The organism is Holdemania massiliensis, assembly GCF_022440805.1.
GTDB classification, from domain to species: Bacteria; Bacillota_I; Bacilli_A; order Erysipelotrichales; family Erysipelotrichaceae; genus Holdemania; species Holdemania massiliensis_A.
In genome coordinates, this window is the sequence record NZ_JAKNTK010000001.1 from 1,555,272 (window position 1) to 1,670,614 (window position 115,343).

The 115,343-nt window shown below is 47.3% G+C and carries 114 protein-coding genes and 1 pseudogene (1 of these 115 only partly in view); 98 read left to right on the top strand and 17 right to left on the bottom strand.

From position 1 onward, the window contains the following. From MCG46_RS06965 to MCG46_RS06995, 7 genes are all read left to right on the top strand, one after another. Positions 1-1,245, top strand: partial view of an FtsX-like permease family protein gene (locus tag MCG46_RS06965; protein WP_240278860.1) — the 3' portion only. It extends 84 nt beyond the left edge of the window; 1,245 of the gene's 1,329 nt are visible here — the last part of the coding sequence; its start codon lies beyond the left edge, outside the window; it ends in the stop codon at positions 1,243-1,245. 337 nt (positions 1,246-1,582) lie between these two features. Further along, positions 1,583-3,115 carry an ABC transporter ATP-binding protein gene (locus tag MCG46_RS06970; protein WP_240278862.1) on the top strand — a complete coding sequence of 511 codons (1,533 nt, stop codon included), beginning with the start codon at positions 1,583-1,585 and terminating at the stop codon, positions 3,113-3,115. Next, entirely contained in the window at positions 3,112-4,203 is a 1,092-nt protein-coding gene (locus MCG46_RS06975) for an ABC transporter permease (protein WP_240278863.1), read from the top strand. Before MCG46_RS06970 ends, MCG46_RS06975 begins: the two co-directional genes overlap by 4 nt. Next, a complete protein-coding gene (locus tag MCG46_RS06980) occupies positions 4,200-5,156 on the top strand; it encodes an ABC transporter permease (protein WP_020223093.1) in 957 nt (318 codons plus the stop codon). Before MCG46_RS06975 ends, MCG46_RS06980 begins: the two co-directional genes overlap by 4 nt. A gap of 115 nt (positions 5,157-5,271) precedes the next feature. Then, entirely contained in the window at positions 5,272-7,236 is a 1,965-nt protein-coding gene (locus tag MCG46_RS06985; protein WP_240278864.1) for an alginate lyase family protein, read from the top strand. 101 nt (positions 7,237-7,337) lie between these two features. Continuing rightward, a complete protein-coding gene (locus MCG46_RS06990; protein WP_240278865.1) occupies positions 7,338-7,931 on the top strand; it encodes a class I SAM-dependent methyltransferase in 594 nt (197 codons plus the stop codon). Then, on the top strand, positions 7,901-10,375 hold the full coding sequence (locus MCG46_RS06995) for a DEAD/DEAH box helicase (protein ID WP_240278866.1): 2,475 nt from the start codon (positions 7,901-7,903) through the stop codon (positions 10,373-10,375). The genes MCG46_RS06990 and MCG46_RS06995 overlap by 31 nt, the downstream gene beginning before the upstream one ends. 501 nt (positions 10,376-10,876) lie before the next feature. Here MCG46_RS06995 and MCG46_RS07000 read toward each other — a convergent pair. Beyond that, positions 10,877-12,319, bottom strand: coding sequence for a nicotinate phosphoribosyltransferase (locus MCG46_RS07000; RefSeq protein ID WP_240278867.1), 1,443 nt, complete (start codon positions 12,317-12,319; stop codon positions 10,877-10,879). Between the two features lie 3 nt (positions 12,320-12,322). Continuing rightward, positions 12,323-12,928, bottom strand: coding sequence for a cysteine hydrolase family protein (locus tag MCG46_RS07005; RefSeq protein WP_240278868.1), 606 nt, complete (start codon positions 12,926-12,928; stop codon positions 12,323-12,325). A 285-nt stretch (positions 12,929-13,213) separates the two neighbouring features. On the opposite strand from MCG46_RS07005, the gene yfmF reads away from it, so the two are divergent. The 31 genes and pseudogenes from yfmF (at position 13,214) to MCG46_RS07160 (ending at position 44,931) form a co-directional block, all read left to right on the top strand. After that, a complete protein-coding gene (gene yfmF, locus MCG46_RS07010; protein ID WP_240278869.1) occupies positions 13,214-14,485 on the top strand; it encodes an EF-P 5-aminopentanol modification-associated protein YfmF in 1,272 nt (423 codons plus the stop codon). Further along, complete coding sequence (gene yfmH, locus MCG46_RS07015) at positions 14,469-15,767, top strand: EF-P 5-aminopentanol modification-associated protein YfmH (RefSeq protein ID WP_240278871.1); 1,299 nt, start codon at positions 14,469-14,471, stop codon at positions 15,765-15,767. Before yfmF ends, yfmH begins: the two co-directional genes overlap by 17 nt. A 168-nt stretch (positions 15,768-15,935) precedes the next feature. Continuing rightward, positions 15,936-16,292: a single-stranded DNA-binding protein gene (locus MCG46_RS07020; RefSeq protein ID WP_154240370.1), complete on the top strand. Its 357-nt coding sequence runs from the start codon at positions 15,936-15,938 to the stop codon at positions 16,290-16,292. A gap of 80 nt (positions 16,293-16,372) precedes the next feature. Further along, the gene (vanR, locus tag MCG46_RS07025; protein ID WP_240278872.1) at positions 16,373-17,062 is read left to right on the top strand and encodes a VanR-ABDEGLN family response regulator transcription factor; all 690 of its coding nucleotides are present in this window, start codon (positions 16,373-16,375) and stop codon (positions 17,060-17,062) included. Further along, positions 17,052-18,140 (top strand): sensor histidine kinase, encoded by a 1,089-nt coding sequence (locus tag MCG46_RS07030; RefSeq protein WP_240278873.1) that lies wholly within the window; start codon positions 17,052-17,054, stop codon positions 18,138-18,140. The genes vanR and MCG46_RS07030 overlap by 11 nt, the downstream gene beginning before the upstream one ends. Positions 18,141-18,474: 334 nt before the next feature. Then, positions 18,475-19,863: a signal recognition particle protein gene (ffh, locus tag MCG46_RS07035; protein ID WP_020223107.1), complete on the top strand. Its 1,389-nt coding sequence runs from the start codon at positions 18,475-18,477 to the stop codon at positions 19,861-19,863. A gap of 102 nt (positions 19,864-19,965) precedes the next feature. Beyond that, entirely contained in the window at positions 19,966-20,238 is a 273-nt protein-coding gene (gene rpsP / locus MCG46_RS07040) for a 30S ribosomal protein S16 (RefSeq protein WP_006060882.1), read from the top strand. A gap of 3 nt (positions 20,239-20,241) precedes the next feature. Further along, on the top strand, positions 20,242-20,496 hold the full coding sequence (locus MCG46_RS07045) for a KH domain-containing protein (protein ID WP_006060883.1): 255 nt from the start codon (positions 20,242-20,244) through the stop codon (positions 20,494-20,496). Positions 20,497-20,542: 46 nt separating this feature from the next. Beyond that, positions 20,543-21,049: a ribosome maturation factor RimM gene (gene rimM / locus MCG46_RS07050; RefSeq protein ID WP_020223108.1), complete on the top strand. Its 507-nt coding sequence runs from the start codon at positions 20,543-20,545 to the stop codon at positions 21,047-21,049. After that, positions 21,046-21,819, top strand: coding sequence for a tRNA (guanosine(37)-N1)-methyltransferase TrmD (trmD, locus tag MCG46_RS07055; RefSeq protein ID WP_240278874.1), 774 nt, complete (start codon positions 21,046-21,048; stop codon positions 21,817-21,819). Before rimM ends, trmD begins: the two co-directional genes overlap by 4 nt. A gap of 121 nt (positions 21,820-21,940) precedes the next feature. Then, positions 21,941-22,288: a 50S ribosomal protein L19 gene (rplS, locus tag MCG46_RS07060; RefSeq protein ID WP_006060887.1), complete on the top strand. Its 348-nt coding sequence runs from the start codon at positions 21,941-21,943 to the stop codon at positions 22,286-22,288. Between the two features lie 65 nt (positions 22,289-22,353). After that, positions 22,354-22,914, top strand: coding sequence for a signal peptidase I (gene lepB, locus MCG46_RS07065; RefSeq protein WP_240278875.1), 561 nt, complete (start codon positions 22,354-22,356; stop codon positions 22,912-22,914). Position 22,915: 1 nt separating this feature from the next. After that, positions 22,916-23,761 (top strand): ribosome biogenesis GTPase YlqF, encoded by an 846-nt coding sequence (ylqF, locus tag MCG46_RS07070; protein ID WP_020223111.1) that lies wholly within the window; start codon positions 22,916-22,918, stop codon positions 23,759-23,761. Beyond that, the gene (locus MCG46_RS07075) at positions 23,758-24,381 is read left to right on the top strand and encodes a ribonuclease HII (RefSeq protein ID WP_240278876.1); all 624 of its coding nucleotides are present in this window, start codon (positions 23,758-23,760) and stop codon (positions 24,379-24,381) included. The genes ylqF and MCG46_RS07075 overlap by 4 nt, the downstream gene beginning before the upstream one ends. A gap of 298 nt (positions 24,382-24,679) precedes the next feature. Then, positions 24,680-25,462, top strand: coding sequence for a DNA-processing protein DprA (gene dprA, locus MCG46_RS07080; protein ID WP_240278878.1), 783 nt, complete (start codon positions 24,680-24,682; stop codon positions 25,460-25,462). A gap of 81 nt (positions 25,463-25,543) precedes the next feature. Then, on the top strand, positions 25,544-27,571 hold the full coding sequence (gene topA, locus MCG46_RS07085) for a type I DNA topoisomerase (RefSeq protein ID WP_240278880.1): 2,028 nt from the start codon (positions 25,544-25,546) through the stop codon (positions 27,569-27,571). After that, positions 27,561-28,871 (top strand): methylenetetrahydrofolate--tRNA-(uracil(54)-C(5))-methyltransferase (FADH(2)-oxidizing) TrmFO, encoded by a 1,311-nt coding sequence (gene trmFO, locus MCG46_RS07090; protein ID WP_240278881.1) that lies wholly within the window; start codon positions 27,561-27,563, stop codon positions 28,869-28,871. The genes topA and trmFO overlap by 11 nt, the downstream gene beginning before the upstream one ends. Beyond that, positions 28,841-29,827 (top strand): site-specific tyrosine recombinase/integron integrase, encoded by a 987-nt coding sequence (xerA, locus tag MCG46_RS07095; protein WP_240278882.1) that lies wholly within the window; start codon positions 28,841-28,843, stop codon positions 29,825-29,827. Before trmFO ends, xerA begins: the two co-directional genes overlap by 31 nt. Before the next feature lie 182 nt (positions 29,828-30,009). After that, entirely contained in the window at positions 30,010-30,951 is a 942-nt protein-coding gene (rpsB, locus tag MCG46_RS07100) for a 30S ribosomal protein S2 (protein ID WP_020223117.1), read from the top strand. Between the two features lie 2 nt (positions 30,952-30,953). Next, positions 30,954-31,844, top strand: a complete 891-nt coding sequence (gene tsf, locus MCG46_RS07105; RefSeq protein ID WP_240278883.1) for a translation elongation factor Ts — start codon at positions 30,954-30,956, stop codon at positions 31,842-31,844. Positions 31,845-32,010: 166 nt separating this feature from the next. Continuing rightward, complete coding sequence (locus MCG46_RS07110; RefSeq protein ID WP_240278885.1) at positions 32,011-33,597, top strand: carbohydrate-binding domain-containing protein; 1,587 nt, start codon at positions 32,011-32,013, stop codon at positions 33,595-33,597. Between the two features lie 339 nt (positions 33,598-33,936). Then, positions 33,937-34,638, top strand: a complete 702-nt coding sequence (gene pyrH / locus MCG46_RS07115) for a UMP kinase (RefSeq protein ID WP_020223120.1) — start codon at positions 33,937-33,939, stop codon at positions 34,636-34,638. Positions 34,639-34,655: 17 nt separating this feature from the next. Further along, positions 34,656-35,205 (top strand): annotated as a pseudogene (frr, locus tag MCG46_RS07120) (ribosome recycling factor). 47 nt (positions 35,206-35,252) lie between these two features. Beyond that, positions 35,253-35,954 carry an isoprenyl transferase gene (locus MCG46_RS07125; protein WP_020223122.1) on the top strand — a complete coding sequence of 234 codons (702 nt, stop codon included), beginning with the start codon at positions 35,253-35,255 and terminating at the stop codon, positions 35,952-35,954. Further along, positions 35,951-36,715, top strand: a complete 765-nt coding sequence (locus tag MCG46_RS07130) for a phosphatidate cytidylyltransferase (protein ID WP_240278887.1) — start codon at positions 35,951-35,953, stop codon at positions 36,713-36,715. Before MCG46_RS07125 ends, MCG46_RS07130 begins: the two co-directional genes overlap by 4 nt. A 1-nt stretch (position 36,716) precedes the next feature. After that, on the top strand, positions 36,717-37,871 hold the full coding sequence (locus MCG46_RS07135) for a 1-deoxy-D-xylulose-5-phosphate reductoisomerase (RefSeq protein ID WP_240278889.1): 1,155 nt from the start codon (positions 36,717-36,719) through the stop codon (positions 37,869-37,871). Positions 37,872-37,874: 3 nt separating this feature from the next. Further along, positions 37,875-38,921, top strand: coding sequence for an RIP metalloprotease RseP (rseP, locus tag MCG46_RS07140; RefSeq protein ID WP_020223125.1), 1,047 nt, complete (start codon positions 37,875-37,877; stop codon positions 38,919-38,921). 51 nt (positions 38,922-38,972) lie between these two features. Then, positions 38,973-39,986 (top strand): UDP-glucose 4-epimerase GalE, encoded by a 1,014-nt coding sequence (gene galE / locus MCG46_RS07145; RefSeq protein ID WP_240278891.1) that lies wholly within the window; start codon positions 38,973-38,975, stop codon positions 39,984-39,986. Positions 39,987-40,547: 561 nt separating this feature from the next. Then, positions 40,548-42,575 carry an FAD-dependent oxidoreductase gene (locus tag MCG46_RS07150; RefSeq protein ID WP_240278893.1) on the top strand — a complete coding sequence of 676 codons (2,028 nt, stop codon included), beginning with the start codon at positions 40,548-40,550 and terminating at the stop codon, positions 42,573-42,575. A gap of 63 nt (positions 42,576-42,638) precedes the next feature. After that, entirely contained in the window at positions 42,639-43,538 is a 900-nt protein-coding gene (locus MCG46_RS07155) for a LysR family transcriptional regulator (protein WP_240278895.1), read from the top strand. Between the two features lie 145 nt (positions 43,539-43,683). Next, positions 43,684-44,931, top strand: coding sequence for a S41 family peptidase (locus MCG46_RS07160; RefSeq protein WP_240278897.1), 1,248 nt, complete (start codon positions 43,684-43,686; stop codon positions 44,929-44,931). A gap of 120 nt (positions 44,932-45,051) precedes the next feature. Here MCG46_RS07160 and MCG46_RS07165 read toward each other — a convergent pair whose 3' ends face one another. Next, positions 45,052-46,926 (bottom strand): FAD-binding protein, encoded by a 1,875-nt coding sequence (locus MCG46_RS07165; protein WP_240278899.1) that lies wholly within the window; start codon positions 46,924-46,926, stop codon positions 45,052-45,054. A 183-nt stretch (positions 46,927-47,109) separates the two neighbouring features. On the opposite strand from MCG46_RS07165, the gene MCG46_RS07170 reads away from it, so the two are divergent. From MCG46_RS07170 to MCG46_RS07180, 3 genes are all read left to right on the top strand, one after another. Then, positions 47,110-48,468: an MATE family efflux transporter gene (locus MCG46_RS07170; protein WP_240278902.1), complete on the top strand. Its 1,359-nt coding sequence runs from the start codon at positions 47,110-47,112 to the stop codon at positions 48,466-48,468. A 75-nt stretch (positions 48,469-48,543) separates the two neighbouring features. Next, a complete protein-coding gene (locus MCG46_RS07175) occupies positions 48,544-49,548 on the top strand; it encodes a hypothetical protein (protein WP_240278904.1) in 1,005 nt (334 codons plus the stop codon). A 15-nt stretch (positions 49,549-49,563) separates the two neighbouring features. After that, the gene (locus tag MCG46_RS07180; RefSeq protein WP_240278906.1) at positions 49,564-52,815 is read left to right on the top strand and encodes a glucosaminidase domain-containing protein; all 3,252 of its coding nucleotides are present in this window, start codon (positions 49,564-49,566) and stop codon (positions 52,813-52,815) included. Positions 52,816-52,932: 117 nt separating this feature from the next. On the opposite strand, the gene MCG46_RS07185 is transcribed toward MCG46_RS07180, so the two are convergent. The 3 genes from MCG46_RS07185 to MCG46_RS07195 form a co-directional block, all read right to left on the bottom strand. Further along, positions 52,933-53,271, bottom strand: a complete 339-nt coding sequence (locus MCG46_RS07185) for a hypothetical protein (protein ID WP_240278908.1) — start codon at positions 53,269-53,271, stop codon at positions 52,933-52,935. A gap of 133 nt (positions 53,272-53,404) precedes the next feature. After that, positions 53,405-54,076, bottom strand: a complete 672-nt coding sequence (locus tag MCG46_RS07190; protein ID WP_240278910.1) for a TetR/AcrR family transcriptional regulator — start codon at positions 54,074-54,076, stop codon at positions 53,405-53,407. A 159-nt stretch (positions 54,077-54,235) separates the two neighbouring features. Further along, positions 54,236-56,392 carry a Tex family protein gene (locus MCG46_RS07195; RefSeq protein WP_430622660.1) on the bottom strand — a complete coding sequence of 719 codons (2,157 nt, stop codon included), beginning with the start codon at positions 56,390-56,392 and terminating at the stop codon, positions 54,236-54,238. A gap of 155 nt (positions 56,393-56,547) precedes the next feature. Here MCG46_RS07195 and MCG46_RS07200 point away from each other — a divergent pair, with 155 nt between their 5' ends. From MCG46_RS07200 to deoC, 12 genes are all read left to right on the top strand, one after another. Further along, on the top strand, positions 56,548-58,533 hold the full coding sequence (locus MCG46_RS07200) for a PASTA domain-containing protein (protein ID WP_240278914.1): 1,986 nt from the start codon (positions 56,548-56,550) through the stop codon (positions 58,531-58,533). A gap of 285 nt (positions 58,534-58,818) precedes the next feature. Next, complete coding sequence (locus MCG46_RS07205; protein WP_240278916.1) at positions 58,819-59,730, top strand: GGDEF domain-containing protein; 912 nt, start codon at positions 58,819-58,821, stop codon at positions 59,728-59,730. Between the two features lie 7 nt (positions 59,731-59,737). Beyond that, the gene (locus MCG46_RS07210) at positions 59,738-60,391 is read left to right on the top strand and encodes a GNAT family N-acetyltransferase (protein WP_240278918.1); all 654 of its coding nucleotides are present in this window, start codon (positions 59,738-59,740) and stop codon (positions 60,389-60,391) included. A 13-nt stretch (positions 60,392-60,404) separates the two neighbouring features. After that, entirely contained in the window at positions 60,405-60,947 is a 543-nt protein-coding gene (locus MCG46_RS07215; protein WP_240278920.1) for a hypothetical protein, read from the top strand. Between the two features lie 169 nt (positions 60,948-61,116). Then, a complete protein-coding gene (locus tag MCG46_RS07220) occupies positions 61,117-61,497 on the top strand; it encodes a BlaI/MecI/CopY family transcriptional regulator (RefSeq protein WP_240278922.1) in 381 nt (126 codons plus the stop codon). Continuing rightward, positions 61,494-64,076, top strand: a complete 2,583-nt coding sequence (locus MCG46_RS07225; protein ID WP_240278924.1) for a M56 family metallopeptidase — start codon at positions 61,494-61,496, stop codon at positions 64,074-64,076. Before MCG46_RS07220 ends, MCG46_RS07225 begins: the two co-directional genes overlap by 4 nt. A 302-nt stretch (positions 64,077-64,378) precedes the next feature. Next, positions 64,379-65,683, top strand: a complete 1,305-nt coding sequence (locus MCG46_RS07230) for a uracil-xanthine permease family protein (protein ID WP_020223145.1) — start codon at positions 64,379-64,381, stop codon at positions 65,681-65,683. Positions 65,684-66,045: 362 nt separating this feature from the next. Beyond that, positions 66,046-66,759, top strand: a complete 714-nt coding sequence (locus MCG46_RS07235; RefSeq protein ID WP_240278926.1) for a 16S rRNA (uracil(1498)-N(3))-methyltransferase — start codon at positions 66,046-66,048, stop codon at positions 66,757-66,759. A gap of 4 nt (positions 66,760-66,763) precedes the next feature. Beyond that, complete coding sequence (locus MCG46_RS07240; RefSeq protein ID WP_240278928.1) at positions 66,764-67,528, top strand: hypothetical protein; 765 nt, start codon at positions 66,764-66,766, stop codon at positions 67,526-67,528. 97 nt (positions 67,529-67,625) lie between these two features. Then, on the top strand, positions 67,626-68,927 hold the full coding sequence (gene mtaB, locus MCG46_RS07245; protein ID WP_240278930.1) for a tRNA (N(6)-L-threonylcarbamoyladenosine(37)-C(2))-methylthiotransferase MtaB: 1,302 nt from the start codon (positions 67,626-67,628) through the stop codon (positions 68,925-68,927). Then, positions 68,924-70,399 carry a UDP-N-acetylmuramoyl-L-alanyl-D-glutamate--2,6-diaminopimelate ligase gene (locus MCG46_RS07250; RefSeq protein ID WP_240278932.1) on the top strand — a complete coding sequence of 492 codons (1,476 nt, stop codon included), beginning with the start codon at positions 68,924-68,926 and terminating at the stop codon, positions 70,397-70,399. Before mtaB ends, MCG46_RS07250 begins: the two co-directional genes overlap by 4 nt. After that, positions 70,383-71,045 (top strand): deoxyribose-phosphate aldolase, encoded by a 663-nt coding sequence (deoC, locus tag MCG46_RS07255; protein ID WP_240278933.1) that lies wholly within the window; start codon positions 70,383-70,385, stop codon positions 71,043-71,045. The genes MCG46_RS07250 and deoC overlap by 17 nt, the downstream gene beginning before the upstream one ends. Positions 71,046-71,184: 139 nt before the next feature. Here deoC and MCG46_RS07260 read toward each other — a convergent pair whose 3' ends face one another. Further along, positions 71,185-72,009, bottom strand: coding sequence for a helix-turn-helix domain-containing protein (locus tag MCG46_RS07260; RefSeq protein ID WP_240278934.1), 825 nt, complete (start codon positions 72,007-72,009; stop codon positions 71,185-71,187). Positions 72,010-72,277: 268 nt separating this feature from the next. Here MCG46_RS07260 and rpsU point away from each other — a divergent pair, with 268 nt between their 5' ends. The 13 genes from rpsU (at position 72,278) to MCG46_RS07325 (ending at position 83,920) form a co-directional block, all read left to right on the top strand. Beyond that, positions 72,278-72,457, top strand: coding sequence for a 30S ribosomal protein S21 (gene rpsU, locus MCG46_RS07265; RefSeq protein WP_020223152.1), 180 nt, complete (start codon positions 72,278-72,280; stop codon positions 72,455-72,457). Between the two features lie 188 nt (positions 72,458-72,645). Next, the gene (locus tag MCG46_RS07270) at positions 72,646-73,611 is read left to right on the top strand and encodes a DUF6930 domain-containing protein (RefSeq protein WP_240278935.1); all 966 of its coding nucleotides are present in this window, start codon (positions 72,646-72,648) and stop codon (positions 73,609-73,611) included. Between the two features lie 116 nt (positions 73,612-73,727). After that, entirely contained in the window at positions 73,728-73,925 is a 198-nt protein-coding gene (locus MCG46_RS07275) for a YabP/YqfC family sporulation protein (protein WP_006060198.1), read from the top strand. Then, the gene (locus MCG46_RS07280; protein WP_020223154.1) at positions 73,915-74,865 is read left to right on the top strand and encodes a sporulation protein YqfD; all 951 of its coding nucleotides are present in this window, start codon (positions 73,915-73,917) and stop codon (positions 74,863-74,865) included. Before MCG46_RS07275 ends, MCG46_RS07280 begins: the two co-directional genes overlap by 11 nt. 17 nt (positions 74,866-74,882) lie before the next feature. Then, on the top strand, positions 74,883-75,830 hold the full coding sequence (locus tag MCG46_RS07285) for a PhoH family protein (RefSeq protein ID WP_240278936.1): 948 nt from the start codon (positions 74,883-74,885) through the stop codon (positions 75,828-75,830). A 3-nt stretch (positions 75,831-75,833) separates the two neighbouring features. Continuing rightward, positions 75,834-76,505 (top strand): response regulator transcription factor, encoded by a 672-nt coding sequence (locus MCG46_RS07290; protein ID WP_240278937.1) that lies wholly within the window; start codon positions 75,834-75,836, stop codon positions 76,503-76,505. Positions 76,506-76,520: 15 nt separating this feature from the next. Beyond that, positions 76,521-77,801: a sensor histidine kinase gene (locus tag MCG46_RS07295; RefSeq protein WP_240278938.1), complete on the top strand. Its 1,281-nt coding sequence runs from the start codon at positions 76,521-76,523 to the stop codon at positions 77,799-77,801. A gap of 278 nt (positions 77,802-78,079) precedes the next feature. Then, positions 78,080-79,033 (top strand): substrate-binding domain-containing protein, encoded by a 954-nt coding sequence (locus tag MCG46_RS07300; protein ID WP_020223158.1) that lies wholly within the window; start codon positions 78,080-78,082, stop codon positions 79,031-79,033. An 87-nt stretch (positions 79,034-79,120) separates the two neighbouring features. Next, positions 79,121-80,062, top strand: a complete 942-nt coding sequence (pstC, locus tag MCG46_RS07305) for a phosphate ABC transporter permease subunit PstC (RefSeq protein WP_240278940.1) — start codon at positions 79,121-79,123, stop codon at positions 80,060-80,062. Further along, complete coding sequence (gene pstA, locus MCG46_RS07310; protein WP_240278942.1) at positions 80,059-81,297, top strand: phosphate ABC transporter permease PstA; 1,239 nt, start codon at positions 80,059-80,061, stop codon at positions 81,295-81,297. The genes pstC and pstA overlap by 4 nt, the downstream gene beginning before the upstream one ends. A gap of 15 nt (positions 81,298-81,312) precedes the next feature. Further along, positions 81,313-82,068, top strand: coding sequence for a phosphate ABC transporter ATP-binding protein PstB (pstB, locus tag MCG46_RS07315; RefSeq protein WP_240278950.1), 756 nt, complete (start codon positions 81,313-81,315; stop codon positions 82,066-82,068). A gap of 17 nt (positions 82,069-82,085) precedes the next feature. Next, positions 82,086-82,727: a phosphate signaling complex protein PhoU gene (gene phoU / locus MCG46_RS07320; protein WP_240278951.1), complete on the top strand. Its 642-nt coding sequence runs from the start codon at positions 82,086-82,088 to the stop codon at positions 82,725-82,727. A gap of 230 nt (positions 82,728-82,957) precedes the next feature. Further along, positions 82,958-83,920, top strand: coding sequence for a hypothetical protein (locus tag MCG46_RS07325; RefSeq protein WP_240278953.1), 963 nt, complete (start codon positions 82,958-82,960; stop codon positions 83,918-83,920). 341 nt (positions 83,921-84,261) lie between these two features. On the opposite strand, the gene MCG46_RS07330 is transcribed toward MCG46_RS07325, so the two are convergent. Together MCG46_RS07330 and MCG46_RS07335 are read right to left on the bottom strand one after the other, a co-directional pair. Continuing rightward, positions 84,262-84,963 (bottom strand): transposase, encoded by a 702-nt coding sequence (locus MCG46_RS07330; RefSeq protein WP_240278955.1) that lies wholly within the window; start codon positions 84,961-84,963, stop codon positions 84,262-84,264. Then, positions 84,960-85,130, bottom strand: a complete 171-nt coding sequence (locus MCG46_RS07335; RefSeq protein WP_240278957.1) for a hypothetical protein — start codon at positions 85,128-85,130, stop codon at positions 84,960-84,962. Before MCG46_RS07335 ends, MCG46_RS07330 begins: the two co-directional genes overlap by 4 nt. Here MCG46_RS07335 and MCG46_RS07340 point away from each other — a divergent pair. After that, on the top strand, positions 85,129-86,463 hold the full coding sequence (locus MCG46_RS07340) for an IS200/IS605 family accessory protein TnpB-related protein (RefSeq protein WP_240278959.1): 1,335 nt from the start codon (positions 85,129-85,131) through the stop codon (positions 86,461-86,463). The two genes, MCG46_RS07335 and MCG46_RS07340, sit on opposite strands and share 2 nt — an antisense overlap. A gap of 398 nt (positions 86,464-86,861) precedes the next feature. Next, positions 86,862-87,869, top strand: a complete 1,008-nt coding sequence (locus MCG46_RS07345; protein WP_240278961.1) for an Rpn family recombination-promoting nuclease/putative transposase — start codon at positions 86,862-86,864, stop codon at positions 87,867-87,869. Positions 87,870-87,958: 89 nt separating this feature from the next. Here MCG46_RS07345 and MCG46_RS07350 read toward each other — a convergent pair whose 3' ends face one another. The 7 genes from MCG46_RS07350 to MCG46_RS07370 all read right to left on the bottom strand — a co-directional run bounded on the left by MCG46_RS07350 (position 87,959) and on the right by MCG46_RS07370 (position 93,278). Continuing rightward, positions 87,959-89,650: a Na/Pi cotransporter family protein gene (locus MCG46_RS07350; RefSeq protein ID WP_020223166.1), complete on the bottom strand. Its 1,692-nt coding sequence runs from the start codon at positions 89,648-89,650 to the stop codon at positions 87,959-87,961. Between the two features lie 279 nt (positions 89,651-89,929). Beyond that, on the bottom strand, positions 89,930-90,949 hold the full coding sequence (locus tag MCG46_RS07355; RefSeq protein WP_240278964.1) for a tyrosine-type recombinase/integrase: 1,020 nt from the start codon (positions 90,947-90,949) through the stop codon (positions 89,930-89,932). A 134-nt stretch (positions 90,950-91,083) separates the two neighbouring features. After that, positions 91,084-91,293 (bottom strand): hypothetical protein, encoded by a 210-nt coding sequence (locus tag MCG46_RS07360; protein ID WP_240278965.1) that lies wholly within the window; start codon positions 91,291-91,293, stop codon positions 91,084-91,086. Further along, entirely contained in the window at positions 91,286-91,417 is a 132-nt protein-coding gene (locus tag MCG46_RS19450) for a hypothetical protein (RefSeq protein WP_275890959.1), read from the bottom strand. The genes MCG46_RS07360 and MCG46_RS19450 overlap by 8 nt, the downstream gene beginning before the upstream one ends. A gap of 56 nt (positions 91,418-91,473) precedes the next feature. Next, on the bottom strand, positions 91,474-91,608 hold the full coding sequence (locus tag MCG46_RS19455; protein WP_275890960.1) for a hypothetical protein: 135 nt from the start codon (positions 91,606-91,608) through the stop codon (positions 91,474-91,476). A 384-nt stretch (positions 91,609-91,992) separates the two neighbouring features. Next, positions 91,993-92,856: a TerB N-terminal domain-containing protein gene (locus MCG46_RS07365; RefSeq protein ID WP_240278966.1), complete on the bottom strand. Its 864-nt coding sequence runs from the start codon at positions 92,854-92,856 to the stop codon at positions 91,993-91,995. Continuing rightward, complete coding sequence (locus tag MCG46_RS07370) at positions 92,856-93,278, bottom strand: helix-turn-helix domain-containing protein (RefSeq protein WP_240278967.1); 423 nt, start codon at positions 93,276-93,278, stop codon at positions 92,856-92,858. The genes MCG46_RS07365 and MCG46_RS07370 overlap by 1 nt, the downstream gene beginning before the upstream one ends. A gap of 131 nt (positions 93,279-93,409) precedes the next feature. On the opposite strand from MCG46_RS07370, the gene MCG46_RS07375 reads away from it, so the two are divergent. The 22 genes from MCG46_RS07375 to MCG46_RS07480 all read left to right on the top strand — a co-directional run bounded on the left by MCG46_RS07375 (position 93,410) and on the right by MCG46_RS07480 (position 107,256). Next, on the top strand, positions 93,410-93,604 hold the full coding sequence (locus MCG46_RS07375; RefSeq protein ID WP_240278968.1) for a hypothetical protein: 195 nt from the start codon (positions 93,410-93,412) through the stop codon (positions 93,602-93,604). A gap of 22 nt (positions 93,605-93,626) precedes the next feature. Continuing rightward, entirely contained in the window at positions 93,627-93,848 is a 222-nt protein-coding gene (locus MCG46_RS07380) for a hypothetical protein (RefSeq protein WP_240278969.1), read from the top strand. A gap of 82 nt (positions 93,849-93,930) precedes the next feature. Further along, a complete protein-coding gene (locus MCG46_RS07385; protein ID WP_240278970.1) occupies positions 93,931-94,119 on the top strand; it encodes a hypothetical protein in 189 nt (62 codons plus the stop codon). Between the two features lie 20 nt (positions 94,120-94,139). After that, positions 94,140-94,406 carry a hypothetical protein gene (locus tag MCG46_RS07390; RefSeq protein ID WP_240278971.1) on the top strand — a complete coding sequence of 89 codons (267 nt, stop codon included), beginning with the start codon at positions 94,140-94,142 and terminating at the stop codon, positions 94,404-94,406. Positions 94,407-94,527: 121 nt separating this feature from the next. Continuing rightward, complete coding sequence (locus MCG46_RS07395) at positions 94,528-94,830, top strand: hypothetical protein (RefSeq protein WP_240278972.1); 303 nt, start codon at positions 94,528-94,530, stop codon at positions 94,828-94,830. Then, entirely contained in the window at positions 94,831-95,133 is a 303-nt protein-coding gene (locus MCG46_RS07400; protein ID WP_240278973.1) for a hypothetical protein, read from the top strand. A 239-nt stretch (positions 95,134-95,372) separates the two neighbouring features. Continuing rightward, on the top strand, positions 95,373-95,807 hold the full coding sequence (locus tag MCG46_RS07405; protein WP_240278974.1) for a helix-turn-helix domain-containing protein: 435 nt from the start codon (positions 95,373-95,375) through the stop codon (positions 95,805-95,807). 204 nt (positions 95,808-96,011) lie between these two features. Next, positions 96,012-96,602 (top strand): glucosaminidase domain-containing protein, encoded by a 591-nt coding sequence (locus MCG46_RS07410; RefSeq protein WP_240278975.1) that lies wholly within the window; start codon positions 96,012-96,014, stop codon positions 96,600-96,602. A 3-nt stretch (positions 96,603-96,605) separates the two neighbouring features. Beyond that, complete coding sequence (locus tag MCG46_RS07415; RefSeq protein WP_240278976.1) at positions 96,606-96,851, top strand: hypothetical protein; 246 nt, start codon at positions 96,606-96,608, stop codon at positions 96,849-96,851. Continuing rightward, entirely contained in the window at positions 96,844-97,038 is a 195-nt protein-coding gene (locus MCG46_RS07420; protein ID WP_240278146.1) for a hypothetical protein, read from the top strand. The genes MCG46_RS07415 and MCG46_RS07420 overlap by 8 nt, the downstream gene beginning before the upstream one ends. After that, positions 97,035-97,271, top strand: a complete 237-nt coding sequence (locus tag MCG46_RS07425; RefSeq protein WP_240278148.1) for a hypothetical protein — start codon at positions 97,035-97,037, stop codon at positions 97,269-97,271. The genes MCG46_RS07420 and MCG46_RS07425 overlap by 4 nt, the downstream gene beginning before the upstream one ends. A 12-nt stretch (positions 97,272-97,283) precedes the next feature. Then, the gene (locus MCG46_RS07430) at positions 97,284-97,676 is read left to right on the top strand and encodes a hypothetical protein (protein ID WP_240278977.1); all 393 of its coding nucleotides are present in this window, start codon (positions 97,284-97,286) and stop codon (positions 97,674-97,676) included. Further along, a complete protein-coding gene (locus MCG46_RS07435) occupies positions 97,676-98,830 on the top strand; it encodes a DUF2800 domain-containing protein (protein ID WP_240278978.1) in 1,155 nt (384 codons plus the stop codon). The genes MCG46_RS07430 and MCG46_RS07435 overlap by 1 nt, the downstream gene beginning before the upstream one ends. A 4-nt stretch (positions 98,831-98,834) precedes the next feature. Then, positions 98,835-99,401, top strand: a complete 567-nt coding sequence (locus tag MCG46_RS07440) for a DUF2815 family protein (RefSeq protein WP_240278154.1) — start codon at positions 98,835-98,837, stop codon at positions 99,399-99,401. Positions 99,402-99,412: 11 nt separating this feature from the next. After that, positions 99,413-101,344, top strand: coding sequence for a DNA polymerase (locus MCG46_RS07445; RefSeq protein ID WP_240278156.1), 1,932 nt, complete (start codon positions 99,413-99,415; stop codon positions 101,342-101,344). A gap of 13 nt (positions 101,345-101,357) precedes the next feature. Continuing rightward, positions 101,358-101,936 carry a hypothetical protein gene (locus tag MCG46_RS07450; RefSeq protein ID WP_240278158.1) on the top strand — a complete coding sequence of 193 codons (579 nt, stop codon included), beginning with the start codon at positions 101,358-101,360 and terminating at the stop codon, positions 101,934-101,936. Next, positions 101,930-104,308 carry a virulence-associated E family protein gene (locus tag MCG46_RS07455; RefSeq protein WP_240278980.1) on the top strand — a complete coding sequence of 793 codons (2,379 nt, stop codon included), beginning with the start codon at positions 101,930-101,932 and terminating at the stop codon, positions 104,306-104,308. The genes MCG46_RS07450 and MCG46_RS07455 overlap by 7 nt, the downstream gene beginning before the upstream one ends. Positions 104,309-104,596: 288 nt before the next feature. Beyond that, the gene (locus tag MCG46_RS07460; RefSeq protein WP_240278162.1) at positions 104,597-104,938 is read left to right on the top strand and encodes a VRR-NUC domain-containing protein; all 342 of its coding nucleotides are present in this window, start codon (positions 104,597-104,599) and stop codon (positions 104,936-104,938) included. Continuing rightward, positions 104,928-106,304 (top strand): DEAD/DEAH box helicase, encoded by a 1,377-nt coding sequence (locus tag MCG46_RS07465; protein ID WP_240278982.1) that lies wholly within the window; start codon positions 104,928-104,930, stop codon positions 106,302-106,304. The genes MCG46_RS07460 and MCG46_RS07465 overlap by 11 nt, the downstream gene beginning before the upstream one ends. 2 nt (positions 106,305-106,306) lie before the next feature. Then, positions 106,307-106,534: a hypothetical protein gene (locus tag MCG46_RS07470; RefSeq protein ID WP_240278984.1), complete on the top strand. Its 228-nt coding sequence runs from the start codon at positions 106,307-106,309 to the stop codon at positions 106,532-106,534. Between the two features lie 67 nt (positions 106,535-106,601). Beyond that, positions 106,602-106,811: a hypothetical protein gene (locus MCG46_RS07475; RefSeq protein ID WP_240278986.1), complete on the top strand. Its 210-nt coding sequence runs from the start codon at positions 106,602-106,604 to the stop codon at positions 106,809-106,811. A gap of 19 nt (positions 106,812-106,830) precedes the next feature. Next, positions 106,831-107,256 carry a hypothetical protein gene (locus MCG46_RS07480; protein WP_240278988.1) on the top strand — a complete coding sequence of 142 codons (426 nt, stop codon included), beginning with the start codon at positions 106,831-106,833 and terminating at the stop codon, positions 107,254-107,256. A gap of 373 nt (positions 107,257-107,629) precedes the next feature. On the opposite strand, the gene MCG46_RS07485 is transcribed toward MCG46_RS07480, so the two are convergent. Beyond that, entirely contained in the window at positions 107,630-108,118 is a 489-nt protein-coding gene (locus MCG46_RS07485; RefSeq protein ID WP_240278990.1) for a sporulation initiation factor Spo0A C-terminal domain-containing protein, read from the bottom strand. A gap of 164 nt (positions 108,119-108,282) precedes the next feature. On the opposite strand from MCG46_RS07485, the gene MCG46_RS07490 reads away from it, so the two are divergent. The 8 genes from MCG46_RS07490 (at position 108,283) to MCG46_RS07525 (ending at position 115,336) form a co-directional block, all read left to right on the top strand. Further along, on the top strand, positions 108,283-108,738 hold the full coding sequence (locus MCG46_RS07490) for a hypothetical protein (RefSeq protein ID WP_240278992.1): 456 nt from the start codon (positions 108,283-108,285) through the stop codon (positions 108,736-108,738). Then, entirely contained in the window at positions 108,731-110,137 is a 1,407-nt protein-coding gene (gene terL, locus MCG46_RS07495; RefSeq protein ID WP_240278994.1) for a phage terminase large subunit, read from the top strand. The genes MCG46_RS07490 and terL overlap by 8 nt, the downstream gene beginning before the upstream one ends. A 1-nt stretch (position 110,138) precedes the next feature. Continuing rightward, positions 110,139-111,575 carry a phage portal protein gene (locus tag MCG46_RS07500; protein ID WP_240279004.1) on the top strand — a complete coding sequence of 479 codons (1,437 nt, stop codon included), beginning with the start codon at positions 110,139-110,141 and terminating at the stop codon, positions 111,573-111,575. Beyond that, a complete protein-coding gene (locus MCG46_RS07505; RefSeq protein ID WP_240279006.1) occupies positions 111,568-113,142 on the top strand; it encodes a minor capsid protein in 1,575 nt (524 codons plus the stop codon). The genes MCG46_RS07500 and MCG46_RS07505 overlap by 8 nt, the downstream gene beginning before the upstream one ends. Further along, complete coding sequence (locus MCG46_RS07510; protein WP_240279008.1) at positions 113,139-113,324, top strand: hypothetical protein; 186 nt, start codon at positions 113,139-113,141, stop codon at positions 113,322-113,324. Before MCG46_RS07505 ends, MCG46_RS07510 begins: the two co-directional genes overlap by 4 nt. Before the next feature lie 166 nt (positions 113,325-113,490). Beyond that, positions 113,491-114,087 carry a phage scaffolding protein gene (locus tag MCG46_RS07515; protein ID WP_240279010.1) on the top strand — a complete coding sequence of 199 codons (597 nt, stop codon included), beginning with the start codon at positions 113,491-113,493 and terminating at the stop codon, positions 114,085-114,087. Between the two features lie 13 nt (positions 114,088-114,100). Then, positions 114,101-115,006 (top strand): hypothetical protein, encoded by a 906-nt coding sequence (locus tag MCG46_RS07520; RefSeq protein ID WP_240279012.1) that lies wholly within the window; start codon positions 114,101-114,103, stop codon positions 115,004-115,006. A gap of 12 nt (positions 115,007-115,018) precedes the next feature. Further along, the gene (locus tag MCG46_RS07525) at positions 115,019-115,336 is read left to right on the top strand and encodes a hypothetical protein (protein WP_240279014.1); all 318 of its coding nucleotides are present in this window, start codon (positions 115,019-115,021) and stop codon (positions 115,334-115,336) included. Positions 115,337-115,343 lie beyond the last annotated feature (7 nt).

The following is a 115,343-nucleotide window of genomic DNA, read 5'->3' on the forward strand; positions in this document are numbered from 1 at the left end:
GCGATTTTGTGTCTGGCGAACTGCATCGCCGTTTTCGGCAGTATCCAGGCTGGTTTTCAGACTGCGTCCCTGCCGGTTCTAATCGTATTGATACTAATTTTTCTGATCAACACGATTCATACGTTCATGCTTCACCAGCGGGCAAAAGCACTGGCTGTGACCCTGCTGCTGGGGATGGAGCGCGGGAAGCTGCGGCGGCTTTATCTGGGCGAGCTGAGCGTAATTGGAATCGGCTGTTTTCTGCTCGGTACGCTGATCGGCGCCAGTCTATTCAGCCTGTTCATTTCTCCGCTGCTGCAGATCAGGACCCATGTATCCTGGCTCTTGTTGATGGGAAAAAGCATCCTTCAAACCGGCGCCTACTTTTTTCTGGCGGAACTCTTGTCGGGAGTGTGGATTGACCATCAGCTGGCAAGCCTGCAGATCAGTCAGCTGCTCGTTCAGAAACGCCGCAATCATCCGATTCATCGGAAAAATCTGCGGTTCTGGCAGCGCTGCTTTGTGAGCAGTTTTGCACTTTTTCTGATCTTTTTGATCGGGATCGCGGCAGCACAGGGAGAACTGCTGACCCTTTGCATCGGCTGGATCGCCTTGCCGATGATCGTGTGCATCATCGCATTCTATCAAAGTCTTTACGCTTATTTTTCTCATCTGAGATCGGCAGGAAAATTAGGTCAGATCCAAGGCAATCGTCTGCTTTGGCTTGCTGAATTGACAACCGGGGCGAAAACCAGCGCCAATCTCAATGCCCTACTGTGCGTCTGCCTGGTGTTTGCCGCATCGGCATTCGGGTTTGGCCTATTGCTTTTGGACAGCGGGGCAAACCTGTTTGAAAGATCCATGCAGACCTACATGGGCTTTATGCAGATCAGTCTTTGTCTGATCTTTCTGATCCTCTACTTCTCCATGCTGTCGCTCTTACAGATCTTGGATCTGAAGCGGCAGGCCCGTACCTTGAGAATCCTGCATGCATTGGGCAAAGACCAGGCATCGTTGAATCGTTTGATGTGCATTCAGACCTTATTTCATCTAGGACTTCCGGCCGGGATGGGACTGGCGTTGCTGACGGCAGCGGTACCGCTGATCAATTTCCGATTGAATGAGGAGATCTCGGTGCTGCGGCAAAATCAGGTACTAAGACTTTTCGGTGGTTTTGGATTCTGTTTCTGCGCCTTATACCTAGTTTATTTTTTAGCGGTGACAGCAATCAGCAGGCGTAATTTAAAGTCCTTGACTAACAGCTGAAGCGGATCGGCAGGATTATTCAATACCGCGCCGGCCCGGCTTGTGATCCGTTGTCTCTCTTTCAGTCAGTTCCGGAGGATAAAAATAATATTGACTTCAGCAATTTTATGCAGAATTTTGAGAATTGCAGAGAATCAATGAAAAGAAGACTGGACAAACCGGATTTCTTTTACCCAGAAGTTCGGTTTTTTCATATTTTTAAAAATTGCAGAGAAGCTGATGTTTTTCAGGAGCACGCAGGTGTCAAATGTCACGTTTATTTGTGAAAATCGCAAAAAAGACGGCGACAGTCAGAGGAATTATGTTATAATTTTGAATAGTTAATGGAGGGAAAATAATGAGTTATGCGATAGAGATGCTCAACATCACAAAAGATTTTCCAGGCATCCGCGCCAACGATGACGTCACTCTTCAAGTAGAGGAAAAAAGTATTCATGCTCTCTTGGGAGAAAACGGGGCAGGAAAGTCGACGCTGATGTCGATCTTGTTCGGTCTGTATCAGCCAACCCAGGGCACGATTAAAGTGCGAGGGCAGGAAGTCAAGATCACAGATCCGAATGTCGCCAACAGCCTGGGGATCGGGATGGTGCATCAGCATTTTAAATTGGTTGAATGCTTTACGGTAACGGAAAATATCATTTTGGGAATGGAGCCGAAAACGAAGTTTTATACGACGGACATCAAGTCGGCGGCCCAGCGGATTCAGCAGCTGAGCGAAATGTATGGATTAAATGTTGATCCGTATGCGAAAATCCAAAATATTTCTGTCGGGATGCAGCAGCGGGTTGAAATTTTAAAAATGCTTTACCGCAACGCGGATATTTTGATTTTTGATGAGCCGACTGCCGTGCTGACACCGCAGGAAATTCATGAGCTGATGGAGATCATGCGCAATCTGACAAAGGAAGGCAAAACAATTATTTTAATCACGCATAAACTGAAAGAAATCAAGGAAGTGGCTGATGTCTGTACGGTTTTGCGGCGCGGCCGATGCATGGGTACAATTCAGGTTGCAGAAACCTCGGAAGAGGAAATGGCAAAGCTGATGGTCGGCCGGGAAGTCGATTTCGGCGTTGAAAAACAAGCCCAGCAGGCAGGTAAAGTCGTGTTGGAAATCGAACATTTAAAGGTTAAGAATTCCAAGGGCCTTTTAGGCGTGAAGGATTTCAGCCTGCAGGTGCGGGCTGGGGAGATCGTCGGCGTCGCCGGCATCGACGGCAACGGCCAGACGGAGCTGGTCTATGCGCTGACGGGTTTGACCAAAGCTGAGGACGGCAAGGTGCTGCTCAACGGCAAAGACATCACGCACAGTTCGATTAAACACCGGATTGAAGCAGGAATGGGACACATTCCAGAAGATCGGCATAAGCATGGTCTGATTCTGGATTTCAAGCTGAAAGAAAACATGGTCATCCACAGCTACAATCAGGCGCCGTTTGCGAAAAACGGACTTTTGCAGATTCCGGCTATTGATAAGAAAACAGATGAATTAATTGAAATGTTCGATGTCCGCAGCGGCCAGGGACGGGAAACGATCACCCGCAGCATGTCCGGCGGCAATCAGCAGAAAGCGATTATTGCCCGTGAGATCGACCGCAGTCCTGAACTGCTGATCGTCGTTCAGCCGACCCGCGGATTGGACGTTGGGGCGATTGAGTACATCCATAAACGGATTGTTCAGGAACGGGATAACGGCAAGGCAATTCTATTAGTTTCATTAGAGCTGGACGAGATTCTGGCTTTGTCTGATCAGATCGCAGTCATGTTTAACGGCGAGCTGACAGGCTGGGTTAAAGCAGAGGAAACAGATGAAAACGAGCTGGGCTTAATGATGTCCGGTTCGATCCGAAAGGGGGTCGGCGAAGCATGAAGAAAAGAGAAAAACTGACAGCTCCGCTGATTGCGGTTCTGCTGGGCTTGTTAGTCGGCATGGTTATCGTCATCGCCAGCGGCAAATCGCCGGTGCTTCTGATCTCAGCGATCATCAAGAGCTTCTGCGGCTTTGATATCCTGAATCCGGGGCCGATTAATCCGCGGTATTTCGGCGAGTTCATCGTTTTCTCGATGCCGCTGATTCTGACGGGGTTGGCGGTCGGCTTTGCTTACCGCACAGGATTGTTCAATATCGGTGGGGAAGGGCAGGTCATGGTCGGTGCGCTGGCAGCGACCGTGGTTGGGATTCTTGTCCCGCTGCCGCCGGTGCTGCATGCGATCGTCTGTCTGATTGCCGGCGGAGCAGCCGGCGCCCTGTGGGCATTTTTGCCGGGCTTTCTGAAAGTAAAGCGGAATATTTCAGAAGTGGTCACGGCGATCATGATGAACTACGCGGCGCTGTATTTCTGCAACTACATCTTAAAGGCGCTGCCGGGATCCACGCAGACCCGCACGGTAGATCTGCCGGCCTCGGCGTTAATCAAATCGGATTTTCTCAAGCAGATCACCAACAATTCGCGTCTGCATTGGGGAATTCTCGTCGTTTTTCTGGCGGTGATCGTTTACCATATCATCATCGAGAAAACAACGTTCGGCTACAGTCTGCGGGCTACTGGCTTCAATGCGGAGGGGGCACGCTATGCCGGCATGAAGGTGGAGCGCAATGTCGTCTATGCGATGATGATTTCAGGCGTAATGGCCGGATTGGCCGGCGCGATTATGGTCTTGGGCACCTTCGGTTACGGACGTGTGCTGAACACGGCTGAAAACTATGGCTTTGACGGAATTGCGGTAGCTCTGGTCGGCGGCTGCAATGCGATCGGCATCTTCTTTGCCGGCCTGCTGTTTGGCCTGCTGAAAGTGGCTCAGCCGCTGATGCAGTCGATGCAGATCCCGAAGGATATCGCGACGATTATCTCTTCCACGATCATCATGCTGGTAGCGATGCAGAACGGCATTATCTACATCATGAACCGATTGTCAAAAAAGAAGGAAAACGCTGAGAAAGGAAGTGAACAGGCATGAGTTTATTTTATAACATGTTTACCATCACTCTGATGATCTCAGCTCCGATTATTATCGCGGCGCTGGGCGGACTGTTCAGCGAGCGCAGCGGCGTTGTCAACATCGCCTTAGACGGCATCATGCTTGTCGGCGCCTTTGTCACCGCGGCGGTTGTCGTCGTGTTGGATCCAAGCGGCGCCAACAGCAAAACGGCGATTCTGATCGGTTTGGCCGCCGGCACGATTGCCGGGATGGTGTTCTCGTTGCTGCATGCCTATGCGAGCATTGATCTGAATGCTGATCAGACGGTTTCCGGTACCGCTTTGAACTTACTGGCGGCGGGTATCACGGTTTATCTCTGCCAGATTTTCTTCAATCAGCAGCGGACGCCGGCCTTTATCCGCGGCATTACACGGATTGACGTACCCGTGCTGAAGGATATACCGGTGTTGGGCGAAATGTTTTTCAAGCAGGTGCATCCGACGTTCTATCTGACGATTGTCCTGGTGTTTGTAACCTGGTATGTTGTATTTAAAACACCGTTTGGTCTGCGCATGCGTTCATGCGGAGAATTTCCGCAGGCTTCAGCTTCGATGGGCATCAACGTCCGCAGAATGCGTTACTTTGGGGTTCTGGTTTCCGGGGCGCTGGCGGGCTTAGCCGGCGGTGTCATGGTTCTAACCCAGGACGTTCAGTTTACCGTTGTTACGGTTCATGGTTTTGGCTTTATCGCAATTGCCGCGCTGATCTTCGGCAAGTGGAATCCATTCGGGGTCTTGGGCGCCGGCATGTTCTTCGGCTTCTCCCAGACGCTGGGCTTCTATGCCAAGGATATTCCGTTTTTGGCGACATTACCGACAGAATTCTTCAGTATGTTCCCATATGTGCTGACGATCATCGCGCTGGTCATTTTTGCCGGCAAGTCGGTGGGGCCGAAGGCATCGGGCGAAATCTACGATACAGGCAAGCGTTAAACAGAATCCGGTTGAAACAATTCAGCCGGATTTTCTTTTCTCTGTGGGATTCTGGTATAATAAAAATAATGAAGACGTCCGGATAAGGATTCCGGAAGATAGAAAGAGGAAATTTATGCAGATCGAAGAAATTAGAAAACAATGGCGACAGATCATGGCGGCGAAGGAATTGAAGCAAGTTTCCGAGCTGCTGCGTCAAAGTCCTGAACGGGATATCTTGATGCAGCGGGGAAAGGAATTGTGCGCGCACACCTTTGTGTTTGACCATCCATGGGATATGGAACGCTGCCTGACCCCGCATACTCTGGAAATAATGAACTGGAACCAGGTATTCAATGAAGATGAAGAATGGACGTTTATGCTTAACCGCATGGATTATTGGTCCGTTCTGGCAAAAGCCGCGCTGATCAGTCAGGACACGCGATATCTGGATCAGGCTAAAGATTTCCTGCTGGACTGGATTGCGCAGCATCCGCATATCGAATACAGCCTGTCAACCCGAACGCTGGATACGGGAATTCGGATCGTCAATATGCTGGAATGTGCGATGCTATTGGAAGTGTCGGAAAAACTGACCGAAGAAGAGCTGCGGCAGATCCTGGACAGTGTGGATCAGCAGATGACGTATTTAAAAGCCAATTATATTGAAAAATACACGCTGAGCAACTGGGGCAGCATTCAGACCTGCGGGTTGATCGTCTGCTGCGCTATGATGGGAAAGGATCCGGAAACCGATGAGATTTATCGTTGGGCACTGGATGAGCTGGAAACGCAGGTGCAGATTCAGATTGGTGAGGATGGGATGCTTTGGGAGCAGTCGACCATGTATCATGTGGAAGTCCTCAACAACCTGCTGCGGGTGTTGGAGTATGCTCAGTTTTATCCGATACCGCTCTCTTCACAGATCAAGGATAAAGTCCACGCGATGGTGCACGCATTAATGCACATGATGATGCCGGATCATCAAATTGAAACGTTTGGCGATTCGGATCGGGTCAATGCTGAGGATGTCATGAATCGGGGTGCTGTTTTATTTGACGATCCACAGCTTCGGGCGATGGGCAACGATGTAGGCGACAGCGATTTGCTTGTCAACGGCGGAATGCCGGCCTGGCGCAAACTGCAGACGATGCCGAAGCAAACCCCGACCCAGCTGCTGTATGCGGGAGCGGACTGCGGCATTGTCGTGCGGCGCAGTGATTTTGGACCGGAAGCGGAATGGATGATGGTGCTTAACGGTGAGCTGGGCAGCGGCCATGGTCATTCGGACAACCTGCATTATTCCCTGGTTCATCGCGGCGTCCCATTTGTTATTGATCCAGGTCGTTTTACTTATCGTGAGGATCATCCTGTTCGGGTTGAACTCAAGGGCATGAGTGCTCACAATACAGTAGTTTTGGATGATCAGCCGGGCAGCGTTCCGGATTCCAGCTGGACCTATCAAAAATTCCTTCGTCCGCTGGCCACGGTTGTCCGTGATACGCCGCAGGCATTGTATTGGGAAGGCGGCGTGCTGACACAACAGCCGCAGATGACGCATATTCGCAAGATGATCATGCTGCCGCAGGGCTGCTGGCTTATCTGCGATGAAATTTTCTGTGCCGGTGAACATAAAGTAGTCAGCCGAATTCAGCTTGATCCGCAGGTTACGGTCATCGGTGAGGGAGCGGACAGACAGCTGAAGCATGCGAAAGCTCAGCTGCAATATCATCACGAAGGACTGCCGCTTTCCGTACAGACAGGACCGTGCTCGCTGCGCTACAATGAATTGCTGGATCATTCTGTTCTTGTCAGCCAGGGAATCATGCGGGATCAATTGTTTCAGGATGAATTGTTTTACGGTGAAGATTTCCGGCTGGAACGCGCTGAGGTCATTCAGCCGGGACGGGGAAAATGTTCAGTGGAGGAAGTCAGTGCCTGGCGGTTTATCCGAGGAGAAGAGACTTACACATGTGTGATTTTCCATCAGCAGCTTTATCAGGGAAAGAAAATTCTGTTTTGCGAAGGCTTGCCGCTGCATAACCAGGCGTGTCTGATTATCAGAAAAGGCGATCAGAAAAAATTGATTCGTCTGAAATGACAATAAATTAAATGAATAAAGCTAATAATGCAAGAGGTCTAGTTGAAAAAGTAAAAGATAGTGTAAGGAACTGTAGTGAACTTTAATTGTGAGGGACGAAGATGGATTCAGAAAAAACCTTATCATATTACAATATAAATGCAAAGAAATTTACAGATGGAACAATTAATGTAGATTTTTCAAAAACACAAAATAGATTTTTGGAGATGCTCGATAGTAGCGCAGCAATACTAGACTTTGGTTGTGGCTCAGGTCGTGACACGAAGTACTTTCTTGAGAAAGGATACTACGTGGATGCGATTGATGGATCAGAGGAATTATGTAAGATCGCATCCGTATACACAGGGATTGAAGTAAAGTGCATGCTTTTTCAAGAACTAGATGTGATGGAGAAGTATGATGCAATTTGGGCCTGTTCTTCTATCTTACATCTGTCACGAATGGAACTTGTAGATGTTATGGGAAAGATGGCAAGGGCTATAAAATTAAATGGACTAATCTATACATCATTTAAATACGGAACTTTCGAAGGTGAACGAAATGGTCGTTATTTTATCGATATGAATGAGGACGGTATTGAAGCTTTGATAAAAGAGGTACCAGAAATTGAAATAGTAGAAATATGGATTACATCAGATGTACGTCCTAAACGAGGCGAGGAAAAATGGTTAAATCTCTTTCTGCGAAAGAAATAGTTGAATATCCGAATGGTGGTAAAAGTTATTTTTACGTTATAGATAGGAATGCAATTATAGTAGATGAAGGAATATGTAATTGTAAAAAGGAAGAGGATATCTTTTCTTATAGTTTGATTACAGATAAGCAGAATTCCTATATGTATAATTATGAAAAAGTATTTCGATTTCTGGCAGAAGATATAGAAATTATTGAAGAAACCTTACGTAATGCCAGAGAATATTCGGATATAAAATTTGTTGTGCGTACGGCGAATCGAGAAGAAAATGCAGATACGTCACCGCTGGAATTCTTGTTTGAGAAAAACTTTGCAAATGTGTATGGAATTAATGCGCTGAAATATTTGTGGAAGGAATATGGAATAGTTGATACTAATGGGCATAACTATTTCCTGGATTATTATGTTCGATTGAATAATGACGGAATTGCTGTTGAGGAAAACGGTATAACTTATCATCATCCACAGATCATCGGTAAAGAGAAGTATCGAAATCAGTTGAAAAAGCAAAATTCATGCGCTCAATGGGGTATTAAGTTATATCGATTCTCTACGGAAGATTGCCAGTTTGAAAGCCGAATAGAAGATGATATTCGGATGTTTTTTGGAGAGGATGTCACTAGATTTCAAGAAAATGGCTTATTGGTAGAACGAAAGGTGGAATTGTATGACCACCAGGTAGATACTTTGCATGAGATGGCAAGAAAGAGAAAGGAAGGAATAAATACCTTTTTAATTGTCTTCCCTACAGCTAGTGGAAAATCCAAAATTGTGGAAGAAGATATACGAGTTTTTGCTGAGGAAAGGCAGAATTTTAAAGCACTCATTCTTGCGCCAAACACAAACATTGTGAAGGATTGGCATAAAAGAATAGAAATTTCGTTGAGTGAATTTAAGGATAAGATTGAAGTAAATACCTTTGCATACATAGTACGGAACTATGCACAAATATCACCAGTGGAGTATTCATACATAGTGATTGATGAGGCCCATCATGCAGTAGCACCGGTCCTAAAACGTGTAATTCAATATTTTACACCTAAATTTATGGTAGGACTTACAGCAACAGACCAGAGACCGGACAAAAAGAAATTAGAAAGTGTTTTTGGAAATTATAAGACAGGTTTATCTTTAATTCAGGCTATGGAGGAGGGTATTGTTGCACAAGCAAATGTGTATCGAATCGAGACAAATATTGATTTGAGTCACGTTCGTTTTAATGGAAAAGATTATATTAATGCAGACTTAGAGAAAAATATACGTGTCACTTCAAGAAACGAGCTGATCATAAATGTATTGCAAGAGTACTTCTGTGAAGGTGAAGCGGCAAATCGACAAGGCATTATTTTCTGTGTTAGTATGAAGCATACTTTAGAAATGGAAAAGCTTTTAAATGCGTCAGGTATTAGTGCTAATTCATATAACGGAAAGACGAAGAACGCAGATAAGATAATGGCAGACTTTAAGGCGAAGAAAATCCGTTTTTTGTGTGTATGCAATATGATTTCGGAAGGTTGGGATTATCCGGAATTGGGTATTTTGGTCATGGCAAGACCGACACTGTCTAAGGTACTTTATTTGCAACAGATCGGTAGAGGACTTCGCAAGACGGATTCAAAGAAAAATGTATATATAATCGATGTGGTGGATGAGTATGGCGCAATAGCGCGTCCATGTTCGATGCATAGTATTTTTCAAAATGCTTTGTATGTTCCGTTTGGTAATATTATATGCAGAAATTATTCACAAGGCGATATGATAGAGATCGACGGTCTTACTGAACGTATAGAGCGTATAGTAGAACTTGATATTACAAATTACGAAGATAAGTATGGTAGTTATTTCAGTCAGGAACAGCTGGCAAGAGAATTTTATGTGAGTACAGGAACGATTACAAGCTGGATAAAAAAGGGTAAGATTATGCCAACGGTTACATATCCTTTTGGAAGCAAACAAGTTTACTTGTTTAGTCCAGAGGATGTAGAAAACATAAGGCAGGAGCTAGAGATTCCGGAACATACAGAAGAAACGATTAAGAAAGATTTCTTTGATTTTTTGAAAGAGAGAGACTATTCGCTTTCTTATAAAATGCCATTTTTACTTTCTTTTTTAAAGAACATGAATTCCATTGGGGATGCAAATATTGAAGCGGTGTTAGATGACTATATTGCATTTTATAATAATAGAATTGCGAATGGCTTGATCGTTGATAAACCATCCTGTCCCTATAACGCAGAGACGTTAAAAAATAAAAAAATGATTAAAGCAAATATGCTGGCCAATCCATTTGAAAAGTTTGAGAGAAAAAGATTTTTATATCATTCAAAGGATTTGGGAGTAATATCTATGAATCATGCGCTTTTTGCTAAATTGGAAGAATGGGAATTTCAGAGAATAAGAGAACAGATGCTGGAAGATATCCAGAATTACTATAAGAAAATTTGATTTAGGTGTAATATGCTTGTTGAACTCATCTGATGTAAAGTGTGATTGATAAAAGTGTTAGAGTGACTAATAGGTTAAAGGAAAATAACCTTTATTTTAAAGATCTTGGATGAGAAAAAAATAGAAGATGATATTTATAGCAAAGGAATTCGTGAGCTAATTAGAATCACCTTAGAAATAAAAAAAGTATATTTCTTGGAAACTTCCTAAAACTTACATTAAACAGAATACTCATAGAAAATATTGTATAAGTATTAACAGTTCAAATATTGAGCCCATGATAGGACTTTGTATTGACAATCAGAAAAGATACACTCGAGGATGGATTGTTTAAAGGAATATAATTTAAGAAGTAATTAAATAAGAAAAGAATTGGAACACATGTTAGTAAAATTTAATAAGGAAACAGTAAACTCTAGTCCTAAATCTTACAATATGAGAAACTTTATAGATTTCTGAGTAAAAAAAAGAGAACGCAGAGGTTCTCTTGGATCGCAGCATTTAGATTTTAACTGTGTTCTTCTCGATCAATTCCTGTTTCAAATCATAGAGCTTTTGAGAATAGTCGACATAATAACGGTGCGGATAACGCAGCCGTTTGACTTCTTCCCATAACGTGTCCATCTGCTGCATGCAGTAGTTTTTGACTTCTTCCGTTGTCGGCACCGCATAAACAAGCTGACCGTGATCGAAAATCTGTTCCTGCAGCTCCCGCATTTCATAATCCTTGATGCGTTTCTGTTTCCAAGGCGCCTGCGGATCAAACAATAGATATTCATCCTCAGGGATCACTTCATCCCGCAGCGCTAAGACATCGGCAATCGCCTGATGATTTTCCTTGTCGTAGAAACGAATGATTTTCTTAAAGCCCGGATTCGTCAGTTTTTCAACGTTGCCGCTGATCTTGATCTTGGGAATGATCTGCCCATCTTTTTCATGAGCGACCACTTTGTAGACACCGCCGAGAACCGGCGTTGACTTGGCGGTAATCATGTTTTCACCGACACCAAAGGTATCAATCTTAGCATCCTGCATGATCAGATCATCAATCAAAAATTCATCCAGCGAATTGGATACGACAATCTTACAGTCTGTCAGTCCCGCGGCGTCCAGCATTTTCCGTGCTTTTTTGGAGAGATAAGCCAAATCACCGCTGTCAATCCGAATTCCTTTCAGCCGATGACCGTTGGGAATCAATTCCTCTTGGGCAACTTTGATCGCATTGGGAATGCCTGAATGCAGCGTATCGTAGGTATCTACCAGCAAGATGCAGTTATCCGGAGAAACGCGGGCATAACTCCGGAAAGCCTCCAGTTCACTGTCATGCAGTTGGACATAGCTGTGGGCAATTGTTCCGCTGACCGGTACGGCATATTTCTGACCGGCGATCGTGCAGGCGGAACCCGCACAGCCTGCAATGTAGGCTCCGCGTGCGCCTTCGGTTGCGGCGTCAAAGCCGTGCGCCCGGCGTGAACCAAATTCCAGGACAGCCCGGCCTTTGCTGGCACGGACAATCCGATACGCTTTGGTTGTCGTTAAGGTCGGATAATTGATGCACAAAAGCAGAATTGTTTCCAGAATCTGTGCTTGGATCAATGTGCCGCGAATTGTAACTAGCGGTTCATTGGCAAAGACCGGCGTTCCTTCAGGAATAGCCCATACGTCTACGTCCATCGTCATATTTTTCAGGTACGTTAAGAAATCTTCATCAAAATAACCCGTCTGCCGCAGATAATCGATCTGAGCGTCGGTGTAATGGAAATGCTGCACAAATTCAATGAACCGATGCAGGCCGTTTAAAATCAAAAATCCGCCACCATCCGGAATTTTTCGGACGAACATATCAAAATAAGCGATTTCTTCATGTTTGTTTTCTTTAAAATAAGCATAAGCCATCGTATATTCATAAAAATCAGTCAGCAGCATTAAATCTTCTGGTTGCATTGGTTATTCCTCCTCGCTGAACTCATCCAGTATGTGAATCCCGGCATTGGCCATCAGTTTCAATGCCCAATGACCATAATCCTTTGCGCTGTGACCTGGAGCATCAAAGGTCGCAACCTGATTTTTAGGGACAAGGACTTCAATGCCAAGATTATTCTGGTTAATATATCCTTTTAACGATAAGGCAAACTGCAGGACGCAGATATCCGTGCAGCAGCCGACAATCATGACTGAACGCAAATTCGTCATCTGCTGGAACACTTCCAGAAAATCTGGCTGAACAAATCCGTTGGTCGAATTTTTATCCAAAATGATAAATTGATCAGCAAAAGGCTTCAGCTCATCAATCAGTTCACTTTCTTCGCTGTTTTTTAAACAATGCGGCGGAAAGCTGGAAAATTCCTTGGCGTCTTCATTGTGACAGTCACGGAAAGCGAGGACGGGGAAATTCCAGTTTAAATAGTTTTTTACCGTGTCCAGCACGGCCGGGGTGATCTGATCAATTTTGGAATCCGCTAAGGCTCCGGTATGGATAAAGCCGTTGATCATGTCGACGACGACCAATAAGGACTGGTCGTCTTTTTCTTTGAGAAAAAGTTCTGTTTTCATCTCTTTGGCCTCTTTTCTTCTTTGCTTATTGTTTATCATAACAAAATTTTCAAACGATGAAAATGAAATCGTTGGATTTTGACGGGTTTTTTCAGTTTGCGGCAAAATTGTTATTCCAATGATCAGTTTCTCTGATTTGATTATAGGCTAAGGTTATGAAAAAAACGGATGGTAAAAAGCGGCGGCGGAGCTTTGTGAACAGATTTGCAAAATCGACGTCAGGAAAGATTTTCTGTTTTTTGCCGGGAAAGTGGGATATACTAGGTAACAAAGGAGGAACGTTTGATGAGATCAGAAACACTATGCAAAAATGTTGAAATTCATATTCTGGAAACCGGAAAATTCAAGGACGTCATCCTGTCATTCCGTTTTTTTAATGAGCTGAAAACCCCGGACAGCTGGGTTAGAACGGTCCTGGCCCTGATGCTGGCGGACCGGTGTGAAAAATATCCGACAAAGCGGGAAGTTTCCTGCTGCCTGGACGGACTGTATGGAGCGAGCGCATCTGCGCGCACAACGACGTATGGTCAGGGACAGATTCTAGAGTTCAGGATTAAGACCTTAAATGAAAAATATGTTGGTGGTGATTTGCTGCAGCGGCAGATCGCGCTGGCCTCTGAGTTTCTGCTGCATCCGTTAAAAACGGACGGTCAGCTGTCTGAGGCTTTGTTCAAGGAAGCGATGATCAATCTGAAAGCGATGATTCAGCGCCGCAGCGATAATCCGGCAGCGTATGCTGCTGCGCAGTGCGCAAAGCTGTTAGGTGAAGGTCAGGCGTTAGGGATCAGCGTTTTGCCAACGTTAAAAGAAGCGGAAGCGATCACGTTAGAACAGGTCAGCGAAGCTTATGAAAAAATGATTTGTGAAGACCGCATTGATATCTTTGTGGAAGGTCAAGTGGAAGCTGAAACAGTAACGCGGCTTTTAAAGCATGCCTTTCCATTGAAGGATCGGGAACTGGAAATGAAGAGTGAATATTTGACAGAGAAGGAAGAACCGCAGCAGAAATCGGAAACCCGTGCGATTGATCAAACAACATTAGTCATGATGTATCCGACCCATGTTGCTTTAAGCAGTCCGGATTACTGGACGCTGCGGACCGGCAGCTGCATTTTCGGTCAGCTTCCGACCTCGCTGTTATTCCAGGAAGTCCGTGAGAAACGCAGTTTATGTTATTCCATTTATTCCAGCATTCTTTCCTATGATGGAGTGATGAGCGTCAGCACCGGTATTGACGGATCCCACTTGGAGGAAGTCAAAGAACTGATTGAGCAGCAGCGAAAGCGGATGGCCGACGGCGATTTCGATGAGGAAATGCTCAATACCGCGAAGGAAATGCTGATCAACTCCATTCTTGCTTCCGAAGATGATCCGGTGTCGATGATCAACCGAGAATTCCAGAACTGTCTTTTAGGTCAGGCTCAGAAACTGGAAGAGATCAGTGATCAGATCCGCCAAGTCGACCGCGAAGCGATCATGAGGCTGTTTGCCAAGATGGAGTGCAAAGCAGTGTTCGCATTGATTCAAAAGGAGGATGTCCATGAAGAAAATTGTTAATGCCCAATTTGATGAAACGTGGTATACCCATACGCTGGACAACGGTCTGAACTTGATTTTCTGGCATAAGCCGGATTTTGTCAGCACGGCAGTCGTCTTTGCCACACCCTATGGAGCATTGGATTACCGGCAGATCGATAAGGCTGGAAATCATCTTGATTTTCCCAGCGGCATTGCGCACTTTCTGGAGCACAAGCTGTTTGAATCGGATGAAGGCGATGTCATGGAAGACTTTTCACGGATGGGAGCGAATGTCAATGCGTTTACGTCCTATAATGAGACCTGTTATTACTTTACGACCAGTCATGGGGATTTAAAGGAACCGCTGAACCTGCTGATTGATTTTGTTCAGGATCTGCGGATTACCGATGAATCTGTGGAAAAGGAAAAGGGCATCATCAATCAGGAATTGAAGATGTACCTGCAGATGCCGGACAGCCGTTTGTTTTTTGAAACGTTTAAAGCGCTGTATCACAAGCATCCGCTTAACCGCGATATCGGTGGGGATGAGCAGAGCGTCAATGCGACAACCCGGCAGCAGCTTCAGGATTGCTATGAGCTTAACTATCATCCTTCCCGCATGACGCTGATCGTGGCCGGTCCGCAGAATCCTCAGACCTTGCTGGAATGGATTGAGGAAAACCAGAAGCCGAAGTCATTTGCTGAGGCCAAAGACGTTGGTCGTTATCTGGAAGAAGAGCCGGAAGCTGTCGTGTCCAGTCATACGGTGATCCCGATGGACGTTGCGGTTCGCAAGGTCAGCGTAGCTTACAAATTTGCGCCGTTAACAACTTCGGCCAAAGAGCGGGTGCGTCGGGAGTGGGCGATTCGGTGTCTGCTTGAATCCCATTTCAGTTCCCTGAATCCGGATTATCAGAAGTGGCTGGACAACGAGGTCATTAACGATTATTTCGGCTATGAAATTGATCTGGGCAAGGACTACGCGATGATGATGTTCTACAATGAAACGGAAGATGCCACGGCCTTTACGCAGTTTGTCGAGGAGCAGCTGAACGCGTTGAAAACACGGGCAATGGATTATCAGCAGCTGCAGCTGTTAAAGCGCCGGTATTTTGGCGAAGCGATGCGGACGTTTAATAACATGGAGGATATTGCCGTGGCGATGATCCGCAATCAGTTCAATGGCGTCAGCTTCTTTGATACTCTGGAAATCATTGATCAGCTGGATCAGAAGCAGGTTCAGGATGCATTTGAATCCCTGTCGTTTGATCAGCGCAGCGTGGTTGAAATCAGTCCGGATGAAGGACAGCCTCAGGCGTAAGCCAGAATTAAAATAAAGAAATTTTAGAAAAATGGGGAATTTAGACTTCTCCGTTTTTTTTGTCAAGTTTTCCCCTTTACGTCCAGCTAACCAATAAAAAAAGGTCGAATTTGCCGATTTGTCAGAATCTTTGATGCGCGCCATAATGGGAAAGCAAGGAGGAAAGCTATGTTAAATTTTACAGTGTTGGTAGGAAAGGTAAAAGAAATTCCTGAGATCCGTCTGACAGCCGCCGGGACAAAAATCGCAACGATGCTGCTGGAGGTCGATCGGGGATTCCGCAACAGCAATGGAGAGTACGATCAGGATATTTTCAATGTTGTCCTGTGGCGCGGGGTTGCGGAAACGTGTGCGGATTTGCTGCGGCCGGGTTCTGTCGTTGCGGTTAAGGGACGGCTGCAGGCGCACAACTATGAGCCGAAAGAAGGTCCGATGTATTACAACGCAGAAGTGGTGGCGGAGAAGGTTTCGTTTATTTCGGTCAAGCCGATCAATAACCCGCCGCTGGCTGAACAGAGCGCATGACGTTTATTTCTTTGTAAGAATTTGCAGATTGTTGGAAATTCGTTTATAGGCTATACTTGAAATCGAAATGAGGGATAAAGATGAATGAGAAAATTCTGATCGTGGATGACGATGCGGAAATCGCTCAGCTGGTTTCGGTTTATCTGAAAAATGAAGGATTCCAAACAACTGTTGAGTACAGCGGAACGGAAGCTAAGAGATTAATTCGTGACTGCAAATTTGATCTTGCGGTTCTCGATGTCATGCTTCCAGACTGCAGCGGATTTCATCTGTGTGAGGAAATCCGCTGCCATTATAATTATCCGGTCATCATGCTGACAGCGAAGGGCGAGGATATTGATAAGATCACAGGTCTGACCATCGGCGCTGATGATTATATTACCAAGCCGTTTAATCCGGTGGAGATGACCGCCCGAGTCAAAGCGCAGCTGCGCCGTTATATGCGCTATAATTCCCAGAAACGGGATGAGAATATTATTGATTTCCAGGGACTGATCTTAAACTGCAGCACCCATGAATGCACGCTGTATGGGGAGAAGCTGAATCTGACGCCGACCGAATTTTCGATTCTGCAGATGCTGTGCGAAAACCGCGGCAAGGTGATCAGTTCGCAGGATCTGTTTGAAAACATCTGGAAGGAAAAGTATTTTGAGTCCAACAATACGGTCATGGTTCACATTCGCCGGATTCGTGAGAAAATGCATGAACAGCCACGTAATCCGAAGTTTATCAAGACAGTATGGGGAATGGGGTATAAAATTGAAAAATAGTCTGCGGCGATTTAAGATCCGGCTGTTTCTGGAGTTAAGCCTGCAGATTATCGGCGCCATCATATTGCTTTTATTCGGATTAAAGCTGGCTGATGGGATTTTGAATGATTTCATTGCGAATTTCCTTTCTTCGCTGGACAATGGACTCTATCGATTCTGCGTGCGCAACAAGGAAGCGCTGCTGCTGATCATCGCTTCCGGAACGATTATGGTCGTCATTTATTTTACGATCCGCAAGACATCCAATTATTTGGAGCAGATGATTACATCAATCAATCAGGTCTTTAACAAGGATGAAGGCTTGGTTGTTCTTCCGACGGATTTTAAGGAAATTGAAAATCAGCTGAATTCAATCAAATTTGAAACGCTGCGCAGCGAACAGGCACAGCAGCAGGAACAACAGAAACGGGATGATCTGGTCGTCTATCTGGCTCATGATTTAAAAACACCGCTGACTTCAATCATCGGTTATCTGTCTTTATTGAATGATGAAAAAGAAATCAGCGAGGAACTGCGTGAGAAATATACGCAGATCGCGCTGGAAAAGAGTTACCGCTTGGAAAGCTTGATCAATGAGTTTTTTGATATCACGCGGTTTGCTTTGCAGAAACAGACCTTAAACAAAGAAGCTGTCAATTTAAGCATCATGCTTCAGCAGCTGACCGATGAGTTCTATCCGTTATTTGAGGAACGGCAGGTAGAATGCAAACTGCAGCTGCAGGAGGGCGTCATGATCAACGCCGACGCGGATAAACTGGCGCGAGTTTTCGATAATCTGCTGCGCAATGCGCTGGCGTATTGCGACAGCGGCACGGATATCGAGATTACGATGCGGGAGAATAACGACGGGGTGGAGCTGATGTTTGCCAACATCGGCCCGCAGCTCAGCGAAGATCAGATTCCTATGTTGTTTGAGAAGTTCTACCGCGCTGATCCTTCACGCAGTGCCTCTACCGGCGGTGCGGGTCTGGGGCTGGCGATTGCCAGAGATATCGTGGAAATGCACGGCGGAACGATCCGGGCTGTAGGCATCGGCAAACGGATTGAATTCCATCTGCATTTTAATAAGCATAAGTGAGGATTCTTTCACTTCGATCGGTGGAAAGAGGAATCACGAAAAACAACACGAACGGCAGCGGTGGACATAGAGAAATCCGTATCCCTCACGGACATGAAGTCAATTAACGGATCGAAAGATGTTGTCGTACTCTGTTCAATGAACGAGCGTGGATTGAAAGAAAGAAAGGACGTAAAAAGATTGTCACTCAAGCTTAAACTGAACGAAAGAAGGCCGTTTTTCAGGCCTTCTTTTCTGAATTTGGTTTAAAAAGAAATGAAAAGAGTGCTTTGCCTTGCTTTTCTTGATATAATAAACTTCGGATAAGAAATTTGCAGGAAAGGAAGAAACAAGTATGGCATTTGAATCGTTGACAGAGCGGCTGAATAAAGCGTTTAAAAATATCAGCGGCCAGGGGAAACTGACAGAAAAAAACATGGACGACATGCTTCGGGAAGTTCGGCTGGCTTTGCTGGAAGCAGACGTCAATTACAAGATCGTCAAAGATTTTTTAGTCAATGTAAAAGATAAAGCGGTAGGTCAGGAGGTCTATACCTCCCTGAATCCATCTCAGATGGTCGTCAAGATTGTTCATGATGAACTGGTTGCGCTTTTAGGTGAAAAGGAAGCACCGCTGAACTTTAAGGAATCCGGCATGACTGTCGTTATGATGGTCGGTCTGCAGGGTACGGGTAAAACGACCTCGGTTGGCAAGATTACCTCGCTTTTGAAGCGGAAATATAATAAGCATCCGATGCTGATTGCCGCGGACGTGATCCGTCCGGCCGCGATCGAACAGCTGCAGACTTTAGGCAAGGAAGTTGGTGCGGAGGTTTTCTCGTTAGGCATTGAAACCCCGGCTGTGGAAACGGTGCGTCAGGGTCTGGCGCGGGCGAAGGAAAGCGGCGCGGATATCGTCTTGATCGATACCGCCGGCCGTCTGCATATCGACGATGAGCTGATGGAAGAGTTGGCTCAGATTAAGGAAATCGCGAAACCGGATGATATTCTGTTAACCGTCGATGCGATGACCGGTCAGGATATCATCAATGTAGCCCAGGCTTTCCATGAAAAATTGAATGTTACCGGATTAGTCGTTACCAAATTGGATGGCGATTCCCGCGGCGGCGGAGTGCTGTCAGTGCGTTCAATTACCCAGGTTCCGGTCAAGTTTATTGGTTTAGGCGAAAAGATGGAAGACCTGGATGTCTTCTATCCTGATCGGATGGCAGATCGAATTCTCGGCATGGGCGATATCATGACCTTAGTCGAGCAGGCACAGGAAAAAATGGATCTGGAACAATCCGAAAAGAGCGCCCGCAAGATGATGGAAGGCACCTTTACGCTGGACGATATGCTGCAGCAGGTCGAGCAGGTTCAGAAGCTGGGATCGTTGGGCGGCATCATGAAGATGATTCCAGGACTCAATCAGTTTGCATCGCAGATGGATGATGAAAAGACCACGCGGCAGATGAACCGCTCCAAGGCGATCATTCGCTCGATGACCAAAGAAGAACGTCAGGATCCAGGAATCCTGCGTGCCTCCCGCAAGAAAAGAATTGCGGCCGGCAGCGGCACTACCGTTCAGGAAGTTAATGCTTTGGTCAATCAGTTTGAGAAAACCCGGCAGATGATGAAACAGATGGCCCAGCTGCAAAAAGGCGGCAAGATGAACATGAACGCCTTGATGGGACAGAAAAAAGGCATGAATATTCCGCTTAATCCGCGTCGGCGGAAGTGGTAGTCTGAAAAAACGGTCAGAAAAATAAGCCTGTAAAGGAAAAACACTTGACAGGCTTTCTTTTTATGATATGATGAGTAAGTAATTTTCAGGAGGTATAGAAAAATGGCTGTTAAACTGCGTTTAAAGAGAATGGGTGCTAAGAAAGCTCCGTTTTACAGAATAGTTGCTGCGGATTCCCGCTTCCCAAGAGATGGACGTTCAATTGAAACGATCGGCTACTACAATCCGACAACGAATCCGGCTACGGTCAAGATCGATGCAGATCTGGCAATGAAGTGGCTGAGAAACGGCGCACAGCCTTCCGACACAGTTCGCAATCTGTTGTCCGGCGAAGGTCTGATGAAGCGTTTGCACGAAGAAAAAAACGCGAAGTAACTTATGGCAGAACTCGATCTGGAGAAAGTCTTACTGAACCTGGTCAAACCGATGGTGGAAGACCCGGACAGTGTATCAGTGAAGTCGCTGCCAAGTCTTAACGAAAACGAGATCCTGTTAGTGGTCTATGCCAAGAGCGAGGATATCGCTCGTCTGATCGGCCGCCAGGGAAGCATGGCTTCTGCACTGCGGCAGTTGATGAACGTGCCGGCTCGGATCGAAAACCGCCGGATTTCGGTAAAATTTGAGTCTTATTAAGAAGGATGCCCTGCATCCTTTTTTCAAAGCAGAAGGAGGAGTCGGGATGAAAAAAATGATCATCGGCAAAATCGTGAATACCTTTGGCATTCGCGGAGAATTAAAAGTCGTTCCGGATACCGATTTTATTGAGGAACGCTTCGCGCCGGGACAGACGCTGACCATCTGTATGCCTCAGGGAGATCAGATCGTCACAATTGCATCAGTCAAGGAACACAAGGGACTGCTGCTGGTGCTGTTGGAAGGCGTGACCAATATCAATCAAGTGGAATGCTACAAAGGCTGTGAACTGGCCATCGATCAGGAAACCTTGCCGCCGCTCGAGGAGGGGGAATATTATTTCTTCCAGTTGAAAGGCCTGAGGGCAGTGGATCCGCAGGGGCATGAACTAGGAACAGTCGTACGCATGGAAGCCTCGGCGGCGCAGAATCTGATTCGGCTGAAAAAACCGGACGGCAAAGAAGCATTAATTCCCTACATTGACGTTTTCGTCAAGCAGGTAGATCTGCAGGCGCAGACCATCACGCTGGATCTGATTGAGGGACTGTTATGAGAATTACGATCCTGACGTTGTTTCCGGAAATGTTTGAAGGCTTTCTAACAACGTCGATCATTAAAAAGGCCCGGCTGAAAGGCCTGGCGGAAATCGAGGCGATCGACATCCGGGCGTTTACCGAGGATAAGCACAACCGCGTCGATGAATATCCTTTCGGCGGCGGTCAGGGAATGATTATGAAATGCCAGCCGGTGCTTGATTGTTTGAAAAGCGTCCGGACGCCAAGCAGCAAGGTGCTCTTGATGGCGCCGACCGGCCAGCAGTTCACTCAGGCCAAGGCCCGCGAGCTGCAGAAACAGGAACACCTGATTCTTTTATGCGGGCATTACGAAGGCTTTGACGCCCGAATCCGCGAATATGCAGATGAGGAAATCAGTATCGGCGATTATGTGCTGACCGGAGGGGAACTGGCCTCCATGGTGATCACCGATGCCGTGACCCGTTTGGTGCCGGGGGTGATCACCGAAGAAAGTCATCTTGATGAATCCTTTGAAAACGGACTGCTGGAATATCCGCAGTATACCCGGCCGGTGGACTATGACGGTCATCCGGTGCCGGAGGTTCTGCTTTCCGGCCATCATGAGAATATCCGCAAGTTCAGACTGAAGGAATCCCTGCGTCTGACGCTGCAGGTGCGGCCGGATTTGCTTCAGCACCGCGCGTTTACGAAAGAGGAACTGAAGCTTCTCGATGAAGTCCGTGAGGAAGAGGAAGCCAAGGCGCTGAATCAGCTTGAAAGTCCTGAAATCAAGCCGGATTTGGAATAAAAAGGATTGCGTTTTCAGAAGGGGTATGTTATAGTTATACAGCTTAATAGCGTCCATGTTCCGCTGATTCCATGAATGAATGAGCATCGGATATATCAGGTATTTGAAAAGGAGAAAAAGTATGAATCTGAATTTAGTCAACGAAATTACAAAAGATCAGCTCCGTACTGACATTCCGGAATTCCGTCCAGGATGCACAGTTCGGGTTGACGTCAAAATCAAAGAAGGCGACAAATCCCGTATCCAGGCTTTTGAAGGTCTGGTTATCGCGAAGAAAGGCAGCGGCATCGCTGAAACTTTCACCGTTCGTAAAATGTCCAGCGGCGTTGGCGTTGAGAGAACATTCCCGCTGCATTCGCCGATTATCGACAAGATCACAGTTGTCCGTCGAGGCAAAGTCAGAAGAAGCAAGCTGTTCTATCTGCGCGGTCTGTCCGGCAAAGCGGCTCGTATCAAAGAAATTCGCTAGTCGAAGCCGGAGCTATCCGGCTTTTTCTTATGCAGCGCAGTTTTTGGGCGCAAGGAGGATAAGTCATGGATGAGATTAAAAAAGAACCAATCAACTGGGGACAGGAGATCTGGGAATTTGTCAAAATGCTTTTGATCAGTATCGTGGTTGTTTTCCTGTGCACACGATTTCTGATTCGGCCGGTTCGGGTTGACGGGGATTCCATGTATCCGACGCTGCACAACAACGCCATCGGATTTTCGAATATTCTGACCTACCGGATGCAGGGGCTGAAGCGTTTTGACGTCGCGATCATTTATGTTCCGGAAAAGAAGGAACACCTGGTAAAACGGGTGATCGGGCTGCCGGGAGAAACCGTTGAATATCGCCAAGATCAGCTTTTAATCAACGGGGAAATTGTAGAAGAAGATTTTTTTGACGCGGACTACAAGCGCAGCCAGAGTACCAACGGCATCTTTACGCAGGATTTTGGTCCGGTAACGTTGGCGGAGGATGAGTATTTCATGCTTGGTGACAATCGGCCGTATTCCAGTGATTCCCGCTGGTACGGGCCATTTAAGAAAGAACAGATTAAGGCCAAAGATGTGGTCGTGCTGTTTCCGTTTCAACAGATAGGAGTGCATTGATATGACAATCCAGTGGTTTCCCGGTCATATGACCAAAGCCAAACGGGAAATGCAGGAGAATTTAAAGCTGGTCGATTTGGTGATCGAGCTGCGGGACTGCCGCATTCCTTTGTCTTCCAAAAATCCGATGCTGGATGACATCATTCAGACCAAACCCCGCTTGATCGTATTGTCGAAAAAGGATAAAGGCGAAGCCGAGATCACTCAGCAATGGATTGAAAAACTGAAAGATGATACAACACTGGTCATCGCCGCCGATTTGCTTCATGACTCTTTCGTGCCGAAGCTGACGCAGGCCTGCAAGGAAGTCATGAAGGAAAAAATTGAACGGATGATTCGCCGCGGCATCCGTCCGCGGGCGATTCGGGCGATGGTAGTCGGGGTGCCGAATGTCGGAAAATCGACGATGATCAACCGTCTGGCGGGCAAGAAGATCGCACAGACCGCGGATCGTCCGGGGGTTACCCGTTCGCTGCAGTGGGTCAAACTGAACAAAGACGTAGAGCTGCTCGATACACCGGGCGTGTTGTGGCCGAAATTTGAAGATCCGACCGTTGGGTTCCATCTTGCTTTGACAGGCGCGATCCGGGATGAAATTCTGCCCAAGGAAGACGTTGTGGTCTACGCGCTGAAATGGCTGAGCGCGCATGAGCCGCAGAAGCTGCAGGATCGTTATGCGCTGAGTGAAGTGGCGGAGGATCCATACGTTTTATTAGCGCAGATCGCTGCTTCCCGAAGACATTTAAACAAGCAGGGCGAAGCGGATCTCACGCGGACGATCGACATGGTGATCAACGAAATCCGCAACGATAAGCTGGGGCCGATCAGCTGGGAGCGTCCAATATGAGCCATCAGGCTGGATTGGAATATGAACGCAGCTTCTGGGATCAAGGTAAACATGTCGTCGGCATCGACGAAGCCGGACGGGGGCCAATTGCCGGACCGCTGGTGGTCGCCGGAGCCGTGTTTGATATCGGCTATGCCAATTCTGAAATTTATGATTCCAAAGCTCTGAGCGAGAAAAAACGGGAAATGTTGTTTTCGCTGATTCTGAAAGAAGCCCGCTGCTACAAAATTAAAATTGTGACGCCTGAGGAAATTGACGCGCTGAATATCTATCGTGCAACGCAGAAAGCGATGGAGGAAATCGCCCGTGAAATCAACGCGGAAGCCGTGCTGACCGATGCGATGCCGCTGTTAAACTGTGCCAAACCGACACTGTCGATCATCAAGGGAGATCAGAAGAGTCTGTCGATTGCCGCCGGCAGTATTTTGGCGAAGGTCGTTCGGGATCATATCATGCTGGGCTATGATCGGCTGTATCCGGAGTATGGCTTTGCCAAGCATAAAGGCTATCCGACAAAGGCGCATCTGGAAGCGATGGAGAAATACGGCGTACTGCCGTTTTATCGAAAAAGCTACGGTCCGGTTGCCCGAATGAACCAGTTAGCGCTGGATCTGGATTAAGCGGCATTAAAAAACAACAGAACAGAAATGATCTGAATTAGCGGATCATTTTTTGTATTGCATGAACTGCGAAGACGTCAGTTTGCATCAAGCAGTACAAAAAATGAAGTCAGATATTTCATTAAAGAAAAGAAAGGATACGAATCTCAGGCGCAAGGAAGCAAACCCGTATTTCGCTGAAAAGCCGGAATGGACCTAGTAAAATGTGCTTACCAGTAAAAAAGGAAGACTGTTGGTAAAAAAAACAGTCTTTTTTAAAATGTTGCGTATATCTTTATAGAAGGGGCAAGGTGAAGATATGCAGAAGCAAATATTGGGATTAGCGTTAAAGTATCAGGGAGAATGGGAAAAGATCACACTGGGATTAAAGCAGGGAGAAAAGCCGCCTTGTCCCGCCATTTCAGAAAAGTATGTCACCTGGGCGGATGCTCAATATCCAGCTTTGTTCCGCCAGCTTCGCTATCCGCCCTGGATTCTGTTTTATCGCGGGGATCTGTCCCTGGCAGATTTGCCGGCCACGGGCATTGTCGGTTCGCGTAAGGCCTGCCGGTATGGTTTGACGATGACGGAACGCTGCTGCGCGGCACTGAAGGACGAGGTGATCGTCAGCGGTTTGGCGTTGGGCATCGATGGGGCGGCGCATCGGGCAGCGCTGCGAATGTGCCGGGGAACAATCGGCATTGCCGGATGTGGGTTGGATCGGCCGTATCCGGCGTATAATCGGGATTTGTATGAGGAACTGCCTAAGGCTAATTTACTGCTCAGCGAATATCCGCCGCATACACCGCCGCTGAAACATCATTTTCCCTGGCGCAATCGGCTGATCGCCGCGTTAAGCGATCGCATCGTTGTCATGCAGGCGGGCTTTCACAGCGGAACAATGCTGACAGTCAATGAAGCGCTGGAACTGAATCGGGAAGTTTGGTGTCTGCCTTACCCCGCAATGAATAAAGAAGGGGAAGGCTGCAATCTGCTGATCAGCCAGGGGGCAGAGATTCTATTGGAGCCCGCTCAGCTCACAAGAGGTCCTGGACAATGGACTCAAGCCTGTAAAAACCGTGTTAAATCGATGAAATTTTGAAAAGTTATTTGTAATTTCTGCAAAGTTATGGCAATATAGGTTATTGGAACTGAGAAGGACTCAGTAGTAAGGAGGATGACGATGAAAAACTTAGTCATTGTCGAGTCGCCGTCAAAATCAAAAACAATCGAAAAATACTTGGGGAAGGATTACGAAGTAGTTTCCTCCAAGGGACATATCCGCGATCTGGCCATCAAAGGAAAGGATGGTCTGGGCGTCGACATCAACGACAACTTCAAAGCGACCTATACGGTCAGCGATGATAAAAAAGAGACCGTCAAAGAATTGAAAGCCAAGGCGAAAAAAGCCGATCAAGTTTATCTGGCAACCGACCCCGACCGCGAAGGTGAGGCTATTTCCTGGCACTTGGCCAGCGAATTAAAGCTGGACGTCGATCAGGATAACCGTGTGGTTTTTAATGAAATTACCAAGGATGCGGTGCTTCAGGCCTTTGATCATCCGCGCAAGATTGATATGGATCTTGTTCATTCCCAAGAAACCCGCCGGATTTTGGACCGGATCATCGGGTTTAAGCTGTCCAAGCTGCTCAAATCGAAAATTCGCAGCAAGTCCGCCGGACGTGTGCAGTCGGTGGCTTTAAAGCTGATCGTGGAGCGGGAAAAGGAAATCAAGGCGTTTGTGCCGGTAGAATACTGGACGCTGGATGCCAAGTTCAAAGAGGACGGCAAGGAATTCAGCGCCGCCCTGGCGAAGATCAACGGGAAGAAGGCTGAAATACACAATCAGGAGGAAGCCGATCAGGCACTGGCAGCCTGCCAGGGCGAGATGACGGTTTCCGCGTTAAAGAAACAAGTCCGTAAAAAGGAAGCCAAGCCGCCGTTAATCACCTCAACGCTGCAGCAGGAAGCATCAACCAAGCTGGGTTTTTCTGCGAAGAAAACGATGCAGGTGGCGCAGAGGCTGTATGAGGGCGTAGAACTGGAAGATCACAGCGAAGGTCTGATCACGTATATGCGTACCGATTCCACCCGTCTGAGCAATGTCTTTATCGAAGCTGCCCAGGGCTATATTACAGAGCGTTTCGGCAAGGAATACTGGGGCAAATACAAGATCAAAAATGATGAAAATTCCCAAGACGCCCACGAGGCGATCCGTCCGACAAGCCTGGACAATGAGCCGGAACAGGTCAAGAAGTATCTGAGTCCGGATCAATACAAACTGTACAAGCTGATCTATGCCCGTGCTGTGGCCTCGCTGATGGCTCCAAGCAAGTCCAATACCGTCAGCGTTGTCCTGTCAATCAACGGTTATGATTTCAATGCCAGCGGCACGCAGTTAGCCTTTGAGGGTTATTTAAAAATGGTTTCCGATTATGAATCGAGCAAGGATGTGCTGCTTCCGGACTTAAGCGAAGGTCAGAAGTGCACGCCGGTTTCGCTCAACGGCAATCAGCATTTTACTGAACCGCCGCTGCGTTATTCCGAAGCCCGGCTGATCAAGGAAATGGAAGAACAGGGAATCGGCCGTCCGTCAACCTATTCGATGATCATTGACACGATTCAGCAGCGCGGCTACGTCGAACTGAAAAAGGCCAGTGAAACAAGTAAGACCAAGGTTTTCTTCCCGACCGAACAGGGGGAGCTGACCTCGCAGAAGCTGGAAGAATTTTTCAATGACATCATCAACGTCCGCTATACAGCGAACATGGAAACCGAGCTGGATGAAATTGCCGAGGGCGATCGGGATCATGTTCAGTCGCTGAAAGAATTTTATGATAAATTTGAGCCGTTAGTCGACAACGCTTATCAGAACATGGAGAAAATGGAACCGGAAAAGATCGGCGAAGCTTGTCCGGAATGTGGTGGCGAACTGGTGATCCGTCAGGGACGGTTCGGCAAGTTCATCAGCTGTCTGAACTATCCGCAATGCAAATACACGCGTAAAATTGAAGCACCGGAAAAAGAGAAGCCGGAACCGACCGGCAAGCTTTGCCCGGAATGCGGTGGGGAGCTGCTTAAGCGGAAAAGCCGTTACGGCAATTACTTCTTAGGCTGTTCCAATTTCCCGAAATGCCGCCACATTGAAAATATTGAAGGGGAAAAGAAGCCGACCTTCCGCCGGAAAGGAAAGAAAAAAGATGCCGAATAGAGTGACGGTCGTGGGTGCAGGATTAGCTGGCAGCGAAGCGGCTTGGCAGCTGGCGCAGCGCCATATCCCAGTGACGCTCATTGAGATGCGGCCAGGAAAAATGACCCCAGCTCACAAAACCGGCAGCTTTGCCGAACTGGTCTGTTCCAATTCGCTGCGTTCGGATGCCCTGACCAATGCGGTCGGGATTCTGAAAGAAGAAATGCGGCGCTTGGATTCGCTGATCATGAAGGTTGCCGACGAGTTTAAAGTTCCGGCAGGCAGCGCTCTGGCAGTGGATCGTGAGGCGTTTTCGCAGGCGGTTACCGAAAGGCTCAGCGCCCATCCGATGGTGGAGGTCGTGCATCGTGAGGTGACGGAGATCCCAGAGGGACCCTGCATCATCGCCAGCGGACCGCTGACCAGCGACGCGCTGAGTCAACAGATCCAGGCTTTTCTGGATCAGGAATCATTCTACTTTTACGATGCGGCCGCACCGATCATCGAAAAAGATAGCATTGATTTCACCAAGGCCTATTTCAAGTCGCGTTATGACAAGGGTGAGGCCGATTACATCAACTGTCCGATGGACAAGGCTCAGTTTGAAGCTTTTTATGAGGCGCTGATCCATGCGGAAAGCGCGCCGATTCACGAACATGAAAAGGAAATTTACTTTGAGGGCTGCATGCCGTTTGAAGAAATGGCACGGCGCGGGGAGAAAACGCTGTTGTTTGGGCCGATGAAGCCGGTAGGACTGGAACGTCCCGATGGCAGCCGGCCTTATGCCGTCGTGCAGCTGCGTCAGGATAATGCCGCCGCTAGTATGTACAATGTCGTCGGTTTTCAGACGCATTTGAAATGGCCGGAACAAAAACGCATCCTGCAGATGATTCCGGGGCTGGAAAACTGTGTGATCTTACGCTATGGGGTCATGCACCGCAACAGCTATATCAATTCCCCAACCTGTCTGCGTCCGACATATCAGACACGAGTGCGTGAGGATTTATTTTTCGCTGGTCAGATGACGGGGGTGGAAGGCTATATCGAATCCGCGGCCAGCGGCTTAAACGCTGGAATTCAATGTGCCCGGCTGGTTCTGGGACTGGATCTGATCCCGTTTCCGCAAACCTGCATGATCGGAGCGATGGCGCATTATATTACCCATGCCGATCCGAAGCATTTTCAGCCGATGAATGCGAATTTCGGCATCATGCCGTTAGTTCAGAAAGTAAAAAAGAGTGAACGCAAGGAAGCCTATGGCATCCAGGCGCTGAAGGAGCTGGAACAGTTTTGCCGCACGCTGACATGGGACACGAAGTAACCCCGCAGGAAAAGGCAGCGGCTCAGCTGAGGATTCGGGTGGATGAGTTTATCGAATTCATCGTTGCCCGCCGCAGCGGCTCGGCTGCCACGGCCGACGGCTATCGTCGGGATCTGGAACGCTTCGCCGCTTTTCTGGCAGAAAAGGAGATTGCGGATTTCGGCCAGGTCGATAAAGCACTGATGTTTGACTATGTTTCGCTTTTGCGCAGCGGAAAGATTACCCGCGGCAAAATCAGCGACAGTTCTTTTTCACGGATGTTGTCGACGCTGCGTTCGTTCTATCATTATCTTAACCGCTATCAGGGCCTGCGGGTCAACCCGACGCGGGGGCTGCATTCCCCCAAGCTGAACCGAACGATTCCGGAGTTTCTGACGTTTGATCAGATGATGACGCTGTTTGATTCCTTTGACTGCGAAGATCCGGCAGCGCTGCGCAACCGCGCGATTCTGGAAACGATGTACGCCTGCGGTCTTCGGGTCAGTGAAGTTTGTTCCTTAACCCTGAATGAGCTGGATCTTGATGAGCGGATTCTGACCGTCAGCGGCAAGGGCGGCAAGCAGCGGATCGTTCCCTTTTATAAACGGCTGCGGACACTGTTAATCCGATATCTAAAGGAGTCGCGGGCGCTGTATCTGAAAGAAGAGCATGGAGTGGTGTTTGTTTCCCAGCGCGGTGCGCCGATCACCCCGCGTGCTGTGCAGATGATCCTGGCTCAGGCGGGGCAGGATGCCGGACTGAATCAGCCGCTGCATCCGCATATGCTGCGGCACTCGTTTGCGACGCATCTGCTCGACAACGGCGTGGATCTGAGGACGGTGCAGGAGCTTTTGGGACACAGCTCGCTCTCGACGACGCAGATTTATACGCATGTCACCGTCGATCGGCTCAAGAAATCGGTCGACGATGCCCATCCGCATTCCCATGAGCGTTCAAAAAATCAAATAAATGCCTGAATCAGGCTTCAATAAGGCACTTTTGGGATTGCAACCGGAAGTGCCTTATGGTATATTAATACATGGCATCCGCTTCGGGCGGGTGCACAACACACATCATGGATTCACGGCTCCGTGCTTGAGCGATCAAGTGACCGTGTTGGAAGTGATGGAGGATATAACGGAAAGCGAGGAAATTAAAAATGTCAGTTGTATCTATGCGTAAAATGCTCGAAAGCGGCGTTCATTTCGGACACCAGACCCGTCGTTGGGATCCGAAGATGAAACCGTATATCTACACAGCGAAAAACGGTGTTTACATCATCGATTTAGCCAAGACACAGCAGAAGCTGGATGAAGCTTATGAAGCCATGAAGGCGATTGCTGAAAAGGGCGGCAAGGTTCTGTTTGTCGGCACCAAGAAGCAGGCTCAGAGCGTTGTTCTGGATGAAGCTCTGCGTTCCGGTTCTTTCTATGTCAACCAGCGTTGGCTGGGCGGCATTCTGACGAACTACCGCACAATTCAGAAGCGCATCAAGCGGCTTTTGGAAATTGAAGAAATGGAAGCTTCCGGATCGATCAATGTTTATCCGAAGAAGGAAGTCGCTCAGATCCGCAAGGAAGCAGCTCGTCTGGAAAACTTCTTAGGCGGCATCAAAGAAATGAAGAAACTGCCGGATGCAATCTTCGTTGTCGATCCGAAGGAAGAACACAACGCGGTTGCTGAAGCGAAGAAGCTGAACATTCCCGTCTTTGCGATGGTTGACACCAACTGCAATCCAGAAGAAGTCGATTACCCGATTCCTTCCAATGATGATGCAATTCGTTCGGTAAAACTGATCATCGGCGTATTGGCGGATGCGATTGTTGAAACCAAGGGCGGTCTGTTAAGCTATGCTTATCAGGAAGATCAGGAAGCGGAAGACATCACGATGAAGGAAGTCATCATCAACGTTGAACAGCAGGCGGAAGAAAACGAACGCCGCCGTCGTCAGAGAAACGAAGAACGCCGTCCGCGCAACAACCGCTATGGCGATAACAAGCGTTTCACACCGCGCCGCGAAAATGCTGAAGCTGCCAAGGCTGCTGAAGCTGCACCAGCTGCTGAAGCAAAACCGGCAGAAGCTGCAAAGGAGGCAAAATAGTCATGGCAATTACCGCTGCATTAGTAAAAGAACTGCGTGAAAGAACAAGCGCAGGCATGATGGACTGCAAAAAGGCCCTGACCGAATGCGACGGCGACATGGAAAAGGCCATTACTTGGCTGCGTGAAAAGGGCATCGCCAAAGCGGCGAAAAAGGCCGGCCGGATCGCGGCTGAAGGTCTGACCCGGGTCGTAGCCGAAGGCAACCGGGCTTGCTTGATTGAAGTCAACTCGGAAACCGATTTCGTCGCCAAGAACGAACAGTTCTTAGACCTGATCAATACGACAGCAGAGATGATCCTCAAAGCTGCGCCGAAGACGCTGGAAGAAGCTCTGGCTCTGAATGTCAATGGAGCAACGCTGGAAAGCAAGTTCATTGATGCCACAGCGACAATTGGTGAAAAGATTACGCTGCGCCGCTTCGAAATCATGGAAAAGACAGACAACGACATTTTTGGAACATATATGCACATGGGCGGCAAGATCAGCGCCTGCGTCGTTTTAAAGAACAGCGATGACGCGGCGGTTGCCAAAGACATGGCGATGCAGGTGGCTTCGATGAGCCCAAGCTATGTTTCCCGCAACCACATGCCGGCGGAAGTTGTTGAAAAGGAAAGAGTCGTTCAGATGGAAATCATGAAGAATGATGAATCCCTGGCCAACAAGCCGGAAAAAGTGCTGCAGGGCATCGTTGAAGGCCGTCTGAGCAAGTCTTTGCAGGAAATGTGCCTGGTTGACCAGCCGTTCTTCAAAGATCCGAACCAGAAGGTTTCTCAGGTTCTTAAGGCTGCGAATACAGAAGTTGAATGCTTCATTCGCTACGCTGTCGGCGAAGGTCTGGAAAAACGCGAAGAAAACTTTGCGGAAGAAGTCGCCAAGCAGATCGGCAAATAAGCATAACCTAAAGCGATTGAGTGATCAGTCGCTTTTTTTTAGTTCTTTTAAAAACAGCGTTGGCAAAAGATCCCTTTTTTTGGAAAATTCAGGTGAAATTCTCATGTTGTTCACCCAGACTTCGTTTTAAATGGGTATACTAACTTCATCAAAAACGAGGTGAATTATGAAACATCATTCTTTTCCAGCACTATTCAGCCTGTGTCTGATTCTGAGCGGGTGCAGTACAGCCCCGACCTCAACACCTTCCACTTCCCCCGTCCAGACCGCTGAAGAGGCCGTGTCCATTACACTTAGCGATCAAGAAATTCGGGTAGATGGACAGGCGATCACCGGCACCGGTGCGGTCACGTTGTCCCATGACATCGTCTATTATGAAGCGGATCAGGGGACAGCGTATGGCGAAGGCAGCCCTGCGGATGAACATCCTGCCGAGGAAGCGGCGGCGCATTCGGTGATCACAATCCGCGAGCCGGGAACCTATCGGATCAGCGGTACACTCAGTCAAGGACAGATCGCGGTTGATCTGGGTGAAGATGCCGACAACGATCCCGCTGCTGTGGTCACCTTGATTCTGGATCAGGCGGAGATAACCTGCACGGTCGCCCCGGCGATCATTGTCTATCATGCTTATGAGTGTGCGGACGAACAGGCTCAAAGCGAGGTGAATACCCAGGCGGCAGGGTTTAACCTGATCGTTGCCGACAACACGGAAAACTACGTGAAGGGTGCCTATGTTGCGAAAATATACCAAGAAGGCACAACGAAGAAGCTGCATAAATACGACGGTGCGATCGAGTCCAAAGTCTCGATGAACCTTGACGGTGAAACGGAAGGCAATGGAATCCTGAACGTTGAGGCCAGCAATGAAGGCATTGAAACGGCGATGCATATGACAATTAACGGCGGAAACTGGTTCATTCATTCCGCGGATGATAGTCTTAATGCCAATGAAGACGGCATTTCCGTCATCACGATCAATGACGGAACGGTGCGCTGCGATGCCGGAGCTGGCGAAGAAGGCGATGGGATTGACTCCAATGGCTGGATCGTCATCAACGGCGGTACGGTTCTTGCCTCGGCCAATCCAACAAGCATGGACAGCGGACTGGATTCCGACAACGGGATTGTGATTCACGGCGGCACTGTGCTGGCAACGGGCAATATGTTTGATGAAATCGACGAAGCTTCAACGCAGAATGTCGCGGTCTTCAGCTTTGCTCAAACTCTGACGGCAGCGGACTGGCTGGTGTTGGCAGACAACGATGGACAGCCGGCTGTCGGTCTGAATGCACCGAATACTTATACAATTTTAATCTATTCCTCACCGCAGCTGGACGCTCAGGAGTATACGCTGGCGCAGACTTCAAGCGTGAAGGGAGAGGATCTCGGCGGACTTGTCACTTCTGTGCAGTCAACCGATGAACTCCATGCGCTTGGCTATTCGCAGACAACCCTGGGCATGGGAATGCGTCCGCAGGGCGGAGCGTTTGGTAAAGAAGAAAATCCGCAAACAGGTACGGCTGAAGACGGCCGTCCACAGGGAGAACGTCCGCAGCCTGATGAACAAGCGGAGCGTGATCATCAACCTCCGGCCAATCTGAAAAAGCCGGAGGAAGGTGATCGGCCGATACAGGATAGACAAGATCAGGGTGCCTTCAATGAAGAACCTGGGGAAGTGAATTCGGTTTTCTCCCTCCAGTCCGGTATCTCAATGTTCTCCGGAATCCGGCGGCTGGAAGAAGCTGAGTGATCAAAGGCGGCGTCAGCCGTCTTTTCCGTATTCAAAGCAAAGTCCGGATGAAATGGAAGGCAGCGGAGGCGACAAATTAAAAAGATTGTCAACAAATTCAGCGTTGTCCTTTTCAATCCGTTGGAAATCGCCTACAATAAAAGAAAGTGAGAAACTTTGCGGGATGAAAAAGGTCGGAAAGCTGATCGGTACGACATACACTTTTATGCGGGTGTCAGATTCTTTAAATTTGATGAACTTGGTGTCAGACCCTAGGAAAACACGGGCGAATATGATAAAATAACGTCTGAAAAAGAAGCAGTCACAGAATTCGTTTCTGATGAAAAAGGAGAGATAACTATGTACAAGCGCATCCTGCTCAAACTCAGCGGAGAAGCTCTGTCCGGACAAGGAACCAATTTTGACCCTGAAATTCTGAAATCACTGGCCAGCCAGATCAAGGAAATTCAGGATCTGGGCGTCGAAATTGCGATTGTGGTCGGCGGCGGCAACTTCATCCGCGGCAAAATGGCGGAAAAAATGGGAATTGAGCGTGTTCAGGCCGATTATATGGGCATGCTTGCCACAGTCATCAATGCATTGGCAATTCAAAGCTCGCTGGAACAGATCAATGTTCCGACCCGTGTTCAGACGGCGATTGAAATGAATAAGGTCGCGGAGCCGTTCATTGCCCGCCGCGCGATCCGGCATCTGGAAAAAGGCCGGGTTGTGATCTTTGGCGCCGGTACCGGAAGCCCGTTCTTCTCAACGGATACGACGGCGGCATTAAGAGCTTCGGAGATCAAAGCGGACGTCATTCTGATGGCCAAAAACGGCGTCGACGGCGTCTATTCCGCAGATCCTAAATTAGATCCAAACGCGGTAAAATATGACCGGTTAACGTATATGGATCTGATCCAAAAAGGCCTGGCGGTCATGGATACGACCGCGACTTCGATGTGTATGGATAATCACATCGACCTGATCGTCTTCAACATGAATCAGGAAGGCAATATCAAGCGCGCCGTGATGGGCGAAAGCATTGGAACAATCGTAGAATAAACAGGAGGAACCTTACGATGATGAAAGAAATACTTGATAACAGCCGCTCTAAAATGCAGAAAGCGATCGACACCTTCAGCGAACATCTGGAAACCATCCGCACCGGACGGGCCAATGCCGGCATGCTTGCCGGAGTGGAAGCCGATTACTACGGCTGTCCGACGCCGATTAACCAGATCAGCTCGATTACGGTTGTCGAAGGCCGTCAGCTGGTCGTTAAGCCGTATGATTCCAGCTCGCTGAAAGCAATTGAGCATGCGATCAATAAGTCCGATCTGGGTCTGAATCCGCAGAATGACGGTTCCGTCATCCGCATCAATGTTCCGGCTTTAACGGAGGAAACCCGGAAAGAATTATGCAAGAAGGTTTCCAAGTTGTCGGAAGAAGCGAAGATTGCGGTCCGTAATCTGCGTCGGGATGCAAACGAGGCTGCGAAAAAAAGACGAAACGCTGACCGAAGATGCGGAAAAGGAATGCCTTGAAAAAATTCAGAAGCTGACGGATGAAATGATTAAGAAGGTCGAAGCCGTCGCTGCTGAAAAAGAAAAAGAAATCATGACAGTGTAACGGCAAAGCTCACCTTGAAGTGAGCTTCTTTGATAAGGAGCGACGGTATGGAAGAAAAAATTAGACATGTAGCGATTATTATGGACGGCAACGGACGTTGGGCGAAAAAACAGGGCAAGGTCCGCACCGCCGGTCATTACCAGGGCGTTGAGAATGTGCGCAACATCGCGATTGCGGCGAATGATCTGGGCGTAGAAGTGCTGACGGTGTTCGCTTTTTCGACGGAGAACTGGAAACGTCCGGAGGAAGAAGTCAGTTATCTGATGAAGCTGCCGTCGGTCTTCTTTAAACGCTTTTTAAAGGAACTGATGGAAAAGAACATCCGGATCACGATGATCGGGGAAATGGATCAGATTCCTAAAGATACGGCAAAAGTGCTTCAGGCTGCGATTGATGATACGCGGGAAAATACCGGTATGATCCTGAACTTTGCGATGAATTACGGCGGCCGCCGGGAAATTGTATTGGCGGCACAGGCCTATGCCAAGGATGTGCGGGAGGGCAAAGCCAGCGATTCGATCAGCGATGCGGAGTTTGGAAACTACTTGATGGGTGCACAATTTCCGCCGCTGGATCTTTTGATCCGCACCAGCGGGGAGTATCGGATTTCCAACTTTATGCTTTGGGAAATTGCGTATGCGGAAATGATCTTTGTGGAGGAAGCCTGGCCGGATTTCACGCCAGAGCTTTTAAAGCAATGTCTGGATCAGTTTAAACAGCGGGACAGACGGTTTGGAGGCGTCAAGTGAAACAGCGTATCCTGACCGCCGCGCTGATCATCGCGGTCGTTTTGCCGCCGTTGATTTTAGGCGGAACGCTGATCGATCTGTTGATGTTGTTCTGCCTGGTCACCGGAGCGTATGAAATTACGCATTGTCTGAAAACGCCGCGTAAGAATTTACTCATGATCGCCATGATTGGCGTGATGATCGCTTTGGCTTTGATCAGTCCGCAGTTCTTGGGGGCTGGTTTGGCATTAACGATGGTGGTGCTGTTTGCCGCGGCGATTGCCGATCCCAAGCTGGATCTAAACGACATTACGCTGGTTTTTGCGATGCTGACGATCTTTACGATGGCGGTTCGCTCGATTATTTCGATTTATGCTCAGAATTCATGGCTGATGATGTATGTGATTTTAGCCACCTATCTGACAGATACAGGTGCGTATTTCTGCGGTTATTTCTTTGGTAAGCATAAGCTGATCGAACGGATTTCCCCGAAGAAAACGGTGGAAGGCGCCATCGGCGGATGGCTGTGCGGGACGCTGGGTGCGTTTGTCTTTGCGCTGACCATGCTGCCGGAGCTGTCGATCGGCCTCGCGCTGTTTGGCGCAGCGACGATGGCGATTGTCGGACAGCTGGGGGATCTGGCGTTCAGTCTGATTAAACGAAATGTCGGTATCAAAGATTTTGGATCTTTTCTGCCGGGACACGGCGGGATTTTGGACCGGATCGACAGTCTGTTATTTAATTTGCTGTATTTTACGCTGATTTTAGCGATGGTGGTGTAATATGAAACGTTGTTGTGTAATGGGCGTAACTGGTTCGATCGGGGTGCAGACCGTGGACGTCTGTACGGCGCATCCGGAGGCTTTTCAAATTACTTCTATCAGTGCCGGGCGCAATCTGGCACAGCTGCGAAAACTAATTGTACAGCTGCCGCACTTAAAAGCGGTCTGTGTTCAGGAGGAAGCGGATTGTCTGACGCTGACCCGCGAATTTCCAAATCTGGAATGGGTTTGGGGTGAGGCGGGACTGCTTCGTTTAAGCGAGCGGGATGACTACGATGTGCTGGTCAACTCTTTAGTCGGATTTGTCGGCTTAAAGCCAACGCTTAAGGCGATTGAAGCAGGACATGACATCGCGCTGGCCAATAAGGAAACGCTGGTGGTTGCCGGAGCGTTCGTCAATGCGGCCTGCCGTCAGCATCAGGTAGCACTGCTGCCGATTGACAGCGAACATTCCGCGATCTTCCAATGCCTGCAGGGAAACCGCAGGGATCAGCTTCAGCGTCTGATCATCACCGCGTCCGGCGGCAGCTTCCGGGATTTAACCCGTGAACAGTTAAAGGGTGTGACGGTGAAGCAGGCTTTAGCGCATCCAAACTGGTCGATGGGAGCCAAGATCACGATTGACAGCGCGACGATGATGAACAAGGGGTTTGAAGTCATCGAAGCGCATTGGCTGTTTGATGTGGATTTTGATCACATTGACGTGCTGATTCATAAGGAAAGCGTGATCCATTCGCTGGTTGAATATCAGGATCATGCGGTGATCGCCCAGTTGGGCACAGCGGACATGCGGCTGCCGATTCAGTATGCATTAAGCTATCCTGAACGTCTGCCGTTAATCAACAGCCAGCAACTGGATCTGGCTGCGATCGGAACACTGCATTTTGCCCCAGCCGATTTTACTCGCTATCCCTTGCTTGGGTTAGCTTATGAAGCAGGAAGAAAACAAGGAACGATGCCGGCGGTGATGAATGCCGCCAACGAGGAAGCCAACGCTGCATTCCGTGAGGGGAAAATTTCATTTTTAGACATTGAGGAGCTGGTGATCGACGCCTGCCGAACTCTCGCTTTCACGGATTCTCCGTCCCTGGATGCGATTTTCGAGGCAGATCATCAGGCCCGTGAGTTTGTGAAATCACATCTGAAAGGAGCCTAAGCAATGGCAATTTTGTATTTTATCATCCTGCTGTCCGTGATCATCATCGTCCATGAATGCGGCCATCTGATCGCTGCCAAGTGTTTCCATGTTTACTGCGGTGAATTTTCTATTGGGATGGGACCTAAGCTATGGTCCTATAAAGGCAAGGAAACGACATTCACGCTGCGGGCTTTGCCAATCGGCGGCTACGTTGCGATGGCGGGCGAGGAAGGCAGCGAATTTGAAGGCGTGCCGCGTGAGCGGACGATCAAAGGCGTATCGCATTGGAAGCAGATCATCATCATGCTTGCCGGAGTGATCATGAACTTCGTGCTGGCCTGGCTGATCTTCGCTTCGATCATTTTGATCAACGGCAGCTACAACATTGCTCCCAAAGCGGTTGTCGGCGGCGTGGTCGCCGGTTCACCGGCGGAGGCCGCAGGTTTTGCGGAAGGCGATGTAATTACGAAAGTGGTCTTCGCTGACGGTACGGTCGTCAAGCCGTCCAACTTTTATGAGATTCTGACGTATTCGATGGACAATACCGATCCGGTAACCTATACGTTAAAGCGCGGCGGGGAAACATTGGAAAAAACGGTAGCACCAGTGTATGACGAGCAGGAGCAATCGTGGCTGGTCGGTATCAAAATCCCCCCGGCAACGCAGGTCAAAACCACACTGCTCAACAGCGGTTACTACGGCGCTCAGTATATGGGGCAGACCGTCAAGGAACTCATCACAGCTCTGACCCGTCTGGTCAAGGGCATCGGATTTGAGGATCTGTCCGGTCCGGTCGGCATTTATCAGGTCACGGAGCAGCAGGCCAGTCTGGGGCTGCAGAACTATATTTTATTGATCGCGCTGTTATCGCTGAATGTCGGCGTGTTCAATCTGCTTCCGCTGCCGATTTTGGACGGCGGGCGAATTCTGCTGGTGATTGTGGAAATGATTATCGGCAAGCCGCTCAACCAAAAGCTGGAGGCTGGAATTACAGCGGTCGGCGTAGCCCTAGTTCTGCTTTTAATGGTGTATGTGACCTGGCAGGATTTAATGCGGTTGTTTATTTAGCTCCATCTCCTCAAAGGCGAGGAAGACATAGAACAAATAGGAGGAATCAGCATGAGTATTTTAGTCACAGGCGGCACCGGTTTTATCGGCAGCCACACAACAGTGGAACTGATCAACGCAGGTTATGATGTTGTCATTATCGACAACCTGGTCAATTCCTGCAAAGGCGTAGTGGATCGGATTGAAAAGATCACCGGAAAGCGGCCGCGTTTTTATGAAAATGATTTGCTGGATAAAGCGGCGGTGGAAAAGGTTTTTGAAGAAAATGAGATCAAAGCGGTCATTCACTTTGCCGGATTGAAAGCGGTCGGGGAATCGGTAACGATCCCTTTGACCTATTATCACAACAACTTAACCGGCACGCTGATTCTGTGTGAGGTCATGAAGGAACACAACTGCAAGAAGATCGTGTTCTCTTCCAGCGCCACAGTCTACGGTGATCCGCATAAGGTACCGATCACAGAGGATTTTCCGTTATCGACAACGAATCCTTACGGTTCAACAAAGCTGATGATCGAACGGATTTTAAGCGATGTCTTCGTTTCCGATACGGACTGGAGCATCATGCTGCTGCGCTACTTCAATCCGATCGGCGCGCATAAGAGCGGGCTGTTGGGAGAAACGCCAAACGGCATTCCGAACAACCTTGTGCCGTACATCGCTCAGGTTGCCACCGGCAAGCGCGAATTTTTGCGGGTTTGGGGCAATGACTACAATACGGTCGATGGTACCGGCGTGCGCGACTACATCCACGTCGTCGATCTGGCGTTAGGGCACATCAAGGCTGTTGAATATGTTCTGAAAAACAAAGGAGTGGAAGCAGTCAATCTGGGAACCGGTCACGGCTATTCTGTGCTGCAGGTCAAGGATGCCTTTGCCAAAGCCAGCGGTAAGGAAATTCCATATAAGATCATGCCGCGCCGGCCAGGCGATATCGCTACCTGCTATGCGGATACAGTCAAAGCTAAAAAGCTGCTGGGCTGGAGTGCCCAGTACGGCATTGATGAAATGTGCCAGGATTCCTGGTATTTCCAGCAGCAGAATCCGGACGGGATTACTGAATAACCAACTAAACGAGGAAAGCAGTCGTGAACAGGCTGCTTTTTTTGTTAACTGGGAAAGTACTCTAAAGAGCCGAGAAGAGAAAAAGTGCCAAAAAGGCACAATAAAAACCAGCAAGTAAGGATTAGAAATATTAAGATGTTAGAAAGGGTACCTAAGTAAATTAATTCATTTTTTACGATATAAAGTATCACGATGACATTTGGAACATTGGAAACAAGGAGGATCACTTTCTCCAATCTCTTTTAAAAAGTCAGCTTCTTCACCATATACAAAATCTGGGATATTTTCCTCATGTCCACAATGGATGCATTTCATCGTGATATAGCTTTCGCGAGCTACATCGCTTTCTTGTTGGTAAAGTTCTATGCAAAGGCAGAGTCCTTGTCTCTAAATGAAAACAATCTTACTGGATATACTTTTTTATAGCTGATGAAAGGCAGAATAGATTAAGAGGAACGTCACAAAGGAAGGACAAGTTCATCGAAAGGTTAAAAAAATTGAACTTTCTGTTGATGGAGAATGCAATGTGAAAATGTTATCATGTCTTTGGAGGGAAGGAAAATGAAAAAAATAACAACCAGTCTTTTAGCTTTATTGATGATTCTGTCCGTCACGGCCTGTTCTTCAGTCCAAGAAGAAACCTTTGAGGGCTCAGCACAGGGGTACGGCGGAACGGTAACCGCCAAAGTCACATTCAAAGCCGACAAGATGACATCCGTGGCAGTGGTAGCACCTGATGAAACTGAAGGTGTAGGATCTCGGGCAGTTGAGGAACTGCCGGAGAAAATTGTCGCAGCCAACAGTGCCGACGTCGATGTCTGCGCTGGAGCAACAATGACGTCCAAAGCCATCTTATCTGCGGTGAAGCAGGCCATCGGCAAGAAAAAAGGAGAAACTGAGAGCACAACGGCGATGACAGAGGGTACCTACAGTGCTGTCGTCGCCGGTCATAATGGTGAAATGACTGTGGAAACAACTGTGGATTCAACTTCTATCCTGGAGGTAAAAATCATCAGTCATACGGAAACCTATGGGATCGGATATGGTTCCGTAATGACACCGGTTGAGGTGCTGCCGCAGCGAATCGTTGAACATCAAACACTGAACGTGGATAATGTCTCGGCAGCGACCGTAACATCATCCGCGATCAAAGCGGGGGTCCGCGACTGTCTGACCCAGGCCGGAGCGAGTGAAACCGCGATGAGTGAAGCGGCACCGAAGGCAAATCCGACAGAGGCGGAATATACAGTGGATATCGCAGTTATCGGCGGTGGAGCTGCCGGATTAACAGCGGCCAATACCGCCTTGGATGAAGGCAAAACCGTACTGTTGGTCGAAAAGATGGGAATTACCGGCGGCTCGACAGTTCAAAGCGGAGGGAATATCTTTGCGGCAGGAACGACGGCGCAGAAGGCCAATGGTGTTGAAGACAGCGCGGAGGATCTCAATCAGTTTTTAATGAGCTATGATGAAGATCAGCTGCTGAATGCGGAAATGATTCAGGACTATGCTGAGCATATTGCGGAAGATTTAGATTATCTGGCTGATCAAGGCGTCCAGGTCACTTATGTGACAACCGCACAGCCGACATTGACGCCTAATCGGCTGCATCTGACCAGCCCGAAAAACGAAATCGCTTCCGGGATCGGCGGCGGGATTACCGTGCCGTTAACGAAATCCATGCTGGAAAAGGGCGGCACACTGCTTTTGGAAACTCGTGCTGAAGCGCTTTTAACCGATGAACAGGGTCAAGTCATCGGCGTTCAGGCTGTTAATCAGAGCGGAGAAACTGTAACGATTCATGCGCATTCGGTGATTCTGACAACCGGCGGCTATGGTTCCAACCCGGAAATGACAGCACGCTTTGCATCGTTTAATCCGATCTTCAATTCCGCTGCGAGCAGTACCGGAGATGGATTGACGATGGCGGGTGAAATCGGCGCTCAGATCTTTGATTCCAACGGTCTTCAGTTGCAATATGTCGATTTCAATACCGGTGAAACCGGCAGCACAGCTTCCGGCCTAGTTGTGGATATGCAGGGGAAGCGGCTGGCTAACGAACACAGTTATCAATCGGTTTCTGCCGAAGCTTTTAAGCGTGAAAACAGCGCGGTGAATTATTATATTACAGCGACTAAGGACGGCGTATGCGCTGAACCATATCCAACGGTTCAATACGGTGTCACTTTGGAAAATGCCGTCAAAGCGTCAAGTTTAGAAGAACTCGCTACACTGATCAAAGTGGATCCATCAGTTTTGAAAGCTACTGTTGAGCGCTATAACGATTTGTGTGCCAAGGGAACGGATGAAGACTTTGCAAAGCCTGCGGACTGGATGATTCCTGTAGAAGGTGATACGTATTATGCTTTTGCTCGCTATCCAGTTGCGGCAGCGACTTTCGGCGGCCTAGTGATCGACGCTCAGGGCCGTGTTCTGAATCAGGATAACAAACCGATTTCTGGTTTGTATGCAGCTGGAGAAGTTGCTTTAACCGGTGTTTTTGCCAATGTTTATCCAAGCTGCGGTCTGGCGATCGGCAATTCCATTCACATGGCTAGAAATGCAGCTGTCACAGCCTGCGGGGAATAACAATAAACGGTGCTTTCAACGAGCGCCGTTTTCATTTACAATAGACTTATGAATATTAACGAGTTGAAATATTTTATTAAAGTGGCAGAAGCAAAAAGCTTATCCAAGGCGGCCAATGAACTGTTTATTTCCTATCAGGGACTTTCAAAGTCATTAAAAAATTTGGAAACCGAGCTGGGCTGCCCGCTGTTCGAAAAAAATCGTTTTGCGGCAAAACTGACAGAATATGGAGAGGAACTTTACCGGAGCGCAAAACTGATCGTCGGTGAATGGGAAAACCTGCAGCTTTCACTCGGCCAAATTCAGCGCCGCAAAAATAAGCTGTTTCATATCGGCATCGCGATGGGTGTGGATATTCCGTTTCCTGACTTTCATCGCAGGCTGGATCAATTTCTGACTAACCATAGCGATGTCATCATGATCGACGCCTGGGATTCCTATTGTGAAGAAAAGCTGGAAAGCGGTGAGCTGGACATTGCGGTGACCTTCGGTCCGGTTGATGAACAGCGCTTTGATTCCACAATGCTGCTTCAGGGATCTCTGGCAGCGATCGTGGATGACCATCATCCGCTGGCCGAGCGTGATATGTTATCCATCGCGGATTTGCAAGGCCAAAAAATCATTACGGTCAACCGCTATTTCCGCAATTATGACATTCTTATGCAGGCCTGTCTGGCACAGGGTTTTAAACCGGATATCGTATTGAATACTGTGAATTTAACCGCGACCCTGATCGCCTGTCAGGATAAGAATACAATCGGTATTTCCAACAATCTCTCCTATTTCAAAAAAACAGTTGTCGGCTATCGGATTATCCCTGTTGCCGGACCGAATACCACCTGTCAGATCAATCTGTTGATCCATTCCAAGCAGAGAAAGAATAAGGAAATTCTGCGGTTAAAGCAGGAATTGATGCGGTGTCTTTTTGTGGATTCGGAGTCTTTGGCGAAAGAGCTTCGCTGAAGATCAAAAGACACGATGACCTAGAATATAAAAATCAGAAGGTCAGAGAGCAGAAAAACGGCTTCCTAAATAATTTACTATAGTAAACCTTGTTGGCTTCCGCGGACTGTGATACAATGAAGCCGGTGTTTAAAGGAGGAGTTTTATGCCCCGATATGATCAATTATTTCAGGAAATTGTCCATACTCTAAAAGAAGATTACGCCGGCTTTGTGATGTGTCAGGATCATCATGATCCGCGGCCTTACGTCCATACGATAGGCACGGCGTTTATGCAGAAGACACTGAATGAGGATTTATTTTTCCGACAGGTCAATCAATATCTGGCAGAGACGACAGACCGCAATCTGCGCTTTCAGCGCCGTCCAAATTCTGATTATCAACCCTTTACTAATGGCTTTTTCACCCGTCGGACAGGCGCAGTGCTGACGATCAGCGAGGTCAGGGAAGAAGACCGGCTGCAGCCAAAGGATGAAATTGTTGCGATTAACGGTCAGCCGCTGAGCTTTTATACCGAAACGCTGAATAAGAAAATCTTTTACGCGGAAGAAAAGGAACGTCAGCTCTGGACCGGCTTTTTAAAGATGGCGGATCGGATATCGGTGCGGCGAAACGGCCAGATTCATGAAGTGACATTACGGCGATTTCCAAAAAGGGAAATTGTGAAAACGAATACATTTGCGATAGAAGAAGGCTGTGCGGTATTGCGGATTGAACGGATTGACGAAACCCTGGAAGCTTTGGTGGAGGCGCATCAGACTGCGCTGGCAGAGGCTCAGAAAGTGATTCTGGATTTGCGACGCTGCGAGGAAGGTTGGGAATCTTCGATGCTTTGTCTGCTGCCATATATCCTTGATCATCCGATGTCGATCGCGGAAGTGATGGAGGGACAGGGACTTCTGACCCATTATACTGAGAAGAACTGCCGCCGGCGCATCAAACAGCTGGAAGCGATGAAATCAGATCCGCAGCTGGAACCGATGATCAGCGAAATGATTGAAGAACTCAAAGCCAAAGCCGGTCTGGGATGGATTCTGGAAACAGAGGCGGATTGGGGAGTGGATGAGGAAGAATTGATCCATCCCGTTAACGCAGAGCGCAGAACCGTTGTAATTCTTGATTTTCTGACTGCCGGTGCTGCAGAAGAACTGGCAGAGCTGGCTTCTCAATCCGCTCGCTGTACGCTTGTTGGCAGGATGAGCAGCGGACGATATCAGACCTGCAATCTGATTTCAGTTGTGTTTGATGATCAGTTTCAGCTGGACTATCCGATCAGCCGCCGCAAGGCCTGGAACAAGGATCAGCCACGGGGAGTTCGTTGCGACATCGAGCTAGCCTGGACACCGCAGGAATGGGATGAAGATCTTTTGATGGAAGCAGCGAAAACAGTTTAATTCCTGATTGGACAGTTTAATAAGACAATTAAAAAGCCGAAGACAAAGCAGAGAACGCTGTGCCTGCGGCTTTTTCTTATAAAAAAACGGCGGACAAGCAAACTTATCCGTCGTAAGTCATTATTCTTCGCTGATGAACTGACCTGCCAGCCGGCCATGCGTTACCGCCATGCCGATGGAATTGCCTGCGCAAGGCGTAGAATAGCCTAATCCATAGCGTCCGCCCAGGCAGTTGCCGGCTGCGTAAAGACCTTTGATCTTCTTTCCGCTCATGTCCAGCACATTCTGTCGTTTATCAGTAACCAGTCCGGACATCGTCACCATCATCGGCGTCGGTTTGTCATTCTTAGCGCTCTTGACAGCGTAGAATGGGGCTTCATCCACCGGAATCATACAGGAAGCATCTTTACCAAAATCGGTGTCTTTTCCGGCATAGCACAGCTGGTTGTAAGCTTCAATCGAAGCCAGGAAGGCTTCTTTTGCTTCGCCGCTGTACCCCAGATACTCCGCCAGTTCTTCCAAAGAATCAGCTTTGATGACCGTGGATTCCATTCGCTCCGCAACGGTGCAGCCGCGAACAGTGCCGCCTTCCGGTCCGCTGATTAAAGCGTCCATATCGTTGATCAGATCTATGTAATACTGCGGCCGTCCGGCATTCGGCCCGCCATGTTCCAGACCGGAAGCACAAACGGACTTGAGCCACTTCTTGTCGGTGACCAAACACAGCGTCCCTTCCGGCTGACGGGCACAGGCCGTCTGCGCAGCGGAGAGATTGCCCTCATTGGTGAAACGTTCACCTTCGCTGTTAAGCCACAGCATCGCATTGCAGCCCCAAGGTCCGCTCGGTCCACCACCCAAAAGCATGCTTCCGCGCGGTGCTGGCTCAATCATTCCGCCGGCCCAGCAGCCCATTTTGACGGCTTCGCCCTTGCGTCCGCCCATGAAGGAGAAGAAGTCCGGCTGTTCGCCGCCGGCGCGTTCAAAACGTTCCATATATTCGTTGAGCAGCGCCCAGCACATGTCGGCATTGCCTGCGTAATCTCCACCGCACAGAATGACACCTTTGGTGGTGTTGTACTTGATGTAGCGGCCATCGCTGGCTTTGCCGGCCAGTCCAATGATCTCTTTACTTTCATTTTGCAGCAGCACCACGGCTTCGGTACCATAGTACCACTGCGCTCCCAGCTGTACAGCTTTGTCGATACAGGCCTGATTGATCAGCGGCAGAACGGAGTTGGCCGCAACGCCCTGAATTGGCTGATCATTGTACTGTCCCATAAACTGCGCGGTCGCCGCCCATGTCTTGGTGCCTGGAGTCATCGGGTAGTCATACCGCAGGCAATCGTACAGATCTTTTCCTGCTTGAATTTTGGCATAATCCATATTGGCCTGCATGATCAGCCAGCCATCCGGCGTATTATCATAGGTGTAGGCTTTTGGATCAACGCCCATTTCTTTGGCGACCTCCAGCATATGATCCAGTGTCGGTCCTGAATTGTGAACATACGATTTGACAATGGCCGGGAAGCAGCGTCCGCCGGAGCGGGTGACAAATTCATTGACGACCTCGCCCAGATCATAGGTGCCAAAACCAATTTCCTGCTGGAGCTTGGAGTTGAACGCTCCAATATCTTCGCCATACCAGGTGAACATATCTTCTTCCATCCGTTCCAGCACGGCGACTTTCATTCCGGACTCCGCAGCGGCCAAGGCAGCCTGTACGCCGGCATGTCCGCCGCCGACCACCACGACATCGACATCGATTTCTTCAGCGTAATCGGTAATGACCGGAGCTTCACCTAACCAGTCGCCGGGTCCAGAATAACCGGTGATTCGTCCGGCTGGGGCAGAAGCGGTTGGAGCATCAGGTGTGGCAGAGGGAGTCGTGGATTCGCTGCTGCATCCGGCCAAAAGCCCTGCAGCCGCAACACCAAAGGCACTGGCAGCAGCACCTTTGATAAAATCACGACGTGAGATTCCTTTTTTGTAACTCATAAGTTCTCCTTTCCTAAAAGTTTATTTAGATAAAATATTTACCTTGGTAAAATAAGATATCTGTGAACATCTTATCACATTAGTTTACGATAGTAAATTAGTAAGTGAGAAATGTTGACGAAAGAGACGACAAAATTTGACATTCGTTGATGATTGCATGATAATTAATTCGGTGATGATATTATGACGATGAATAAAAATGCCGACAGATCATTAATTCTCGATTCCATGCCGGTTAAGCAAGCGTTGATCCGTCTAGCGGTTCCTTCCATTCTGGCCTCCATGGTCACAACCATCTATAATATTGCCGATACGTTTTTCATCGGGCAGCTGCACAACACTGCGATGATCGCAGCGACTACCGTAGCGATGCCGGTCATGATGCTGACGCATGCTTTTGGTGAATCGGTAGGCGTCAGTGCCGGCAGCTATATCTCACGGCAGTTAGGCGCGGGACATCATGAACAGGTCAGCCGGATTGTACAGACAACGATGACGCTGGTCGTTTTGATTTCAATCGTTCTGCCGATTCTGTTCATCGTTTTTCTGGGGCCGTTATTGGGGATGTTCGGAGCGGAAGGCGATGTGACGATGTATGCGGCACAGTATGTGACGATCCTTCTGGTCTTCGCGTTCTCCCAGATTGTTAAACTGACGATTGTCCATCTGTTGCGGGCCGAAGGGGATGTAAATTTCCCGATGGCGGCAATTTTTACCGGCGTTGCTGCAAATTTGATTCTTGATCCGATTTTCATGTTTGACTGGGGTCTGAATCTGGGGATTGCCGGGGCAGCGTGGGCGACAGCGGCCGCGCAGTGCATTTCGTTAGCGATGCTGCTATGGCGGTTAATGTTTAAAGCTGAGGCTGTGCGCTGGAATCCGCGGGTGTGGATGCTGGATAAGACGGCGGTGCAGGAAATAGTCAGTCTGGGTGTAGCGGTGTTTGCCCGGCAGGCGCTGCCCAGCGTCACCTACAGCTGCCTGGCAATGCAGGCCAGTGTGTATGGTACGGATTTTTTGGCCGGCATTGGAATTGCCAAGAAGTGCCTGAATTTAGTCATGTTTGCGATCATCGGTTTTGCGCAGGGGTTCCAGCCGTTTGCGGCGTATAATTATGGTGCCGGAAATCGTTCAAGGCTGCGTCAGGCTTTAAAGAGTGCTTTGCTTTGGGTGACGGTGTACGGCTGCTTCGCGGCGGTGCTGTATATCGCGCTGGCGCCGCAAATCGTCCAGATTTTCTCACGGGACGGCGCGGTCATAGAAATGGGGCGGATGATGCTGTATGGTTATGCTGTCTCCATGCCGGTGGTGGGAGCGTATAATATAGCGGCGGTTCTGCTGCAGGCGCTGGGCGAGAAACGTTCAGCCTTCTTCCTGTCGATAGCCCGGCAGGGATTGTTCTACATCCCGATTATTTGGATTTTGCCGACAATTTTGGGTCAGCTGGGAATTTTCATGGCCCAGCCGGCTGCAGACTATCTGACGATCCTGACTGTGATCTTGTTATGCCGGCATTTATTTGTTGATTTGATGAAAGGTTAATATTGGTAAGGAAAAACAGGTTTTAACGCGCCCCGGTTTATGGTAGAATACCATTAGACTGGGGTAATGTTACTTATGAGAAAAATGAAGAATAAAACGACGATGCTGCTGGCTGGCGGCTTGGCTATCGTTTTGATACTCTTTGCCGCCGCAGCGATCTATTTCGGAATGATTGTAAAAGATCGCTCGGAATCGCAGCTGCCCAAAGAAACGGAAAAGCCGGTGCTGGCTGAACAGGGCGGACAGGAAAAGCCGCAGGAAACACAAGGTTTGGATGCCGTTGAAGTTGATCTGGTGAATGCGACCGTTTATCGCTTTGACGAACTGGACTTTCAGTTTGCGATCGCCAAAATCCGGGTTAAAGCCCAAGAACCGATCAATATTTCATTGGAGCATTTCACGACCGATGAAGGCATCAAGCTGAATGAAATTGACAGTTACTTAGATCAGCTGGATAAAAACGGACTCTATATCGGCAAGCAGAATGTCTGGTTCGAATTGGTTTCCAAGGAAGACAGTTATGTTGCCAATATCTTTGTGCCGATCCAGGACAAGTCGGCGCAGAGTGCCGCCGTCAATATTGATTTTGGAAGCAATGATCCAATTAAATTAAATCTGAAAGAAGCCAGCGGGACCCGGGAAATGCTGGGTTATGTCGCAGAAGATGTGATCACTGACGGCAAGACTTATCAGATGCAGGTTCAGGTTGCCTTCCAGATCGCCAGCGAGGAAATGTATCGCACGTTTGAGGATGGTACGGTGGAAACCGCCGGGTTGCCGTCAACGGCGGAAGTTTATGTTTTCCGGCTGGACGCAGTCAGTCTTTGGGGTGATGAGCTAGAAGTCGAAGACGCGGTTTATCAAGTTGAAGGCAGCGGCAACACATTCCAAGCACTTCCAGCCAATTTCCATTCTGAGAAATATGACAACATTCTTGGCAAGACGATCAAGGAAAAAGACAGTGGTGTCTTATTCTTCATTACCTATAATCCGGACAAAGAACCAATCACTTATCAAGGCAAGCTGAAGCTGAAGATCAAGGGACAGGAAAACTGGATTGAAATTACCGTCAGTTTATAACGAAGGGGGAAGACGATGAAACAAATCTGGAAGATGGCCTTAGCTATGGCAATGGCTGTAACGTTGGTTCAGGGTTATCCCTCGGCAAACGGAAAAATCAATGTGAAAGCGGACGAAACCTATCCCATGGGCTGCAGCAATTTTGAAGTTGCCTATGTAACAGACAGCGGCGGCTTCAGCACGATTGGCTGCTACAATGATTTCACTCAGGCTAAAAATGAAATGTATGCTCATGGCAATGATGCGGTTGTACGGCACAGCTCCAGCAAATCGCCAACGAAGATTATTGCGATGACCTCTGGGGTAGCAGCCAGTTATTCTTATCGGCGAGGTTATGCTGATGGCAGTTCACGGCGGGCGTATGCGACTATGGATATCACACAGTATCAGTCAACGACGACCAATGAGAAAATCACGTATGTGACCAGTCATCGTGAAATGATCTATAAAGGAACGTATTCTTACAATACTGGAAATGGAACAGGCCGGATTGCGGTCAACTTGACAGGTTTTGACGGATACACCAATCTGGATCAGGTCGATTTGATACCAACAAAATTCTTGACGAACAATCTGCGGATTTTATTGGGCGGCAACAATGACGGCAGTCCTTGGGAGTCGCCGTTCTGGGTTCGTCCGAAACAGAGCTATTACGAAGTTGTTCAAAATGGAAATTATAAGGAACTGATCTATCATTGCTGGTCGTATTGGGCAAAATCAGATACACCGCAGGATTACTCTCAGACAATTGGGCCGGCTGAAAGCTGGATGAATGTTGGTTCAGTTTATTATACGAACGATATGCACGCGCTGTATACCGATCGGTATTTTCAGAATCCGGTGATAGTTGAGGGCAGTCCGGCAAAGTATTATAACTACTATGAGTTTTTGCCGCTGCGCAGCCGAACCAAACTGAATGGTGATCAGCTGAATGGTTTTCTTAACAGCCGCGGTTATACCGAGATTGCCTATAACTATGATGAGTTAAAAAGCAATCAATCAAAAATGGTCAATTCCGGCTGGTTCTTTGTCAATGCTCAGGAAACCTACGGCGTCAACGCACTGCTGGCGTTCTGTATGGGACTTTTGGAATCTGGCTGGGGACGTTCACAGATTGCGATTAATAAAAATAACTTGTTTGGCTGGAATGCGGTTGACTCGAATCCAAGCGGCAGTGCTGATAAATATGAAAATATTGAATCGGCAGTGACCCAGCATATGGCAGTCAATCTGCGCGGTTATCTTGATATCAATGATGCCCGTTTCTTTGGCTCTCATTTGGGAAACAAGGGCAGCGGCTTTAATGTCAAATATGCGTCTGACCCGTATTGGGGACTTAAAATAGCGGCCTTGGCCTATCAGGTGGACAAGTATGTTTCTGGTAACGATGGTTCGCTGACAGATTACGGAACTTATTCGCTGGGCGTCATCAATCAATATGACGCGGCTGTCAAGCGCTATGCAGACGCTAATTCACAGACGCTATATACAACGCGTTACGGGGCGACTTATCAGAATGACTTTACGGTTATTCTGCAATCAGAAAACAATGGCTGGACAGGTTTCCCAACGACTAACGGTGTCCGCGCCGATGGTTCGCTACTTCCGCATAAGAATAACGGCTATGAAGCGTATAACTGGCAGAACAGTGTCGGTTATCTGCAAAGCTCCAAGATTTCCAAGCTGTCTGCTGGAATTTTTGACAACAGCCAGATCGGGAAAGTGCCGACAGGAGATCCTGTTCAGAAAGTGACATCAATGGCTTGGAAGGAGAATCTGATGGCAATAAGCGGTCAGGGCTATCGTCCGGGAATTTATGTCACAGATTCAAACAAGGTAACGCAGAAACTGGTAGTTTATAACCAGTATTATGATACCAAGGAGTTCGAGTTAACAAGCACGGTTGCTGAGAAGGAACAGGTCAGCTTTAAAAACGAAGCGCTGGATTTGACAGCCTTAGCTGAAGGCAGTTATTTCTTCGAAATCCGGACTGAATACAGCGAGCTGAGTGATTACAACGACAGCTTCTATATCGGGGCATTGGAAACTGCTCCGGAAACAAAGAAAATCGGAAATAAGACATTTACCTTCAGTGTGAAGGACAACGTTCTGTTTATGACAGTTACGCTGAGCGGTAATGAAGAGGGTGGCGAGCCGGAAGACCATCTGAAGAGTACCGTCCGTCAGGTTCTTTCCAAATTTGAATATGCGGATGAGCATACCTTATTGATTGAAGGTACAGCTTTCATTAATGGTTATGACTTCAAGGAAGACTCAGAAGTTACCCATCAGCTGCTTCTGACCAATTTGGAGACCAATGAAGTCACGACAATTGATGCGGCAACGCTGCTGGCTCCAAATCCAATCAATCTCTACGATGGATTTACTTACAGCAAGATCAATTTCAGCGCCTCGGTGGATCTGGCTTCGTTAACTCCAGGCAGTTATTCTGTAAAAATTCAGATTCGCAATGGTGATATTAAGATGTATGCGAATTTGACCAGCTTTGATGATAACTTCCTGCCTGAAGTTCGAATGCTGAATGAATATCAGGTGCGGATTGTACAAAATCAGCTGTATAATTACCGTTATGAAATTAACATTGAAAAATCAGATCTGGATTATACGTTGATTAAAAAGCCAACAAAACGAAATTCTGCATTTGATTACACGAAGCTGTCTTTGGAAGGCGGACGGCTGAATCTCAATGGTATGGCGTGGATTTACAATACACAGTTTAAAGCGGATGCGCAGGCTTCTCATGCTTTGCTTGCGGTTGACGAGAATGGCGTATCCTATCCGCTGGAAGCTCAGAATCAGGCTTGTTCGGCAGACTATGCGGAAATGTTGGGTTCTAAGTTCAGCATGAAAAATGCGTGCTTTACCAGCGCTGCAGATTTAAGTCAGCTGCCGGAAGGCGATTATCGACTGTATTTGGATATCAGTGCAGAAGGATATCGTGATATATTTGAGATGACTGATATTTATTCGCGCGCGATTGAAACGGTCACTGTTGGTGAGCGCAGTTATGCTCTGTTTATCTCACCGGTTCGTTATCGAATGGTGCTGAGTATTACACAGAATGGTCCGAATATTGATGGCGGTGACGACAAGGGAGAAACACCTTTGACCAATGCCGTTCAGGTATCTGATCTGCCGCTTGAGGACCAGCCGGTTGAAGTACCACGTCCAAGCTCGCTGATCGCTCCAACCCCAAGTCCGACGCCGGGTGAGGGAAACAGTGAAGAAGAAACACCTTCTGAATAAATAGAAAATGCAGAAACAGAGCAATCTGAATCTGCATTTTTTCTTGCTTGGAATGGACAGGGAGACTGAAATAATTGCGAAATAAAATATTTCATCTCTGATGTCAGTAACATTACATTATTTTAGTACTTTTATTTTATGAGCGTGATATCGGTTAGAGAGTAAGGAAATCATGCCAAAAGAAACGGTTCCCAATCCCCATAACGGTTTGCTAATCAGAAATTGGACTGATCCCACGAAAAGCAGCCCGACACTGGCGATGCCACCGATCTTCGTTCCGATTCTGTCAACTGCTGGAGAAGGGGTACGCAGAGTCTTCGATTTTTCGATCAGTGATTGTGTAAACGCTGTGGTTCTGGCTGTAGCTTTCCATGTCTGATCGAGGACAGAACGGGTTAAATCTGATGGGATTTTTGAATTTTTCTTGATGGCTGAACTGTTTTTCTCCTGGTTCATAGTTTTACCTCCATGGATTATTGAAAATAATGCGGCTGTCAAATTGGTTAGAAACTTGAAATGCAAACATATAAAACCGACCGTCGGTTTTTATTTTAGCTAAGAAATAGGCTGTTGATCCAGCCTTTTTTACTTAAGATGGTCTTTTCTGTTGTGATTGATCCAGACAGCTGTTTACATGCATTGTTTTTAACAATACCGCAATCAACGCGTCGTCTAAAATATCCAAACCTAGTTTTTTCATCATGGTTTGAAGATAGTCAAGCCGAGCTTTAGTTTCTGCCGGTTTTCGGCTGAATATGACAGGATTTGTCCAGTAATTAAGCAGAAATGAGAAAATTTCTGCGCAAAGTTCAGGCTGATCAACCTGCAGTGAACCGTCTTCATTGCCTTTTTGGATTAATTCTGCAATAATCGGTGCATCGTGCAGCACACATCCCTGCATCCCTCCGACTATAAGATAAGGCTCAACGTGAGAAGCAACAGCTTGGTCCAGTGAATGAGTTTTGGTGTCAATAGCCAGCCTATAAAGTATTTTCTTTAGTTTTTCTCTGGCATTTTCACCTTGTGTATCACGAATTAATTCATGGAAGAGATTGTTGACGTACAGAATACGTTTTTCCATCACGGCTCCAAAAATCTGTTCTTTGGATTTGAAATGATGATAAAGGCCGCCTTTGGAAAGCCCGGAAACATCCAGAATATCCTGAATACTGGTTTGTTCATAGCCTTTTTCAACAAATAGTTGGGCGGCCGTTTCTACAATTTTCTCTAATGTTTGTTCCGGATGTTTATTCCGTGCCATAACTCCTCCTTATAAACCGACGGTTGGTCTGTTTATATACTATCTGAAATCAAACAGTGTGTCAAGCAGAAAAAAAAATGAATATAGGATTAAACTTCTTTGCTGAAAAAAACTGTCTTCCGAGCTTCTAAACCACTCGATGAAGACAGTGTGATGAAATTAACGATGAGGATCAATCATAGTCAGCTGAACCCGGTGGCGTTCAGCATCAATCCCATAGACCCAGACTTTGAGAATATCGCCGATTGATACCACTTCACTCGGATGGGAAATCCGTCCCTGCACCATTTTGGAAATGTGAACTAAGCCATCCTCATGCAAACCGATATCCACGAAGGCACCGAAATCGACTACGTTGCGGACAACACCTTCCAGCTCATCGCCTGGATGCAGATCTTCCAAGGTGAGCACATCGTGCCGCAGCATTGGACCATCAAACTGCTCACGGTAATCGCGCAGCGGCTGGGATATGGCTTCAATCATATCCTGCAGTGTATAAACATCCGTATTCAGCTGTTCAGCCGTTTCTTCAAGATTGAGCTGGCTAAGTTTTTCCCGGCACTCATCGCTGCCTAACTGCTGAATACTTAACAGCTGACATAAACGATGCGCGGCTTGATAGCTTTCAGGATGGATCGGTGTTTGATCAAGCGGCTCTTCGCCATCGTGAATGCGTAAAAATCCTGCAGCCTGCTGAAAGGACTTAGCGCCTAATTTTGGAACCTCCAGCAACTGCCGGCGATTATAGAAACGTCCGTGTTCATTGCGGTAGGTGACAATCGCATTGGCGGAAGCCTTCGTCAGACCAGAAACATGACACAGAAGTTCACTGGAAGCTGTATTGACATCGACGCCGACGCGGTTGACGCTCTTTAAAATGGCAAAATCCAGCCGTTCGTTCAAAGCTTTGGCCGGCAAATCATGCTGATACTGTCCAACGCCGATACTTTTCGGATCGATTTTAATCAGTTCCGAAAGTGGATCCAGAATCCGCCGGGCAATCGAAACCGCAGAACGCTGTTCGACGTGCAGATCCGGAAATTCTTTTCGGGCTAACTCGCTGGCGGAATAGACTGAGGCACCTGCTTCGGAAACGAGCGTGTAGTCAACATTCAGATTTTCCTTCTGGATAACGTCAGCGATGAAGCTTTCTGTTTCACGGCTGGCGGTACCGTTGCCGATCGCGATGACTTCAATCGGATAATCCTTCAGTATAGATAATAGCTTAGCCTTGGCCTCGGTTTTTTTGTTTACCGGCGGATGCGGATAGAAAACATCGATTTTCAGCATTTTTCCGGTTGAATCAATCACTGCCAGCTTGCAGCCGGTTCGAAATGCTGGATCGACACCCAGTATCATCTTGCCTTCCAGCGGCGGCTGAAGAAGCAGCCGCTCAACATTCATTGAGAAAATTTCAATGGACTGAGCCTGGGCTTTTTCACTGAGTTCACTTCGGACTTCCCGTTCAACGCTGGGAAACGCCAGTCGCTTTAAGCCATCCTCGGCAGCTTCTTCAATCAGCTTCTGGCAGACGGTCATGCGCTCATGCGTGACGCCGCGGATGGCATAGTTGATCAGAAAGGTCTGGTTGTAGTCCAGCGTCACCGTGATGACCTTTTCCTTTTCGGCTCGGTCGATAGCCATGACGCGGTGATTAGCTAGCGTACTGATTTTTTCTTTGTAGTCATAGTACATTTTGTAAACTTGTTTTTCATCCTCATGTTTTTTCTTTTCCTTGCAGAGGATAAACCCATAGCGTTCAATCTGTTCTTTTATTTTCCAGCGCAGTTTTGCTTCATCGCTGATCCGTTCTGCCAGAATATCTTTAGCTCCCTGCAATGCTTCTTCAATTGTGGGAACCTGATCGTTAACATACTTTTCGGCCTGAACTGCTGGATCACCCGAACGTGGACAGGATGCAATCCAATCCGCCAGCGGCGTGAGCCCTTTGGCCGCTGCATCGGTGGCGCGGGTTTTGCGCTTTTGTTGATAAGGACGGTAAATATCGTCTACCTGCGAAAGCTTGGTGCAGACCAGAACCTGCTTCCGTAAATCTTCGGTCAGCTTGCCTTGGGTCTCAATGATCCGCAGCACGTCTTCTTTGCGTTTTTCTAAATTACTTAGATACTGGACCTGCTGCTGAATAAATAAAATCTGTTCTTCGTCCAGTCCTTTTGTCATTTCTTTACGGTAACGCGCGATAAAAGGAACTGTATTGCCTTCTTCTAATAACTTTAATGTATTTCGTACCTGGGATGGCTCAATGTTCAATGAAGCCGCCACTGGCTGAATCAGTTGTTCAGTTTCCATATTCATTCCTCCTCGTGATGATTTTTATCATAACACGAAAATCTTTTCATGACTTCAAAAATTTGTAAGAATTCAAGCCAGTAACTTCCAAAGAAAGTCTACAAAGGCCGTTCTTTAGGGTTTAAAATTATGTTATACTTGTTAGCGTACAGGAGGGCAATATGAATATAGATTTTACGAATAAAAAGACGATCGCGCTGCTCAGTGCTGTCGGCGTATTAGCCATTGCAACAATTGCAGCCGTTGTCGTTTTGTTGACGCTGCCTGGCAAAGCGATTCAGGTGGAAGATTTCTCGGGGAAGACTGTTGAAGAAATCAAACAATGGGCAACTGAGAAAAAGCTGGCAGACAGTCAGCTGGTAATCGATTACGAATTCAGTGACACTGTAGAGAAGGATAAACTGATTTCGCAGAGTATTGCCTCAGAACAGAAGCTGAACAAAGACAGCGTTCTGACGGTTGTATTCTCCAAAGGTCCGGATCCGGATGTCGAAGTTACGCTGCCAGATTTTAAGGACATGACGGAAGAAGAAATCGAAAAGTTTGTGGAAACGAACAAACTATTGGATGTAACTTATGAATATGCTGTTGACGAAAAGATCGAGAAAGGCAAATTCATTAAAGTGAATGTAACGGATACCGTTGTTAAGCGCAGCACAATGCTGATCTTTACGATATCCCAAGGCGAGGATGGAACAGGCGAACAGATTATTGTTCCGGACTTCAGTGATTATACAAAGGCGAAGATTACAAACTGGGCGAAGGCTAACAAGGTGACCATCAACTGGAAAGAAGAAGCTAGTGATAAGATCGCTAAAGACAAAGTGATTTCGCAGGATCCGAAAGCTGGAGAAACAATTAAAACCGGCGATAAGATTACAGTAACCTTATCCTTGGGAAAAACGGTGACGATGAAATCTCTGGCGAAGATGAGCAAGGATGAAGCAAAGAAATGGCTGAATGATAACGGTTTGGTCGGAGAATTCAGTGAGGCGTACAGCGGTTCAATTGAATATGGCTATGTTATCTCCAATACACCTGAAAAAGGGGATGTTAAACAGGGAAGCACAGTCAAAGTCAAAGTTTCGTTAGGAAAGATTAAATTGGAATCCTTCATTGGCAAGAAAAAGGAAGATGCCGAGAACTTCAAGAAGAAGGTAAACAATTCGGAAGCCAATCTGACGTTTACTTACAGCGAAGTAGAAAGTACGGAAGCCGTCGGAACAATTGTTTCTCAAGGCTATGATTCAGGAACGTATTTATCTCCGGGAACGACAGTAAACTTCCAGATTTCCAAAGGAAAATCAGTAACTGTAGAGAATAAAGCAGGTTCTAGTGAAGATGATTTTAAGAAATATATCAGCGGTTTAGGATTAAGCCTGGGCACACGTTCAACGGCTTATTCTGATAAGGCTGCTGGATTGATTATCGAAAATGAAACAGGAAAGAAAGCCGCGGGTTCTACTGTCTGGTACAAGGTTTCCTTGGGTGCATTCAGTCCGGCAGCAGGTGATTTTGAAAATAAGACCGTTGCGGAAGCTCGGAAAATTATTGAAAATGCCAATAATTCCGGTGCGGGATGGAGCTTTTCAGAAGGCGCGAGTGAATTTAACGACAGTATTGCGGCCGGAAATACCTTTGGATGTTCAATTTCTGGCAAGACTGTGACCTGCAAAGTATCCAAAGGAAAAGGTGTTACCGTTAAGAGCTATGTTGGCGGTGCGGCTCCATGCTCTACGAACAGCTGTTCTGTCGACGGTGTGACAATTAAGCAAGTCTATCAGTCGGATTACAGCGATGTTCCTGAAGGACAAGTTGTCAGTCAGTCTGTGGATGCTGGAAAAGTCGTATCAGCAGGAACAGAGATCACCTTGACTCTGTCCAAAGGACCAAAGCCGGTTACAACGGCTAAGGTTCCGGATGGACCAGCAGCAATTTACCAGGGAGCAAGTTATGATGAATCTGTTAAAAATCTAAAGTTTTCGTTCAATAATGCCGGTTTCTACAATTTAACCTTTATTAAGGTAACAGGCGAAGTGGATAATCCTCAGAGTATAAATGGGGCAATTAAATCCTGGTCTGTGGAATTTGGATCAGAGATTGAGACTTCAACTGAAATTGTTTTTGAGATTTATTCTGCCAGCTAAGAAAAGAAATGTGGATGAAGCGTGTTAAGCGTTCATCCTTTTTTTTGGTTATAGTGTTAAATAAGAGCTAACCACTAATGTTCCGATAGAATTAATGTTATAATAATAACAGAAAGACAACCATTTACAGCTCCAAGAAAAAGTCTGTGCAGCTGTAAATAAAGAATAAGTCAGGGTCAATCGCATAAACCGTAGATTTCCTTTGAATAAATTGGTTGGGTGCAAGGATTGCTGGAAACAAATAAGTTGGTATTTATTCCAGTATGACGGAAAGGAAGTAAAGCTATGTTTGATTTAGAAAAAGCAGAACAGTTTATCCAAAAGCAAACGCAGAGATATCCTCTATTTGAATACTATCGGATTGTTGATGTTGATTCTTACGAGGTTTATGAGTGGAAAAAATCGCATCTGATGGCAACCGGGGAACATTGTTATCAGGTATGGAGTCGTAATTGCGCATGCCGAAACTGTGTGTCCCGATTAGCTGTGGATGAAAATCGGTCGATTATAAAAATGGAAACAACTCAGGATCATCGGATCTTTTTGATCGAATCTGTACCGTTAAAAGAGTTAGGAGATCATTACGCCTTGGAATTGATCAAGGAGGTGACGGATAATTTGTTATTTGCGGATCATGATCAAAAGAACAATGTGATGCTGACAGAAATTATTTATAAGATGAATGAATTGTCTACCCATGATTCCTATACTGGACTTTACAATAAGCGTTTTATGGAACATGAGCTGAAACGGGAAATTTCCGACTGGAAAGAAGAAAGACCCTTGACGATAGCTTTGCTGGATATTGACCAGTTTAAGACCGTGAATGATAACTATGGTCATTTGGTGGGGGATCGGGTTATTCTGGCCTTGTCAGAAGCGTTGAAAGAATGTGCTGAAAGTCATAATGGCTGGGCTTGCCGAATTGGCGGCGATGAATTCCTGATTCTGTTCCGGGGGATCAATGAAGCGCAGGCGCAACAGGTGATTCAGAACTTTCGTTCAGAAATAGCCCGGATTTCATTCGGGGAAGCGGCTAGGGATTATCAGATTTCAGTCAGTGTTGGTCTTGCTGAATATGATCTGAAATTTCAAGATTGGGAAACTTGGTTTACACTGGCAGATCAGGCGATGTATGAAAATAAAATGCAGGCGGAGATCCGAAATTGTCCTTTCAAGGATAAACCTGTGCAATGACCGCGCTATGATGCTGAAGAAAGAAAAACAAGCGATTCTGACGAGGACTGAATACCTTCAAAATCCATGCCGTACATCTGCAATACCCTTTTGGAAATGCTTTGATTATGAGCTGCCGGCAGGTGTTGAAGTTATCCATGAGGAAGAAATCGGAAAAATAGATATCGATAAAAGGCGGCAGGCCGTTCGTTATTTTCGCCTTTTTCATCGCTTGGACAGGATGCCGTCCTGTATCCAATCCAAGGCCGAGCTGCTGATCGCGCCGAGGCAGACTGCCGATTTTGCCGCTACGATTAATGCAGCTTATGCGGATCTGCAGGTCAGCGAAGCGCAGCTGTTGCAGCTGCAGAAGCAGGCTAGTTTTGATCCTAAAGGCTGGCTTTTGGCAAAGGATAAGCAAACCGGATTACCGCTGGCCTGCGGCATTGCTGCACTGGATAGGGAAACCCAGGAGATCAGCCTGGAATGGATTCAAGTGCTGCCTCAGGCTCGATGGCAGGGAATTGGCCGCGATCTTGTGATCCAGCTGCTGCTCAATCTGAAAGACCAAGCACGTTTTGCAACGGTAAGTGGGAAACTGGATGGCGCACATTCGCCAGAAAAATTTTATCGAAAATGTGGATTTACAGGAAATGATGTCTGGTATATCGTAAGGAAATAGAAGGAGTAAAGGCATGATGAAGAGAAAACGGCAGAGAAAGTTAAGCTTAGGATTCTTCCTGATTGTTCTGTGCGTAATCCTGACTAGCTGTTCTTCAGTAAGTTATCATTGGTACACGGAGCCGGATCGTTCAGTCAAGTTCAGTGTGAAAGCGGGGAAAGTTCAGCGGCTGCTCATTATTACGAATGTGAGCCAGCTGGAATCCATGAAGCTGAATGAAGAAAAAAACTGGTTGGAAGCCATGAACATTCGAGATTATTTTGACATTCAGCAGTATCCAAAAGACTTCTTCTTGGTTCATTATACAAGCCCGGGTCAAGGCGGAGTTGTATTCTATAATTTTAATTTTGCAGTGCCTGAGTATGATTTGGAAAATGATAATGTTGCTGCGATACTGGATCACTTTGGATTAACGGAGGCCTTAGATCCTCAAACCCATACCCTCGGCAAGGAGGCTCTGATTTCAGCCCAGACATTTCCTTATCATGACCTGTTTGAAAACGGGGATTATCAACGTTTGAAAACACCGAATTGGTATGAAGAACGCTGGAAGTAAATGAAACAATGCGTGGGATCCAAGGAAAGCCTTTGGATCCTTTTTCTGTTCTCTTTTTACAAAAAATGATAAAGATGCTTAAAATTATGCTGAAAGTGCTTGCTTTAAATGACTACAAAGCGTAGTATAATAATTGACTACACAATGTAATAAAAAGGGGTGAACGAAAATGGAATTGATGTCAGATTCCGAAAAGGAAATTATGAAGTTGATTTGGGATCATGGCGGGGTGATCACGATCAGCGAATTGTTGGATCAGATTGATCAAACTGGAAAGGACTGGAAGCGGACAACCGTCAGAACCTTTATTTCCAGATTGATTGACAAGGGGATGCTGATCAGTCAGAAAGAAGGCCGGGGAGCCCTATATATCGCCCAGGTCAGTGAAGCTGAATATCTGAAAGCCCAGTCAGTTCAGTTTGTGAATCAGGTGTTCGGAGGTAATGTCAGCACTTTGCTGACCTCCTTGTTTGGTCAGCAGTGTCTGGATAAAAAAGAAGTGGAAGAATTGGAGAAATTCTGGGAAGAAGGGAAGGGAAAATTGAAATGAATACGGTACTGATCGGTTTTCTTTCTGTTTCCATCTCTGCAGTATGCATGGCGGGTATTGTCTTGATCCTGGAAAAACTATTAAAAAATCATCTCAGTTTCCGCTTTCGGTATGGATTATGGCTGGTTATCATTCTGCGGCTGTTAATTCCAGTTTCTCCCGTTTCTGGTCTGATGGGAACGCTGTTTACCGCTGAAACCTGGAAAGGGCAGCCGCAGGCGTTTGTCGCTCAGCCAGAAACTCATCGGGAGGAATGGCGTGAACCTGCTGAAACTATATTCCCGCAGATTGACAATGAGCCGCTGCCAGACTTGTCATCAACATCAGAATCCTTTTCAACCCAAACTTCCTGGCATTTTCAGACGCCTGCCTGGTTTGACGATTTAGTTCAGGCTGCCTGGGTGTTGTGGCTCAGCATCGCGGTTGTCTTAATGGTGCGGCGAATGACGAGTTATCAGGGATTTCTGCGGTTTATTCGCGCCGGCAGCTTTCCAGCTTCCAATCCCAAAACTTTGCAGATTCTTGACGAAGTACGTCAGGAAAAAGGTATCCGCCGGACCATTCCCATCTCGATCAATAAATTAGCTGTTTCGCCAATGCTGCCGGGGGTTGTCTATCCGCAGATTATTCTGACGAGCGAAGAATGCGATGAAGAGGAAATGCGGATGATTCTGCGGCATGAACTGACGCATTATCAGCGTGGGGATATCTTTACTAAATGGCTTGTTCAGCTGGCTGTTTGCTTGCATTGGTTTAACCCGCTTGTCCGTCTGATCGGCAAGCATATGGAAAGCCTGTGTGAACTGGCCTGTGATGAACAAGTCCTAAAGCCGCTTTCAGCACAGGAGAAACGGTGTTATGGAGATACCTTGATCCACTCCCTGAAGGACAAGGGAACCTATGGGGATCTGATCGTTTCAATTACGTTAAATGAGAATCTGAGCTTATTAAAAGAAAGGTTAAGTGCGATTATGAATGAGAAAAAATCGACGGCGTCCCGAACACTTATTTCGATGGCAGCCGGCGCTGTGCTGTTTGCCAGCGGAATTTTCTGCGGATCAGCGATCAGCTGGAAGGCGCCTGCCCCCTCTGCTGCGACGACAGCAACAACGACAACATCAACCAGCAATCAAAGAACTTTCTATTTTTCCGGAAGCGTTTATACACAAGGCTATATCGTCACCTTGAACTGGGCCGGAGCAGAGAATACCGACAAGAATCGGGCTTATCAAGATTCTTTGGTCAGCGTGGCCTTTGATGAAAGCATGAAATCAGTGATGGAAAATGCGGAACAGATGGAAGCCGTGCGTCAGGCTGTGGCTGAGCAGCATGCCCGTTTGGTTCGCAATAACAGTATCTTAGCTTCCAATACCCCGCTGCTGACGTCCATTGAAGGACCTTACAGTGAATCGGCAGAGGAGCTGGCCGCGCGTTTCCACAAGGAAGACAAAATGGCGCAGTTCCGGGCGGTTGCCGCGAAGCTGGAGGTGGAATCGGCAGCGAAGATGGCACGGACTTTCTACGCTTCTAAAGAAATGGATTATTTTGCCGTTCTGGCCGATTCCTTATCGGAAGAAGAAATCATTGAATTCTGTACCCAGGCTTATCAGAATCAAATTGAGGAAGCTTTTGATCTGCTGATAAAAAAACTGCCGCAGAACCAGATTCAGACCCTGGCTCAGCAGGCTTACGATGATGAGCGGATTCAATATTATGAGATGGCAATCTATTCGCTGCCGGTTCAGCAGCGGGCAGATTGGGCTGAGAAAGCCTATACCGATGCCCGCCTTGATTATTTTGAAGAAGCCGTATATGATCTAACAACGGCGCAGCTGGGAGAATGGGCGGATCGAATTTATGCTGACAGTCAGCTTGAATTCTTTGAGATCATCGTGCGCCGGCTGACTTCGCAGCAGCTGCAGACCTTGGCTGAAAGGGCCTATGCGGATAATCGTCCCGACTATTTCAGAGAATTAAGCTATGATTTATCAAAGGAAAGTATCGAAAAATATGCACAGCGAGTCATGGATGATCAGCGAATTCAGGACTATCTGTTCATCTTTGATGAAGATCTGCCTGAGGCATTAATGAATACCCTGGCGATTCAGGCTTATGAAGAAAAACAAAATGATCTGTTTGATCGTGTGAATTGGAAAATCTCAACGGAAACGGCCAATGAGCTGCTTAAGCGGGCATATCAGGATAATCGTATGGAGATTCTGTACCGCCTGTCCTCGTACGCCAGTGCTGAGAATCTAAAGACGCTCACAGAACAAGCCTTTAATGATAACCGGACCGATATTTTCATGCACCTCAGCGATGATCTGTCAAGTCAGCAGAAGGCTGAGTATGCTGTGCGGGCGTATGATAATCAAAACATCGAAATTATGTCCAATCTCGTTTACAGTTTATCCCATGATCAAATTCTGCCGCTGGCTCAAAAAGCGTATGACGATCAGCGGATTCAGTATTTTGAAATGATCATCTTTGAATTAAACAGCGGGGATATTGCGAAATTCAGAGCTCAGGCTAAGCAGGATGGCCGCGATGAATTCTATTATCTGCTTGAAAATTATTAAGCTCAGTCTGATCCAGGAGATTCATGGACGGATTCACTGATGTCGAATTTCACCATAGTATTGGCTTTTGTGTTTTGAATTGAATTCGATTATTTAAAGGATCGGATCAATGAAAACGTTTCTGTCGGAGTTTGGGTCTTTTCCGACGAATTTAATGAAATCCAATCTGACTTATGCTATAATAAAACCCGCATAGGGCTTTTAAGCGGATCCAGAGAGATCGCAAGGCTGAACTACACTTAGGGGAAAGTCCTTTTGCAAAAATCAAAAGGGCTTTTTATTAAGCCCGGAAAGGGGTATTTATGTCACAGCGAGTAGAAATGATCCTCGACGTCAACGAAAAACCGCAGCCGGCACAATGGATTTTGCTGAGTTTCCAGCATGTCTTTGCGATGTTTGGCGCCACCATCCTGGTTCCGGTATTAACCGGCTTCCCGATTTCCGTTGCTTTGTTTGCTTCCGGAATCGGTACGATTATTTACAGCTGCATCACCCGTTTTAAAGTTCCGGTCTACTTAGGTTCTTCTTTTGCTTACATCAGTGCTGTTCAGATTGCTGTTGCCGCGATGAGCGGAGATGTCAGCGCGGCTCAGACGGGTTTGATTTTAATCGGTCTGGTCTATGTCATTGTATCCATCATCGTTCGCTTTATCGGCAAGGATTGGATTGATAAGCTGCTTCCGCCGATTGTCATCGGTCCGATGATTGCGGTTATCGGCCTGGGCTTAGCTGCCAACGCTGTCAGCAATGCTGGTTTTGTTGCTGGGGGAAGCTGGAAAGTGATGCTGACCGCCGTCTTCACGTTCATTCTTACGGCGCTCATTTCCACCAAAGCTAAAGGCTTCTTCAAAATCATTCCGTTTCTGTGCGGCATCCTGGGCGGTTATTTATTTGCCTTGGCGTTAGGCATTGTGGATTTTACACCCGTTATGGAAGTCATCGAATCCCGTCAGTTTCTGTCGCTGCCGGAGTTCATCCTGCCGTTTGCGGTGCCGGGATTCAAGCAGTATCATCTGTATTTCGGACCGGAAACCTTCGCGATTCTGCCAGTGGCGCTGGTTACGATTTCTGAGCATATCGGCGATCATACAGTATTAGGCAAGATCTGCGGCCGCAACTTTTTAAAGGAGCCGGGGCTGGATAAGACACTGATGGGCGACGGCATTGCGACTTCGATTTCTGCGCTGTTAGGGGGTCCGGCAAATACAACGTATGGTGAAAACACCGGAGTGATCGGAATGACTAAGGTTTCCTCCGTCTATGTTACCGTCGGTGCCGCCTGCATCGCGATTGTCTTAAGCTGCGTACCGATTGTTTCAGCGTTTATCTCTACAATTCCAAGTGCAGTATTGGGAGGTATGTCGATCATTCTCTACGGTGTCATTGCTTCCAATGGTCTGCGGGTTCTGATTGATAATCAGGTTGATTTTGGCCAGCAGCGTAATCTGATCATTGCCTCGGCGATGCTGGTCATCGGCTTAGGCGGTGCGGTTCTGCCGTTAGGCAAGCTGGTCACGCTGTCCGGTACAGCCTTGTCAGCCAGCGTCGGGATTGTCCTGAACTTAATCCTGCCGCGTTCAAAACAGACGGAAGACAGTAAAAATTAAAGTCCTTCTTATTTAAAAAACAGTGTGCTGGAAATGGAATCAGAAAGGTTCTTACACGAACTGGGATGAAGCATAATCAGCAAAAAAGAGGAACGGTAAACTTATGCTCAGTGAACGGCATAATTTTACTGTTCCTTTTATTTTAATTTTAACTGCAGCCAAGAAGTTGGTCAGACCGCTGAACCTATAGCTTTCTCTGCCCGCTATTTTTGCATCTGATTTATGCGGCCGCACGAAAAGTGTACTTAAGATGATCATAGGTTCCCGCTGTGTTCTTACCTGTTCTTTTTCTTTATACCGCGCAAACGGGTTTTTCATTTCCTTTGTGTGTGTTTTCTGGTAAAATAAAGCACGGTGATAACATGCAGCAGATATTTATACAACAGAAAGCAGAAGTCCAGAACTTCGTTGAACCGGATGCACAGCAGCGTCATCATCTGCAGCGCGTGGTGCGGATGAAGGAAGGCGAAATCCTGCGGGTGATCGATGGACAAGGCCAGGTTTTTTCCGGTCAATTGAACACAGACGGGCGCATTCTGATTTTAGAACAAATCCAGGAAGACCGCGAGCTTCCTGTTTCATTGACTTTGGTGGCCGGTTTGATCAAAGGCGAACGCTGGGATTGGCTGCTGCAGAAATGTACAGAGCTGGGTGTCAGCCGAATTGTACCATTTCAATCCAGCCGCACCGTGGTAAAGCTGGATGGGGAAAAGGTCGAAAAAAAGCAGCAGCGGTGGCAGAAGATTGTGCAGGAAGCCAGTCAGCAATGCAAGCGTACGCAGATTCCGCAGGTCTGCCTGCCGATTGCTCTGAGTGAGGCGGATCAGTATCTCAGCGAACAAAACTTCGTGGCATATGAAGATGAAGCACTGCAGGGCGGATTGTTCAGCACGCTGCTGGAAAAAGGACGCAGTATAACGATCGTCATCGGTCCGGAAGGCGGATTCAGCCCCGCTGAGATTGCGCAGCTGCAGGCGCAGGGCTTTCGCTGCTGCTCGTTAGGCAAACGAATTCTGCGTGCAGAGACGGCTGCGGTTGCCGCGGTATGTCTGGCAGCGGCTGTCATGGAGGCATAAAACGATGAATCCGAAAATCATTAAAATTCTGCGCAAGGCCAACGATCAGGAACTGCTCAAGCTTCCTGAAGTCCGCAAGGAAACCGCACGTATCAATGCCCTGCTTAAACCGTATCAGCTGGATCGAACGGTGAAAACAGCACGCGATGTCTACACGTTGAGCATTCTGGAAGAAGGCTTGAAAAACAAACAAAAGATTGAAGAACTGTACGAGCAGACCCGCCGTGAGATGCTGGATATCTGGGATATGCTTGATTATCCCAAACGCAATGAATTTGTCCGGCCGAAAATTCAGGCGGCGATTGCCGAAATGAAACAGTTTAGCAGTGAGGGCAAGCTGATCATGATTCCGTTTTTTGATCCGCTGATCAATGCGCTTTACGATCATGAAACCGCGGTCCTGGAACTGCCGCAGTTTTTCAAAATGTATAAAAACTTTGCGGATAAAATTGTGGATCCGCTGATCTACGGACGCTTGCCTTATGAGGCTGGCTTTGCTTCACCGCAGGTCATCTTTCAGAATGAACTAGGTTTTGCGGTATATGAGGGTCGGGTGCATTGTCTGGAAATCTTCGCGTTTGACGGGACGGAAACGGAGCTGCCGCTTTCCTTGGTCTGTACCGGACAAAAGCTGGATCCGGCTCAGGGCGCGCCGTTAGCGGCCGCGGTATTAAGCCAGGATCCAACTCAGATCCGGGATGCCTTGTGTGCCAGCGGATATGTTCTGCCGAAGCTGAAAAGCAAAATTGCCCGAATTCACAGGCCGTAAGGCCTTTTTCTTTGAAAGCAGCGAAGAACCGCCGTTAAAAGACTACCTCGGGGGTAAAAAGTTTGATATAATATCCATCATGGAAGGGGATAAATTCATGACGACAGTCGCAATTTCAACACTGGGCTGCAAGGTTAACGCCTACGAGTCGGAAAGTACCGCTCAGGCGCTGCGGCAGCGTGGTTATCAAACGGTGGACTTTAAGGAGAAGGCTGACGTTTACATCATTTTTACTTGTGCGGTGACCAATACCGCCGCCAGCAAGAGCCGGCAGAAGATCCATCAGGCCAGACGGCAGAATCCGAACGCTCTGGTGTGCGCCGTAGGCTGTTATGTTCAGATCCATGCCGAACAAATGAGCGAACAGGAGAAGATTGATCTTCTGATTGGCTCCAGCGGCAAGGATAAGCTTCCCCAGCTCATTGACCAGGCGCTGCAGCAGCGTCAGGTTCCGATCGTACCGATCCAGGATGTGCGGCAGGCGGCGGAGTTTGAGATGCTGCCGCTGGATGAATTTGAACATCAGACGCGGGCGTATTTAAAGGTCCAGGATGGCTGCAATCAATTCTGCGCCTACTGCATCATTCCTTATGCCCGCGGTCGGGAACGCTCGCTGCCGCTGGATGAGGCGCTGCAGGAAGCTCGTCGGCTGGCGCAGAAGCATAAGGAAATTGTCTTAGCAGGAATACATACCGGTCGTTATGGGAAGGATAGAAACACCAGCCTGACAGAACTGATCCGCGGAATGGGCAGCATTGAGTCTTTAAAGCGAATTCGAATTTCGTCGATTGAGATCACAGAAATTACCGATGAACTATTGGAACTGATGGAAAAACAGCCGAAGATTGCCCGGCATCTGCACATACCGCTGCAGGCGGGCTGTGATGCAACGCTTAAACGCATGGGCCGACCGTATACGACTCAGCAGTTTTTGCGGCGTGTTGAAGAAATTCGCGCCCGGATTGAGGGCATTTCGATCAGTACCGATCTGATCGTTGGTTTCCCTCAGGAAAGTGATGAGGAGTTTGCCGCAACGATGGCGTTTTTGAAACAGATCCGCTTCAGTTTCTGCCACGTTTTTCCGTTCTCGGCAAAAACCGGTACACCGGCGCAGCGGATGAGCGGTCAGATTCCGGCAAATATAAAAAAGCAGCGCGCTCAGGAAGTCGGCGAATTTTCCCGCAGCAGCTATTACGAGGTCAAAAGCCGCTGGATCGGCAAGGCGGTTGACGTGCTGATTGAAACCTGTGAAAACGGTGTTTCGTTCGGTCACAGCAGCGAATATCTGCCGGTTCAGGTTGAAGGGCAATGGGCCAGCGGTCAGCTGGTTCGCGCCTGTTGTACGCATATGATCGGGGATCAGCTGGTGGCCCAGGCGCAAGGAGGTCAGGAAAAATGAAGTTATCTGCATTATTTGACAACGCTCCGGATATTGAAATTGAAAATCTGATGGTGGACAGCCGCGATGTGCTGCCCAACGCCATTTTCTTCTGCATCAAAGGGATGATCCATGATGGTCACCGATATGTCAACGCCGCGATCAAAAACGGTGCCGTGTGCATTGTTCACAGCGAGGATATCAAGCGCAACAACACCAATGTCATTTATATTAAAGTCCGTGACGTTACCGCGGCTTTAAATCAGGTTGCTGCCTGTTTCTATGGGTATCCGTCGAAAAAGATGGTCGTGTATGGGGTAACCGGCACAAATGGAAAATCCTCAATTGCCTGCATGATCCGCAATCTGCTTAACCCAATCTATGCCTGCGGCTACATCGGTACGATTTCGATTGAATACGGGGATACCAAGCTGCCGCCGCTTTTGACAACGCCGGACATTGTTCCGCTGCAGAAAACGCTGCATGACATGGCAGAGGCTCAAATGAAAGCCTGCGCATTAGAAATCAGCAGCATCGGTTTGGAACAGCACCGCACCGACAGCGTGGATGTTGATATCGCGATTTTTACCAATCTGACGCATGACCATCTTGACTATCACGGTACGATGGAGAACTATTTTGAAGCTAAGAAACGGCTGTTTGACCAGCTGAAACCCGAGGGTACGGCGATTACGAACAAGGATGATCCGCATGGCATGGCGGTGGTGACTGATTGTCCAGCTCATGTTGTGACCTATGGGGTCTTGGAAAAGGCCGATTATGAAGCTAAAGATATTCAGCTCAATGCCGATAAAACCGCTTTTACGCTGGTGTATGAGGGACAGGAATATCCTGTCCAGACCAATCTGGTCGCGATGTTTAACCTGTATAATCTGCTTGCGGTGATCGCGGCGCTGCATGAGGGCGGCCTGCCGTTAGAACAGATCCTGGATCAGCTCAATACCATTCCGCAGATCGAAGGGCGGATGGAACGTATTGAGGAAGGACAGCCTTTCAATATCATCGTGGATTTCGCTCATACTCCGGATGGATTGGAACAGATCTTCAAGTTTGCTTCCGCAATTACGCCAAAGGAAAAACGGATCATTTCTGTTTTTGGGTCAGCCGGCAAGCGGGATACGAAGAAACGTCCGGTGTTTGGCCAGCTGGCGGATAAATACTGTGATCTGATCATTTTGACCGAGGATGATCCGCGCGATGAAGATCCGATTCAGATCGCCGAGGAAATTGCTTCCGGAATTGAGAAAACCAATCGGATTATCATTGAAAGCCGTTACGACGCGATCCGTCAGGCGATCGAAGTTGCCAATGTCGGGGATACGATTTTGATTTTAGGCAAAGGCGATGAAACGTTTATTTATCGTGAGTTTGGACGGGAGCCGTGGATGAGTGATCCGGCAGCTGCCCGCGATGCCTTGCATAAATATTATTTTGAAACGGAGGAGGAAGAGGAAGATGAAACCGTTGAATAAGTACATTGATCACACCCTGTTAAAACCTGCCAGTACCCGCAGTCAGCTGGAAAAGCTGTGCACCGAAGCCCGTGACCATGATTTTGCGACAGTCTGCGTCAATCCTTGCTGGATTGAATTCTGCAAGCAGCAGCTGGAAGGCAGCGACGTTCAAGTCTGCACCGTTATCGGTTTCCCATTGGGGGCCATGACCAGTGAAGCCAAAGCTTTTGAATGCCGCGATGCCATTGCCAAAGGCGCGGATGAAATTGATATGGTCATCAACATTGGAAAAGTCAAGGATCAGGATTTTGACGGTGTTGTTCACGATATCAAAATGGTCAAGGAAGCGGCGGGCGAACACGTATTAAAGGTAATTTTAGAAACCTGCCTGCTGAGTGATGAAGAAAAGGTGTTTGCATGCAAGGCTTGTATGGAAGCCGGAGCTGACTTTGTGAAGACCTCAACCGGCTTTTCGACAAGCGGGGCCACTGTTGAGGATGTCCGCCTGATGAAGCAGACCGTGGGGGATGCTTGCCAGGTGAAGGCTGCCGGCGGGGTGCGCTGTTTTGATGATCTGAAAGCGATGATTGAAGCCGGTGCGGATCGCATTGGGACTTCCAGCGGAGTAGCTTTATTGGCCGGTCAAGAAGCTGTTGGATATTAAGCCTTGAAGAACCAATTATTTTAGGCTGAGCATAAAAAATACCGGGAAGATCCCGGTGCTGGAGGGGAAGTCAGTGACTTCCTCTTTTCTGTCTGCTTTGTGGCCAGTAAGATCCTTTAAGAATGGAAAATCGAACTTGTTATCGCCGTGTGGCCAGATCAATGAAGTAAAAGAGCAACGCTGCCCCCAGCAGGCAGCCTAAGAGAATCCAGTCGGAAATCAGGGTATGCCGCAAACCATTCAGGCGCAGAATCTGATTGATGGAAAGCAGCGGCCCCAGTGCCAGAATCAGCATGGAATAGGACAGAATCTGCCACTTGCGCTTGAGAATCATCAGCAGTTTAAGCAAAAGATATAGGCAGACGACACTGACTAAACTGATCGGCAAGGCCAATGAAATCAGCCAGCCTTGAGTCCCGCTGAGTTTTTCGATCATCGCCAGATAGATCATAAGCGAAAACTCCAGGGTTCCCATCAAGATTTCCAGTCGATGAGCGTGGGGCAGAAGCAGCGCCAGCGTCAGACTGAGAACGATGAGCAGCGCGCCGATCGGATAGTAAGCCCAGCTGAGCTGATGGTTGACGGCCAGGTTAATGATCGCACATATAAGCATGGCCGTCAGAAGCAGCGGGATAAAAATCAGACAGAAGATGCGTTTGCCTTTGGAAAAGGTATCGCGTTTTGAATAAACGAGGGTATCGGCAACCACGGAATCGAACACTTCAGGATCAAGCGCCGGCTCACTCAGCTGCTGACCGCTGATGATTTCGCCGACTGTGACATGAAAGACATCGGCCAGCCGGGGCAGCAGGGTGATGTCTGGAAACGATAATCCGCGTTCCCATTTTGAGATGGCTTTGTCTGAAATCCCGATTTTGCTGCCAAGTTCCTTTTGGGTCCAGCCTTCCTTTAAGCGCAGCTGGCGGATCAGGCTGCCGGTTTTCTGTTCGTTCATATTCTGCATGGGTTTGTCCTCCATCTTTTCTTCCATCATAAGCGATCATCGGAAAGTTTACAACCGACTGGCAGTAGAATCCCGAATCGACGGCGAAGAGAATCAGATTTTTCAGCATGTAAGCGCTGTCATTTTAGCTGGGAGAAGGCTGGACGAAGATGTAGGAAATACGCCATGAAAATTTGTGAAAAACATTCTTTAAATCGTTCTGAAAAGGTTGCTTTTTTTCATTGGTTTGGTTATAATATATCTGCTTGCATCAGAAGGGAGGGTAAGTATGCCAAGAGTTGTCTTAAAAGAGAACGAAGTATTGGATGACGCATTACGTCGTTTCAAGCGTCAGGTTTCTCGCAACGGAACCCTTGCTGAGGCTCGCAAAAGAGAGTTTTATGTAAAACCAGGCGTCCGTCGTAAACTGAAGTCGGAGGCTGCAAGAAAGGCTAGACGTTCAAAGTAAAGAAGCGCAAGCTTCTTTTTTCGTAGTTGGATGAAGTCAGAAAATCAGGATTCAAGAAGAAAGAGATTTGTCATTTTGAAGCAGCTGTTTTATTATAGAAGAAACGAACTGACTGTCATTCAGTCATTCTGGAACAAAGGAAAAAGGGTCGAAAAGGAACCCTGAGAAGATCAAGGAGGAATATTACGATGCAAAGCTCAAGCCGATCACTTCAGCAGTTTAAGCAGGCTTTATCCTGTCTCTACCAACTATGGCGGGAGAAACAATGGGAAATGCTGAATGTCAAACTGGAACTGCCGCTGTTCGATGCGCAGGTTTGCCTGTCCTTGCTGCAGATGGGCGAGGAAACTGTATTAGAAATCTGCGATGATGACTGGGATCAGCTGGTCGGCAATTCGCTGGCGATGGAAGATTCCTATCATATGGCAGTGCAGGCCGCAAGACGGATCATGTGGCGTCCTTTCAGCGCGGAGGAAGCCGAAGTTGCTTTGTTTCAGCAGGGGGACCTGCAGGTCTTTATCAATGATATTCATTGCGGACTTCTGGAAGTTCGGCCTTCCTCCCGCTGGATTGAGGAAACCCGTCTGCTTGTAGAAGCGCTGAGTGAGGTGTTAAAACAGTATTCAGGACGGGAAACGACGGATGAGGAATGGCTGGAGGCTGTTCAGCTGAGCGATCAGAGCTGGCGTCTGACGCCGAAATCCGGAGCTGTCCGGATCGAAGGTCCAGCCTGCATGATTGATGAAGTGGCAGCCGAGAAACTAAGTCAGCTTAAGCATACCCGCGAAACAGCACAGCTGGATGTGGTCAGTCTGATTGATCCATTGGAGGCGGAACATGGCAGTGCCGTTGCTTTCCGTATGCTGGTGCTGGTCTGCTCCAATCGTCATCAGACGCATGTGGAATTCAATTTTCGCAAGCGTGAGGATTTATGTACGGCGCTGGTTGAAGGTTTGCGTCAATTCATTCTGACTGCCGGCATTCCAGCCCGGCTGCAGGTCAACCATGGCTTGTATGAATTTATTCTCGCAGATTTAGCTCAGCGGCTGGGAATTCGAATTGTCAGCGTGGAGCATTTGATCTTAACTGAACAGCTTAGTGAAGAACTGGCGGCCGGACTTTCCATGCTTTCAGCTCCGGAAACGATGAATTAATAAAATTAGAATAATCTGGATGGGGTACAGTCCGGTGAAAAGCGTTCTTAGGGGACGCTTTTTTCATGTTTGAGAGGTCCCGCGCATAATCTACAGAAGAGGAAGGAGTGTGCGCGATGATCACAGTCAGTGAAAAACAGGCCATGATCGAAGACTTTGAGCGGCTGATCCTCGTCAGCCCCGAACAAATTATTACCGAGTCCAAACAGGGCAGAATGATCGTCGAAGGCAGCGGCCTTCATATCCGGGTGTTCAGCGCCGATGAAATTATCTTGTCCGGACAGATCAGGCGGGTGAAGTTCGATGCGGAATAGACTTCCTTTTCTGTTTGGCATGGACTGCTGGCGGCTGAAAATACCGCTGACGTTTTTTCTGAATCAGTGTTTTCGACAGGACATTGAGGTCATGGAACTGAAACAGACGCCAGAGGGGTTGGTCTTCTGGTCACCGGTAACCAGCCGGCGTCGGATTCTCAGCTTGTTTGAAGCGGCAGAGCGGGTAAAGACCAGCGGTGTTGCCGGTTTTTTGCTGCATCAGTTTCATCAGCCGCTGCGGCTGTTTTCGGTGGCTTTGTCTATTGCATTGTGGACTTTTTATTCCCACTGCATCGTTCAGGTCGATGTCAGCGGTACCGATCCTGTCCTGCAGCGGCAGATTGAGCAGCAGCTCGCCGACAATGGCTATGCTGTTCCCTTTTTTACGACGGATCAGAATCTGGCTGAAACGATTGAATTTCTGATCAAGGAAAGTTTTGAGGACCGCTTGGGCTGGACCGAAGTGACCCGCACCGGTTCGCGGATCCAGCTGCAGTTTACGGATAAAGAATATGTTGAAACACCGCAGCTGACCAACGAGCCGATCTATGCTCAAAAAGAGGGAATGGTCGTCCGTTTTGACGTTCAGCATGGCGAAAAGAAAGTGAAGATCAACGAGATTGTTCACCCCGGTGATCTGTTGATTGACAATGAGCTGAAAGATGCGTTTGAAGTGCCGCAGCCGCTGTATGTTAAGGGAAAGGTCTACGGTTATACGTGGTATACCGTGGAAAGCACACTGCAGGAAGCGCCGGATTTTCCGCTGCACGATGCGCTGGCGTTTTTTCGTCTGTTAATGGACTGCCGCGGTCAGATTGCACAGCAGTTACAGGCGGATGAAAAAATTATCAAAGAAAATGTTTTACTTTTTGACAGGAATGCGGGTACAATAACGATGAAGATCCACTACACCTTGCTGGAGGATCTGACACGACCTTAAATTCGAGGAGGAAAACCATGACTCATGTCCTGTCAATGGAACATCTGAGCGCGTCGGAAGCCGCGGAACTGATCGGCTTTGAAGACCGCAACCTGAACTGCTTATGTGAACTGTATGGTGCGGACATTGTATTCCGAGATAATCAGTTTACGATCCGCTGCGAACATCCTGAGGCAGTGGCGGAAATTCTGCAGGAAATGCTGAAAATGATCCGGCGTTCCCAACAGATCAGCGAGCAGGAAATTCGATACTTAGTCCGCACGCAGCGCAAGCAGCAGGCGGTGGATCTGGGCGATTTAAAATCCAAGGTGCTGGCCCGCACCCACAGCGGCAAGGCGATTGCGCCGAAAACTGAAGGTCAGCGCAGCTTCATTGAGGCGATGGAGAAGAAAACGATTGTCTTTGCGGTGGGTCCGGCAGGAACCGGCAAGACGTATTTAGCCGTGGCCTATGCCGTCAGTATGATGAAAAAGGGTGAGATTCACAAGATCATTCTGACTCGGCCGGCTGTCGAAGCGGGAGAAAGCCTGGGATTTCTGCCGGGTGATCTGAAGGAAAAGGTGGATCCGTATCTGCGGCCGCTTTATGACGCTCTGCATGATCTTCTTGGTGCGGAAACGACCGAGCGGCTGATTGAAAAGGGCACGATTGAGATTGCGCCGTTAGCTTATATGCGCGGCCGGACGCTGGATGACGCGGTGATTATTCTGGATGAGGCGCAGAACACAACGCCGGCGCAGATGAAGATGTTTTTAACCCGGCTGGGCTTTCAGTCACGGATGATCATTACCGGCGATCTGACCCAGGTGGATCTGCCGAAGTCTCAACGCAGCGGACTGATGGATGCCGTAGGATTGTTAAAAGGCATCGAGGAGATCGGCGTCCTGCAGCTCAGCAGTGATGACGTCGTCCGTCATCCGCTGGTACAGAAAATTATTGACCGCTATGGAGAAAAGGGGGAATAAGCCATGCCGCGCATTCTGTTAATTGAAGATGAAGACAGCATCCGTCATTTGATCAGCTACGATTTAAAAAACGCCGGATATGAGGTTATCGGCTGTGCCGATGGCGTCAGTGCCAGAGAGAAAGGGCTGAGTCAGAGTTTTGACATCATGATCATCGACTGGATGCTTCCGGAAATCAGCGGAATTGAACTGGTTCGGCTGTTTCGCGGCAAGGGGATTGACAGCGTTATGGTGATGCTGACAGCCCGCGATGAGGAAGAAGATATTCTGGAAGCCTTTGATGCCGGCGTCGACGATTACATCACCAAACCCTTTTCTCCGCGTGAGCTGCTGGCCCGAATCCAGGCTCATGTCAAGCGGATCGTCAAAACCAGCCGCAGAGTTTTGGAAATGGGCGGCTTGACGATGGATCTGGGCAGCCGGGAGGTTCGTGTCAACAACCAGCCGGTCAGCTTAACCAAGAAAGAATTTGAATTGCTGGAGTATATGCTGCGCAATCCGCAGATCGTTCTCTCGCGCGACAACATTCTCAATGAGATCTGGGATTTTGACTACGACGGCGATACGCGGATTGTCGATGTTCATATTTTTAAGCTTCGCAGCAAGCTTTCCGGCAGCGGGGTGCGGATTTCCTCACTGCGGGGTGTCGGCTATAAGCTGGAAGCTGAAGGCTGAGAGGATCGGTAAGGAATGAAAACCTCAGAAATTCTGATCCTGATTCTGACGGTTGCCGGCCTGTCCTTGTTCTGCGCCCAGGGATTATTGGAAGCGTGGAGCGCCTTAGTTTTATTGGGCCTGGTTGCGGCGGCGCTGTTGTGGCACAGCCAGGATCAGCTGCGCGAAAAAATGCGGACGAAGGAACAATCATTAAAAACGCAGGTTCGCAGTTCAGCCAAGGATGCGTCATTGAAACAGAAGCAGATTCTGACCATTCTGACCAACATTCCTTCTCCGCTGGCAATGATGGATTCCTATGGTCATCTGACATTGTATAATGAGGGCTTCAGCCAATTTCTGACAGAGGAAAGCGAAGCAGAAATCAATTATCGGGATGAACGGATCGCGGTGGAAGTTCGGCTTTTTCTTAAAGAAGCATATTTAAGCGAAAATGCGATTGTCCGCAACCTGCATCGAAATGGCATTGATTTTCAGTGCCTGTCCGTACCGATTCATGAAAATGGCCGGTTTAACGGCTGTCTTCTTGTATTTCAGGATATCACTCAGGCAATGGAAAAGGAGCGGATGCAGAAACGCTTTATCGCCGATGCTTCGCATGAGCTGAAAACCCCGATTGCCGCGATCAAGGGCATGATTGAAATCCTCAACCGGGATACCTTTGATGATCCGGATACGATGAAGGATTTTCATCTGCAGATTGAGAAAGAAGCGAAGCGGCTGGAAATGATCGTGGCGGATCTTTTGAAACTGTCGCGGCTGTCGATGAATACCCTGGCGCTCACTCCTTCAGCCTGTGAACTGACGCCGTTATTTGAGAGCTTGATCAAGGAACTCCGTCCGCAGGCTGAACAGCGAGGGGTCAGCATTGAAGCGGAGAATCTGACGCAGGGGTTTTTCTGGCTGGATGAACAGAAAATTCATCAGGCGCTGGCCAATTTGTTAATGAATGCACTGGTTCACAGCCAGCCGGAACATATTTGGCTGAAAGCGGAAATGCATCATGGCCGGCTGCGGTTGACGGTGCGGGATGACGGCTGCGGGATTGATCCGAAACATCTGGATCGAATCTTTGAACGTTTTTACCGCGTTGAGGAATCGCGGTCGCGGGCCAGCGGCGGCAGCGGGTTGGGATTAGCGATTGTAAAGGCGATTGTAACTGCCCATCAGGGAGAAATCGAAGTTGTCAGCGAAGTTGGAAGGGGGACCTGCTTTGAGATCAGCCTGCCTGTTTCGCTGTCAGAAAATCCAGTACATTCATCAAGCGCACCCATTTCAGTCAATTCATCGAAATAAAACAAGAGTTCAGGCGTAAGGCGCCTGGCTTTTTTTTGCTCATGCACGGGACGCAGAAATGAATTTTCATCCTTTTCCAGCTGGAAATCATCCCTCAGAACTTGAAAGCATCAAAATTAGTAACAGCCCCTTTCAGTCAGAAGCCGCGGGATCTTTGATTTTTGGCGGTTATGATTTTATTGGATTCTGTTATTTTTTAACCGTTTCTTAACACGATCTTCATTTTCTGTTAATTGAAGCGCTGTACACTGAAAACTGTTCAAGAAAGGATGAATGAAATGAAGAAATTAACGATTTTCCTGCTTGCAGCGCTGGTTATGCTGGCTGGCTGCAGCACTCCATCAGGTTCTGATACTCCAGGTGACGCGACAGCTACACCATCGGCTTCCGCAGCAACGATTCATGTTTACACACGGGATGCGACTTCCGGTACCCGCGAAGCGTTTGAAAAAGCCGGGGATTTTGCGGAACAGCTGACCTCTTCGGCAATTGAAGTTTCCAGCAATGGCGATATGGCCACCAAAGTGGGGGCTGACGCTAACGGAATCGGTTATGTTTCCCTGTCAACCGACTTTGCAGCCAATGGTGTTAAACCTCTGAACTTTGAAGGGGTTGAGCCAAGCGAAGCAACTGTCTTGGATGGTTCCTATGGCATGCAGCGTCCATTTATGTTCACAACCCGGGCAGCCGGCGACTATGAAAGCACAGAAAAAGAAGAACTGATCGCCGCTTTCCTGGATTTCATGCAGAATTCAACGGAAGGCATGCTGGTAGTGGAAAAGGCCGGCGGCGTTGTCGATAAGACGAAAGGAACAGCCTGGGCAGAGCTGGCAGCGAAGCATCCGATTGTCAATCAGGACAACTCGTCGATCTCGATTGCAACCAGCGGGTCCACATCCGTAGAAAAGACGTTGAAAGCTGCTTTGGAAGCCTTCCAGCCGATGGCGGGCAACTTCCAGTTCACAATGAATCAGACGGGTTCGGGCGATGGCTACAAGCGTGTTCTCGGCTCGGAAAAAGACGGCGCCAACCGTGCGGATATCGGCTTTGCTTCTCGGGCATTCAAGAGCGGAGATGAAGACACTTCCGCGGCGATGGCTTCGGGTCAGTATTGCATCGATGCGGTCGTCACGATTGTCAATCAGGCCAATACAAGCGTATCGGATCTGACACAGCAGCAGGTTCATGATATCTTTACGGGAACAACAACTTCTTGGGAAGAAGTAAAATAAGCTGAATTGAACGCATTCTGATGTAAGCCGCTTTGTTGGCCGGACGGGCTGAAGAAAGCGGCTGATTTTTTTAGGAAGGGTGATTTTATGGAAGAAAATCTGCGAGATTGGATCAAACCTGGTCAGGCCATTCGCAAACAGAAAACTGACCGCGCTGTGCGGACGCTGTTCTTTCTGGCGGCGCTGATTTCCGGCAGCTGCATCGTTCTGATCACATTCTTTATTTTAATGAAGGGAATCCAGCCGTTTCTTCCTAACTATGCTTATGGTACGGTGTCGCTGAAGGATTTCCTGTTCGGGACACTGTGGCGGCAGGATCAGGGTGTTTACGGCGTCGGCTTCATCGTCATCAATACGCTGATCTCTGCATTTGGCGCGCTGCTGCTGGCATTTCCGATCTCAGTGCTGACGGCGTTGTTCATCGTCAAAATTGCGCCGAAACCGATAAAACCATTCATGAAAACGGTAGTTGAGCTGCTGGCCTCGATTCCCAGTGTCGTTTACGGCGTCTTTGCAGCCGGAGTGATTACAACCTTAGTTAAGACCCTGGCAGCGTATTCCGGCGTCAGTACGGCCGGCGGCAGTTCCTTACTGGCGGTCATTCTGCTTTTGGCCATCATGATCTTTCCGACGATCACCTCGCTTTCGATTACTGCGATTGAAGCCGTTGATCGGGATCTGGAGCTGGGCTCACTGGCCTTAGGGGCAACAGCGACGCAGACCCATTTCAAAGTGGTGCTGACCAGTGCTAAATCTGGGATCTTTGCCGGTGCGATCTTAGGGATTGGCCGGGCATTTGGGGAAGCAACTGCCGTGGCGATGGTTGCCGGCAACAAGCTTTTCGGACCGACCTTCAATTTGTTTGATATCACGCGGACGCTGACGTCAACGATGCTGGCAGGCTTAAAGGAAACAACCGGATTGGATTACGATATTCGTTTCTCCGTTGGCCTGGTGCTGATGGCGGTCATTCTGATTTCCAATCTGACGCTGAATCTGATTAAAAAGAAAGTGGGGAATATGAATTGAAAACCAACCTGATCCGGCGGAAGCTCAGCGACGGCTTTCTGCAATTTCTCACCCTGTTCAGCAGTCTGCTGGCCGTCGGTGTTTTAACGGCGTTGTTCTACTATATTTTTGCCAACGGCCTGTCCCTGATGAATACGGATCTGCTGCGCAATGATTATTGGTCTGTAAGCAAGATCGTCGCTTTTGATGAAACAGTCAATCAGCCTGGCCTTTATCCGCGGCCACAGGTTCTGGATGAAAATGTAGCCTGGAGTGAAAAATGGGGGATTGGCTTCGTCGATTATCTCTCCCATGAGAAAAAACAGCTGGTTCTAATCGAAACGGTTGCGGCTGATTCCCCGCTGCAGAGTGCTTTTGATACCAGTGCCGGAGCAGCACAGGGCAAACCGGTAGCCCTGTCCGCTGGACTGCAGGTTGAGAAAATTGATTTTTCACAGGCTGCCGGAACGGCAGACTTCACCGGCATGCTGGCATCGGCTACAGCCGCTGAAGTTGCTCAAACGCTGGATCAGCAAGCTGTGAAGCTGACCTCGATTTTTATCAAGACACCGGGCGGCGGGATCCGCGGTTCGATCATCACGACTGCTTACCTGATTCTTGTATCACTGCTCATCGCTTTGCCGATCGGCATTGCCAGTGCTGTTTATCTCAGTGAAATGGCTAAAAAAAACCGCATCAACATGCTCATTCGGACTGGGATTGAAACACTGACCGGCGTGCCGTCGATTGTTTACGGTTTAATGGGAGTCAGTGTCCTCTTTCCGATCACCGCCATGATGGGCGCTAAGACCACCAATATTCTGCTCGGTGCACTGACGATGGCGATCATCCTGCTGCCAACGATTATCCGCTCCACTGAAGAAGCGCTGCTGGTCGTACCGAAGGGACTGCGCGATGCTTCCCTGTCTTTGGGCGCCAGCCAGACCCAGACGATCTTCAAGATTACGCTGCCCTGTGCGATGCCGGGAATTCTCAGCGGGATCCTGCTCAGCATTGGTCGGGTTGTCGGAGAATCCGCGGCGCTGATCTATACAATGGGTACCTTTATCAACGATAAGCCGGGTCTTTTGAAGCAGGGAACTTCATTGGCGGTGCATATTTGGTCTGTGATGTCCGGTGAGCAGCCTAACTTTGAACTGGCCTGCGCGATATCCATTATGATTTTGATCTTTGTCTTGATTTTAAATATAGCGGTAAAATTTTTGTCCCGCCAACTTCAGAAAAGCTGGCATTAGAAAGGAAAGGACGTTATGGAAACTTGTTTTGAAGTGAAAGACCTGAATCTGTACTATGGGGAAAATCAGGCGCTGAAACATCTGAACCTGACAATTGGACGGAATCGTGTCATGGCGCTGATCGGTCCTTCCGGCTGCGGAAAGTCCACCTTTCTGCGCTGCCTGAACCGGATGAATGATCTGATTGAAAACTGCCGCATCACAGGTGAAATTCATCTGTTGGAACAGAATATCTATGATCCGAAAATGAATGTTGTGGAACTGCGGACAAAGGTAGGGATGGTGTTTCAGAAACCCAATCCATTCCCAATGTCAATTTATGACAATATCGCTTATGGACCGCGCTGTCAGGGCGTCAAAGAGAAGAAGCTTTTGAATCAGATCGTTGAACGGTCTTTGAAATCGGCGGCACTTTATGAAGAAGTCAAGGATCGTCTGCATGACTCAGCGATGGCGCTTTCGGGAGGTCAGCAGCAGCGCTTATGCATTGCCCGGGCGATTGCCATGGAACCGGAAGTGATTTTGATGGATGAACCGACTTCAGCATTGGATCCGATTGCCACCGCGAAGATCGAAGAACTGATCGAACAGCTGAAAAAGACGTACACGATTGTCATTGTTACACATTCAATGCAGCAGGCTTCGCGTGTATCCGATGATACGGCTTTCTTCTTGCTGGGAGAAATTGTCGAAACTGATAAGACGCTTACGATTTTTTCCAAACCCAAGGATAAGCGGACGGAAGATTATATCAGCGGACGGTTCGGTTAATTAAGGAGGAACAGACAATGAAAATGGATGAATCCCTGGCTTTATTCCAGGCTTTGATCATCGAGATGTACCGCAAAGTCAGACTGATGCATCAGATGGCTCTGGAAGTGATCCACACCGGCGATAAGGAAAAAGCGCTGCAGTTAATTAGGATGGATGACTTTGTCAATCATATGGAAGAGGAAGTCAATGACCAGGCCCAGTCTGTCCTGGCTCTGCTGTCACCAGTAGCAAGTGATCTGCGCAAGGTGATCGCTGGGATTAAAATTGCTTCCGATCTGGAACGAATCGGCGATTATGCGAAAAATGTTGCGGAGTTCGTCATTAAAAAGGGCCCGGCGGAGCCGCCCTTTGTCGCTGAGCAGGCAACCGCCATTGGCGAACGGTTTTTAGCCATGCTGGATGATGCGATGCGTGCTTACGAGCAGGAAGATGTTCAGCAGGCCTATGAAATTCCGCAGCAGGATGAACAGATCAACGCTCAGTTTGAGCAGCTGACTGGACAGATTGAATCTGCGCTGCAGGAAGGGATGACAATGAAGCATCTTGTACCGTTGGTTGCGATGCTGCGCAACTTCGAGCGTTCCGGCGATCATACAAAGAATATCTGCGAGCATTTAATTTATCAGGTTAAAGGTCAGCATATTGATTTTGGCTGAGAAGCGAAAATAGCTTGTTTTCTTGAAAACGAGCTTTTTTTTTCGGCTCGTGCAATTTTGGTGTAATTTTGATAAGGCATGAAATGGCAGAGCTGATTTCTCAGTTTGGAAAAGGCATGGGCGGAATTTAGCTTTTCACATGAGCGTCAGATTCAGAAAATATTCTGCAGAACATTGACATATTTGCCATAGGTTCGTTATACTGAGGGTAAACTCAAGAGGTGGACAACATGAAAAAACTCTTTCTGCTGGGATTGACATTGGTCTTGATTGCGACGATTGAAATATTCCAGTCCAGTGCTCAAAAACAGATGATGGATCAAATGCCGCGGATGCAATGGGCGGTATCCGGATATGCTGCGGCCTGTTACGAAGTCAAGTTTACAGAAGGCCAGCAGGCTCAGCAGCGGCAAAGAATGGCGGAGCTGCTTGCGGTCGGACAGGAAAACGATGATTCAGAAGAAGATCGTCTGAATGCGCGCAAACTGGCGGTTATGGAAGTGAAATCCAGTGCGGATGGGAATTCAGCCTATTATTATGGCGGAATGAAAAATCCGCTGCATGATTTATTTCCGATTTCCGGGACACCTGAAATCAGCTTCAATCAAGCTCAGGCGATGTATTATACAGCCAATCGAAAAGATTCAGCAATGCCGCAGATGACGATGATCCAAAGCGCAAGGGTTCAGGTGGAACCGTTTTACAACAGTGCTGATCAGCCGGGAACAAAGACGACGCTGTGGTTTTTCGCGGAACAGCCTTCGGATTGGATTGAGCTGATCTATCAGCTGCGCCAGGAGTTTCCTGAGATGACATGGATCAAACAGCCGATTCAAATTGAAACCGGGATTTCCGATTCACTGAGCCGGCAGCGTTCACTGATGATCGGCGGGATTGCCGCAGGAGTTACCTTGGCTGCTCTGGCGTTGACATGGTATGAAGTCAGCCGGAAGAAAAAGCAGCAGCCGCAGCTTTCCGCTCTGGACAATCTGGGTCAGAGCTGTGGACTGACTGGATTGATTGCCTTTCTGGAGATTCCAGTATTGATCGTGGTTGTCAATCGTTTGCAGGGAGTGGCCTGGAATTACTATACTAATTTCTTCTATACTGATTTATTCCATCTTTACGGCTGGATCAGTGCAGGCTTTGTGCTTTGTGCTTTGATCGGCTGGCTCCGGGTGCGTTATCATTAGAGTTCTCATTGTTCATTCAAGGGTCGGCAGGAAATATTCCGCTGGCCTTTTTTATCTATTAGGAAATTGCATTAAAATGGACAGTAAATTTAAATGAGTTGAATAACTCAAACGAATCTTATGAAAAAGAAAAACGACCTAAAAGGTCGCATCGAAAAGAGAAATGAGAGAGGCGTGGAAGGATAGACTATTCCTGAGCGAATTGATCTAAAACATCGACAGGGATCATAACAGAATCGCATTTGATGCAGTAGGCGCGGAAACATGGAATACCCCGATAAGAAATAAGATCACAAACTTCTTCAGCGATATCGATTTCCATCGGATCCAGAAAACCACACTTAGTACACTTGAAGGGGATCGAGTTCACGGTGCCAGTCATAGAGTTGCCAGGTTTCATTGATTTTCACCTCCAATCCAGCCGGGAAAAAGGATTCAACCAATTCCATGATGTGTCCGCAGGAACAAAGGAAGGGATCAATGCCTGTGGACTCCTTACGAAATTCTCGATAAGAAGAAAGCTTCTTACGAATCCAAGCTCGAGGCTTACGTAACATTTTTTGAATACAGCGATAAAGTTTCTTTTTTCGAGAAGTATAGGCGCCTAAGTAATGAACCATTTTGAAATGATCATCAGGAATATGAAGAATGAGCTTTTTCATGAAAACGAGAGTGGAATCAAACACATCTACACGTTCGTGGGTTTGATGGTCGATATAGTGCCACCAGACAAAGTCAAGGTCAACATCATAGTCTTCAATCCGACTTTGAGCCATGACAGGACGACCAACATAACGAACAATATAATCCACACAATCTTGAGTAGATTTGTGAGTGGAAGGTGGAGAGTAAACATAGAAGCCATCAGGATAATCGCGATAACATTGCTTTTTTACGATTTTAAAATCTGGGGAATTCAATTTGGCTTCCATGCGGTCCAGTAACTGCTTTTGAAAAAAAAACCGCAGAAAATCGTAGTGGATATGTTTTAAAGGTTTAAATGAACCGCGTTTGTAAACAAGGGAAAAGAGATCAAAATTCAATTAAACTGTTCGATCATTTCTTTTTCCCAAGAGCCATATAGAGAAGAATGAAAAGGATGAAACAAACTCAACCGCGTTGCATAACTTTGAGGAATGTAGTATAATAACTCAGATGAAGTAGCAATTCCATTTTCTGATTTTCTATGAAAGTGAGGTTCTCTTTCCATGAAGACAATCACCTGTTCTAATCGTATTTACTACTCGGAATTATCCTCGGAAGAAGCGAACGCTCTGCACCAGGATATCCAGCTTTATCATGCCATGATGCATACTGCCTATCATTTGTTATGTCTGAAGTCGCAGGGGATTCCCTTTCATACCAATGACTATTTTCCACTCTCTGCGATTCAAGAAGCGAAACAACATTTAAGTAACGATTTTGCCAACCATGAAAATCAGAAGAAGGTACTGAAGGCTCAATGTAAAGCCATCGAGAAAAAAATAAAAGAAGTCGAAATCAACATTCGGAAGATTGACCGACAATTAAAAGAATTATTCAGAAAGACAAAACAAGGGAAACAAACGGAAGCGGATTACTTGCTTGAAGTGCAGCAGCTGCGTCCTGAGCGAAAACGATTCAAGAATCGTCGCTCTCATCTGATTTATGGATTGAATCGGAGAAAGCAGAAGTTAGAAGCTCTTCAACGAAAAATGAAGTTTACCTGTTTTGGCGGAAAGAAGTTAGCTCGGGCAAGAACGACGGTGTATGCAGGGCAACATGAAACCTGGCTGAAAGCATATCAATCAGCCCGCAATCGAACGATGATGATTCAGGGAAGACGGCAAGGCAAGTTCTCAAATAACTTATTTAAATATCATATCGAAGAGGGAGTTTTGATTTACCGCTGCAGCAGTGAGAAACGGGAGATCCCGCTCAAGATTGAATTTCATCAACACAAAGAGGAATTGGAAAGAGCGGTGAGACTGCCGCACAATACACCTGGAAAAGCAGTGGCTTATGTGTTGGAAGATCATGGAGATTATTTTATTATCAAAGCGATCGTGGAGATGGAAGAAAAAGCGAAGAGCGAAGACACAGAACAAGGGGTCATTGGCATTGACATCAATGTCAATCATATCGCGGTAAGTGAAACGGATGGTTGTGGAAACTGTGTTTTATTGAAAACGGTGAAGATGCCTCTGGATGGGAAAACTAGTGAACAAAGGAAACATCAGATTGGTCAGACAGTCATGGAAATAGTCTTAGAATGTGTACGGAGTCATAAGCCGTTAGTGATGGAAGACTTGGATTTCCAGAAGACAAAAAGCAAGATGCGGTATGGAAATCGAAGACAAAATAAAATGTTATCCGACTTTGCGACAAGAAAGATCGAAGAAGCGATTGTGCGGCGATGCTGGAAAGAGGGATATGGAGTAAAGAAGGTGAATCCAGCGAATACAAGCAAGATCGGGAAAGAAAAATACAGCAAAAGAATGGGCTGTACCGTCCATATGGCGGCCGCGTATGTGATAGCGCGGCGAGGGATGGGAATGGAATAGAAGCAACCGAATTCTGTTTCTTAATCTGTACAAAGAAGGCAGGGACGAGAAGATCGCTGACTTTCGCGTCGGAATGAAATTAAGAAACAGAAAGAGAACGAAGACGCCTGTGGGGAAGAACCTTCGACACAGCCTTCCTCTTGTGAAGCAAGAGAGAGGAGGAAGGAACAGAACTGCAGGAATACTCTCCTGGCAAGAAACAGAGAGGGGCTCTGAAGGTATAGACTTTCAGAGTGATGCTTGCATCACTTTCTTGTTTCTTGATGCAGTACAGATCTAGGTGAAATTGTAAAAATTTTCAACACCGCGGTCTGTTTTAAGCAAAAAAAACAAAAAAATTGACGAAATCAGGAAGGAATTTCCAGAAAATCCGCAATATTAAAGGTGAAGGTGATTGTATGCAAAAACAAAAGCTGAAACCTTGTGTTGAATTTGTCAGGGCTCAGAAAACAAAACGGCTGTCCCTGACTACGGACTGGGTATTTAAACATGTGATGGCTCATCCGGATAACCGGCTTGCTTTGCATAGTTGTCTTCAGTCCATGCAGACTGGCTATCCCATTCGGGAAGTGAACTTAAATCCCAATGAAGAAGTTGTCGTATTCTCTGCGCAGAAAGCGATTCGCTATGATATTGTGGGGACTATAAACGGAAATCGTAATTTTAACCTTGAAATGCAGCAGCGGCGTAAAGCGAAGTCAGAAGAACTGCGTCTGCTTTACTATGCCGCCCGATTGTTCAGTGGTCAGTCGATTCGCGGCAAGGAAACGGATGATCTGATGTCAGTCTGGAATATCATGATTACGGATTTCAAAGTTTTCGCACAACAGGATAGGCATGTCGGTAATCTTTTTGAGATGAAAGCGAAAACAGGAATAGACTTGACAGATTATTTTCAGCTGAGTATTATGGAGATAGAAGGAGCGCTGCAGCTAAAAGAGAAAGAAGTTTCATTGTTGCGGCCCGATGAACAATGGATGGCCGTATTCAAATTTGCGGGTGACCCGGCCCAGGAAAAATGGATTCATGCTATAACGAGAATGAATGAAGGATGCAGAAAGGCGGTGGATAGAATGATGGCAATTCCTGCTGAAATGATGGAATACATAGAGGAAACACGACGGAATATTCAAATGATGGAAATGCAGGAGCAGCTGAATCAAGCACGGCGCAGCGGGCTGGCTGATGGCAAAGAGGAAGGTTTGCGGGAAGGACGGCAGAAATATTTAGCGAAATTGATTCGGAGTGTACAGAAGAAAATGCATCAGGGAATGAGCGCGGCAGAAATTGCAGAGGACTGGGATGAGGATATTCATTTGATCCAACAGATTATGTTTGCGTTTCAGTTTCATCCGGAATGGACAATGCCGCAGCGGATTGAGATTTTGACAAAGGAAAAAGTCTGATCCGCTTTGATCATTCTGAATTGTATTTGAAAAAGAAAAGAAGCGAATTCTTTTCGGCAGGGCCGGAAAAATCAGCTTCTTTATTTTTATCAATGATGTTCAAGGACAGGAGCTTCCTTGCTGGAAGAGGATTCAATTGAGCAGCGGGCGATGTTGCAGCAATGGTCTGCCATACGTTCGAGATTTCCCAAGATATCGCAGTAAACACTACCGCCGACAGAGGTCGCACATTCGTTGCGGGCCATTCGGTCAAAGTGTTTCTGCCGGGCTTTGTACTCTAATAAGTCCATATAATTTTCATCTTCCATCAAAGCGGAATATAAGGCGTAATCCTCATCGCGATAAATGGAGATGGAGGTATTGAGCATATGTTTGAATAATTCAAACATTTCCAGAACATCTTTTTTAGCTCCATCACTGAAATCGTTTTTGTCTTCATGCACCATGTCAAAGAACTCAACGAGGTTGACGGACAGATCACCGATGCGCTCCAGATTCTTGATGACCTGAAGATGAAGATTGAAGTCCTGCATATCTCGATCGTTCAGATTTTCCTTGGATACGCTCATCAGATAACTGGTAATCTTGGTGTCAATCGAATTGATTAAATCTTCAGTCTGATTTACAAGTTCTTTTTCATCGGAACCGCCGCGGGTATTCATAAAATCACGGGCCTTGTCGACAGCCGCGTCAACGACTGTGCTCATTTTCAAAACCGCCTGCTTGGCAATGGCCAGGGCGGCTGTCGGCATTTGATGCGCAATGCCGGCATCCATATCGTCAAGATTGATTTCGATCCGTTCCGGTTCATTGCCGGGAATCAATTTCTTGATAAAGTTGCACATGACGTTCAATAACGGCAGATAAACAATAACGCCGACGATCTTAAACAGAATATGCACGACCGCGATCTGCATCATCGGCGGAATGAGGAGTAAATCTGAGATCCAATTGATAAACTGGATGTAAAACGGCAGAAAAAGCATGCCGATCGTCGCCGCAATGACATTGAACAAGGTATGCAGACCTGCGGTTCGCTTGGCCGCCAAACTGCCGCCGATGGCTGCGAACACACCGGTAACCGTCGTTCCGATACAGGCGCCGAAGACAAACGGCATCGCTGCATTCAAGGTCATCGCACCAGATTCATATAACTTCTGAACAACGCCGATCGTTGCCGCAGAGCCTTGAATCAAACCCGTCAGAACCGTTCCGGCTAATAATCCCAGTACCGGTTTTTCTGACATCACTTTGGCAAATTCGATAAAGGCCGGAAGATCTTTCAGCATTTTTAACGAATCGCCCATGATTTTCAAGCCGTAGAACATCAAACCAAAGCCCAAAATAATGTCGCCGATATACCGGGTTTTCTTTCTCTTTCCAAACGAGATGATCATGCCCCCAATGAATACAAAGTACATGGCGAACTGTTCCACTTTTAAACCGATCAGAAACGCGGTCATCGTTGTTCCAATGTTGGCGCCCACGACGACTCCGGCCGCCTGTTCGAGTTTCATTAAACCTGCGCGGACCAAACCGATGGTAATCGCTGTCGCCGCGGAAGAAGACTGAACGACAATGGTGACGACAATCCCGACCAGCACCGCCATTAAGGGATTGGAGGTATATTTGTCGATGTATTCACGGAGCTTATGGCCGGCAACATTTTTTAATCCGTCGCCCATAAACTTGATGCCAAACAAAAACAGCGCAAATCCGCCGAGGATCATGTCCCACGAGATATCTCCCAGCGTGATCATTTCCGTCGCTACGATATTCATTTGTTTTTCTCTCTCTCCTGTTTCTTCTCTTTTTCTTTTCTCTTGTTTCATGTTTATTTTAACAGAATCATTACAAAGTTTTAACACAAATTTAACATTTATAGACAAAAACTGACAAACATCGATTTCTCTGCCTGTCCAACTTGTGAAAGAAATCAGGAAAAGCAGTTTGTTTTCAGTCGAAAAGAGGTAGAATATGCTATAATATCGCTTCAACGCTTGTAAATAAGGTTTAAAAGATTGATTTGTCACTAGTTTGTCACTAGTTTGAGGAAATCATCACCTGAGTAATTCAATAGTTTCACGTAATTGATCTAAAGTTTTATGTGTATAAACTCGCTGACCGGTATCGCCCGAAGCGTGTCCCATCAAAAGATCCATACATTTCGTATTTGCTCCGGCGTTATCTAGGCGTGTTCGGAAAGTATGTCTTGTTTCATGAATCGTATGAGACATTCCGTATTTTGACTGCGCTCTCATGTATAACTTATGAAATCCAGCATATCTGAGCCTCTCTGCTTTTGTTTCAGCACAGAGATAATCTCCTTTTTCAAATCGTTTTAAAACAAGCGTCTGAATCTTGCTATGAATAGGTATAATTCTTTCTTTACCTGCTCTTGTTTTTATCCCGTACTGAATTGTCATATTTTCAAAATCAACCATAGAACGTTGGATACTTAGATATTCCGTAACCCGGTAACCTGTATAAAGTAAAATTAAAATTGAAACGACAGTAGGGTCATCGGTATGTTGCCACAGTATTTTAATCTCTTCCTCTGTGTAAGGTGCTTTGGTATTGGGGTCGACAGAAGCCGAAGATAGCTCGTCTGAGCGTTTTTTTGCGATGACGTCCTGTGTGTATGCATAACTGTCTAATCGCCGCCAGAGTGCTTTTATGGCAGCCTGAGTGCTATAGCCTTTACCGCATTTATCTATTGTCTGCTGCATCTGATATGTGGTGATGCTGGAGTAGTTTTTAATTTCCAAGACTTTGATATGCCTGTAGGCCCCTTTCAATGCTCTCTGATTGCAATTACCCAATTTAGGCAGCTCGTCTTGCTGCCACCGTTTAAATAGCTCAGAGAGTGTAATACTGCGCTCTAATGGATCATAAGGACTCTTGTTGTACTCGATCAGCATCTCAAGACCCTGATCGTAGGTTTCGGCGTATCCGATCCTGTCATAGATTGGATAGCCTTTATCCGTGTATCCTTTTACCGGCCCGCGAACCTCAAAGGGTTTTCGGCGGTTACCAGAGAGCTTGATGACGGATCCAGTACCATTTGGACGACGTTTCATTGCGTTTGGCCTCCTTTTTTGATAATATGAAGGCATAGTAAAAGGCATGACGGCTCAAGTCATTTTTACTATGCTGAGGGATCGGATTGCAGTCTGATCCTTCTTGCCTGCCGGCTGCAACCGGTGGGCTTTTTTTATTTGTTCTTTGCTTGATCGATCACTTCCTGCATGGCCTTACGGATGACATCGGATTGCTTGATTCCAAGGGCGGCGCAGCTTTCCTTAAATTCCACCACGAACTCTTTTTTGTATCTGCAGTTTACGGTCGCCATGTTTTCCTTAGCCCATTCCTGCATGTACTTCACCTGATCGAATGGTTTACCATCTTTCGGTTTTCTAGGCATCTTCGTTCTCCTTTCGATTTTTATATCCGGCTAGTATCATGATTGCAATACCGATCGGCCAGATTGGTTTAATAGCTGCAAGGGTAAGACCGAGCAGGAACAGTGCTAGATTTCTATTGCTCATTTTGTCGTCCTCCTTTTTTATGTTATAATAATAGAGCCCCCAAGAGGGGGCGGAGTTTATTTTCTCCGCTTCTTCTTAGGCTTCTTGGCGGTGCTTGCTTTGTATACCAACACAGCGGCAATCACCGTGGCAACCGGCTGGGCGATGTTTCCGAAAACTTCGCTCAGTTTTTTTAAATCATCCAAGTTCATTGTTTCTTTCCTCCTTACATATACATTATATCATAGATAACGCATTATGTAAATGGATAAATGATTGAATTCAAATAAGATTAAAAAATATTTTTTATTCTATCAACAGCCGTAAGCATTGACAGGTAAGAATTTAAAAGTCGATTCTATCTTGTTGAGTAGCTTGAATAAATTTCCAGTAACTGGTAATATCTAATCACACAGAGGCTCCGGGGCCTTCCACATATCAACAAGGATACGAGGAGGGATAGCTGATGGATATCAATGATTATAGAAACAAAACAATTGAAATGCTGAGAACGATTAAGTGCTTTGAATTAATGAAAGCTATTTATGAATTCGTGCTAAAAGCGACTAAGGCTAGATGAAAATCTAGTCTTTTTTCTATGAATTAACGGTTAAAGCAAACGATTCATATAAAATATCTCGTACTGAATCACAAAAATCATCGGATTTTAATGGAGCGGCTAATATTGGACTGTACTGATGAAGATTTAATGATGTATTAGCTGCTAAACAAATAGGTTCACATGGAAAGGAATTAAAATCAAATATATCAAGAGGTAATTTCGACATGCTAAATTTTTTTTCTAGCGTATTAGCTATGCTCTTGATTAATATTTTCTCATCAACATGCGGAGCTTTTAACTTAACTCTTAAAGACAATGCTAATAGATCTCTTGGCGCAAGATAAGGAAGAATTTCTTTTTTACACAAAATATAAAAATTTGTAATATTGAATTTCTTGAATCTATCCTTGTCTTTGAATAAGTATAGCAAACGCTCACGCTTATTCATAATAATGGAACTTGCAAGGATTGCGTTTAAAGCATAATAGTCTAATGTTGACTTGTGATTTAAGCATAGGTTAAAGATTTCTAAAATGGCTGATTCTGCGTTTCCAAAATACAAATGTCTTTCCAATCCGTAATAATAAAGATAAATGAAACTGTTACTGACTGAAATTGTTCTATCGGTTAACCATCGAAGATATAAATAACGTTGCTCTGCAGATAATCTTTCAAAGGTAGGATAGTATCCGAGATCTTGACTGATTGCATTAATCGGAACTATTTTAATTGGTAATTCTGTGTAGATAAGACTAGGTTCTTTTGAAGTTGAAGTATGTATGTTTAGGCCAAACAAGTTTTTGTTTAAATTGCTTTCTACATAATTTGCATGCGGACCATCAGCAAACCATAAAGTCTCCAATATACTCGTAGGTAAATCTAAAATATTTTTGTTCATTATTGTTCACCTGAACTTTTTTCATTTTGCTCTTTTAGCAGTAACTGATACATATCCGCAAGAACTTGCCACTGTTCTTCATTCAACTGCGCCAAGACATGGATCAGCTGCTGCTTAAAACTTCCAGCATTTTCAGCATTGATTACCTCTCCCATAAAACCTGCGATTTCCTGTGTGCGGGAAACAGGCAAGAAGATAGGCTCTTTACCTTCTAGCAGCCATTCTTTGTTAACATTATCTCGTAAACAAATGTCGCGAATAAGGCGATCGGAAGGATTGTTGCGCATATTTTCTACGTCTGATAAAGATCCTTGAGATATCCCTAGATCCGCTGCATAGAAACCTTGTTTGATACCAAGGTAGTTTTCTCGCAATTCTCGTATTCGCTTATTCACTTCCGGATTTTTTAAAACTCTTTCCATTTAAATACCTCCTGACTGACTCAATAATAGCACAACAAAAAAATTACGTCAAAGGATAATTTGTGATTGACAATTACGTTTAACGGTATTATAGTTATGTCAGAGGAAAAACGAACGCGGAGGATAGAAAAATGAAAAAGTATTACGGAGTAATCACAACATTCGATGACTACGGAAAAGTCACTGCCAATCTAATTGATGTAAGAGAGTGCGTTAAAAAATCAGAAAACGAATTTAAATCCACTGAAAAAAAGGATATTTACATCGACTGGTTTGAAACGCTACAACGCGCGAACCAATTTATAGAGCAGTCACTATTAGCTTAGGCGGAAAGTGGAGGATAAGAAAATGAGCGTAACAATTACAGAAATTAAGAAAATGGCGCAGGAAGCATTCGCCGCTAAATTTGGATTCCCGCCACTAATGCATGACATTGCCATAAAGGAAACGTCTGGACGAGAAATGTTTTTTATCCTAGTTGACCTTGGCGAGGTCATGTACTGCTGTAAGGGGTTGATCGATACAACCGGTAAACTGAATGTGATCGATGATCTGTGGACAGCAGCATAGCTCTTCGGGGCGCCCTTAATGCAGCCGCAGCCGGTGACAAGCCCGGGAAAATGCAGAGTCAAGGGAAGGAGGAGTAAATAAGATGTCATTGACTAAAAAGGAAAAGTCTTTGCTGCCAATCTTTAAGGATGTTGATAAACATTTGACTGATGATGTCTTACGAGCGGAACTGCTCGGCATGGGCAAAGGTATGGCGTTCATGTTGACAGGTAACTTGCCGGATTTCAAACCGCAGGCAGAGAGATCTCCCAGGCCAGCAACAGGAAGATGACCGAGAAAGGAAGTTGATAGATGAGTGAGGCTTTGTTCATTTTATCGCTGCTTGAGTGCCTTGCCATGGGGATTATGGTCGCTTTGTTGTTAAGCACGAAAAGCAGATTAAAAAAGGGCAGCACTGAGGATCGATTGTTGGAAATCGAAAGCCAAGTGTGGTGCCTTTACAAACTACTGAGCATTTATTTGATCGGTAGAATCTTGCAGATTTTGATTCAGATCTTCCCCCCTAGATTAATTATATCAAGAAAGTTTATCAGTTTAGAAATTGAGGTAAGTGAATGAGTGAGACAGTGGATCAAATTGTCAGCTGTATTTGTGAATGGATTCAGAAAGAACTAAAAAATACTTCCAGTAGTCAGACTGTCGGTCAGAGCATGTCAGTAGGCAGAAAGAGGTGAACTAAATGCGTATTGTTGCGAGTGTGCTCCTACCTTTTGAATTTAAGAGAGTACGAGACAAGCATAAGCTTCTGCACAGCTCAGGATTAGCCATCTTAGCTGAAGAACAAGCATCAAGGAAGTATCGGTACTATTATGACTCAAAAATTAGTGGACTTAGCGATGATGATGAAATACATTTTCACGGCTTCGTAAATGCGCCCGCTGGGGTTTGCGCAAGAAAAGGAAATCTCTTACGGATATATCTGAGCAAAAGATTTTATCTGCCTCACTTGGTTATCGCAATTATTAAAAAAAGAGGTGAGTAAATGAACGAAAAGGTAGAAGTAAAAATAAAGAACCTCGACGAATTTAACAGATTGTTGGAGAATCAGAAAAACGCGGTCGAGGCTGTGAACGGTTTTGAATTAACTTTTGAAGTTACACGAGCTGCAGAAATATCAAATGTAGAGAACGCAATCAAAGCGCTTGAAGGATTAACGCCTAATGAGTGGCTAAAAATCCATAGCGCTGTTAATGAACATCTTAGACGAAAAAGATGGGAACTCGATCGCACAATCAAGCTCTCATCCGAAGAACTATCAGAAATTATTAATTCTGGCTTTCTGTGAGGTAATGGAATGAAACCAGAGGAAGAAATTCCAAAAAGATCGATCGACGACATACAGAATCGAATATTGAAGATTCTCGCTGACGATATCGCAATCGAGAGAAAGAGTCGCACTAAAAATGTAAGTACCCTGCTTGTATTAGTGTTAATACTGTTTGGATTACTTGCAGTATGCATGATATCACTGCTGATATTATCGCTAAAAGTAGCAGGATTGTAAGGAAAGCGAGGTGAAATGAAATGTCATATGCAAAGAGGCTCGAACGAGCCTTGATTGAAGCGGATATGAAAGCCGCTGAACTGAGCCGCCGGTCAGGTATCTCCAAGGCGTGTTTGAGCCAGTACCTGTCTGGTGTATCAATTCCACGAGAAGACCGTCAGGAGCTCATCGCAGATGCTCTGGGAAAAGAAATTGAATGGTTTTTTCCGCAGAATGTGATGGCTGGGAATACAGCTGAGGAGCTGCCAGACGGGAGAGTGCCTGTTTACTTGGCGGCCGCAAAGCTCGAGATGAGTCCACAATCCTTAAGGTTGGCTCTTCAACAAGGCCGGGTACCCTTTGGGTTTGCGGCGCAGTCAGAAAAAGGTTGGACCTATCATATAAGCTCTGCAAAGCTGCAGGAGTACCTAGGTATAAAAAAAGAATCCTCGGCTGCAACCGGGGATCCAAGATGATCTTATACCCTATGAGATCATCTCTATTTTATCAATGATTAAGGCTGTTGTCCACAGACTTCTCGCTGCAACGAGGTGGATAACAGTAACAGCATAGTAAAGGAGATTAAATATGACAAACGAAGAAGCACTTGCCTACGTTGCAGTAGCTGCGTATGAAATCAACCTGTGCGAAGAAATTGAAAATTTAAAAGATAGTCTGTCTTGTCTAATGGATGTGTACACCGGGAAAGAAATAATCGAGTACGCAAAGCTCAGGGGGCTCTTGTGAGACGGCTTAAACGCTCAGCGCTGGTGATCATCACGGCTGCGGTGACAGCCGGCGTGACGCTCAATTTGCCATCAGCTGAGGCCGAGGCACCCGCACTCCAGCCGGTGACAGTGGTCGAGCTTTATCAGCCTGATGAGCCAGCTTATACATCCGATATGGACGTTAGCTGGCATGAGTGGCAGCCGATCGGTAAGGCAGCCGGGGTGGTCCCAGTCGCACTCTTGGATCTGGCAGAGGAGTACAACATCAACCCGGTCTATGCGGCTGCGGTGTTTGTGCTAGAGACAGGCTGGGGCAGCTCATCGGCGTGGCTCAATAATCACAATCCAGCCGGCATCCGGTGCGGTGATCGATACTGCAAATACGGCACGGCCACGGATGGCCTGCGGCGCATGATGGAGATCATGGCTGACTACTACACAAACGGCCTGACTACGGTAGCGCAACAGCGATCGCTGTGGTCTGAGACTGAGGATACAGAGCAAATTGTCCAGCTGATGATCCAGCTGGCGGAAGGGAAATAAAAAATGAATGCAATTATGCGTCAACTGTACAGCATGTGGAGCCTGGAACATATGAATCGTGATGAAGCATATGATCAAGCTTGGGAAAAGTACGAAAAGTTATTGGATGCCTATTTCAAGGATGAATCGCCAAAAACCAAGTTAAGCGATGGGACTACAGAGATAGCTGCAGTTATAGAGAAAATAGCTTTTGAAGCTGGCTTGAGAATGGGTATCAACCTGATGGCGGAAGGAGATAACAATGGATAAACTCATCATCGTCAAAACAAAGAAAAAACAAAGCAGCACGGCCTGGAAGCCAGTGCTGGTGCCACCGGAGACTTATGAGCGGATCAACAGTCTCGCTGAGGAGGTCAACATGGTCAAGGGTGATTTGGTAACCCGGATGATTGACTACGCATTGGAACATCTCGAGATTCAGGAGGAGCAAGTATGACCAATATCTTATCGGCGCTGCATGAGACCTATCTCTATGGTGGAGGCTGCCAGATGGATAGCGAACACCTGTCCGAACTTATGGAAAAGATTGATGATCTGCAAGATACCATCGAGGATCTGTCTCTAAATAATGCAGATCTGATTGATCACAACATTAGACTGCAAAAAGAAAATGACGAGCTGAGATCGCAGATCGATCACTTACAAAAGCAGCTCGATTACGAGAAATAGGAGGAATGGAAGATGGAAGTAAAAGTAACACTCGAAGCCGGTCAGTCGCTGATTGACCTGGTCAACACACTGCTGCAGGGCTTATCTCGGCAGACAATCACGTCCGTACCAACTGAAAAGAAGACAAAAAAGCAGCCTAAGCCAGAGCCGGCTTCGGCCCCGGAACCGATAGCAGAACCAGAGCTGGAAACCACAGAGGCGCCTGCAGAACAATGGACAACCAATGAAGAGCTGGTCGAGATTGACTATACCAAACTGAGAGCCGAGATCAGATCGCTAGCGGCGCAAAAGCGTGCTGGAGGTAAAGATCCAAACACGCTGATTAGAAAATACGGTGGCGAAAAGTTGTCGGGTGTTAAGGATATCGATCTTCCTGCTCTTAAAAGAGATCTTGAGGCGTTGTAATGTCCGCGTTAATCAATCACACAGCACGGGTACACGCTGTCCTTAGCGCGTCAGCGGCAGATCGGTGGATGCACTGTCCACCCTCGGCCAGACTCGCAGAGCAGTATCCACAGACTTCCAGCAGTTACGCTGCAGAGGGTACTCGGGCGCATGAAATTGCCGAGCAGTGTCTGCGGGCGTTTAAAGACGGACAGCCAGAGCCCATTTATGAGGGCGATGACTTGCGGATCCGTGGAGAGCTGCAGGCTTATATAGACGGGATTATCGAGACCTACAACGCTGAGCTGGCGATCCACCCAGACACGACCCTGATCCTGGAATCTAAGGTAGATTTTAGCCAATATGTGCCGGATGGATTTGGTACAGCCGACGTGATCATTATGGCAGGCAGCCGGATGTACGTTATTGATCTGAAGTTTGGCCAGGGTGTTGAGGTTAACGCTCAAGGCAATCCACAGCTTCGACTATACGGCTTGGGTGCTTATCATCTCTACGAGGATCTGTACGACATCACCCATATCATGCTCGAGATTCGACAGCCACGCAAAGACCATTACAGCTGTGATTTTATGACAGTGGAGGATCTGATCCAGTGGGGCAACGAGGTCGTTAAACCGACAGCTGATATCGCGTATGAGGGCAAGGGTGAGTTTGCATGTGGCGATTGGTGTAGATTCTGCCCAATCAAAAACTGCAAGCACCGAGCGGCAGTCAATCAAAAACTGATCGAGGATCATCCAGATCCTGCGGCGCTAAACAAAAAAGAGCTCGGCGTAATTCTGCAGCAGCTTGGCCAGGTTAAGTCTTGGATGGATACACTCACCAGCTACGCCACGGATCAAATATTGAGCGGTGAGCAGATCCCAGGCTGGAAGCTCGTTGAAGGTCGCAGCATACGCAAATATGTCGACGAGGACAAGGTGGTTAATAAATTACGGGCAGAAGACTATGCAGACGCAATTATCTTTGAAAAGAAACTGCTTGGGATTACTGCCATGGAAAAAGCACTTGGCAAGAAAGTATTTAATGAACTGATCGGCGATCTGGTCGTTAAGCCAGCCGGTGCACCAACGTTGGCTCCGGAGTCAGACAAACGTAAAGAGTATAACTGGCAACAACGACTAATTGATGAAATGGAAATTGAGGAGGAATAAAACCATGTCAGCAAAAGAAAAAAAAGCTACAGTAACAATTGGACCAGTGAGATTAAGTTATGAACATATCTGGGAGCCGTTCGCCTTCAAAGAAGGAGATGAACCGAAATACTCAGCTTCTTTGATTATAAAAAAGAGTGATAAAGAAAATCTAGCAAAGGTTAAGGAGGCGATGGAGGCAGCTATTCTAAAAGGGATCAATTCGTGCTATAGCGGGGGAAAACGTCCGAAAAAATTAGAGTTAGCATTACGCGATGGCGATGTTGATAGGGATGAAGACGAAGCTTATGCTGGCGCTATGTATATCAACGCTAAATCATCAGTTAAGTACAGACCTTTTGTGGTCGATAAACGCAAGGCTCCTATATCTGATGAAGAAAAAGTTTATTCGGGGTGTTATGTGCAGGCGAGTGTTACTTTTTACCCATATGAAAATAGCGGAAATACAGGTGTTGGCTGTTCCCTAAATGGAATTATGAAGTGGGAAGATGGAGAAAAGCTAGCAAATTCAATATCAGCCGATGAGGCCTTTGCAGATATCGAAGTAGATGACGATGACCTCTTTGACTAGAGGTGATCACCATGCGTCAGCTGTCTATCGACATTGAGACCTACAGCAGTATTGACATCAAACTGGGCGTTTACAGATATGTAGACGCCCCTGATTTTCAAATATTATTGTTCGCTTATGCGTTCGATGATGGCCCTGTCGAGCTGATCGATCTGGCATGCGGTGAGGAGTTGCCGGCGGAGGTCTTGCAGGCTCTAACGGATAAGACAGTTCTCAAAAAAGCGTATAACGCACAATTTGAGCGAGTGTGCATCGGTAAGTACCTGGGCATGCAGCTCGATGTAAAGCAGTGGTGGTGTACGATGGCTCACGCCGCCCAGCTGGGTCTGCCTGGCCGCCTGGGCGATGTCGCTGCGTTGCTTAAGCTAGAGCAGCAAAAGGACAAAGCTGGCACGCTGCTGATCAACTATTTTAGTAAGCCATGCAAGCCGACTAAGGCTAATGGAGAGCGGACTCGCAACTACCCCTGTCACGACATGGATAAATGGGATTTGTTTCGTAAGTATTGCAAGCAAGACGTAGAGACGGAGCGTGCGATCGGCAAATACCTAGAGCAGTTCCCGCCACTACAAAATGAGCTGCTTATTTATCGTGAGGATCAGCGGATCAATGATCGTGGGATCCGGATCGATATGGATCTGGTTGATGCCGTGCTGGAGTATAACGACGCTCACGCCTCTGATTTGCTAGATCAATCGGCGGAGATCACCGGTCTTGCCAATGCCAACAGTCGAGATCAGCTGCTGTCCTGGATCCAAGCGCAGGGAGTCGATATCCCGGATATCCGTAAGGAGACTCTGGAGGCATTGCTGGAGACTGAGATCCTGGATCCTGTGCGTACCGTGATCAGCAATCGTTTAGAGACTGGCAAGGCATCCGTCAAAAAGTATCAAATGTTAAAAGACGCCACAGCTGCTGATGGACGAATCCATGGCACGCTGCAGTATTACGGTGCTAACCGTACCGGCAGATGGGCCGGCAGGTTGGTACAAGTGCAGAATCTGACTAAAAACTATTTACCAGAGATCGATGCCATTCGTACTTTGGTTAAGCGTAAAGACTTTGACACGCTGGAGATGCTCTACCCTTCCATGTCTGACATTTTTTCTCAACTTGTCCGTACAACCTTTACCGCCAAAGAGGGTTATACCTTTGCGATCGCGGATTACAGCGCAATCGAGGCGAGGGTGATCGCTTGGTTGGCGGGGGAGGACTGGGTCTGCGAGGTATTTAAGCATGATGGTGACATCTATAAGCAGACGGCCTCTAAGATGTTTGGGATCCCGATTAATCAGATTGACAAGCCATTACGGCAGCGTGGCAAGGTATCTACTTTAGCGCTTGGCTATCAAGGTGGTACTGGTGCGCTGATCGCAATGGGCGCTCTCAAGATGGGTGTACCTGAGGAGGATTTGCCTAAGCTGGTCAAAGCCTGGCGCAAAGCCAATCCTCATATTGTGCGGCTTTGGCATGACGTGGATGACAGAGTACGGGTCTGTTTGAAAAATCGTTCTGAGTTTAATCTGCACCACGGTGTCCACTTTAAGTTTGAAAAAGGATACCTGTTTATCCAACTGCCTTCCGGTCGCCGGCTCACTTACCTGCAGCCGCGTGTGACTGATGAGGGTAAGATCCAGTATCAGGGCATGGAGCAAGGCAAGCGTGTTTGGGGTGTTAAAGATACATACGGTGGTAAATTGGTCGAAAACATTGTCCAGGCGATCGCGCGGGACTGTCTGGCGGAGGCCATGCTCAAAGTGGCAGCTGCCGGGTACGAGATTTGTTTTCATATCCACGATGAATTGATCGTCGAGGTACCTAAGCAAGACGCCGATCAGCACCTGGCTGTGATCCGCAAGTTGATGGGATCGCAGCTTGCCTGGGCGCCTGATCTCTACCTGACAGCTGCAGGATATACGTCAGATTACTACTTAAAGGATTGAGGAGGGATAAAAAGTGAAGAGCAAAGAGATGCTACATTTTGGTGTAGACCTTGGTTGGTTACTTAATTTTTACCTGACGCGCCAGTATGAAAAAAGGACCAAGGAAGGTAAAGATCAGATATATAAGTCTGTTTATATCTACCCGCTGTGGAATTTGATTCAAGAAATGGACAGCGAACAATTGAAGTCCAGCCTTGATAAATATTTTGAGGAAGAACTATCTATCTCGAGCGGCGAAGTAAACCTTACACCAGAAATTTTAGAATTATGGGCAGTCTGGCAGATGAATAAGTTTGAAAGTAGAGATATAGAAATCAAAGATGTTGAATACAAAAAAGCCTTAATTAGGAGCTCAGGATCTTATGTTCATGACAAAAAAACTGGAGAATATGTTGCCTGCGAATTCGGCGACCATGCAAATGCAGTAAGACAGATTATATGTCAGGTATTTGAAGTTATAGACCCATTCGATGCGCCAAGCCGCTGGCCAGAATTCGATGAATATATCAAGTCAAACTTAGAATTGAAGGGAGCATATTTTTCTAAAAATCATTACCTCATGGGGCGAGGGAGAAGTGATCCGCGATGTTGAAAATAGCAACCGGCGCAAGCCGAAAAGCAAAAAAGTGGAAAAATATCGAGATCAGCTGGAGTGGCCTCTGTGCCAAATTGTCAGAGACTTATCGCACACGGGAGACGATGGCGGAGTACGCCAAGCTCAAAAAGCCTGGTCAAGACGAGATCAAAGACGTCGGCGGGTTTGTCGGCGGATGGCTCGCACAGGGGCAGCGTAAGAGCGATACCGTAATCTGTCGCACTGTCCTTACTCTTGACGTGGATAACGCGCTGCCGAGCTTTTGGGATGATCTGACACTGCTTAATGACTATGCCTGCTGCATCTACTCGACGCATAAGCATAAGCCTGAGTCACCACGAGTTCGGCTGATCATCCCGCTGGCCCGGGAGGTCAGCGCCGAGGAGTACGAGGCGATCGCTCGTTGGGTGGCCAAGGAGCTTGGCATCGATCAGTTTGATGATACGACCTATCAGGCAAGCCGACTGATGTACTGGCCAAGCACCAGCAAGGATGGAGAGTTTATCTTTAACCAGCAGGATGGTCCTTATTTGGATCCTGATGCCGTCTTAGCCAATTATCCAGACTGGTACGACGTGAGCTTTTGGCCGCAGTCGTCCAGAGTCACGGAGATCGTCCACAAGCAGGCCAAGCGCCAAGGAGATCCTCTGACTAAGGAGGGATTGATAGGTGCCTTTTGCCGCACATACAGCATAGATGCGGCTATTGAGACATTTTTAAATGATGTCTACTTGCCATGCAGCATCCCCAATCGGTACACCTATGCCGGTGGGTCTACGGCAGCGGGGCTGGTGTTGTATGATGACAAGTTTGCCTACAGCAATCACGGTACAGATCCGGCATCAGGCAAGCTGTGCAATGCGTTTGACCTGGTAAGGATCCACAAGTTTGGCGAGTTGGACGATGACGCTAAGGTGGACACGCCAGCCAATAAGTTACCATCTTATGTGGCGATGACAGACTTCGCCGCTGCAGATCCTGAGACGCGCAAGACACTGCAGGAGGATCGCCTGGCGGAGGCTGCCATTGACTTTGCGGATATCGCTGATCTGGATTCAGAGGATAAGGACTGGGTCAAGGAGTTGGATGTTGACCGTAAAGGCAATATCCTGCCGACCAGTGATAACTTTTTAAGGATCATGCGTAAAGATAAGCTATTAGCCAATCTGGGTGGCTATAACGAGTTTAACCATCGGCCAGAGGTGTCTGGCTCCTTACCCTGGACAAAAGAACGTGACAGCAAGTCCTGGACGGATACAGACGACGCCGGGCTGCGGCATTACATCGAGACCGTCTATAAGATCACTGGCGCCGGTAAATGCGCGGATGCGCTAGCATTAGTCCATGAGGCCAATAAATTCCATCCAGTCCGAGATTATCTTGATCCATTGGAGTGGGATGGTATCCCGCGACTGGATACACTGTTTATTGATTATCTGGGCGCTGAGGACTGTGAGTACATCCGCCAAGTTACGCGCAAGGCGTTTACCGCAGCGGTGGCACGGATCTATCAGCCAGGCTGTAAGTTTGATTACATGGCTACTCTAACCGGGATCCAGGGCATCGGTAAATCAACCCTGATCAAAAAGATGGGTGATCCGTGGTACAGCGATACGATCACTACGGTCAGCGGCAAAGAGGCTTACGAGGCGCTACAGGGCGTTTGGCTACTGGAGATGTCCGAGCTAACGGCGACTCGTAAAGCCGACGTGGAGGCAGTAAAGCAGTTCATCAGCAAGCAGGAGGATACCTACCGGATGGCCTATGCCAAGAGGACAGTCAGTTATCCCCGGCAGTGCGTATTCTTCGGGACAACCAATGACAGCGAGTTCCTGCGAGATCGGACTGGTAACCGAAGATTCTGGGTCATTGAGGTGGGCAAATATCCGCGATTAAAGAGTGTATTTGACGACCTTGATCGGGATGAGGTTGCGCAAATATGGGCTGAGGCCAAGTGTCGATTTAAACGACATGAATCCCTCTATCTTGATGAAGAAATGGAAAAAGAAGCCTTAAAAAGGCAGCAGGAACACACTGAATTCAATGCAAAAACGGGACCCATCGTGGAATATCTTGAACAGCTTTTGCCAGAGAATTGGGCTCAAATGGACTTGTACCAGCGCCGGAATTTTTTAAGAGGTGACGAATTTACAAGCCCTAAAGAGGGGACAGTTCAGCGTCAAAAAGTGTGTGCTTTAGAGGTGTGGTGTGAGCTTTTTGATGGCGATCCTAAAAACCTATCTAACGCGCAATCCAGGGAAATCAACGACATCCTAAAAGGCATCGCTGGGTGGAAACCCATTGGAAAGCTTGTAAAATTTGGCAGACTTTACGGTCCCCAGAGAGGATTTCAGAGGGTAACAAAGTAAGGTAACAAACAGGGTAACAAAGGTAACAATTCAAAAAACTGTTACCTCTGAAAGGTAACAAAGGTAACAAACTTTTGGCGATTGTTACCCCTACCTGTTACCGCAAAAAAGACTTATACAAAAGGCTGAAACAATAAAAGGTAACAAAGGTAACAATTATTGTCCTATGTAGATATATATGATAATTAGGAGTACACATATACACATAGGTACACCTAATACACATTACACCCTCGCGCGCGTACGCGAGAGAATTGTTACCTTTTGGCAAAAAGGAGGATGATGAGCATGGCGACGGACATCGCCAGAAGAAACAGTAAGCCACATGCTACACCTGAAAGGCAGGTTGAAGAGTATTTAGTCAAGCGGGTGAAAAGTTTAGGCGGGATCGCAAGAAAACTCACTTGTCCGGATGCGTCGGGCATGCCGGACAGGATGGTAATACTGAAAGGTCAGATCTGCTTCGTAGAGCTTAAACGACCTAAAGGTGGCCGGCTGAGTGACACGCAGAAGTGGCGAATTCAGGAATTGAAGCAGCAGGAGATGAAAACCTATGTCCTCAAAAACAAAGAAGAGATCGACCAGCTAATCGAATGTTTGAAAAGACGGGAGCTTCCTGATGAGATATAAGCCGCATCAATACCAGACAATTGCCGAGCAGTACGCATTAGATCATCCCCGGTGTGGTTTGTTCCTGGACATGGGGCTGGGTAAGACGGTGGTCACACTGACGGTGATCGATCAACTGATTTATGACTATTTCGAGGTAACCAAAGGTCGTGCCTTGGTTATCGCGCCGCTGCGAGTAGCTGAGGATACGTGGAGCCGGGAGTCCAGTAAGTGGGATCATTTGCAGCATCTGCGTATAAGCAAAGTGCTTGGCTCCGCAAAACGACGATTGGAAGCACTCAGCACTCCGGCAGACCTTTATATCATCAACCGGGATAACGTTGTCTGGCTGATCCAGCAATGCGGTAACCACTGGCCGTTTGACATGGTGGTCGTGGATGAACTGAGCAGCTTCAAAAACCCAAAATCGCAAAGATTCAAAGCCCTAAAAAAGCTGTCGCCGTTGTTTAAGCGTTTTGTGGGCTTAACTGGTACGCCGGCGCCGCGCAACCTGATGGATCTGTGGCCTGAACTTTACCTGATTGATCGTGGCGAGCGATTAGGCAAAACGATGAGGGCTTATCAGCAGCGATACTTTGTCCCAGGTCGGCGCAACGGTTACGTTGTCTATGACTACATCCCGATCGACGGCGCTGAGCAGCAAATCTATGATCGGATCAGCGACGTCTGCATGAGTATGACGGCCGCTGACTGGCTGCAGCTGCCAGATCGTATCGATCTGACCCGAGAGATCCAGCTGCCGACGTCCGTGATGGCCGCCTACAGGCGCTTTGAACGTGAGAAGTACCTCGAACTCATGGATGGTGATAATCCGCTCTTAGCGGCCAATGCGGGCGTCTTGGCGGGCAAGCTGACGCAGTTCAGCAACGGTGCAGTTTACTTGGAGGATCACAGCTGGCAGCCGATCCACGATCACAAGCTAGACGAGTTGGAGCAGCTGATCGAGGAGGCTAATGGCCAGCCGGTTATGGTATTCTACAACTTCAAGCATGATTTTCAGAGGTTGATAGATCGCTTTGCAGCTTATGAGCCGCGAATGATAAAAAACGCTGACGATATCGCGGATTGGAATGCTGGCAAGATCCAATTGCTGCTTGCTCATCCAGCGAGTATGGGGCACGGGCTCAACCTGCAGGATGGCGGCCATATCGTTATCTGGTTCGGCCTTACATGGGACTTGGAGATCTACCAGCAGGCTAATGCCCGGCTGCATCGGCAGGGCCAGCAGCAGTCTGTACGGATCTATCACATTATTTGCAAAGGTACCGTTGATGAGGACATCCTGCGACGGCTGCAGACTAAGGATGCAAACCAACAAGCTTTGATCGATGCGGTCAAGGCGCGCGTGGAGAGATTGGAGGTATAACGATGAGTGAGACATATTTTGTCTTGGAGGTGCAGAACTTCCACGAAAACTACAAAATCCAGCTGACCAAGGCTGGATGGGACGGATTAACTAAGCAAGAGCGGACGCGGTTGATTAAGATGGCTGGTGGCAGGATCCGGGATGCAAAAGGATGGATCCATGGTAAGCAGGATCTTAGCACATATCATCAAGTCGTTGAACGCATGGCGATGCTTAGGGGGGCAAAATGATCCCCGCGCTGCTCGCTGTTGCCGTCGGGATGATCTTGTTACTGTTGGACAGATATGGAGGTGATCGATGATGCGCAACCTGGATAAGTACGCTGCGGTGCTGTGCTCTCAATTTGTACGCATTGGCCCATGCTGCCTCTATCGTCCTGAGCTTGGATGTGATGGCTGTGAGCTGCAGGGTATCTGCTCTAATCCTGATAAGCTGCTGGCGTTTATGATGAAGACGGTGGATGAGGATGATCAGCAGCTTCTGCGGGAGCCGCAGGGCACAGAATAGACGACAGGGAGGGATAGCGGTGGATGAGCACGTTAAACGGACAAAGGATAAGCTGCGGGTGTATGGATCATACTCCCGTGAGATTAGCAAGTTACGAGTATGGCTGCTTGATCTCAAGACTTATCTTTGGCTGCATGAGGACTGGCCAGAGCAGGCTGCCAGAGAGATGCACATCAGAGGCACAGACAACAAGCATCCTCCCGGGCAGCAGCTCTGCGTGCAAAAGGCATCCATCGAGGCACAGCTGGAACAGCTAAGAGCTGCGAGGTCTGCTTTAGGCTTGGATGACTGGCTCGACAGTTTAAGCATGGAGGACCGACAGATCATCCGGTTAGTGTATGAGGAGGGGTACAGTTATCAGGCTGCAGCGCCCATGGTCAACATGTCTAAACCAGGATTGCAGTACAGGATTAATAAAATTTGTAAAAACTCCATACGCGTATAGTTGACTTTTGTGGTACTATACGCGTGTAAGATGCCAGTGGGTGTCTGAGCCGATAGTAGGGTCCCCACGATACGGGATCGGCGCGAGATCGGTAATTACGGCCAGTGCAGACGGGTGGACGCATCCTGTAAGCTGCCAGCGCCAGAGCCTGTACAGTACCGCCCGCACCTCTGTGTAAGCATGTGGCCCAGGCGCGGCCAGGCATAGTTAGCACTCTTAGCGGGGGTGCTTTTTCTTTGGTTTCCGGCCGGTTCTTTCTCCTTCTGGTCGGATGCGGCAGGATGTTCTTTTTCCCCTCTACTTTCTAACTTTCCTGTAAACTCACAGCCCTGCGTATCGCCTTGCGGGACTAAATAAAAAATAGGCACGAGGCCTATTTGACGGGATGGCGTGGGATGATGCATCGCTTATGTACGATGTCACTCATCACAAGCAAAAACTGTAGATTGGTGGGCTTGCCTTTAGCAGACAAGATAGTGTTGCCAAAATACTTTGATAGCACACTGGCATCGCCTCGGGTCCAAGCTCCCTCGATTGATGTGCGGATGTTGCGCTCGACGCGCGTGGCTGTAGTGTGATGAGCAGTAGCTACCTTTGGGTAGAGACGGCCCTTGAGATTTTGCAACAGTGTCTGATCTAACACCGCATAAGTCAGAGCACTGGCCAACAGGTTGTAGCCTTGGTTGATGATGCCGCACTCCTTGAGCAGCTCCACAGCTACGCCGTGGATGACAAGAGCGTCAACACGATCATCCTCGTACGGTGTAAGATCAAAAAACTGCTCAAGAGTGTTCAGCAGGGCGATATAAACTTCCAGCCTGTGAGAACAGCTTAAGCAGCATTTAGGATATAATCTTTCCATTATTTTCCTCCTCTCAAAGTCATTTTAATTTGAGAGTATAACTAATAACACCGGATTTAAGCCGTATAAAGCATATAAATTAAAATAACAGACAAATGTTGCCTAAAATCGACGAAATTGTCGAAAAGTGTCGATCGCAGAACAAATCTATTGGAGGTGATAGGATGCGCGGTAAATATGAGACACATGTTAAGCCTAAGATGGATCTGATTGCACAGTGGGCACGGGATGGTGCAATCGAGCGGGACATTGCCAAAAATCTAGGCGTATCCGAGAGCACGTTCAGCGGGTATAAAAAAGAGCACGAGGAGCTGATGCAGACCTTAACAGTCAATAAAGAGGTCGCAGATGCTCGTGTCGAGAGCGCCCTGTACAAACGGGCTATCGGATACAAATACGATGAGGTATGCACAGAGGTTGGCCCCGATGGTATAAAAACCAAAACAACAACCAAGCAGGTGTTGCCGGATGTCACCGCGCAGATCTTCTGGTTAAAGAACCGCTGCCCAGACAAATGGCGGGATAAGCAGAATATGGAGCTATCAGGAGAGGTTAAAATAAACAACCCTTATGCTGACCTAACAACTGAGGAATTAAAGAAGTTGATTCGTGATGGATGAAGTGATCGTCAGAGGAGCTAAGATAGAACTTGCACGGCGTGAGTTCTTTTATTTTTGTCAGCTGAAAGCTCCGGATTTCTACAAGGATGATAGAACGCATCTTGCAAAATTGTGTAATGAGTTTCAGGAGTTCTCTGAATCTCAGGACGATGTTCTTATTATTGCGATGCCACCACGTCACGGAAAATCAAGAACAGCTGGAAACTTTGTTGAGTGGCTATTAGGCAAGGACAAAACAAAAAAGATCATGACGGGATCTTACAACGAAACTTTGTCTACTGTCTTTTCTAAAAATGTGCGTGATTCCATTATGGAAGAGAAAGCGGATGCTAATCGCATCGTTTTTTCTGATATTTTCCCAGGGCATCGTATTAAACAGGGTGATGGAGCAATGAACCTTTGGAGCTTAGAAGGCGGGTATAACAATTATCTTGCTACTAGTCCAAAAGGCACGGCCACTGGCTTTGGAGCGGACTACCTCATAATTGATGACTTGATAAAAAGCGCTGAGGAAGCATTTAATGCAAGGGTGCTCGCTGAGCACTGGAGTTGGTTTACTAATACCATGCTATCGCGCTTAGAAGAATGTGGAAAGATCATCATTATCATGACTCGGTGGGCAACAGAGGACTTGGCAGGAAAGGCGTTGAAGGCATTTCAGGAAGATGGTAAAAAGGTACGCTATGTAGTGATGAAGGCACTCCAGGAAAATGGAGAAATGTTGTGTCCTACTTTACTCAGCTATAAGAGTTACCTTTCTAAGACAAGGCACATGGCAAAAGAGATAGCCTTAGCCAATTATCAGCAAGAGCCGATTGACGTCAAAGGCCGGCTGTACACGAGATTTAAAACCTATGATAGACTTCCGCTTGATTCCTCGGGGAAACCTTTGTTTACAGCTATTAAGAATTACACAGATACTGCAGATAAGGGAGAAGATTACCTCTGCTCAATCACGTATGGGGAATACGAAAAAGAAGCTTACTTATTGGATGTCTACTACACAAAAGACCCAATGGAAGTCACCGAACCAGAGACCGCCAAACGATTGATGGAAACAGGGTGTACGTGGGCTAAGATAGAGGCAAACAACGGGGGAAGAGGATTTGCTAGGAATGTTGAAAGACTTTTGCTGCAGGGCTATCATTCTAATCGCTGCAGGATTGAACCTTTTACTCAAAGTCAAAATAAACAGGCGCGAATTTTAACTAATTCAACATGGGTAATGGATCATATTTATTTTCCTGTAAATTGGGCAGATCGATGGCCGGAGTATTTCGATTCTATGGTGCGCTATCAAAAAGAAGGCAAGAACGAACATGACGATGCTCAGGATGCAACAACTGGAGTGGCTGAGCAATTTAATAAGACAGGCGGAACGACAATAGGAGGCTGGTAACATGGATTTACAAAAGGCGCAAAAACTGCTTAACGCGGCGTTTAGAGATCGCGATCGGCAGCTGGCCGCCGCAAAGAGCGGCGAGGAGTATTACCACAACCGATCAAAAATTAAACAGACGGGAGCCGCGGCGATTGACGAGATCAATCGCTTTTTATGTGATCTCGGTAAAAACCCGCTCAAGTCTGCTGATAACAGGATCCCGACCGGCTATCACAAAGTCTTTGTTGATCAAAAGATCGGTTATCTGTTTACGTATCCGCCGCAGCTGGATATTGGCAGCCCACAAGCTAATGATCAGCTTGCACAAACTCTGGGCAGCGACTTTGGTCGTGTATTAAAAAAGCTAGGTCTTGATGCCTCCAACTGGGGGCGGGCATGGCTGCATTACTACATCGATGAGCAGCAAAAACTGCAGTATCACTGGGTTAGTCCAGAGCAGATCCTGCCTGTTTATGATGTCAATAACATTAAACTGCCGCTTAAATATCTGATCCGGACTTATGCGATGACCGATGATGTGGGCGAGACTTATGAGCGTTATGAGATCTGGGATGACAAAGAGTGCAGCTATTTCCTGCGCAAAACGTCAGAACTGCTCAAAGACGTCAAGCCTGAGCAGCACCCTGAGCAATCTGGTTTTACCGGTCCCAAGGTATTGCCTAACCGGTTCGGCAAGATCCCGTTTATTGAATTTAGAAATAATGCCGATGCGACAAGTGACTTAGAGATGTACCAGGATCTGATCGACGTCTATGACAAAGTGTTTTCTGGCTTTGCCAATGATATAGATGATATTCAGGAGATTATTTACGTTATCAAGAACTATCAAGGACAACGTGAGCAAACCATTTATGACAAGGACGGCAACCCTAAGCAGGTACCGCTGGATCCTCTGCAGATGCTTAAAGCATCCAAGTGGATTGGTGTTGACGATAACGGTGGCCTTGAGGTTGTCCACGGCGATATCCCATACGAGGCTCGCAGCAAGTTTATTGAGCTGCTTAAGGTACAGCTCTACATTGCGGCGATGGCGGTGGATCCTAACCCTGACAAAGTCGGCAACGCGTCGGGCGCTTATCTCGACTACCTCTATCAGCTGCTTGAACTCAAAGCTGGCATGATGGAGACCGAGTTCCGGCCAAAGATCGACGAGCTGATCAGAGTGATCACCCAGCACACAGGATTAGACGATCCGGCCAAGATCGAGCAGACCTGGACACGCAATAAGCCTAAGAATTATCTTGAGATCGTGCAGATGATTACGCAGACACCAAGTGCCATCATGTCAGACGAGACCAAAACCAAGGAACACCCGCTAGTTGACAACTGGCAGGATGAGCGAGAGCGGATTAAATCCGAAGAAAAACAACGCCAGGAAGAAATGATGAAACTGCCGCAGTTTGGTGACAATCCAGAGGATCCAGTAGATGAGTAACAGCAACGCCGACTACTGGAAGAAACGATCTGAGGATCGCTTTAAGGCTGCGGAGCGCACTGTCGAGGCACAGCAAGAGGAGCTGACACACTTTTTTGACGATGCCCTTAAGGATACGCAGACAGTGATCCGAGACTTCTGGGCGCGCTACGCAAAAGATAACAAAATAAGTTACTCTGAGGCTCAGAAGCTGCTTAATTTCGAGGAGCTCCGAGAGTTTAAAGATGACTTGAAAACCTTTGAACAGCTCGCTCGTAGCTCTGTAGGGACGTTTAACTTGGAGTTGGAGAACTTGTCTACTAAATCCAGGATCACGCGTTATCAGGCTCTGGAAACGAATTTGAAGGCAATCATGGAAAATCTGACGGGCAAAACCGAGAAGATGATCCAGGATACCGCGAGCAAAGTTTGTGAGGACAGTTTTTACAAGACGTTGTTTGACATTGACCAGTATCGTGGATTTCACGGGGACTTCGTCGGGCTCGACGAGAACCTGATCAGGGAGATCATCAGTCAGCCGGTAGCGGGTGCGACTTTTAGCCAGTCGATCTGGCGCAACCAGCAGAATCTTAACTACCGGGTAAGGCAGACTTTAACAGATGCTATGGCTACGGGGCGCAATCCTTACGAGTTATCAAAAGAGTTTGCCAAAGAGTTTAACGTTGGTAGGTATGAGGCCTATCGACTGCTTTACACTGAGAGTGCAGCTGTCCATACCGATGCCCAGATGAGGGCCTATAAGGCCGATGGAGTGCAACAGTATAAGATTGTGGCTACGCTCGACAGCAAGACCAGCAAGATCTGCCAGGAGATGGATGGCAAGCAGTTTGACGTCGATAAAGCGCAAAAAGGCGAGAACTGCCCTCCCTTCCATCCATGGTGTCGCACGACGACTGCGCCGGTGACCGAGGGCTTGGAGGAGACGGGGACACGGGCGGCCAGAAGCAAAACGACAGGCAAGACCGAAAAAGTTCCATCCGACATGAAGTACAAGGAATGGAAAAAGACATATGGTCAAGATAAAGTAAAAACTGTTAAAGCAGTAAAAACAGAAATGCTTAAACAGACAGAAGCTTTATCAGAAGATGAAAAAGAAGTCGTACAGAAAATGACCGGGGCTCTTTCTTCAAAAATTAATTCCTTGATAAAACTTGGAAAGCCTGAAAAGTACGCAGAAGAAATGAAAAAGTTAGATTCAGCAATTTCAAAAGGTGAGATTACAGATGATGTTCTGCTTTACAGAAAAACTGATGTTCGATTTTTAGATATTTTTCCTAAAGGAACAGCAATAACTGAAGAAACTGTTTCAGAGTTAATTGGGAAAACTGCAACTAATCAAATTTACACGTCCACTTCATTCGACGATTGGAATTATCCTGGAAGGAATACCGAAATAACCTTAGTTGTAAGAGCGGGAACGAAAAACGCTTTATACGTAAAAGAATATGCTTACGCTCAATACAAGAATCAAGAAGAAGTTTTATTTGGCAGAGGATTGCGATATAAAATTTTAAATGCTATCCTTGAAGAAGGAAAAGTTCGCATTCTTGCGGAGGTGGTATCATGATTGATTACGAAAAGTATGTCTGGCACATTAAGGCTTTAGGTAGTCTTGAAGAATTTAAAGAATCAGTAGAATTGTGGAAAGAGCTATTTCCTGATTTTTCGGACGAAGAAATAGTGAAAATATTAGATGAGGAGCAAGAACTAAAGATAGGTCCAGCGTTTTGGTGCAGACCTTGGAATTAACCCAAAGCTAAATATTAGGTCGCAGAAAATGCGGCCTTTTATTATGCCCTAAGCATGGCACTAAACGGCTTGCTATCCCCAGCGTGTCGGGATATAAATGCACGCCAAGCGACAACCGCAGAGTGGCTGCGGATATATAAATTAAATCGCTCGCAAGGAGGAAAACATGGATTTTTTAAAAGCATTATTTGGCGACAGCGCACTGACCTTTGATCAGCTGGTCAATGCGATCCAGGAACACAATGGTAAAGCTGAAAACAAGGAAAAGCAAATTAAGATCGGTAATATCGGTGATGGCAGCTACGTATCATCCGACAAATTTAAAGCCAAAGAGGCAGAGCTGACCACTGCTAATACAACGATCAAAAACCTGCAGGGAGAAATCAAAAAGTGGGATGGGGTCGACGTGGACAAGCTCAAGACTGCAGCTGCGGACTGGGAGACCAAGTACAACCAGGATACCGCTAAGATCCGCACAGACAGCGCAGTTGAGATTGCGCTCATGCGGGCAAAGGCCAAAAATCCAAAGGCAGCGCGTGCTCTGTTGGACGAGGCGAAGATCAAGCTTGATGGCGACAAAGTACTTGGTCTGGATGATCAGCTGGAGGCGTTAAAAAAGTCTGACGCATACCTGTTTGACGTTGATGCACCTGCAGGTACAGATCCAACTGCTGGAGGCTTTACTCCACCCGCGGGAGGAGCACCTAAAGGATCCGAGTTTAACTTTGGCTTTACCACATTAAAAGACATGCCAAAACAATAGGAGGTATTTAATTATGGCAGTAGTAAATTATGCAGAACTGTATTCAAAAGCATTACTTCAATCTTTCCCGTATGTGCTGCATTTCGGCGCATTATGGAACAGCCCAAACAAAGACATCTACAAGGTAGTTGATGCAGATACCATCAAGATCCCGCACATCACTACAAATGGCCGAGTTGATGGTGACCGAGATACAATCGGCGGTTTTACCCGCAACCATGATAACGAGTGGATCACTAAGCAGCTGCGCAATCACCGTACCTGGGAGACGCTGATCCATCCAATGGATGTCCAGCAGACTGGTGGTGTCATGGCAATCCAGAACGCAACGAAGGTCTATAACCAGGAACAGAAATTTCCGGAAATGGACGCCTATACGATCTCCGCTTTATATTCCGACTACATCACCAGCAATGCTGACAAGGTCGTTAAAGTAGATCTGACGGTCGATAACATTTTATCTGAGTTTGATAAGCTGATGGAAGCCATGGATGAGGCTCGTGTGCCACAGCAGGGACGCATCCTGTACGTTACTCCACACGTCAAAACGCTGTTAAAGCAAGCCAAGGACATCCAACGGATCATCAGCGCAGAGGGCGGAGAAAAGTCCGTTAATCGTAACATCAGCCGCATTGATGAGGTCATGATTGAACCGGCAGTACCATCGGAACTCATGAAGACTGTGTATGACTTTACGAAGGGCTGGAAGGTCGGCGCTTCGGCGCGTCAGCTGCACATGCTGCTGATCCATCCGACTGCAGTGTTACCGTGCGTCAATTACACCTTTGCAGCACTGGATGAGCCATCCGCAAAGACTAAGGGCAAGCAGTTATACTTTGAAGAATCGTTTGAAGATATGTTTGCGCTGGACTACAAGATGGGCGCTATCGCATTTATCCAAGAGCCGGATGCGGCGTAAGGGGGTATAGTTGTGTTACGGATTAAAAGACGCAATCGTGAGTTGTTAATCGATGATCGCGATAAGGCGACATATCTCAGTGACGGCTACGATGTTATCGACGATAAGGGGCATATCGTAGAGCCAGCAACTGGCGGTAAGACGATCAGCTATGCTGAGCACCTGGCAGAGATCAACGCTTTGAAAGCCCGGATTAAACCGGATCAAAGCGCAGAATTGGAGGCGCTGAAAGATAAGTTGCAAGAAGCAGAAAAGACGATCCACGGATTAAAGACGGAGTTAGGCAAGCTGAAAAGCAAGGAAAAGAAAAATGCCGAAGCTGCGGGTTGAGGCAGAG

Bases quoted from the DNA above. Each gene is read 5' to 3' on its own strand.
- MCG46_RS06970 (WP_240278862.1), top strand. From the start codon at position 1,583: ATGAGTTATGCGATAGAGATGCTCAACATCACAAAAGATTTTCCAGGC.
- MCG46_RS06975 (WP_240278863.1), top strand. From the start codon at position 3,112: ATGAAGAAAAGAGAAAAACTGACAGCTCCGCTGATTGCGGTTCTGCTG.
- MCG46_RS06980 (WP_020223093.1), top strand. From the start codon at position 4,200: ATGAGTTTATTTTATAACATGTTTACCATCACTCTGATGATCTCAGCT.
- MCG46_RS06985 (WP_240278864.1), top strand. From the start codon at position 5,272: ATGCAGATCGAAGAAATTAGAAAACAATGGCGACAGATCATGGCGGCG.
- MCG46_RS06990 (WP_240278865.1), top strand. From the start codon at position 7,338: ATGGATTCAGAAAAAACCTTATCATATTACAATATAAATGCAAAGAAA.
- MCG46_RS06995 (WP_240278866.1), top strand. From the start codon at position 7,901: ATGGTTAAATCTCTTTCTGCGAAAGAAATAGTTGAATATCCGAATGGT.
- MCG46_RS07000 (WP_240278867.1), bottom strand. From the start codon at position 12,319: ATGCAACCAGAAGATTTAATGCTGCTGACTGATTTTTATGAATATACG.
- MCG46_RS07005 (WP_240278868.1), bottom strand. From the start codon at position 12,928: ATGAAAACAGAACTTTTTCTCAAAGAAAAAGACGACCAGTCCTTATTG.
- yfmF (WP_240278869.1), top strand. From the start codon at position 13,214: ATGAGATCAGAAACACTATGCAAAAATGTTGAAATTCATATTCTGGAA.
- yfmH (WP_240278871.1), top strand. From the start codon at position 14,469: ATGAAGAAAATTGTTAATGCCCAATTTGATGAAACGTGGTATACCCAT.
- MCG46_RS07020 (WP_154240370.1), top strand. From the start codon at position 15,936: ATGTTAAATTTTACAGTGTTGGTAGGAAAGGTAAAAGAAATTCCTGAG.
- vanR (WP_240278872.1), top strand. From the start codon at position 16,373: ATGAATGAGAAAATTCTGATCGTGGATGACGATGCGGAAATCGCTCAG.
- ffh (WP_020223107.1), top strand. From the start codon at position 18,475: ATGGCATTTGAATCGTTGACAGAGCGGCTGAATAAAGCGTTTAAAAAT.
- rpsP (WP_006060882.1), top strand. From the start codon at position 19,966: ATGGCTGTTAAACTGCGTTTAAAGAGAATGGGTGCTAAGAAAGCTCCG.
- MCG46_RS07045 (WP_006060883.1), top strand. From the start codon at position 20,242: ATGGCAGAACTCGATCTGGAGAAAGTCTTACTGAACCTGGTCAAACCG.
- rimM (WP_020223108.1), top strand. From the start codon at position 20,543: ATGAAAAAAATGATCATCGGCAAAATCGTGAATACCTTTGGCATTCGC.
- trmD (WP_240278874.1), top strand. From the start codon at position 21,046: ATGAGAATTACGATCCTGACGTTGTTTCCGGAAATGTTTGAAGGCTTT.
- rplS (WP_006060887.1), top strand. From the start codon at position 21,941: ATGAATCTGAATTTAGTCAACGAAATTACAAAAGATCAGCTCCGTACT.
- lepB (WP_240278875.1), top strand. From the start codon at position 22,354: ATGGATGAGATTAAAAAAGAACCAATCAACTGGGGACAGGAGATCTGG.
- ylqF (WP_020223111.1), top strand. From the start codon at position 22,916: ATGACAATCCAGTGGTTTCCCGGTCATATGACCAAAGCCAAACGGGAA.
- MCG46_RS07075 (WP_240278876.1), top strand. From the start codon at position 23,758: ATGAGCCATCAGGCTGGATTGGAATATGAACGCAGCTTCTGGGATCAA.
- dprA (WP_240278878.1), top strand. From the start codon at position 24,680: ATGCAGAAGCAAATATTGGGATTAGCGTTAAAGTATCAGGGAGAATGG.
- topA (WP_240278880.1), top strand. From the start codon at position 25,544: ATGAAAAACTTAGTCATTGTCGAGTCGCCGTCAAAATCAAAAACAATC.
- trmFO (WP_240278881.1), top strand. From the start codon at position 27,561: ATGCCGAATAGAGTGACGGTCGTGGGTGCAGGATTAGCTGGCAGCGAA.
- rpsB (WP_020223117.1), top strand. From the start codon at position 30,010: ATGTCAGTTGTATCTATGCGTAAAATGCTCGAAAGCGGCGTTCATTTC.
- tsf (WP_240278883.1), top strand. From the start codon at position 30,954: ATGGCAATTACCGCTGCATTAGTAAAAGAACTGCGTGAAAGAACAAGC.
- MCG46_RS07110 (WP_240278885.1), top strand. From the start codon at position 32,011: ATGAAACATCATTCTTTTCCAGCACTATTCAGCCTGTGTCTGATTCTG.
- pyrH (WP_020223120.1), top strand. From the start codon at position 33,937: ATGTACAAGCGCATCCTGCTCAAACTCAGCGGAGAAGCTCTGTCCGGA.
- MCG46_RS07125 (WP_020223122.1), top strand. From the start codon at position 35,253: ATGGAAGAAAAAATTAGACATGTAGCGATTATTATGGACGGCAACGGA.
- MCG46_RS07135 (WP_240278889.1), top strand. From the start codon at position 36,717: ATGAAACGTTGTTGTGTAATGGGCGTAACTGGTTCGATCGGGGTGCAG.
- rseP (WP_020223125.1), top strand. From the start codon at position 37,875: ATGGCAATTTTGTATTTTATCATCCTGCTGTCCGTGATCATCATCGTC.
- galE (WP_240278891.1), top strand. From the start codon at position 38,973: ATGAGTATTTTAGTCACAGGCGGCACCGGTTTTATCGGCAGCCACACA.
- MCG46_RS07150 (WP_240278893.1), top strand. From the start codon at position 40,548: ATGAAAAAAATAACAACCAGTCTTTTAGCTTTATTGATGATTCTGTCC.
- MCG46_RS07160 (WP_240278897.1), top strand. From the start codon at position 43,684: ATGCCCCGATATGATCAATTATTTCAGGAAATTGTCCATACTCTAAAA.
- MCG46_RS07165 (WP_240278899.1), bottom strand. From the start codon at position 46,926: ATGAGTTACAAAAAAGGAATCTCACGTCGTGATTTTATCAAAGGTGCT.
- MCG46_RS07170 (WP_240278902.1), top strand. From the start codon at position 47,110: ATGACGATGAATAAAAATGCCGACAGATCATTAATTCTCGATTCCATG.
- MCG46_RS07175 (WP_240278904.1), top strand. From the start codon at position 48,544: ATGAGAAAAATGAAGAATAAAACGACGATGCTGCTGGCTGGCGGCTTG.
- MCG46_RS07180 (WP_240278906.1), top strand. From the start codon at position 49,564: ATGAAACAAATCTGGAAGATGGCCTTAGCTATGGCAATGGCTGTAACG.
- MCG46_RS07185 (WP_240278908.1), bottom strand. From the start codon at position 53,271: ATGAACCAGGAGAAAAACAGTTCAGCCATCAAGAAAAATTCAAAAATC.
- MCG46_RS07190 (WP_240278910.1), bottom strand. From the start codon at position 54,076: ATGGCACGGAATAAACATCCGGAACAAACATTAGAGAAAATTGTAGAA.
- MCG46_RS07195 (WP_430622660.1), bottom strand. From the start codon at position 56,392: ATGAATATGGAAACTGAACAACTGATTCAGCCAGTGGCGGCTTCATTG.
- MCG46_RS07200 (WP_240278914.1), top strand. From the start codon at position 56,548: ATGAATATAGATTTTACGAATAAAAAGACGATCGCGCTGCTCAGTGCT.
- MCG46_RS07205 (WP_240278916.1), top strand. From the start codon at position 58,819: ATGTTTGATTTAGAAAAAGCAGAACAGTTTATCCAAAAGCAAACGCAG.
- MCG46_RS07210 (WP_240278918.1), top strand. From the start codon at position 59,738: ATGATGCTGAAGAAAGAAAAACAAGCGATTCTGACGAGGACTGAATAC.
- MCG46_RS07215 (WP_240278920.1), top strand. From the start codon at position 60,405: ATGATGAAGAGAAAACGGCAGAGAAAGTTAAGCTTAGGATTCTTCCTG.
- MCG46_RS07220 (WP_240278922.1), top strand. From the start codon at position 61,117: ATGGAATTGATGTCAGATTCCGAAAAGGAAATTATGAAGTTGATTTGG.
- MCG46_RS07225 (WP_240278924.1), top strand. From the start codon at position 61,494: ATGAATACGGTACTGATCGGTTTTCTTTCTGTTTCCATCTCTGCAGTA.
- MCG46_RS07230 (WP_020223145.1), top strand. From the start codon at position 64,379: ATGTCACAGCGAGTAGAAATGATCCTCGACGTCAACGAAAAACCGCAG.
- MCG46_RS07235 (WP_240278926.1), top strand. From the start codon at position 66,046: ATGCAGCAGATATTTATACAACAGAAAGCAGAAGTCCAGAACTTCGTT.
- MCG46_RS07240 (WP_240278928.1), top strand. From the start codon at position 66,764: ATGAATCCGAAAATCATTAAAATTCTGCGCAAGGCCAACGATCAGGAA.
- mtaB (WP_240278930.1), top strand. From the start codon at position 67,626: ATGACGACAGTCGCAATTTCAACACTGGGCTGCAAGGTTAACGCCTAC.
- MCG46_RS07250 (WP_240278932.1), top strand. From the start codon at position 68,924: ATGAAGTTATCTGCATTATTTGACAACGCTCCGGATATTGAAATTGAA.
- deoC (WP_240278933.1), top strand. From the start codon at position 70,383: ATGAAACCGTTGAATAAGTACATTGATCACACCCTGTTAAAACCTGCC.
- MCG46_RS07260 (WP_240278934.1), bottom strand. From the start codon at position 72,009: ATGCAGAATATGAACGAACAGAAAACCGGCAGCCTGATCCGCCAGCTG.
- rpsU (WP_020223152.1), top strand. From the start codon at position 72,278: ATGCCAAGAGTTGTCTTAAAAGAGAACGAAGTATTGGATGACGCATTA.
- MCG46_RS07270 (WP_240278935.1), top strand. From the start codon at position 72,646: ATGCAAAGCTCAAGCCGATCACTTCAGCAGTTTAAGCAGGCTTTATCC.
- MCG46_RS07275 (WP_006060198.1), top strand. From the start codon at position 73,728: ATGATCACAGTCAGTGAAAAACAGGCCATGATCGAAGACTTTGAGCGG.
- MCG46_RS07280 (WP_020223154.1), top strand. From the start codon at position 73,915: ATGCGGAATAGACTTCCTTTTCTGTTTGGCATGGACTGCTGGCGGCTG.
- MCG46_RS07285 (WP_240278936.1), top strand. From the start codon at position 74,883: ATGACTCATGTCCTGTCAATGGAACATCTGAGCGCGTCGGAAGCCGCG.
- MCG46_RS07290 (WP_240278937.1), top strand. From the start codon at position 75,834: ATGCCGCGCATTCTGTTAATTGAAGATGAAGACAGCATCCGTCATTTG.
- MCG46_RS07295 (WP_240278938.1), top strand. From the start codon at position 76,521: ATGAAAACCTCAGAAATTCTGATCCTGATTCTGACGGTTGCCGGCCTG.
- MCG46_RS07300 (WP_020223158.1), top strand. From the start codon at position 78,080: ATGAAGAAATTAACGATTTTCCTGCTTGCAGCGCTGGTTATGCTGGCT.
- pstC (WP_240278940.1), top strand. From the start codon at position 79,121: ATGGAAGAAAATCTGCGAGATTGGATCAAACCTGGTCAGGCCATTCGC.
- pstB (WP_240278950.1), top strand. From the start codon at position 81,313: ATGGAAACTTGTTTTGAAGTGAAAGACCTGAATCTGTACTATGGGGAA.
- phoU (WP_240278951.1), top strand. From the start codon at position 82,086: ATGAAAATGGATGAATCCCTGGCTTTATTCCAGGCTTTGATCATCGAG.
- MCG46_RS07325 (WP_240278953.1), top strand. From the start codon at position 82,958: ATGAAAAAACTCTTTCTGCTGGGATTGACATTGGTCTTGATTGCGACG.
- MCG46_RS07340 (WP_240278959.1), top strand. From the start codon at position 85,129: ATGAAGACAATCACCTGTTCTAATCGTATTTACTACTCGGAATTATCC.
- MCG46_RS07335 (WP_240278957.1), bottom strand. From the start codon at position 85,130: ATGGAAAGAGAACCTCACTTTCATAGAAAATCAGAAAATGGAATTGCT.
- MCG46_RS07345 (WP_240278961.1), top strand. From the start codon at position 86,862: ATGCAAAAACAAAAGCTGAAACCTTGTGTTGAATTTGTCAGGGCTCAG.
- MCG46_RS07350 (WP_020223166.1), bottom strand. From the start codon at position 89,650: ATGAATATCGTAGCGACGGAAATGATCACGCTGGGAGATATCTCGTGG.
- MCG46_RS07355 (WP_240278964.1), bottom strand. From the start codon at position 90,949: ATGAAACGTCGTCCAAATGGTACTGGATCCGTCATCAAGCTCTCTGGT.
- MCG46_RS07360 (WP_240278965.1), bottom strand. From the start codon at position 91,293: ATGCCTAGAAAACCGAAAGATGGTAAACCATTCGATCAGGTGAAGTAC.
- MCG46_RS19450 (WP_275890959.1), bottom strand. From the start codon at position 91,417: ATGAGCAATAGAAATCTAGCACTGTTCCTGCTCGGTCTTACCCTTGCA.
- MCG46_RS19455 (WP_275890960.1), bottom strand. From the start codon at position 91,608: ATGAACTTGGATGATTTAAAAAAACTGAGCGAAGTTTTCGGAAACATC.
- MCG46_RS07365 (WP_240278966.1), bottom strand. From the start codon at position 92,856: ATGAACAAAAATATTTTAGATTTACCTACGAGTATATTGGAGACTTTA.
- MCG46_RS07370 (WP_240278967.1), bottom strand. From the start codon at position 93,278: ATGGAAAGAGTTTTAAAAAATCCGGAAGTGAATAAGCGAATACGAGAA.
- MCG46_RS07375 (WP_240278968.1), top strand. From the start codon at position 93,410: ATGAAAAAGTATTACGGAGTAATCACAACATTCGATGACTACGGAAAA.
- MCG46_RS07380 (WP_240278969.1), top strand. From the start codon at position 93,627: ATGAGCGTAACAATTACAGAAATTAAGAAAATGGCGCAGGAAGCATTC.
- MCG46_RS07385 (WP_240278970.1), top strand. From the start codon at position 93,931: ATGTCATTGACTAAAAAGGAAAAGTCTTTGCTGCCAATCTTTAAGGAT.
- MCG46_RS07390 (WP_240278971.1), top strand. From the start codon at position 94,140: ATGAGTGAGGCTTTGTTCATTTTATCGCTGCTTGAGTGCCTTGCCATG.
- MCG46_RS07395 (WP_240278972.1), top strand. From the start codon at position 94,528: ATGCGTATTGTTGCGAGTGTGCTCCTACCTTTTGAATTTAAGAGAGTA.
- MCG46_RS07400 (WP_240278973.1), top strand. From the start codon at position 94,831: ATGAACGAAAAGGTAGAAGTAAAAATAAAGAACCTCGACGAATTTAAC.
- MCG46_RS07405 (WP_240278974.1), top strand. From the start codon at position 95,373: ATGTCATATGCAAAGAGGCTCGAACGAGCCTTGATTGAAGCGGATATG.
- MCG46_RS07415 (WP_240278976.1), top strand. From the start codon at position 96,606: ATGAATGCAATTATGCGTCAACTGTACAGCATGTGGAGCCTGGAACAT.
- MCG46_RS07420 (WP_240278146.1), top strand. From the start codon at position 96,844: ATGGATAAACTCATCATCGTCAAAACAAAGAAAAAACAAAGCAGCACG.
- MCG46_RS07425 (WP_240278148.1), top strand. From the start codon at position 97,035: ATGACCAATATCTTATCGGCGCTGCATGAGACCTATCTCTATGGTGGA.
- MCG46_RS07430 (WP_240278977.1), top strand. From the start codon at position 97,284: ATGGAAGTAAAAGTAACACTCGAAGCCGGTCAGTCGCTGATTGACCTG.
- MCG46_RS07435 (WP_240278978.1), top strand. From the start codon at position 97,676: ATGTCCGCGTTAATCAATCACACAGCACGGGTACACGCTGTCCTTAGC.
- MCG46_RS07440 (WP_240278154.1), top strand. From the start codon at position 98,835: ATGTCAGCAAAAGAAAAAAAAGCTACAGTAACAATTGGACCAGTGAGA.
- MCG46_RS07445 (WP_240278156.1), top strand. From the start codon at position 99,413: ATGCGTCAGCTGTCTATCGACATTGAGACCTACAGCAGTATTGACATC.
- MCG46_RS07455 (WP_240278980.1), top strand. From the start codon at position 101,930: ATGTTGAAAATAGCAACCGGCGCAAGCCGAAAAGCAAAAAAGTGGAAA.
- MCG46_RS07460 (WP_240278162.1), top strand. From the start codon at position 104,597: ATGGCGACGGACATCGCCAGAAGAAACAGTAAGCCACATGCTACACCT.
- MCG46_RS07465 (WP_240278982.1), top strand. From the start codon at position 104,928: ATGAGATATAAGCCGCATCAATACCAGACAATTGCCGAGCAGTACGCA.
- MCG46_RS07470 (WP_240278984.1), top strand. From the start codon at position 106,307: ATGAGTGAGACATATTTTGTCTTGGAGGTGCAGAACTTCCACGAAAAC.
- MCG46_RS07475 (WP_240278986.1), top strand. From the start codon at position 106,602: ATGATGCGCAACCTGGATAAGTACGCTGCGGTGCTGTGCTCTCAATTT.
- MCG46_RS07485 (WP_240278990.1), bottom strand. From the start codon at position 108,118: ATGGAAAGATTATATCCTAAATGCTGCTTAAGCTGTTCTCACAGGCTG.
- MCG46_RS07490 (WP_240278992.1), top strand. From the start codon at position 108,283: ATGCGCGGTAAATATGAGACACATGTTAAGCCTAAGATGGATCTGATT.
- terL (WP_240278994.1), top strand. From the start codon at position 108,731: ATGGATGAAGTGATCGTCAGAGGAGCTAAGATAGAACTTGCACGGCGT.
- MCG46_RS07500 (WP_240279004.1), top strand. From the start codon at position 110,139: ATGGATTTACAAAAGGCGCAAAAACTGCTTAACGCGGCGTTTAGAGAT.
- MCG46_RS07505 (WP_240279006.1), top strand. From the start codon at position 111,568: ATGAGTAACAGCAACGCCGACTACTGGAAGAAACGATCTGAGGATCGC.
- MCG46_RS07510 (WP_240279008.1), top strand. From the start codon at position 113,139: ATGATTGATTACGAAAAGTATGTCTGGCACATTAAGGCTTTAGGTAGT.
- MCG46_RS07515 (WP_240279010.1), top strand. From the start codon at position 113,491: ATGGATTTTTTAAAAGCATTATTTGGCGACAGCGCACTGACCTTTGAT.
- MCG46_RS07520 (WP_240279012.1), top strand. From the start codon at position 114,101: ATGGCAGTAGTAAATTATGCAGAACTGTATTCAAAAGCATTACTTCAA.